99 protein-coding genes, 2 tRNA genes, 3 rRNA genes and 1 other RNA gene (2 of these 105 only partly in view) are annotated in these 115,343 nt (G+C 57.6%); 81 read left to right on the forward strand and 24 right to left on the reverse strand.

What is annotated here, in order from left to right; genetic code table 11:
- Positions 1-4,304 carry the 3' portion of a pilus assembly protein gene (locus FXO11_RS04335; protein ID WP_148861742.1) on the forward strand. It extends 10 nt beyond the left edge of the window, so only the last 4,304 of its 4,314 coding nucleotides appear in the window; its start codon lies off the left edge, out of view; the stop codon is at positions 4,302-4,304.
- 69 nt (positions 4,305-4,373) lie between these two features.
- A complete protein-coding gene (locus FXO11_RS20610) occupies positions 4,374-4,796 on the forward strand; it encodes a type IV pilin protein (RefSeq protein WP_148861743.1) in 423 nt (140 codons plus the stop codon).
- A 12-nt stretch (positions 4,797-4,808) separates the two neighbouring features.
- Here FXO11_RS20610 and FXO11_RS04345 read toward each other — a convergent pair whose 3' ends face one another.
- The 3 genes from FXO11_RS04345 to FXO11_RS04355 form a co-directional block, all read right to left on the reverse strand.
- The gene (locus tag FXO11_RS04345) at positions 4,809-5,372 is read right to left on the reverse strand and encodes a GspH/FimT family pseudopilin (RefSeq protein WP_148861744.1); all 564 of its coding nucleotides are present in this window, start codon (positions 5,370-5,372) and stop codon (positions 4,809-4,811) included.
- A gap of 144 nt (positions 5,373-5,516) precedes the next feature.
- The gene (locus FXO11_RS04350) at positions 5,517-6,899 is read right to left on the reverse strand and encodes a sigma-54-dependent transcriptional regulator (protein ID WP_148861745.1); all 1,383 of its coding nucleotides are present in this window, start codon (positions 6,897-6,899) and stop codon (positions 5,517-5,519) included.
- Positions 6,900-6,960: 61 nt separating this feature from the next.
- Entirely contained in the window at positions 6,961-8,595 is a 1,635-nt protein-coding gene (locus FXO11_RS04355) for a sensor histidine kinase (RefSeq protein ID WP_148861746.1), read from the reverse strand.
- A gap of 147 nt (positions 8,596-8,742) precedes the next feature.
- Here FXO11_RS04355 and FXO11_RS04360 point away from each other — a divergent pair, with 147 nt between their 5' ends.
- Entirely contained in the window at positions 8,743-10,398 is a 1,656-nt protein-coding gene (locus tag FXO11_RS04360) for an NAD+ synthase (protein WP_148861747.1), read from the forward strand.
- Positions 10,399-10,522: 124 nt separating this feature from the next.
- On the opposite strand, the gene FXO11_RS04365 is transcribed toward FXO11_RS04360, so the two are convergent.
- The gene (locus tag FXO11_RS04365; RefSeq protein WP_148861749.1) at positions 10,523-11,350 is read right to left on the reverse strand and encodes an outer membrane protein assembly factor BamD; all 828 of its coding nucleotides are present in this window, start codon (positions 11,348-11,350) and stop codon (positions 10,523-10,525) included.
- Between the two features lie 113 nt (positions 11,351-11,463).
- Between FXO11_RS04365 and rluD the strand changes: the two genes are divergently transcribed.
- The 3 genes from rluD to clpB all read left to right on the forward strand — a co-directional run bounded on the left by rluD (position 11,464) and on the right by clpB (position 16,105).
- Positions 11,464-12,435: a 23S rRNA pseudouridine(1911/1915/1917) synthase RluD gene (rluD, locus tag FXO11_RS04370; RefSeq protein WP_148861751.1), complete on the forward strand. Its 972-nt coding sequence runs from the start codon at positions 11,464-11,466 to the stop codon at positions 12,433-12,435.
- Entirely contained in the window at positions 12,432-13,271 is an 840-nt protein-coding gene (gene pgeF / locus FXO11_RS04375; RefSeq protein ID WP_148861753.1) for a peptidoglycan editing factor PgeF, read from the forward strand. Before rluD ends, pgeF begins: the two co-directional genes overlap by 4 nt.
- Positions 13,272-13,522: 251 nt before the next feature.
- Positions 13,523-16,105, forward strand: a complete 2,583-nt coding sequence (gene clpB, locus FXO11_RS04380) for an ATP-dependent chaperone ClpB (protein WP_148861754.1) — start codon at positions 13,523-13,525, stop codon at positions 16,103-16,105.
- 157 nt (positions 16,106-16,262) lie between these two features.
- Here clpB and FXO11_RS04385 read toward each other — a convergent pair whose 3' ends face one another.
- A complete protein-coding gene (locus FXO11_RS04385) occupies positions 16,263-16,769 on the reverse strand; it encodes a DUF4124 domain-containing protein (RefSeq protein WP_227546038.1) in 507 nt (168 codons plus the stop codon).
- Between the two features lie 480 nt (positions 16,770-17,249).
- Here FXO11_RS04385 and FXO11_RS04390 point away from each other — a divergent pair, with 480 nt between their 5' ends.
- The 21 genes from FXO11_RS04390 to FXO11_RS04490 all read left to right on the forward strand — a co-directional run bounded on the left by FXO11_RS04390 (position 17,250) and on the right by FXO11_RS04490 (position 37,220).
- Positions 17,250-18,968 carry an acetolactate synthase 3 large subunit gene (locus FXO11_RS04390; protein ID WP_148861756.1) on the forward strand — a complete coding sequence of 573 codons (1,719 nt, stop codon included), beginning with the start codon at positions 17,250-17,252 and terminating at the stop codon, positions 18,966-18,968.
- Between the two features lie 5 nt (positions 18,969-18,973).
- The gene (gene ilvN / locus FXO11_RS04395; RefSeq protein WP_148861758.1) at positions 18,974-19,465 is read left to right on the forward strand and encodes an acetolactate synthase small subunit; all 492 of its coding nucleotides are present in this window, start codon (positions 18,974-18,976) and stop codon (positions 19,463-19,465) included.
- A 58-nt stretch (positions 19,466-19,523) separates the two neighbouring features.
- On the forward strand, positions 19,524-20,540 hold the full coding sequence (ilvC, locus tag FXO11_RS04400) for a ketol-acid reductoisomerase (RefSeq protein WP_148861760.1): 1,017 nt from the start codon (positions 19,524-19,526) through the stop codon (positions 20,538-20,540).
- Positions 20,541-20,681: 141 nt separating this feature from the next.
- Positions 20,682-21,521 (forward strand): CDP-diacylglycerol--serine O-phosphatidyltransferase, encoded by an 840-nt coding sequence (pssA, locus tag FXO11_RS04405; protein ID WP_148861761.1) that lies wholly within the window; start codon positions 20,682-20,684, stop codon positions 21,519-21,521.
- Positions 21,522-22,080: 559 nt separating this feature from the next.
- Positions 22,081-23,621, forward strand: a 16S ribosomal RNA gene (locus tag FXO11_RS04410).
- An 87-nt stretch (positions 23,622-23,708) separates the two neighbouring features.
- Positions 23,709-23,785 (forward strand) — tRNA-Ile (locus FXO11_RS04415).
- Between the two features lie 124 nt (positions 23,786-23,909).
- Positions 23,910-23,985 (forward strand) — tRNA-Ala (locus FXO11_RS04420).
- Between the two features lie 321 nt (positions 23,986-24,306).
- A 23S ribosomal RNA gene (locus tag FXO11_RS04425) occupies positions 24,307-27,200 on the forward strand.
- A 96-nt stretch (positions 27,201-27,296) separates the two neighbouring features.
- A 5S ribosomal RNA gene (gene rrf / locus FXO11_RS04430) occupies positions 27,297-27,412 on the forward strand.
- Together the 16S, 23S and 5S rRNA genes with 2 tRNA genes alongside form the textbook arrangement of a ribosomal RNA operon.
- 255 nt (positions 27,413-27,667) lie before the next feature.
- Positions 27,668-28,486: a hypothetical protein gene (locus FXO11_RS04435; RefSeq protein ID WP_148861762.1), complete on the forward strand. Its 819-nt coding sequence runs from the start codon at positions 27,668-27,670 to the stop codon at positions 28,484-28,486.
- Complete coding sequence (gene rimI, locus FXO11_RS04440) at positions 28,486-28,977, forward strand: ribosomal protein S18-alanine N-acetyltransferase (protein ID WP_148861763.1); 492 nt, start codon at positions 28,486-28,488, stop codon at positions 28,975-28,977. The genes FXO11_RS04435 and rimI overlap by 1 nt, the downstream gene beginning before the upstream one ends.
- A gap of 1 nt (position 28,978) precedes the next feature.
- Complete coding sequence (locus FXO11_RS04445) at positions 28,979-29,638, forward strand: energy-coupling factor ABC transporter permease (protein ID WP_148861764.1); 660 nt, start codon at positions 28,979-28,981, stop codon at positions 29,636-29,638.
- A gap of 111 nt (positions 29,639-29,749) precedes the next feature.
- Positions 29,750-31,330, forward strand: a complete 1,581-nt coding sequence (prfC, locus tag FXO11_RS04450; RefSeq protein ID WP_148861765.1) for a peptide chain release factor 3 — start codon at positions 29,750-29,752, stop codon at positions 31,328-31,330.
- Positions 31,331-31,365: 35 nt separating this feature from the next.
- Complete coding sequence (locus FXO11_RS04455; RefSeq protein ID WP_148861766.1) at positions 31,366-32,127, forward strand: TatD family hydrolase; 762 nt, start codon at positions 31,366-31,368, stop codon at positions 32,125-32,127.
- A gap of 219 nt (positions 32,128-32,346) precedes the next feature.
- The gene (gene rplM, locus FXO11_RS04460) at positions 32,347-32,775 is read left to right on the forward strand and encodes a 50S ribosomal protein L13 (protein ID WP_148861767.1); all 429 of its coding nucleotides are present in this window, start codon (positions 32,347-32,349) and stop codon (positions 32,773-32,775) included.
- Between the two features lie 12 nt (positions 32,776-32,787).
- On the forward strand, positions 32,788-33,180 hold the full coding sequence (rpsI, locus tag FXO11_RS04465; protein WP_148861768.1) for a 30S ribosomal protein S9: 393 nt from the start codon (positions 32,788-32,790) through the stop codon (positions 33,178-33,180).
- A gap of 241 nt (positions 33,181-33,421) precedes the next feature.
- Positions 33,422-34,018: a ubiquinol-cytochrome c reductase iron-sulfur subunit gene (petA, locus tag FXO11_RS04470; RefSeq protein ID WP_148861769.1), complete on the forward strand. Its 597-nt coding sequence runs from the start codon at positions 33,422-33,424 to the stop codon at positions 34,016-34,018.
- Entirely contained in the window at positions 34,018-35,250 is a 1,233-nt protein-coding gene (locus FXO11_RS04475; protein ID WP_148861770.1) for a cytochrome b, read from the forward strand. Before petA ends, FXO11_RS04475 begins: the two co-directional genes overlap by 1 nt.
- Entirely contained in the window at positions 35,250-36,008 is a 759-nt protein-coding gene (locus tag FXO11_RS04480) for a cytochrome c1 (protein WP_148861771.1), read from the forward strand. Before FXO11_RS04475 ends, FXO11_RS04480 begins: the two co-directional genes overlap by 1 nt.
- 113 nt (positions 36,009-36,121) lie before the next feature.
- Positions 36,122-36,751, forward strand: a complete 630-nt coding sequence (gene sspA, locus FXO11_RS04485; protein WP_148861772.1) for a stringent starvation protein SspA — start codon at positions 36,122-36,124, stop codon at positions 36,749-36,751.
- A gap of 58 nt (positions 36,752-36,809) precedes the next feature.
- A complete protein-coding gene (locus FXO11_RS04490) occupies positions 36,810-37,220 on the forward strand; it encodes a ClpXP protease specificity-enhancing factor (protein WP_227546039.1) in 411 nt (136 codons plus the stop codon).
- A gap of 111 nt (positions 37,221-37,331) precedes the next feature.
- Here FXO11_RS04490 and FXO11_RS04495 read toward each other — a convergent pair whose 3' ends face one another.
- The 3 genes from FXO11_RS04495 to FXO11_RS04505 are packed head-to-tail and all read right to left on the reverse strand — an operon-like array spanning position 37,332 to position 40,183.
- Positions 37,332-37,928 carry a D-sedoheptulose-7-phosphate isomerase gene (locus tag FXO11_RS04495; protein ID WP_148861774.1) on the reverse strand — a complete coding sequence of 199 codons (597 nt, stop codon included), beginning with the start codon at positions 37,926-37,928 and terminating at the stop codon, positions 37,332-37,334.
- Positions 37,925-38,305 (reverse strand): YraN family protein, encoded by a 381-nt coding sequence (locus FXO11_RS04500; RefSeq protein WP_148861775.1) that lies wholly within the window; start codon positions 38,303-38,305, stop codon positions 37,925-37,927. The genes FXO11_RS04495 and FXO11_RS04500 overlap by 4 nt, the downstream gene beginning before the upstream one ends.
- 12 nt (positions 38,306-38,317) lie before the next feature.
- Positions 38,318-40,183, reverse strand: coding sequence for a penicillin-binding protein activator (locus FXO11_RS04505; protein ID WP_148861776.1), 1,866 nt, complete (start codon positions 40,181-40,183; stop codon positions 38,318-38,320).
- A 241-nt stretch (positions 40,184-40,424) separates the two neighbouring features.
- Between FXO11_RS04505 and rsmI the strand changes: the two genes are divergently transcribed.
- The 18 genes from rsmI to lpxC all read left to right on the forward strand — a co-directional run bounded on the left by rsmI (position 40,425) and on the right by lpxC (position 60,145).
- Positions 40,425-41,282, forward strand: coding sequence for a 16S rRNA (cytidine(1402)-2'-O)-methyltransferase (gene rsmI, locus FXO11_RS04510; protein WP_148861777.1), 858 nt, complete (start codon positions 40,425-40,427; stop codon positions 41,280-41,282).
- Positions 41,283-41,341: 59 nt separating this feature from the next.
- An RNA gene (gene rnpB, locus FXO11_RS04515) (RNase P RNA component class A) lies at positions 41,342-41,701 on the forward strand.
- 418 nt (positions 41,702-42,119) lie between these two features.
- Complete coding sequence (mraZ, locus tag FXO11_RS04520) at positions 42,120-42,572, forward strand: division/cell wall cluster transcriptional repressor MraZ (protein ID WP_148861778.1); 453 nt, start codon at positions 42,120-42,122, stop codon at positions 42,570-42,572.
- A complete protein-coding gene (rsmH, locus tag FXO11_RS04525; protein ID WP_148861779.1) occupies positions 42,569-43,528 on the forward strand; it encodes a 16S rRNA (cytosine(1402)-N(4))-methyltransferase RsmH in 960 nt (319 codons plus the stop codon). Before mraZ ends, rsmH begins: the two co-directional genes overlap by 4 nt.
- 2 nt (positions 43,529-43,530) lie before the next feature.
- Entirely contained in the window at positions 43,531-43,926 is a 396-nt protein-coding gene (ftsL, locus tag FXO11_RS04530) for a cell division protein FtsL (RefSeq protein ID WP_148861780.1), read from the forward strand.
- A gap of 38 nt (positions 43,927-43,964) precedes the next feature.
- Positions 43,965-45,710, forward strand: a complete 1,746-nt coding sequence (locus FXO11_RS04535; protein WP_202980285.1) for a peptidoglycan D,D-transpeptidase FtsI family protein — start codon at positions 43,965-43,967, stop codon at positions 45,708-45,710.
- A gap of 3 nt (positions 45,711-45,713) precedes the next feature.
- Positions 45,714-47,198, forward strand: a complete 1,485-nt coding sequence (locus FXO11_RS04540; RefSeq protein WP_148861781.1) for a UDP-N-acetylmuramoyl-L-alanyl-D-glutamate--2,6-diaminopimelate ligase — start codon at positions 45,714-45,716, stop codon at positions 47,196-47,198.
- Positions 47,195-48,562: a UDP-N-acetylmuramoyl-tripeptide--D-alanyl-D-alanine ligase gene (locus FXO11_RS04545; protein WP_148861782.1), complete on the forward strand. Its 1,368-nt coding sequence runs from the start codon at positions 47,195-47,197 to the stop codon at positions 48,560-48,562. Before FXO11_RS04540 ends, FXO11_RS04545 begins: the two co-directional genes overlap by 4 nt.
- Positions 48,562-49,647, forward strand: coding sequence for a phospho-N-acetylmuramoyl-pentapeptide-transferase (mraY, locus tag FXO11_RS04550; protein WP_148861783.1), 1,086 nt, complete (start codon positions 48,562-48,564; stop codon positions 49,645-49,647). The genes FXO11_RS04545 and mraY overlap by 1 nt, the downstream gene beginning before the upstream one ends.
- Before the next feature lie 16 nt (positions 49,648-49,663).
- Positions 49,664-51,007: a UDP-N-acetylmuramoyl-L-alanine--D-glutamate ligase gene (gene murD / locus FXO11_RS04555; RefSeq protein WP_148861784.1), complete on the forward strand. Its 1,344-nt coding sequence runs from the start codon at positions 49,664-49,666 to the stop codon at positions 51,005-51,007.
- Positions 51,004-52,197, forward strand: coding sequence for a putative lipid II flippase FtsW (gene ftsW / locus FXO11_RS04560; RefSeq protein WP_148861785.1), 1,194 nt, complete (start codon positions 51,004-51,006; stop codon positions 52,195-52,197). Before murD ends, ftsW begins: the two co-directional genes overlap by 4 nt.
- Positions 52,187-53,269: an undecaprenyldiphospho-muramoylpentapeptide beta-N-acetylglucosaminyltransferase gene (murG, locus tag FXO11_RS04565; RefSeq protein ID WP_148861786.1), complete on the forward strand. Its 1,083-nt coding sequence runs from the start codon at positions 52,187-52,189 to the stop codon at positions 53,267-53,269. Before ftsW ends, murG begins: the two co-directional genes overlap by 11 nt.
- Positions 53,262-54,713, forward strand: coding sequence for a UDP-N-acetylmuramate--L-alanine ligase (gene murC, locus FXO11_RS04570; RefSeq protein ID WP_148861787.1), 1,452 nt, complete (start codon positions 53,262-53,264; stop codon positions 54,711-54,713). The genes murG and murC overlap by 8 nt, the downstream gene beginning before the upstream one ends.
- On the forward strand, positions 54,710-55,681 hold the full coding sequence (locus tag FXO11_RS04575; protein ID WP_148861788.1) for a D-alanine--D-alanine ligase: 972 nt from the start codon (positions 54,710-54,712) through the stop codon (positions 55,679-55,681). The genes murC and FXO11_RS04575 overlap by 4 nt, the downstream gene beginning before the upstream one ends.
- Positions 55,674-56,528, forward strand: coding sequence for a cell division protein FtsQ/DivIB (locus FXO11_RS04580; RefSeq protein WP_148861789.1), 855 nt, complete (start codon positions 55,674-55,676; stop codon positions 56,526-56,528). The genes FXO11_RS04575 and FXO11_RS04580 overlap by 8 nt, the downstream gene beginning before the upstream one ends.
- Before the next feature lie 21 nt (positions 56,529-56,549).
- Entirely contained in the window at positions 56,550-57,785 is a 1,236-nt protein-coding gene (gene ftsA / locus FXO11_RS04585) for a cell division protein FtsA (protein ID WP_148861790.1), read from the forward strand.
- Positions 57,786-57,898: 113 nt separating this feature from the next.
- Positions 57,899-59,056, forward strand: a complete 1,158-nt coding sequence (gene ftsZ, locus FXO11_RS04590) for a cell division protein FtsZ (RefSeq protein ID WP_148861791.1) — start codon at positions 57,899-57,901, stop codon at positions 59,054-59,056.
- Positions 59,057-59,227: 171 nt separating this feature from the next.
- Complete coding sequence (gene lpxC, locus FXO11_RS04595) at positions 59,228-60,145, forward strand: UDP-3-O-acyl-N-acetylglucosamine deacetylase (protein WP_148861792.1); 918 nt, start codon at positions 59,228-59,230, stop codon at positions 60,143-60,145.
- Between the two features lie 9 nt (positions 60,146-60,154).
- On the opposite strand, the gene FXO11_RS04600 is transcribed toward lpxC, so the two are convergent.
- A complete protein-coding gene (locus FXO11_RS04600; RefSeq protein WP_148861793.1) occupies positions 60,155-60,601 on the reverse strand; it encodes a DciA family protein in 447 nt (148 codons plus the stop codon).
- Between the two features lie 372 nt (positions 60,602-60,973).
- Here FXO11_RS04600 and FXO11_RS04605 point away from each other — a divergent pair, with 372 nt between their 5' ends.
- The 7 genes from FXO11_RS04605 (at position 60,974) to ribA (ending at position 69,761) form a co-directional block, all read left to right on the forward strand.
- Positions 60,974-61,912: a M23 family metallopeptidase gene (locus FXO11_RS04605; protein ID WP_202980286.1), complete on the forward strand. Its 939-nt coding sequence runs from the start codon at positions 60,974-60,976 to the stop codon at positions 61,910-61,912.
- Between the two features lie 578 nt (positions 61,913-62,490).
- Positions 62,491-65,244: a preprotein translocase subunit SecA gene (gene secA / locus FXO11_RS04610; RefSeq protein ID WP_148861795.1), complete on the forward strand. Its 2,754-nt coding sequence runs from the start codon at positions 62,491-62,493 to the stop codon at positions 65,242-65,244.
- A 152-nt stretch (positions 65,245-65,396) separates the two neighbouring features.
- Positions 65,397-66,614 (forward strand): bifunctional glutamate N-acetyltransferase/amino-acid acetyltransferase ArgJ, encoded by a 1,218-nt coding sequence (argJ, locus tag FXO11_RS04615; RefSeq protein WP_148861796.1) that lies wholly within the window; start codon positions 65,397-65,399, stop codon positions 66,612-66,614.
- 2 nt (positions 66,615-66,616) lie between these two features.
- Complete coding sequence (locus FXO11_RS04620; protein ID WP_148864792.1) at positions 66,617-67,567, forward strand: Nudix family hydrolase; 951 nt, start codon at positions 66,617-66,619, stop codon at positions 67,565-67,567.
- A 61-nt stretch (positions 67,568-67,628) separates the two neighbouring features.
- Positions 67,629-68,066 (forward strand): cyclic pyranopterin monophosphate synthase MoaC, encoded by a 438-nt coding sequence (moaC, locus tag FXO11_RS04625; protein WP_319945912.1) that lies wholly within the window; start codon positions 67,629-67,631, stop codon positions 68,064-68,066.
- Positions 68,067-69,062 carry a GTP 3',8-cyclase MoaA gene (gene moaA / locus FXO11_RS04630; protein ID WP_406565642.1) on the forward strand — a complete coding sequence of 332 codons (996 nt, stop codon included), beginning with the start codon at positions 68,067-68,069 and terminating at the stop codon, positions 69,060-69,062.
- A gap of 147 nt (positions 69,063-69,209) precedes the next feature.
- Entirely contained in the window at positions 69,210-69,761 is a 552-nt protein-coding gene (gene ribA / locus FXO11_RS04635) for a GTP cyclohydrolase II (RefSeq protein ID WP_406565641.1), read from the forward strand.
- Between the two features lie 337 nt (positions 69,762-70,098).
- Here ribA and dxs read toward each other — a convergent pair whose 3' ends face one another.
- From dxs to FXO11_RS04650, 3 genes are all read right to left on the reverse strand, one after another.
- Positions 70,099-72,033 (reverse strand): 1-deoxy-D-xylulose-5-phosphate synthase, encoded by a 1,935-nt coding sequence (dxs, locus tag FXO11_RS04640; RefSeq protein WP_148861800.1) that lies wholly within the window; start codon positions 72,031-72,033, stop codon positions 70,099-70,101.
- A gap of 101 nt (positions 72,034-72,134) precedes the next feature.
- On the reverse strand, positions 72,135-73,034 hold the full coding sequence (locus FXO11_RS04645; RefSeq protein ID WP_202980287.1) for a polyprenyl synthetase family protein: 900 nt from the start codon (positions 73,032-73,034) through the stop codon (positions 72,135-72,137).
- Positions 73,031-73,276 (reverse strand): exodeoxyribonuclease VII small subunit, encoded by a 246-nt coding sequence (locus tag FXO11_RS04650; protein ID WP_202980288.1) that lies wholly within the window; start codon positions 73,274-73,276, stop codon positions 73,031-73,033. Before FXO11_RS04650 ends, FXO11_RS04645 begins: the two co-directional genes overlap by 4 nt.
- 124 nt (positions 73,277-73,400) lie before the next feature.
- Here FXO11_RS04650 and FXO11_RS04655 point away from each other — a divergent pair, with 124 nt between their 5' ends.
- On the forward strand, positions 73,401-74,021 hold the full coding sequence (locus FXO11_RS04655) for a PilZ domain-containing protein (protein WP_168203125.1): 621 nt from the start codon (positions 73,401-73,403) through the stop codon (positions 74,019-74,021).
- On the opposite strand, the gene FXO11_RS04660 is transcribed toward FXO11_RS04655, so the two are convergent.
- Positions 74,012-74,884, reverse strand: coding sequence for an NRDE family protein (locus FXO11_RS04660; protein WP_148861803.1), 873 nt, complete (start codon positions 74,882-74,884; stop codon positions 74,012-74,014). The genes FXO11_RS04655 and FXO11_RS04660 overlap by 10 nt on opposite strands.
- A gap of 111 nt (positions 74,885-74,995) precedes the next feature.
- Between FXO11_RS04660 and FXO11_RS04665 the strand changes: the two genes are divergently transcribed.
- The 4 genes from FXO11_RS04665 to FXO11_RS04680 all read left to right on the forward strand — a co-directional run bounded on the left by FXO11_RS04665 (position 74,996) and on the right by FXO11_RS04680 (position 78,126).
- Complete coding sequence (locus FXO11_RS04665; RefSeq protein ID WP_148861804.1) at positions 74,996-75,790, forward strand: sulfite exporter TauE/SafE family protein; 795 nt, start codon at positions 74,996-74,998, stop codon at positions 75,788-75,790.
- A 187-nt stretch (positions 75,791-75,977) separates the two neighbouring features.
- Entirely contained in the window at positions 75,978-76,766 is a 789-nt protein-coding gene (lgt, locus tag FXO11_RS04670) for a prolipoprotein diacylglyceryl transferase (protein WP_148861805.1), read from the forward strand.
- Positions 76,763-77,602, forward strand: coding sequence for a thymidylate synthase (locus FXO11_RS04675; RefSeq protein ID WP_148861806.1), 840 nt, complete (start codon positions 76,763-76,765; stop codon positions 77,600-77,602). The genes lgt and FXO11_RS04675 overlap by 4 nt, the downstream gene beginning before the upstream one ends.
- Positions 77,603-77,613: 11 nt before the next feature.
- A complete protein-coding gene (locus FXO11_RS04680; protein WP_148861807.1) occupies positions 77,614-78,126 on the forward strand; it encodes a dihydrofolate reductase in 513 nt (170 codons plus the stop codon).
- Here FXO11_RS04680 and FXO11_RS04685 read toward each other — a convergent pair.
- Positions 78,108-79,607, reverse strand: a complete 1,500-nt coding sequence (locus tag FXO11_RS04685; protein ID WP_148861808.1) for a DEAD/DEAH box helicase — start codon at positions 79,605-79,607, stop codon at positions 78,108-78,110. The two genes, FXO11_RS04680 and FXO11_RS04685, sit on opposite strands and share 19 nt — an antisense overlap.
- Positions 79,608-79,857: 250 nt before the next feature.
- On the opposite strand from FXO11_RS04685, the gene FXO11_RS04690 reads away from it, so the two are divergent.
- The gene (locus FXO11_RS04690) at positions 79,858-80,643 is read left to right on the forward strand and encodes an acyl-CoA thioesterase (RefSeq protein WP_148861809.1); all 786 of its coding nucleotides are present in this window, start codon (positions 79,858-79,860) and stop codon (positions 80,641-80,643) included.
- A gap of 24 nt (positions 80,644-80,667) precedes the next feature.
- Here FXO11_RS04690 and FXO11_RS04695 read toward each other — a convergent pair whose 3' ends face one another.
- The 4 genes from FXO11_RS04695 to FXO11_RS04710 form a co-directional block, all read right to left on the reverse strand.
- Positions 80,668-81,585 carry a haloalkane dehalogenase gene (locus FXO11_RS04695; RefSeq protein ID WP_148861810.1) on the reverse strand — a complete coding sequence of 306 codons (918 nt, stop codon included), beginning with the start codon at positions 81,583-81,585 and terminating at the stop codon, positions 80,668-80,670.
- 232 nt (positions 81,586-81,817) lie between these two features.
- Positions 81,818-82,066: a hypothetical protein gene (locus FXO11_RS04700; RefSeq protein WP_148861811.1), complete on the reverse strand. Its 249-nt coding sequence runs from the start codon at positions 82,064-82,066 to the stop codon at positions 81,818-81,820.
- Between the two features lie 177 nt (positions 82,067-82,243).
- Positions 82,244-83,386, reverse strand: coding sequence for an amidohydrolase (locus FXO11_RS04705; protein ID WP_148861812.1), 1,143 nt, complete (start codon positions 83,384-83,386; stop codon positions 82,244-82,246).
- A gap of 17 nt (positions 83,387-83,403) precedes the next feature.
- The gene (locus tag FXO11_RS04710) at positions 83,404-83,748 is read right to left on the reverse strand and encodes a hypothetical protein (protein ID WP_148861813.1); all 345 of its coding nucleotides are present in this window, start codon (positions 83,746-83,748) and stop codon (positions 83,404-83,406) included.
- Between the two features lie 177 nt (positions 83,749-83,925).
- Here FXO11_RS04710 and FXO11_RS04715 point away from each other — a divergent pair, with 177 nt between their 5' ends.
- Together FXO11_RS04715 and FXO11_RS04720 are read left to right on the forward strand one after the other, a co-directional pair.
- Positions 83,926-85,023 carry an AI-2E family transporter gene (locus tag FXO11_RS04715; RefSeq protein ID WP_148861814.1) on the forward strand — a complete coding sequence of 366 codons (1,098 nt, stop codon included), beginning with the start codon at positions 83,926-83,928 and terminating at the stop codon, positions 85,021-85,023.
- A 131-nt stretch (positions 85,024-85,154) separates the two neighbouring features.
- A complete protein-coding gene (locus tag FXO11_RS04720; RefSeq protein ID WP_148861815.1) occupies positions 85,155-85,577 on the forward strand; it encodes a peptidoglycan-binding domain-containing protein in 423 nt (140 codons plus the stop codon).
- 123 nt (positions 85,578-85,700) lie between these two features.
- Here the strand turns inward: FXO11_RS04720 and ilvD are convergent, their stop codons facing one another.
- Positions 85,701-87,536 (reverse strand): dihydroxy-acid dehydratase, encoded by a 1,836-nt coding sequence (ilvD, locus tag FXO11_RS04725; RefSeq protein WP_148861816.1) that lies wholly within the window; start codon positions 87,534-87,536, stop codon positions 85,701-85,703.
- Between the two features lie 247 nt (positions 87,537-87,783).
- Between ilvD and FXO11_RS04730 the strand changes: the two genes are divergently transcribed.
- Both FXO11_RS04730 and FXO11_RS04735 read left to right on the forward strand, forming a co-directional pair.
- Positions 87,784-89,043: an HDOD domain-containing protein gene (locus tag FXO11_RS04730; RefSeq protein ID WP_148861817.1), complete on the forward strand. Its 1,260-nt coding sequence runs from the start codon at positions 87,784-87,786 to the stop codon at positions 89,041-89,043.
- A gap of 14 nt (positions 89,044-89,057) precedes the next feature.
- Complete coding sequence (locus tag FXO11_RS04735; protein WP_148861818.1) at positions 89,058-89,630, forward strand: LON peptidase substrate-binding domain-containing protein; 573 nt, start codon at positions 89,058-89,060, stop codon at positions 89,628-89,630.
- Positions 89,631-89,647: 17 nt separating this feature from the next.
- On the opposite strand, the gene FXO11_RS04740 is transcribed toward FXO11_RS04735, so the two are convergent.
- From FXO11_RS04740 to FXO11_RS04750, 3 genes are read right to left on the reverse strand one after another with little or no spacing between them, the layout of a single operon-like run.
- Positions 89,648-91,093, reverse strand: coding sequence for a bifunctional DedA family/phosphatase PAP2 family protein (locus FXO11_RS04740; protein ID WP_148861819.1), 1,446 nt, complete (start codon positions 91,091-91,093; stop codon positions 89,648-89,650).
- Complete coding sequence (locus FXO11_RS04745; protein WP_148861820.1) at positions 91,090-92,088, reverse strand: GGDEF domain-containing protein; 999 nt, start codon at positions 92,086-92,088, stop codon at positions 91,090-91,092. The genes FXO11_RS04740 and FXO11_RS04745 overlap by 4 nt, the downstream gene beginning before the upstream one ends.
- On the reverse strand, positions 92,081-93,097 hold the full coding sequence (locus tag FXO11_RS04750) for a GGDEF domain-containing protein (RefSeq protein ID WP_148861821.1): 1,017 nt from the start codon (positions 93,095-93,097) through the stop codon (positions 92,081-92,083). Before FXO11_RS04750 ends, FXO11_RS04745 begins: the two co-directional genes overlap by 8 nt.
- Before the next feature lie 590 nt (positions 93,098-93,687).
- Here FXO11_RS04750 and FXO11_RS04755 point away from each other — a divergent pair.
- The 12 genes from FXO11_RS04755 to FXO11_RS04810 all read left to right on the forward strand — a co-directional run bounded on the left by FXO11_RS04755 (position 93,688) and on the right by FXO11_RS04810 (position 105,976).
- Positions 93,688-94,944: a glutamate-5-semialdehyde dehydrogenase gene (locus tag FXO11_RS04755; protein ID WP_148861822.1), complete on the forward strand. Its 1,257-nt coding sequence runs from the start codon at positions 93,688-93,690 to the stop codon at positions 94,942-94,944.
- Positions 94,945-94,951: 7 nt separating this feature from the next.
- Entirely contained in the window at positions 94,952-95,584 is a 633-nt protein-coding gene (gene nadD, locus FXO11_RS04760) for a nicotinate-nucleotide adenylyltransferase (RefSeq protein WP_148861823.1), read from the forward strand.
- A gap of 157 nt (positions 95,585-95,741) precedes the next feature.
- Positions 95,742-96,092 (forward strand): ribosome silencing factor, encoded by a 351-nt coding sequence (rsfS, locus tag FXO11_RS04765; protein WP_148861824.1) that lies wholly within the window; start codon positions 95,742-95,744, stop codon positions 96,090-96,092.
- A gap of 2 nt (positions 96,093-96,094) precedes the next feature.
- The gene (rlmH, locus tag FXO11_RS04770) at positions 96,095-96,565 is read left to right on the forward strand and encodes a 23S rRNA (pseudouridine(1915)-N(3))-methyltransferase RlmH (protein ID WP_148861825.1); all 471 of its coding nucleotides are present in this window, start codon (positions 96,095-96,097) and stop codon (positions 96,563-96,565) included.
- Positions 96,566-96,574: 9 nt separating this feature from the next.
- Positions 96,575-98,479 carry a penicillin-binding protein 2 gene (gene mrdA / locus FXO11_RS04775; RefSeq protein WP_148861826.1) on the forward strand — a complete coding sequence of 635 codons (1,905 nt, stop codon included), beginning with the start codon at positions 96,575-96,577 and terminating at the stop codon, positions 98,477-98,479.
- Positions 98,472-99,614, forward strand: a complete 1,143-nt coding sequence (gene rodA / locus FXO11_RS04780; RefSeq protein WP_148861827.1) for a rod shape-determining protein RodA — start codon at positions 98,472-98,474, stop codon at positions 99,612-99,614. The genes mrdA and rodA overlap by 8 nt, the downstream gene beginning before the upstream one ends.
- A gap of 171 nt (positions 99,615-99,785) precedes the next feature.
- Positions 99,786-100,811 carry a lytic murein transglycosylase B gene (mltB, locus tag FXO11_RS04785; protein WP_148861828.1) on the forward strand — a complete coding sequence of 342 codons (1,026 nt, stop codon included), beginning with the start codon at positions 99,786-99,788 and terminating at the stop codon, positions 100,809-100,811.
- Positions 100,812-100,849: 38 nt separating this feature from the next.
- Positions 100,850-101,716 carry a septal ring lytic transglycosylase RlpA family protein gene (locus tag FXO11_RS04790; protein ID WP_168203126.1) on the forward strand — a complete coding sequence of 289 codons (867 nt, stop codon included), beginning with the start codon at positions 100,850-100,852 and terminating at the stop codon, positions 101,714-101,716.
- Positions 101,717-101,843: 127 nt separating this feature from the next.
- Positions 101,844-103,016 carry a D-alanyl-D-alanine carboxypeptidase family protein gene (locus FXO11_RS04795; RefSeq protein WP_148861829.1) on the forward strand — a complete coding sequence of 391 codons (1,173 nt, stop codon included), beginning with the start codon at positions 101,844-101,846 and terminating at the stop codon, positions 103,014-103,016.
- Positions 103,017-103,036: 20 nt separating this feature from the next.
- A complete protein-coding gene (locus tag FXO11_RS04800; protein ID WP_148861830.1) occupies positions 103,037-103,306 on the forward strand; it encodes an HP0495 family protein in 270 nt (89 codons plus the stop codon).
- Between the two features lie 21 nt (positions 103,307-103,327).
- Positions 103,328-104,014 carry a lipoyl(octanoyl) transferase LipB gene (lipB, locus tag FXO11_RS04805; RefSeq protein ID WP_148861831.1) on the forward strand — a complete coding sequence of 229 codons (687 nt, stop codon included), beginning with the start codon at positions 103,328-103,330 and terminating at the stop codon, positions 104,012-104,014.
- A gap of 540 nt (positions 104,015-104,554) precedes the next feature.
- Positions 104,555-105,976 (forward strand): ABC1 kinase family protein, encoded by a 1,422-nt coding sequence (locus tag FXO11_RS04810; RefSeq protein WP_148861832.1) that lies wholly within the window; start codon positions 104,555-104,557, stop codon positions 105,974-105,976.
- 17 nt (positions 105,977-105,993) lie between these two features.
- Here the strand turns inward: FXO11_RS04810 and FXO11_RS04815 are convergent, their stop codons facing one another.
- Complete coding sequence (locus FXO11_RS04815; RefSeq protein WP_148861833.1) at positions 105,994-106,416, reverse strand: YqaA family protein; 423 nt, start codon at positions 106,414-106,416, stop codon at positions 105,994-105,996.
- A 279-nt stretch (positions 106,417-106,695) separates the two neighbouring features.
- On the opposite strand from FXO11_RS04815, the gene FXO11_RS04820 reads away from it, so the two are divergent.
- A complete protein-coding gene (locus FXO11_RS04820; protein ID WP_148861834.1) occupies positions 106,696-108,828 on the forward strand; it encodes a methyl-accepting chemotaxis protein in 2,133 nt (710 codons plus the stop codon).
- 139 nt (positions 108,829-108,967) lie between these two features.
- On the forward strand, positions 108,968-109,222 hold the full coding sequence (locus FXO11_RS04825; protein WP_148861835.1) for a GrxA family glutaredoxin: 255 nt from the start codon (positions 108,968-108,970) through the stop codon (positions 109,220-109,222).
- 75 nt (positions 109,223-109,297) lie between these two features.
- On the opposite strand, the gene FXO11_RS04830 is transcribed toward FXO11_RS04825, so the two are convergent.
- Complete coding sequence (locus FXO11_RS04830; protein ID WP_148861836.1) at positions 109,298-110,560, reverse strand: 6-phosphofructokinase; 1,263 nt, start codon at positions 110,558-110,560, stop codon at positions 109,298-109,300.
- A gap of 229 nt (positions 110,561-110,789) precedes the next feature.
- On the opposite strand from FXO11_RS04830, the gene mpl reads away from it, so the two are divergent.
- The 5 genes from mpl to FXO11_RS04855 all read left to right on the forward strand — a co-directional run.
- Positions 110,790-112,163 carry a UDP-N-acetylmuramate:L-alanyl-gamma-D-glutamyl-meso-diaminopimelate ligase gene (gene mpl / locus FXO11_RS04835; RefSeq protein WP_148861837.1) on the forward strand — a complete coding sequence of 458 codons (1,374 nt, stop codon included), beginning with the start codon at positions 110,790-110,792 and terminating at the stop codon, positions 112,161-112,163.
- Complete coding sequence (locus FXO11_RS04840; protein ID WP_148861838.1) at positions 112,156-112,851, forward strand: flavin prenyltransferase UbiX; 696 nt, start codon at positions 112,156-112,158, stop codon at positions 112,849-112,851. The genes mpl and FXO11_RS04840 overlap by 8 nt, the downstream gene beginning before the upstream one ends.
- The gene (locus tag FXO11_RS04845; RefSeq protein ID WP_148861839.1) at positions 112,848-113,618 is read left to right on the forward strand and encodes an ATP-binding protein; all 771 of its coding nucleotides are present in this window, start codon (positions 112,848-112,850) and stop codon (positions 113,616-113,618) included. Before FXO11_RS04840 ends, FXO11_RS04845 begins: the two co-directional genes overlap by 4 nt.
- Positions 113,619-113,753: 135 nt before the next feature.
- Positions 113,754-114,893, forward strand: a complete 1,140-nt coding sequence (locus FXO11_RS04850; RefSeq protein ID WP_148861840.1) for an acyl-CoA dehydrogenase family protein — start codon at positions 113,754-113,756, stop codon at positions 114,891-114,893.
- Between the two features lie 220 nt (positions 114,894-115,113).
- Positions 115,114-115,343, forward strand: partial view of a hypothetical protein gene (locus FXO11_RS04855; RefSeq protein ID WP_148861841.1) — the beginning only. Its footprint extends 1,675 nt past the window's final position; only the first 230 of its 1,905 coding nucleotides appear in the window; it begins with the start codon at positions 115,114-115,116; the stop codon falls past the right edge of the window.

Consider the following 115,343-nt stretch of genomic DNA (forward strand, 5'->3'; position numbering starts at 1 on the left):
TATCAATGGCAAGTATCCACTTTGCCCTCGGGTTAGGACTTACCTTGCCGGCGGCCTCGTTTGCCGCTCCGGTGACGCCTGCATCAAAACCTCTGTTCCTGGATGGCGCCGTCAAACACAACGTGATGCTCGCAATCGACGACTCCGGCAGCATGGATTTCGAGACGTTGTTCAGCAACAACGACGGCGCTGTGTGGCTCGGCGAGGATGGTTCGTTCGTCAAGGCCAGTGGTGAATTCAATGACGCTGGTGAAAGTGGCGTACTCAGTCAGGGAAATGGCGGCAAATACGTTTATATTCTGCCAAACGGTCGAAATGGTACTTATGATGGTAAAAAAATTAATAGTGGCCATCAAGCGGTGCCGCCAATCAAGCCCTTTGCGTTCGTACGCAGCGGTGCGTTTAACAAGGCGTACTACGACCCCAATGTGACATACGAGCCTTGGCCGTCCTATGGCGGGTTCACTTTCAATGATATCGATCCGACAGAAGCTCCGTTCGATATTATGATCAATAAAACCTCTACCCTTGATCTCACCAGCAATATTAATACGTCTTCGCGAGGCCAGCAGTGGGGGTTTGAAATTGAAGATTCGGATATGCCGTGTACTGACGGAGGAGGAGCATGTAACGCCACAGGAACGGCCCACTATACTTATTATCCAGCCCATTATTATGTAGTCAGGGATAGCGGCACGTATACGTTTACGCCTAAATCAAGTGTGGACACTTTCTACAAAACGAATTCCAGTGCGTTCGAAGCTGAAGATGCCACAATCCTGGGTAACGGCTTCCGAAAAGCCTCGGATTCCGGTTCGCCTGTCCTCAACAACGCCTCAAAAGATAGCGCGTCCAATAAGGACTATGTTGGCGTACCCAGCAGTAAAGGCGAAACGAGCAATACGCCGCCAGGGGCCTCCGAAGGACAGTTGGAGTTTTCGTTCTACCCTAAAACCACAGCTACCCATCGCATATGGATTCGTCGCAGGATGCCAAACGGGAGCTCTGATTCTCTGTGGATTAACCTCCGTGATAAATCTCAGTCAGACGTTCAGGTGACTTGGAGCGATAACGATAGTTATTGGTCGAGCTTGGGAGGGCAGGATTGGAATAAATGGTGGAGTAACCATGAGCATAGTTCGGATTGGGTTTGGCAGTCTTGGGCTTTGGTGGATTTCAACTCCACAAGTCAGCAACAGCATCTAAGAATCCGTTTCCGTGAAGGGGACGTTTACGTCGACCAGATTCTGATTACGGCCGATGTCGATAAAATGCCGGGTGGCCCGGTTGTACTTGAGGATGCTCCGGGTGAAGCCGTTGTCCGGAGCTGCGATGACCCTCAACCGTCCCATTATCGGGAGTTTTTCGCCGATACCTCGCAATTCTCCGGTGTTGACGCTATTGGTCCTAAAGGCCAGTGCCTTGATCGTATCGATATCGAGTCGACTAAAACGAGCTACTCTTACGTCGATACTGAAGGTAATGCACAGACCCGTACCTACGCTCAGGAAATAACGAATTTTGCGAACTGGTTTACCTATTACCGTCGCCGTCATCAGGCTATGCGGGGTGGTTTGGGTGCGGCTTTCCAGGGTATTGGCGGTATTCAGGCGGGTTTATTCTGGATCAATAACCGCCGGAATGTCTCAATGTATGACATGGACAGCGAGACGGATTTGTCCGCCTTTCTGAAAGAACACTATAACTACGTATCCAGCGGCGGTACCCCAAACCGGGAAGCGTTGAAGCATGCCGGTGAGCAGTTGAAGCGCACCGGTAATGGAGCGCCCATCACCCTTGAATGTCAAAAGAACTTTACCTTGCTGTTTACCGATGGTTTTTCGTCAAAAACCGATCCGGGAGGAATTGGCAACGAAGATAGGGACGCTGGAGCGCCCTACGCGGACTCGTATAGCCATAACCTCGGTGACATTGCCTACAAATACTACAGTGAAAATCTCCGGCCAGACCTGACGAAAGAAGGACTGAGATTGTCGGATGAGTGTAAGGACTCGCCTTCGCCGATACTCGATTGCAACAAAAACCTTCACATGAACACCTATACGGTGGGACTGGGCGCGCAAGGCAATATATACGGGGTAACTCATGAGACGATAGCCGATGCCTACGCAAATCCGCCTTCCTGGCCGGACACCGAGGTCGAGCGTGACAAGCGGATGATCGACGACCTTTATCACGCCGCGATCAATGGTAAGGGAAAAATGTTTAACGCGAGCACACCCGTCGAGCTGCGCAAAGAATTGTCCTTGGCGTTGCGGGATATTATTGAGCAGATTGGCAGCTCATCGCGTGTTTCTTTCAATACGGGAACGTTGAATGAAAATAGCCTGATTTATAGTGCGTCCTTTGACTCGGCCGATTGGAAGGGGGATATCGAGGCCCGTGCGCTCGATCCTGAAACGGGTGACGTGTCAGAGGCTTTGTCTTGGAGTGCTGCTGAGCAACTAAGCAACCAGGCACCTAACGATCGGGTTATCCTCACTTACAGCAACAATTCCGATGACGGTGTGCCCTTCCGTTGGGACACGAGTGTATTGGACTCCGGTCAGTTGGCAGACCTGAACACGTCTTCGACAGGCGCACAGGATAGTCTTGGTGTCCAACGGCTGAACTTCCTGCGTGGCGTAAAAACACAGGAAGGAAATCTTTTCCGGACCCGGACAACGGTCCTCGGCGACATCGTTCATTCCACACCGCTGTATGTGGGTAAGCCGAATCTGATGTGGCCTGACTCGGGGCCGTTTGGCACCGAAGACAATCGTTATTCCAAGTTCAAGAACATAACAACGGCTGGGCGCACGCCGGTGATGTACGCCGGGGCTAACGATGGGATGCTGCATGGGTTCAATGCCCAAGCATCCACCAGCGATGGGGGGGGGCAGGAGGTGCTGGCCTACGTTCCCCGGTCCGTGTATTCAGCAGTGTCAGGTGAAGGCTTGAGCTACCTTACCCGACCGGACTATCAGCATAAATTTTATGTGGATCTGACGCCCCAGGCCGTTGACGTTTTCATAAAAGGTTCGCCGTTAGGCGCTGCGGATTGGCGGACGGTGCTTGTTGGTGGTCTGAGAAATGGCGGCGTGGGCCTGTTCGCACTCGATGTTACCGATCCGTCGACTTTCTCGGAAGACAACGCGGACGATATCGTCCTGTGGGAGTTTAACGAGGACGACGACGCCCGTCTGAACTACGTTACCAGCGAACCGACCGTAGTAATGATGCCGAATAACAGATGGGCCATGGTGGTTGGTAATGGCTGGGCGAATGGCTCTACCGCGAGCGATAATAAGACCGGTGTTTTCGTGATTTATATGGATGGCGGCATCGACGGTACTTGGACGGAAGGCAGCGACTACCGGTTTATCGAACTCGCCGAAACGGGGGGGCTTTCCGCTGTACAGCCAATCGATACCAACGGTGACTCAATTGTTGATCGTCTTTACGGTGGTGACCGGGAAGGCAACATGTGGGTCGTGGACGTTAGCAAGAGCAACACCAACACCAACACCAACACCAACCAGTGGGGATCTGCGTACACTTCGGGAAGCACACCTGAACCCCTGTTTACGGCGCTCGATAGTTCCGGTAACGCACAGCCGATAGGTAGCCGGCCACTCGTTGTTCGCAATGCTGAGTCTCCAGTTGGCACAGAAGGCCCCAACGGTGAAGACTTTATGGTGTACTTCGGCACAGGGCTGTACTTTTCCGCGAGCGACGCCACAGATGTTTCGTCTCAGTCTTTCTATGGTGTTTGGGATAGGGGAGAGAGTAAGCGGTCTACGGACGATCTGGTGACTCGGACTATCACTGAAATCAATACCGGTACGAAAAAGCTAAGGTCCAGCAGCAGCGACCCCATTGACTGGACTGACGCGTCCGGTAATGGCCGCGACTATGGTTGGAAAATGCTGCTCCCGGAAAGCGGCGAGCGCGTGCTAAATCCGCCACAGATTCGCGGTGAAACCGTCTTCTTTGAAACCTTTACGCCTTCGTCTTCGGCCTGTTCCGGGGGCGGCTCCTCCTGGCTCATGTCCGTTGCTCTGGATGGCTCGAACCCGGATGTTCCCGCGTTCGATGCTAATGGAGACAACGTGATCAATGACGATGATCTCGGTTATATCGGTGAACAGGACTCCGAGAATCCCAATATCGGCGGTACAGGCATTTTGGACAACAACCAATACACTAGTGATGGCAAAAAGCCGAAGAAGCGGAAGATCAAGTACAGCGGCTCTGACGCCAGCGATGGACGCTTGGGGTGGCAGGAACTTCTTTCACCGTAACGAACGCAATTGCCTGACCATGCTTCCAGCACGGTCAGGATGGGCACACGCTAGAATGGGCAGAAGTAGATGAAACTCGCAAGACGTGATGTGTTTAGGGTGCGGTCAGCCCGGAATCGGGGCTTTACCCTGATCGAGTTGATGATTGTGGTCGCTATATTGGGAATCATTGCAGCAGTGGCGATTCCCAGTTACTCCCAGTATGTCAGGGATGCCCGTGCCACGGACGCCCAAGGCGCACTAATGGCGCTGGCCAGCAGACTTGAAAGGTTCCACACACAGAACTCGACGTATACTGGCGCCGCCCTGGGCGCGGGCGGGATTTTCCCGAGTGAGGCACCGCTCGACGGCACAGCGAAGTACTACGACCTTGTCATCGTGGCGGCGAGTACCAGCGCCAACAGTTACAGGATCGAAGCGCGTCCCAAAAATGGCCAGGGCGGCAACACATTTGCGCTGTTATCCACTGGGCAACGAATTGGCTGGGATTGAACGGCCGCCTGCTTAACTGCAACTGATAGGGTTGCCGTCGCTGCCTTCTACAATATCGTCGCCATCCCTGTCTTGAGCGGTCATAACCCGGCCGCCTCGATTAATTCTCAGTTGAATGGCATGACGCGGGTTATTATCTCTCGGGCACCAGCGAATATTGCCAATGGCAGAGCTAGCCATGCCATTGGGTATGAAGCCAAAATAAGGGCGGCTGGACGACTGGACCAGTAAAGTGCCGCGTTTCGGCGGTGCCAGGAGCCTCACTACCGTTTCTTCGGGTGAGCGCGAACGTGAGCGATCCGGATCGAGAAAGATTGTGACAGGGAGGCTCCAGTCATCTACGCACTCCTGATCATCATCAAGCGGACACACAGTTACTGTGCTGCGGGCGTTAATGGCCGTTGTTCGCGCAAGATTGAATGCGGAGATCAGTCCACCTGTTACGGTAGAGCGCTCGCTCCGCTCAACTAGAAAGCTCCAGGCCGGCATAGCCAGCATCGACGCAATAGCAACCAGTGACAGCACGGTGAGCAGTTCGATCAACGTAAATGCACGTTGGTTGACGTATCTGGACATCCTTGTACCTTATCGTCTTGAGTTTGATTATTGGTTTTTTTGAGGTCTCCCTATCCTTGGGAGCCTTAAATTTCGTGCCTAATGCTACCAAAATCTGTTTCGTCGGCGCGCGGGAGTATGGCCAGCATTTATGTGAGCCTTGACTCACTCCATCCCCAACTTCTTCAACTTATACCGCAAAGCCCGAAAACTAATCCCCAACTTCTTCGCCGCCGCCGTTTTATTCCACCGGGTCGCTTCCAGCGCTTTCTCAATCGCTTTTCTCTCAATGGATTCCAGATAATTCTCCAGGTCCAGCTCGCCGTCCTCCGGCAAATCAAGCGGTGCGGCAGTCGGCGGAGTTGCGTCTGAAGGGGTCCCGGAGCCAATGGCAATCGGCGCGCTGCCTAGATGCAGATCGGCAACGTCGATTTGGTCCAGATCGCACAGCGTAAACGCGCGTTCAAGGATATTTTCCAGTTCACGCACGTTGCCGGGGAAGGTGTGGTCTTTGAGTTTTTCCAGCGCCGCAGGTGTTAATTGCGCCGGCTCGCATTCATAGTCCCGGGCCAGTCGATCAAGGATGTGTCGGGACAGCAATTGGATGTCGTCAGGACGATCCCTGAGCGGGGGTACTTTCAACTCGATGACGTTAATGCGGTAGAAGAGATCCTGGCGGAAGCTGCCGTCCTGCACGAGCGACGGAAGATCCCGGTGCGTGGCGCTCAGGATGCGGATATCCACCGGTTCCTCTTTGGACTCGCCTACCGGACGCACCGCTTTCTCCTGAATGGCCCGCAACAGCTTGACCTGCATGTTTAGCGGCAGGTCAGCCACCTCGTCGAGAAAGAGCGTGCCACCGTCAGCAGAGCGGAAGAGGCCCGCTTTGTTATCGACAGCGCCGGTAAAGCTACCTTTCTTGTGACCGAAGAATTCACTCTCCATCAGTTCGGAAGGGATGGCGCCGCAATTCACGGCAACAAAAGGGCCGCCTCTGCGGGGGCCTTGGAGGTGGATCATGCGGGCGACGAGTTCCTTCCCGCTGCCGGACTCGCCGCTGATGAATACAGGCGCCTGGCTGCGCGCCAGTTTGCGGGTCTGATTACGTAGGCGTCGTACGCCTTCGGACTGGCCCAGCAGGAGACCTGGATCGTCGGCGTGGCTTTCTTCGATGTCGGGCTCGGAAAGCTTGAGGGCGCTTTGCACCAGTTCGCGCAGCCGCGGCAGTTCCACCGGTTTGGATACAAAGTCGAAGGCACCGGCTTTTAGCGCCTCGATAGCGGTATCCATGTTGCCATAGGCAGTAATCACAGCTACGGGCGTTTGCGGGCAGACTTTCTGAATCCAGTGTACAAGTTCGATACCGTTGCCGTCCGGTAGGTTCATGTCCGTCAGGCAGAGCTGGGGCGGGCTGGCTTCCAGTCGCTGCTTTGCGCTGGTGATATCGGCGGCGGTCTCCACATCAATGCCCATTCGCGACAGCGTGATGTCCAGTAGTTCACGGATATCGGGTTCGTCGTCGATGATCAGCGCCGTCGGTGTCGTCATGTTTTATCCCTGTTTACTTCACAGAAAAATTTTTAACGGGGTATTCGTTTTGGTATGTGCTTCAAATAAGGCGTTTATGGTGAGCGAAAGTGATCCTGAAGCAGCAGCCTGGTTCGCCGTTATCCAGCACCGAAAGATGGGCCTGGTTGGCTTCGCAAAGCTCCCTGGCCAGGTAGAGCCCGAGGCCGGTGCCACTCTGATCGGTGGTGTAGAACGGCTCGAAAATATGTTCACGCTGCTCGCCGCTGATGCCCGGGCCCTGATCCTGAATGTCTATATAACTGCGCTCGCTATCGATGGTGACGCCTACGGAGATCGCCAATGTCGGCCGACCGATTTGGGCCTCGCTATAGCGTAAGCCGTTGTCGCAGAGGTTCACCATCACCTGGGACATCTGGCTTTTGTCGAAGCGTGCTGGAGGCGCGTTTTTCGGCAAGTCCAGTCGGATTTCGGAGTGTCGGCCCTGGTTGCCGGTGCTTTGGCGATAATCGTCAACGAATTCCTGCAGCCACGTCCCGATGTCTACGATCTCCAGGTCGGCCTGACGTCGCCGGGACAAATCCAACACATTCTCAATGATACCGTTCACGCGCCGGGAGTGTCGCTGGATGATGTCGACCATCTTGCGATCTCCGGCATCGCCATTGGGGGATTCGTCGAGCAACTGGGCGGCATGGCTGATAGCACCCAGGGGGTTGCGGATTTCGTGGGCGATTCCGGCGGTCAGCCGGCCCAGGGACGCCAGCTTCATTTGCTGGGCCTGAAGTGTCACCTTACTCATATCTTCGACAAAGATGAGGATCTGATCGCCGCGCTCCTGGTGGAGGCGGGTGAAGTTCGCCTGCAGCATGGGGGCCACGGGCGTCGCCTGAAAGGGCTCGGTGCGGGTGCCGGGGTGGCGGAGCCATTGTTCCAGTCGCTGTCTTAGCGGCGCGGGCAGCTCGCCCATTTCGCTCTGCATGCTGCGTTCGCCGAATAGCAATTCGTGAGCCGCGGCATTGGCCAGTCGCACCAGGCCGAAACGGTCGGTGACCACAATGCCGGTGCGCATGCGCTGAATGATCTGCTGGTTGATTTGTTCCAGCTCGACCAGACTGCGTGCGCGGGAGCTTGCCAGTTCCTCGCTGCGGAGCATGCGGCGCGTGATGCTCTGCAACAGGAAGGCTGCGGCAAAGTAGAGGATGCCCAGTGAGCCCGCTCTAACTATTTCATCGGCGCTGGCGGCCAGTGTAGCAACGGACCATGTTGCGACCCCGAGTGAGCCGATGGCCGCAAGTGCAGCATAGAATAGCCCGACCCGGCTTGGCGTCAGTATGTTGCCTGCCGCCACGGTCACGATAATCAAGTTGGCCAGGCCACCGGTCATGCCTACGCTAAGTAACAACAGACTGTGTAATGCGACCACATCGATCAGGATCGACAAGGTAATGTGGCGTTGGTGCGGACGGATACCGGCGAACATCAGTAAACCGGTAAAGACATTGACTCCGAGATAGCACAGAACGCAGATCTCGTAGAAATCCGGCAGGCGGTACTTGGTATCCAGCGTGGCCGGCTCCACGAACAGGAGTGCCGCCAGTATCAAGCTGATAACCAGACGATAGTAATTGTAAATGCGGAATAGACGCGGACGCTGGCTGACCTGGAACGGCAGGTGATCGGATTGTGGCTGGGTGGCGCTACTGTCTGGAGTCATGGCTCGCCAATCGTGAGGATCGTTTTGTTGGCAGCGTCGTGTTCTCTCGATAAAGGAATGCCACCAAAATGCTTGTGCCCTGTCGAAGCAGGGGAAGATTGGTAGGTATAATAGCGGTTTAACCCCCTTTATGGACAGGAGATAGGCATGAATCCCGGCCAAACTGAAACGGCACCCGGCCAGCGTCTGAAGGTCACCATGGCCCAGGTGGATTTTCTGGTTGGCGACATACCGGGCAATGCCGAACGCATTCTGGCGGCGGCAGAAAAATCGGCCAGAGAACAGCAGGCTGATATTGTGGTTTTCCCGGAACTTTGTTTAACGGGTTATCCGCCGGAAGATCTTCTGCTACGGCCGAGTCTCGATGGCCGTGTTCAGGAAGCGCTGGATAGGCTGGCCGGCGCACATCTGTCCGCCGCTATCGTGATTGGGGCGCCTATTCGCCAGGACCGCCTTCTCTATAACGCGGCGGTCCTGATCGACCAGGGAGAGGTTCGCGCGACTTACCTTAAACAGGAGTTGCCCAATTACCAGGTGTTTGACGAGAAACGCTACTTCGGCACGGGAACCGAACCCTGTGTTGTGTCGGTGAAAGGCGTGCCAGTGGGCTTGACGGTTTGCGAAGATATTTGGGTCGACGGTCCCATCGAACAGTCTGCCGCGGCCGGCGCGAAGTTGGTGCTCAATATTAACGCCTCGCCCTACGATATGGGCAAGCAGGCCCGGCGCAAGGCGCTTCTCGAGCGGCGGGCGCAGGAGAACAACGTCAGTATCGTCTACGTGAACCTGATTGGCGGCCAGGATGAGCTGGTGTTCGATGGCGGATCTCTGGTTGTAGACCAGTCAGGTGAGCTGGCCGTTGAAGTGCCTCAGTTTGCCGAGGGATTGTTCCCGGTGGAGTTCATCTTCGATCATCACTGCCAGCCACTCGCTCAGCCTCCGATAGAAGAGCCGTCACTTGAGCAGAATATCTATAACGCGCTGGTGATTGGCGTGCGCGATTATGTGAACAAGAACGGGTTTCGTACGACCGTACTGGGCCTTTCAGGCGGGATCGACTCCGCTGTAACCCTGGCCGTGGCGGCTGATGCGCTGGGCGCCGACCGGGTGCGAGCGGTCATGATGCCGTTCCGCTACACCTCGGGAATGAGTCTCGAAGATGCGGAATTCGAAGCGAAAGCCTTGGGTGTTCAGTACGACGTCTTTTCCATCGAGCCCATGTACGATGTGTTCATGGCGACATTGGAGAAGCCGTTCGAGGGCACCCAGCCGGATACGACTGAGGAGAATCTTCAGGCCCGGTTGCGTGGTGTGTTGCTGATGTCTCTTTCCAACAAGTTCCGGTCGTTGGTGTTGACTACCGGCAACAAGAGCGAGATGGCGGTGGGCTATTCTACGCTTTACGGCGACATGGCGGGTGGCTTCGACGTGCTCAAGGATATACCCAAGACCATGGTGTATCGGCTGGCCAAGTATCGCAATTCGATATCGCCGGTCATCCCGGAGCGGGTCATTACCCGTCCGCCCTCCGCGGAGTTGGCGCCAGACCAAAAAGACGAAGACAGTCTGCCGGGGTACGACGTGCTGGATGAGATACTCCATCGGTATATCGAGCGAGATTCCAGTGCCGAGGCCATCATCGCGGAAGGTTTCGAACGTGCCGATGTCGAGCGTGTCGTGCGCTTGGTGGATGTGAACGAATACAAGCGCCGTCAGGCTCCCATCGGCGTCCGGGTCTCAGAGCGGGGATTCGGTAAAGATCGGCGTTATCCGATTACCAATGGCTGGAAGCCGGGGAAGTAGGTGAGCGCTTTTTTTGGCCGAGCAGCCCTCGATTGTCGGAAGGCCATCTTTGCCTGATGCTAACCGATACAATACCCCTTAGCTGCAAAGCAGCTTAGGGGGTACTGATCGAGAGGGCGATTTATTATTCGTCGCCCATTAGGCCGAAGGTGATCACGCTCTCCAGCGAACGGTTTTCGCGTTTGATCGAGCGAGACTGATATTTCATGTTTTCGTCGAACGCATCGCTGTTGGGATAGTTGATCGCCAGCAGGGCGATGGCATCGTCCGCGGCCTTTTGCAGATCCATGAAGCGGTAGGTGTCGATCAGCAGTCTCAGCGCATCCTCGACGGCCGGCGTGCTGGGGAAGTTTTCTACGACGTAGCGTGCCCGGTTGTTGGCGGCAATGTAAGCTTCGCGTTTGATGTAGTAGCGCGCGGCATGAAGCTCCAGTTTGGCCAAACGATTGCGGATCGCGATCATCCGCTGGCGGGCATCCGGCGCATACTCGCTTTCCGGGTATCGGGCTAGCAGATCGGAGAAATCGCGGAAGGCCTGGCGCTGCTCGCCGGGATCACGCTCCGATGTATCGATAGGGAAGAACTTGCCGGCCAGGCTGACATCCAGGTTGTAGGAGGCGAGACCGCGCATGTACAGCGCATAATCGGCGTGTTCGCTTTGTGGGTTCAGGCGCAGAAAACGGTCGGCGGCGGCCCGCGCGCCCTCAAGGTCCAGATTTTGGTAGCGCGAGTAGATCAAGTCCAACTGTGCCTGCTCGGCGTATCGGCCGAAAGGATAGTAGGTTTCCAGGAACTCCAAGTTACGCTCAGCCTCGTTGAAGTTACCGGATTGCATAGCAGAACGGGCCTGCTCATAGTAGGTTTCTTCCGGCAAAACCTCTTCCGGTTTGGAGGCACATCCGGCGATGACGATGATGGCCGACAGCAGTAGCAAGCGAAAACCTGATCTCATGCTTGATTCCCGTATAATGAATAAGCGAGCGACATTGTAACGACCCTGTCTTCCCTTGTGCAGGGTTCGTTCACGTATTACCGACTATTTTTACTGAAAAGCCAGAGGATTGAATGACCGACGACGACCGGATCAACGGTGAATTTGAAGTGCCCCCCGAGCTGAGCGATCGGCGTCTGGATCAGGCTGTCGCTGAGTTGATGCCCGAGCATTCACGCTCGCGTATCCAGGGCTGGATCAAAGACGGCGACCTGACGGTCAACGGTCAGGTCAAGAAGCCCCGAGACAAAGTCATGTTGGGGGATCGCATCCTTGTCAGTGCAGAACCGGAAGTGCAGGTGACCTGGGAAGCAGAGTCCATCGACCTGAACATCGTTTACGAAGACGAACACCTACTGGTCATCGACAAGCCTGCCGGGCTTGTTGTCCATCCGGCCGCTGGCCATGCGGCTGGCACACTGGTCAATGCGATACTGCATTATGCCCCGGAAGTGGACAAGCTGCCCCGGGCCGGCATCGTTCACCGGTTGGACAAGGATACCTCCGGACTGATGGTCGTTGCTCGTAGCTTGATCGCCCATACGTCGCTGGTGAACCAGCTCCAGACTCGCACCATGGGTCGTGAGTACGATGCCGTGATCATCGGCACCGTTACGGGCGGCGGGATTGTCGACGAACCTATCGGGCGGCATCCCAACCAGCGCAAGAAAATGGCGGTGGTCGGCGATGGCAAACCCGCCGTGACGCATTATCGGCTGGCCGAGCGGTTCCCCGCCCATACTTATGTTCGTTGCAAGCTGGAAAGCGGACGCACCCATCAGATTCGCGTTCACATGAGTCATATTCGTCATTCACTGGTCGGCGATCCCGTATACGGTGGCCGCATGCGTTTGCCTCCAGGCTGCACACCTGAGCTGAAAGAAGAACTGCGCAAGTTCCATCGCCAAGCGCTGCACGCGCGACGCCTGACCCTCGTGCATCCGCAAACGGATGAAGAGATGACCTGGGAAGCGCCATTGCCTCAGGATATGCAGGATTTGCTCGCCGCTTTGCGGGCTCATGCAAAAGAGCTGGCGTCACAGTGAGTTTGCCGCTGCTCACGCCAGATTGGCCTGCGCCCGCCGGCGTCTATGCCGCGGTTACCACGCGCGTTGGCGGAAGCAGCGTGGTGCCTTACGATTCGCTCAATATGGGCGGTCATGTTAACGACGATCCGGACGCTGTGCGGGTTAACCGGCAGCGACTGGCAGAAAAGGCCGGCTTGCCTGGCGAAGCCTTCGGGTGGATTCAGCAGGTTCACGGTGCGCGCGTGGTGGCGCTGCCAGACGGTGCCGGCCAGGAAGCTGATGCAGCATACACAACGTCGCGGCGCCAGGCTTGTGCCATCCTGACCGCCGACTGTCTCCCGGTCCTGTTCTGTTCCACCGACGAGTTGCGAGTCGCTGCCGCCCATGCCGGTTGGCGCGGGCTGGCGGCGGGCGTGCTGGAAAACACCGTGGCGCAATTTTCCAGTCCTAAGGCTATGCTGGCCTGGTTGGGGCCGGCCATCGGGCCGCGGGCGTTTGAGGTTGGCCCCGAAGTGCGCGAAGCGTTCATGAGCGTTGATACCCAGGCCGCCACTGCTTTTATGCCCGTTGATCAGAAGGGGCCCATTGCCCAGAGCGATGCCTCTATCCGTAACCCGTCCTCTACCCATGATGAGCCCCCCGCCCATAACCATAATGAGTTCGGCGCCCATAAAAAGGCGTATTACTTCGCCGATATCTATCTGCTGGCCCGCCAGCGCCTGATTGCGGCAGGGATGAAGCCGGATCGCATTTATGGGGGTGGTTTCTGTACGTTATCCGACGCGGCGCGCTTTTATTCCTACCGACGTGATGGCGAAACGGGCCGGATGGCTAGCTTGATTTGGATGGAGTGACATTTAATGCCTAGAAATTCGGTCTAAATCAATGCCGAGTGCGTTCATTCAGACTTTAGGCCAGACGTATTCCAGACTTGCTCAAAGGCGCCCTGAAATCTAAACCTGCGCAAAGGAGCTACGCATTTCCCTCAATGCCGCTTGAAGTCCTACCCGGCGCCCCTACATTTATTGCAAGCACGTGCGCCAGGGCCGAACGTTGATTGCGGCCCTCCGTCACCGGCGCTCTATCAGTTAAAGAGGGAAACTCCATGCGAATCGACAAATTGACCAGTCGCTTACAGACCGCGTTGGCAGATGCGCAGTCCATTGCGGTGGGCAAGGACAACAACTTCATCGAACCGGTACACCTGATGCAAGCGTTGCTGGATCAGGACGGCAGTTCGATCAAACCTCTTCTGAAGCAGGTTGGCGCTGATCCGTCACGCCTGCGCCAGGCCGTGGGTCGGGAAATCGACAACTTGCCGGAGGTACGGGGTTCCGCCGGAGACGTTGCCATGTCCAATGACCTCGGGCGGCTTTTCAATATTGCGGACAAGTTGGCTCAGCAGCGCAAGGACCAGTTTATTTCCAGCGAACTTGTCCTGCTGGCGGCGCTGGAGGACCGCGGCACGCTGGGTCGTGTGCTGCGCGAGCACAATGTCGACCGCAAGGCTTTGGAGACCGCGGTCGACGATGTGCGTGGCGGGGAATCCGTCAGTGATGCATCCGCTGAGGAGAACCGGCAGGCGTTGTCCAAGTACACGATCGACCTGACCGAGCGCGCGATCAAAGGCAAGCTGGATCCGGTCATCGGCCGGGATGACGAAATTCGCCGGACCATTCAGGTTCTCCAGCGCCGGCGCAAGAACAATCCGGTCCTCATTGGTGAGCCGGGCGTCGGCAAGACTGCAATCGTCGAGGGCTTGGCCCAGCGCATCGTCAACGGCGAGGTGCCTGAGGGCCTCAAGGACAAGAAGGTGCTGTCCCTGGACATGGGCGCGCTGATTGCCGGGGCCAAATTCCGGGGTGAATTCGAGGAACGACTCAAGGCCGTGCTCAACGAACTCTCCAAGCAGGAAGGCCAGATCATCCTATTTATAGACGAAGTCCATACGATGGTGGGTGCCGGCAAGGCTGAAGGGTCCATGGATGCGGGCAATATGCTCAAGCCAGCCTTAGCCCGGGGCGAACTACACTGCGTAGGGGCGACCACGCTGGACGAGTACCGCGAGCACATCGAAAAGGATGCAGCGCTGGAGCGGCGTTTCCAAAAAGTGCTGGTTTCTGAGCCTAACGAGGAAGACACCGTCGCTATTCTCCGTGGCCTGAAGGAGCGTTATGAGGTGCACCACGGTGTCGAAGTGACTGATGGCGCCATCATCGCTGCGGCGAAGCTGTCCCACCGCTATATTGCCGACCGCCAGTTGCCGGATAAGGCCATCGATCTGATTGATGAAGCCGCCAGTCAGATTCGAATGGAGATGGATTCCAAGCCCGAGGCTCTTGATCGGCTAGAGCGTCGCCTGATCCAGCTTAAGATCGAGCGCGAAGCCCTTAAGAAGGAAACCGATGCGGCCTCCAAGAAACGTCTGGACGAGCTGAAGGATGTGATCGGCAACATCGAACGGGAATACGCCGATCTGGAGGAGATCTGGAATACCGAAAAGGCAGCTCTCCATGGTTCACAGAAGATCAAAAGCCAGTTGGAGCAGGCCCGGATCGACCTGGAGAACGCACGCCGTTCTGGCGATTTGGGCAAGATGTCCGAGCTGCAGTACGGACGGATTCCAGAGCTTGAGCGTCAGCTCGACATGGCCAGCCAGGCCGAGATGATGGAGATGAAACTCCTGCGCAACCGGGTGACCGACGAGGAAATCGCAGAAGTCGTTTCCAAGTGGACGGGCATTCCGGTGTCGAAGATGCTCGAAGGCGAGCGTGACAAACTCATGCGTATGGAGGACGCTCTGCACGAGCGCGTTATCGGTCAGGACGAGGCAGTGGAAGCGGTCGCCAATGCCGTCCGACGTTCGAGAGCCGGTTTGGCCGACCCGCATCGACCCAATGGATCGTTTTTGTTCCTGGGGCCAACCGGTGTGGGCAAGACCGAGTTGTGTAAATCGCTGGCCACCTTCCTGTTCGACACCGAAGAGGCCATGGTGCGTATCGATATGTCCGAGTTCATGGAGAAACACTCTGTCGCTCGGCTGATCGGCGCGCCTCCGGGCTATGTGGGTTACGAAGAGGGCGGCTATCTGACGGAAGCGGTTCGTCGTCGGCCATACTCGGTGTTGCTGCTGGATGAGGTGGAGAAGGCTCATCCGGATGTCTTCAATATCCTGTTACAGGTGCTGGAAGATGGCCGGCTAACCGATGGTCAGGGTCGCACGGTAGATTTCCGCAATACGGTCATTGTCATGACGTCCAACCTGGGCTCGGATCTCATCCAAACTATGGCGGGCAAGGATGAGTACGAGGCTATGAAAGAAGCGGTCATGGATGTGGTGGGTACTCACTTTCGTCCGGAGTTCATTAATCGTGTGGATGAGGTTGTGGTATTCCATCCGCTGGCTCGAGATCAGATTCAGGGTATCGCACGCATCCAGGTCGAATCCCTGAACAAGCGTCTGCGGGACCAGGAGATGACGCTGGAGTTGTCGGAGGCCGCGATGGCTCGCCTGAGTGAAGTTGGCTACGATCCGGTGTACGGTGCGCGGCCACTTAAGCGTGCGATTCAGCGTCTGATCGAAAATCCTCTGGCTCAGCGGCTGCTGAAAGGTGATTTCTCGGTAGGCGATACGATTGTGGCCGATGTGCAGGGTGAGGGGTTGGCCTTTAGCCGGAAGGCGGCTTAACTCGGCACGCTGTAAACCCAGGCGTGTAATCACCAAGGGGCCGGAAACGGCCCCTTGGTTTATCGTCCGGTGTTGACGCCAGAGGGCCTTTACCTCCAACCAAAGGGCCTTTACCTCTAACAACCAGAGGGCCTTTACCTCTAAAGGGAGGGGAGGCTTAGACGTTACAGTCGCGCTGGACGATTTTCCGGAATTCTTCTTTCTTGTTCTCGATTTCTTCAGGTGTCAGATAGCGCTGCTTGCCCTCTTCAGTCACCTTGATGCGAGCATGCGTGTTGATTGTCTTCAGGTTATCCTGAGCTACTTCGCAGTTCTTCTGTCGCTGCTTGACCAGGGCTTCTTCTTGCCGGGTCATCTCCTTTTTCTCGGTTTGCTCGGCTGCCGCCTTGTCCAGAGCGTCGACTCGTTCTTGAGGCGTGGAGCGATCGGCAGCACCGGGGCTTTCGATAGTGCCTGAGCGGACATCAACCGTTTCGCTTTTTTTGCCAGCCGGTTGCCGGTCGCCAAAATGGGTAACCCCGTTCTCATCCGTCCATTTATAGACTGAGCTCGCGTGGGCTGTAAATGCAGTGAGCGAGAGCAGGATACTCAGCATAATTCCAACTTTTTTCATGCGGATACAACCTGTTTTCCATCTGCGTTTGGCAATCTCTTTCCGCGCCAAATTGTTTATCTATTTCCAGGCTTATTTTGCCATGGCTGAAAGCGGTGTGCTTAAGATGAGTCAAAAACTGTGCGTTGGCTAGCCTTTAGCTGTCGGTTTTATGTAACCGGGTTTCGCTTGGAAGGCCGCAATGGCGGGCCTCGGCGAGCGGTTGGTATTGACAGGACATTTCCCGCTGTCACAATTGGCGATCGCCTGAAAACAGGGGTAAATACGGCAGGCAATCCCGAGCAAGTATCCCCGTTGATTACCACACTGAACGTCTCGCGCCTACAGCGCGACTAGGGTTGCGCGCCAAGTCTGCAGCCCGTTGATTGGCCGTCCTCCGCCACCCTCAGGAGGCTCGGTTGGCCAAGAGACAACCTCTGCGTCCATGGTGTGGCGGAACGTCCGGTCCGGCTTTCACAAGAAGCTTTGCACCGGAACCCCAGGCAACCGGCTCATGCCGGCACATTCACTCTATTAAAGAGGGTAGAGAAAGTGGAGTTATTGTCTGGCGCAGACATGCTGATTCGTTCCCTGCAAGATGAAGGGATCGAGTACATATACGGTTATCCGGGTGGTGCGGCGCTGCATATCTACGACGCGCTGTTTAGGCAGGACAAGGTCAAGCACATCCTGGTTCGCCACGAACAGGCGGCGGTGCATATGGCCGATGGCTATGCGCGGGCTTCCGGCAAACCGGGGACCGTGCTGGTAACGTCCGGTCCCGGTGCAACCAATACCATTACAGGGATTGCCACGGCGTTCATGGATTCAGTTCCCATGGTGATCTTGTGTGGCCAGGTGGCCTCGACGCTGATCGGTGAGGATGCCTTTCAGGAAACCGACATGATCGGGGTTTCCCGACCCGTCGTGAAGCACAACATGTCGGTCCGTCATCCGTCCGAAATCCCCGAGATTGTTCGCAAGGCCTATTTCATTGCGGCCACCGGCCGTCCTGGCCCGGTCGTTGTGGATATTCCCAAGGACATGACCACGCCTAACGAGCGTTACGAATACAGTTACCCCAAGAAGGTCAAACTGCGTTCGTACAACCCGGCGATGCGGGGTCACGCAGGGCAGATCCGGAAAGCATCGGAAATGCTTTTGGCGGCCAAGCGGCCGATCATCTATGCCGGTGGTGGGGTGGTCCTGGGCAAGGCCTCTGAGCAGCTAACCGAACTGGCTCACCTGTTGGGTTTCCCGGTAACCAATACGCTGATGGGCATTGGCGGCTTCCCTGCCGGTGACAAGCAGTCGTTGGGCTGGCTGGGCATGCACGGGACCTACGAGTCCAATATGGCCATGCATCATTCCGACCTGATTCTCGCCGTTGGGGCCCGTTTCGATGACCGGGTGACCAATGCGACCGAGAAGTTCTGTCCCGGTGCGCGAATTGTCCATATCGATATCGACCCGGCTTCTATTTCCAAGACCATCGAAGCGGACGTGCCGATCGTTGGGCCCGTCGATGCCGTGCTCAAGGAAATGATCGCTTTGGTGAAGGAAAGTAAAGACAAGCCCGATGCCGAAGCGCTCAAGTCCTGGTGGAAGCAGATCGAAGAATGGCGTGCATTCCATGGCATGCGTTACGAGAAAAGCGACAAGTACATTAAGCCGCAGGAAGTCATCGAAGCGTTACATCGCCTCACCAACGGCGAGGCCTATGTCACCACGGATGTGGGTCAGCACCAGATGTTTGCGGCCCAATATTACAAGTTCAACAAACCCAATCGCTGGATTAACTCCGGCGGCCTGGGAACGATGGGCTTTGGTTTGCCGGCGGCCATGGGTGTGAAGCTGAGTTTTCCGGACGATGATGTTATCTGCGTCACGGGTGAGGGCAGTATCCAGATGAACATCCAGGAACTGAGCACCTGTAAGCAATATAACCTGCCGGTCAAGGTCGTGAACCTCAACAACCAAGCGCTGGGTATGGTGAAGCAATGGCAGGATATGAACTACGAGTCCCGCCACTCTCAGTCCTATATGGAATCGTTGCCGGACTTCATCAAGCTGGCCGAGGCCTACGGTCACGTGGGCATCCGGATCGACCGTAAGGAAGATCTTGAGGCCAAGCTTGAAGAAGCCTTTGCGATGAAGGACAAGCTGGTGTTTCTGGACATCTACGTTGATCCACACGAACACGTCTACCCGATGCAGGTGGCTCGTGGTTCGATGAAGGATATGTGGCTCAGTAAAACGGAGAGGGTCTGATCACCATGCGTCGCATCATTTCTGTATTGCTTGAGAACGAGCCTGGCGCGCTGTCTCGCGTGGTTGGTCTATTTTCGCAGCGCAACTACAACATCGAGACTCTGACGGTCGCACCTACCGAAGACGAGACGCTTTCCCGTTTGACGGTAACCACAACCGGTTCCGATCGCGTGATTGAGCAGATCACCAAACAACTCAACAAGCTGATTGAGGTGGTCAAGCTGGTGGACCTGACCGAAGGGGCGCATATCGAGCGTGAGCTGATGCTGATCAAGCTCAAGGCGAGTGGCTCGCAGCGGGCGGAAATCAAGCGCACTGTCGATATCTTTCGGGGTCAGATCGTCGACGTAACGAGCACGGTTTATACCGTCCAGCTCGCCGGCGACAGTGACAAGCTCGATGCCTTTATTCAGTCGATCGGCACGACGGGCGTGCTCGAGGTTGTTCGTTCCGGCGTGTCCGGCATTGCTCGTGGCGAAAAAGTTCTCAGTATTTGATAGAAACCATTTATTGAATAGCGGCCCTGAAGGGCCGGATAGATAACAGGGGAAAGTTATGCAGGTTTATTACGATAAAGATTGCGATCTCTCAATCGTTCAGGGCAAGAGGGTCGCTATCGTTGGTTATGGTTCTCAGGGCCATGCCCATGCCAATAACCTGAAGGAATCTGGCGTCGAGGTTGTTGTCGCACTGCGTGAAGGTTCTTCTTCTGCCACCAAGGCCGAAGCGGCAGGTCTGATCGTCAAGAGCGTTGCCGAAGCCTCAAAGGAAGCGGATATCGTCATGATGCTGGCGCCGGATGAGAACCAGAAGGCGATCTACGAAAGCGAAATCGAACCGAACCTGAAGAAGGGCGGTGTACTGGCTTTCGCCCACGGCTTTAACGTTCATTACAACCAGATCGTAGCTCGCAAGGATCTGGATGTGATCATGGTTGCGCCGAAGGCTCCGGGTCACACTGTTCGCACCGAGTTCACCCGTGGCGGCGGTATCCCTGATCTGATCGCCATCCACCAGGATGCCTCCGGTAACGCCAAAAATATTGCCTTGTCTTATGCCAGCGCTATCGGCGGCGGCCGCACGGGTATTATCGAGACCTCTTTCAAAGATGAGACCGAAACCGACCTGTTCGGTGAGCAGGCTGTTCTGTGTGGCGGCGCTGTCGAGCTGGTCAAGGCTGGGTTTGAGACGCTGACTGATGCGGGTTACGCGCCGGAAATGGCGTATTTCGAGTGTCTGCACGAGCTTAAGTTGATCGTTGACCTGATGTACGAGGGCGGCATCGCCAACATGAACTACTCCATCTCCAATAACGCGGAGTATGGCGAGTATGTAACCGGTCCGGAAGTGATCAACGAACAGTCTCGGGAAGCCATGCGCAACGCACTGAAGCGCGTCCAGAGTGGTGAGTACGCCAAGATGTTCATTCAGGAAGGTAGCACTAACTATCCCTCAATGACTGCCCGTCGCCGGCTGAATGCCGAGCATCCCATCGAAACAGTGGGCGAGAAGTTGCGCTCCATGATGCCTTGGATTTCCGCGAACAAGATCGTGGACAAGGAAAAGAACTAAGCCTGCGGGCCTGGTTGTTAAGACGCGGCTTTCGGGCCGCGTTTTTCGTTTCAGGGTGACTGTTCCGTAATGGCTTGGCTTGACGGGGGTGCCCTATTCGTCGTCTATAATGCTGGAACATGTTTTCGGGAATCGAGCTTAATGAGCAAGAATAACGAAGCTGACAACAATTCGGTATCCACGGAAGAGGCGCTTCGCGAAGGTGAAGTTGTTGAAGAGGAGGTTGTCGAGGGCGCGCGCGTCCGTAGAAAGGGGATCTATCTCCTGCCGAACCTGCTTACCACGGCCTCTTTGTTTTCAGGTTTCTTTGCGATGGTCTCTGCGGCCAACGGGATGTTCGAAAATGCGGCCATCGCCATTTTCGTATCCATGGTCCTCGACGGGCTCGATGGCCGTGTCGCCCGAATGACCAATACCCAAAGTAAATTCGGTGAGGAATACGATAGTCTCGCCGACATGGTGGCTTTCGGTGTGGCGCCCGGACTCGTTGCGTTTTTCTGGTCGTTGAACAGTTTCGGCCAGTTTGGCTGGGCCATAACCTTCATCTACGTAGCGGGTGCCGCTCTAAGGCTTGCGCGGTTCAATACGCAGATTGGATCGGTCGACAAGAAGTATTTCGTCGGTCTTCCCAGTCCTTCGGCGGCAGCTGTCGTCGCCGGCCTGGTCTGGTGTTTCCAGGGCGTTGAGCCCGAACTCTGGTTGAAGTTAATGACCGTACTGGTCGTCGGGGGTGCAGGGGTGCTGATGGTCAGCAACATCCTTTATCGCAGCTTTAAGGATCTCGATCTTAAAGGGCGTGTACCCTTTGCGGCCATTTTGGTGGTGGTCCTGGTCTTCGTTGTGGTGACGTTAGATCCGGGCACGGTGCTTTTTGTTGGTTTTCTGGTTTATGGGCTTTCCGGCCCATTTCGTGCCTTGTTCCGCAAGGTTCGTCGTCCGCGGGCACAGCCTTCTGAAGCTGCTGGCGTCAACAAAGACTAGTGTGAAGGTTTAGGCGTCGCTCTCCTATAGGGTCGCTCTCCTATAGGTGGGGCGGCGCCAAGCGCCGATGTTTTTCCTCTTTTAACCATTTCTATAGTGCCGCTTGCTTCGCTAAGACGTGCGGGGTTGAACCCGCATCTAAAGCGCATTCGATGTTGAGGATGCGTTTTCAGGCTGATTTTTGAGCAAGTTGATGGTCGTTTGATCGGTGTATCTCGGATAACCGAAACTTCTCAAAAAAAGGCTTTACAGGTTCGCTGGGCCCTGTAGAATGCGCACCACTTCTGAGGGACACAGCGGAGACGCGAAGTTCCGGGAAGCGCGCAACCACGGTGTTTAGAGCCGATAAAAAGTTCTAAAATAGTGGTTGACAGGTTGGGTGATCGCTGTAAAATACGCGGCCTCAACAGGGCGAAAGGCCCAGCTCTTTAAAAAGTTGACCAAGTAATTCGTGTGGGCGCTGGCTGAGGTATTTCGGTACGAAATATCGAGACAGTGACTCGTCGAAATTGAGTTTTGTCTTGAGCAAGATTAGAGATCTTCGGATCTTGTATGATTTAAACTGAAGAGTTTGATCATGGCTCAGATTGAACGCTGGCGGCAGGCTTAACACATGCAAGTCGAGCGGTAACAGGGGGTGCTTGCACCCCGCTGACGAGCGGCGGACGGGTGAGTAATGCATAGGAAACTGCCCAGTAGTGGGGGATAGCCCGGGGAAACCCGGATTAATACCGCATACGTCCTTCGGGAGAAAGCAGGGGCTCTTCGGACCTTGCGCTATTGGATGTGCCTATGTCGGATTAGCTAGTTGGTGGGGTAAAGGCCTACCAAGGCGACGATCCGTAGCTGGTCTGAGAGGATGATCAGCCACATCGGGACTGAGACACGGCCCGAACTCCTACGGGAGGCAGCAGTGGGGAATATTGGACAATGGGGGCAACCCTGATCCAGCCATGCCGCGTGTGTGAAGAAGGCTTTCGGGTTGTAAAGCACTTTCAGTGGGGAGGAAGGCCTTAAGGTTAATACCCTTAAGGATTGACGTCACCCACAGAAGAAGCACCGGCTAACTCCGTGCCAGCAGCCGCGGTAATACGGAGGGTGCAAGCGTTAATCGGAATTACTGGGCGTAAAGCGCGCGTAGGTGGTTCGATAAGCGAGATGTGAAAGCCCCGGGCTCAACCTGGGAACGGCATTTCGAACTGTCGGGCTAGAGTGTGGTAGAGGGTAGTGGAATTTCCTGTGTAGCGGTGAAATGCGTAGATATAGGAAGGAACACCAGTGGCGAAGGCGGCTACCTGGACCAACACTGACACTGAGGTGCGAAAGCGTGGGGAGCAAACAGGATTAGATACCCTGGTAGTCCACGCCGTAAACGATGTCAACTAGCCGTTGGGGATCTTGAATCCTTAGTGGCGCAGCTAACGCACTAAGTTGACCGCCTGGGGAGTACGGCCGCAAGGTTAAAACTCAAATGAATTGACGGGGGCCCGCACAAGCGGTGGAGCATGTGGTTTAATTCGACGCAACGCGAAGAACCTTACCTGGCCTTGACATCCTGCGAACGCTCTAGAGATAGAGCGGTGCCTTCGGGAGCGCAGTGACAGGTGCTGCATGGCCGTCGTCAGCTCGTGTCGTGAGATGTTGGGTTAAGTCCCGTAACGAGCGCAACCCCTATCCCTAGTTGCCAGCACATTATGGTGGGAACTCTAGGGAGACTGCCGGTGACAAACCGGAGGAAGGTGGGGATGACGTCAGGTCATCATGGCCCTTACGGCCAGGGCTACACACGTGCTACAATGGCGCGTACAGAGGGCTGCAACCCCGCGAGGGTGAGCTAATCTCATAAAACGCGTCGTAGTCCGGATCGCAGTCTGCAACTCGACTGCGTGAAGTCGGAATCGCTAGTAATCGCGAATCAGAATGTCGCGGTGAATACGTTCCCGGGCCTTGTACACACCGCCCGTCACACCATGGGAGTGGATTGCACCAGAAGTGGTTAGTCTAACCGTAAGGAGGACGATCACCACGGTGTGGTTCATGACTGGGGTGAAGTCGTAACAAGGTAGCCGTAGGGGAACCTGCGGCTGGATCACCTCCTTAAACGAAACCGAACACTTCGGTCAGAGCCCACACGAATTACTTGGTCAGCCTAAAGAGAGCATCGGGTCTAAGCGGGCCCATACCATTGGGTCTGTAGCTCAGGTGGTTAGAGCGCACCCCTGATAAGGGTGAGGTCGGTGGTTCAAGTCCACCCAGACCCACCAAAATTGCGTAGCTCAGCGTTGTTTCCGGACTGGCATAGCAGGCTATGCGGCGCCCGAAAACGCCTTGATCTACACAATTTGGGTATCCAGAGTAAAACGCCTTTGGATTCTGGGTAGCTTTACTGGGGCCATAGCTCAGCTGGGAGAGCGCCTGCCTTGCACGCAGGAGGTCGGCAGTTCGATCCTGCCTGGCTCCACCAATAACCTGAGAATGAAACGGCTGAACAGCTTAGTCGGTAGTGTGCAGAAACAAGCGTTTCAGATTGATGACAATCCGAAGCCCTTCTTTCTGATCACTGGGTCAGAATGCTCTTTAACAATGCGGACAAGATTGCAAGCCGGATGGCTTTATCTCTTTATCTCCGAGATGAACCATCCATGATAGCGATTTCAAGCGTTATCCGGTGTTAAATCGTTGGATTGCTTAATCTTGGATCAACCGTTGGCAGGACAAAAGGCTGTCGACAGGTTTAATCAAGCGTGAAGTTTACGCCGATTAAACAGTTGGTTTGGGGTTATATAGTCAAGCAATTAAGCGCATACGGTGGATGCCTTGGCAGTCAGAGGCGATGAAAGACGTGGAAGCCTGCGATAAGGCTCGGGGAGCTGGCAAACAAGCTGTGATCCGGGCATTTCTGAATGGGGAAACCCACCTGGTTTCGGCCAGGTACTGTGCACTGAATCCATAGGTGTACAGGGCGAACCGGGGGAACTGAAACATCTAAGTACCCCGAGGAAAAGAAATCAACCGAGATTCCCTCAGTAGCGGCGAGCGAACGGGGACTAGCCCTTAAGCTGGGTGACGGGTAGACGAAGGTTCTGGAAAGGACCGCCATAGTGGGTGATAGCCCCGTAGTCGAAACCCCATCCTAGTGAAATCGAGTAGGTCGGCGCACGTGAAACGTTGACTGAACATGGGGGGACCATCCTCCAAGGCTAAATACTCCTGACTGACCGATAGTGAACCAGTACCGTGAGGGAAAGGCGAAAAGAACCCCTGTGAGGGGAGTGAAATAGATCCTGAAACCGTATGCGTACAAGCAGTCGGAGCCGACTTGTTCGGTGACGGCGTACCTTTTGTATAATGGGTCAGCGACTTATGTTCAGTGGCGAGGTTAACCATCTAGGGGAGCCGTAGGGAAACCGAGTCTGAATAGGGCGACTTAGTCGCTGGACATAGACCCGAAACCGGGCGATCTATCCATGAGCAGGTTGAAGGTGCGGTAACACGCACTGGAGGACCGAACCCACTGTCGTTGAAAAGCCAGGGGATGACTTGTGGATCGGAGTGAAAGGCTAATCAAGCCCGGAGATAGCTGGTTCTCCCCGAAAGCTATTTAGGTAGCGCCTCGGACGAATACCACTGGGGGTAGAGCACTGTTTCGGCTAGGGGGTCATCCCGACTTACCAAACCGATGCAAACTCCGAATACCAGTGAGTACTATCCGGGAGACACACGGCGGGTGCTAACGTCCGTCGTGAAAAGGGAAACAACCCAGACCGCCAGCTAAGGTCCCCAAATACCAGTTAAGTGGGAAACGATGTGGGAAGGCGAAGACAGCTAGGAGGTTGGCTTAGAAGCAGCCACCCTTTAATGAAAGCGTAATAGCTCACTAGTCGAGTCGGCCTGCGCGGAAGATGTAACGGGGCTCAAACTGGTTACCGAAGCTGCGGCTGCATACATTGTATGCGGGGTAGGGGAGCGTTCTGTAAGCCTGTGAAGGTGGGTCGAGAGGCCTGCTGGAGGTATCAGAAGTGCGAATGCTGACATGAGTAACGATAATGCGGGTGAAAAACCCGCACGCCGGAAGACCAAGGGTTCCTGCGCAACGCTAATCGGCGCAGGGTGAGTCGGCCCCTAAGGCGAGACCGAAAGGTGTAGTCGATGGGAAACGGGTTAATATTCCCGTACCTCGCGTGACTGCGATGGAGAGACGGAGAAGGCTAGGTGAGCCGGGCGACGGTTGTCCCGGTTTAAATGTGTAGGCAGAGGACTTAGGCAAATCCGGGTCCTTAATGCTGAGACATGACGACGACTGCCCATTGGGCGGGAAGTCACTGATGCCCAGCTTCCAGGAAAATCTTCTAAGCTTCAGGTCACGAGAGCCCGTACCCCAAACCGACACAGGTGGTCAGGTAGAGAATACCAAGGCGCTTGAGAGAACTCGGGTAAAGGAACTAGGCAAAATGGTGCCGTAACTTCGGGAGAAGGCACGCCGGTGTGTAGGTGAAGCCCCTTGCGGGTGAAGCTGAAGCCGGTCGAAGATACCAGGCCCCTGCGACTGTTTATTAAAAACACAGCACTGTGCAAACACGAAAGTGGACGTATACGGTGTGACGCCTGCCCGGTGCCGGAAGGTTAATTGATGGGGTTAGTCTTCGGACGAAGCTCTTGATCGAAGCCCCGGTAAACGGCGGCCGTAACTATAACGGTCCTAAGGTAGCGAAATTCCTTGTCGGGTAAGTTCCGACCTGCACGAATGGCGTAACGATGGGGGCGCTGTCTCTACCCGAGACTCAGTGAAATTGAAATCGCCGTGAAGATGCGGTGTATCCGCGGCTAGACGGAAAGACCCCGTGAACCTTTACTATAGCTTCACAGTGAACTTTGAGCATGCTTGTGTAGGATAGCTGGGAGGCTTTGAAGCGGTGACGCCAGTCATCGTGGAGCCAACCTTGAAATACCAGCCTGGCCTGTTTGAGGTTCTAACTTGGTCCCCTGATCGGGGATGAGGACACTGTGTGGTGGGTAGTTTGACTGGGGCGGTCTCCTCCCAAAGTGTAACGGAGGAGCACAAAGGTGGGCTAAGTACGGTCGGACATCGTACGGTTAGTGTAATGGCACAAGCCCGCTTAACTGCGAGACGGACAGGTCGAGCAGGTGCGAAAGCAGGTCATAGTGATCCGGTGGTTCTGTATGGAAGGGCCATCGCTCAACGGATAAAAGGTACTCCGGGGATAACAGGCTGATACCGCCCAAGAGTTCACATCGACGGCGGTGTTTGGCACCTCGATGTCGGCTCATCACATCCTGGGGCTGAAGCCGGTCCCAAGGGTATGGCTGTTCGCCATTTAAAGTGGTACGCGAGCTGGGTTTAGAACGTCGTGAGACAGTTCGGTCCCTATCTGCCGTGGACGTTGGAGATTTGAGGAAAGCTGCTCCTAGTACGAGAGGACCGGAGTGGACGAACCTCTGGTGTTCGGGTTGTCACGCCAGTGGCATTGCCCGGTAGCTATGTTCGGACAGGATAACCGCTGAAGGCATCTAAGCGGGAAGCCCCTTCCAAGATGAGATCTCCCTGGCCCCTCGAGGGCCCTGAAGAGCCGTTCAAGACCAGGACGTTGATAGGTCGGGTGTGTAAGCGCTGCGAGGCGTTGAGCTAACCGATACTAATTGCTCGTGCGGCTTGACTATATAACACCCAAGCCAACTGCGGATAACGCAGGAAATCGCTTCAGCTTTGAGCTTCGGCTCACGCAATCTTGTCCCGCCCAGTGGTCAACCTGTTTGCCTGACGACTATAGCGGTCCGGAACCACCTGATCCCATCCCGAACTCAGCCGTGAAACGGACCAGCGCCGATGGTAGTGTGGCATCTGCCCATGCGAGAGTAGGTCATCGTCAGGCTCCTAAACCAAAACCCCAGCACGGTCACGTGTTGGGGTTTTTTTATTGGCCGCAAGAAAGAAATGACCTGCGGCGTGCGCACAGCGGTGCCGCCAGGCCGGCTGGGCAGCGCTCGACCAGCGAAGTGTAGGATCGGCCCTCCGCTATACCCTCAACAACCCCCGGTTCAATGAAGTATACTCGTTCCTGTAGAACTCAATACTCAAGGCAGTAAAGTCACAGGCCTCTGCTCGCCTACCAGATCCCCGGAAGCGCATGACTATAGAAGCGGAACGCCAATTTTACCTTTCTCAAATGGGCGTCCACCTATGGTATGCGCGTGCTCCTCTGCCGGGTGCTGCGCCGACCCCTGACTTGGATTTTTCTGAACCTGTATCCGAGCGGCTGGCGTCAAGCGCTGAGGTTGTTCGAAGTCAGCCGGCTGTTAAGGGGCGCGCCCCCGAAGACAGCGCCGGCAGCCAAGGTAACGTCCGGGATCTGCTCAAAAGCATCAATGCCGAGCCGGAGGAACGTGACAAGACACCTCTACCTACTTCAGAGCAGACGCTGGAAGCGCGTAGCGGAGCTGGTGAAAATGTGAAGCCGGCGGTCAAGGCTTCCGATGATGAATCTGTGAATATCTCATCGGACGTCTTGGCGGGTTTGGGCGATGTGAAGCTGGATATCGGGTTCTGGTTGTCGGAGCGTTACTGTCTGATGAGCAGCGTGTCTCCGGATATTAGCGAGGAGCTACAGGTCCAGTTGGCCACCAATATTTTGAAGGCCCTCAACGCGGGCCTGGACGAACATAAGCGTTTCGCGTGGCCCGTTTTCAATAACCCAGCAGTTATGAAAAATGCCCGGAGGGATCTCTCTTATCTCTTGCGGCGTATCGAGAAGGACATCGTGGGCGAGCGAACGTTAATTTGCTTGGGCTACGTTGGAGAGTCTGCGGAGCAGCATGGCCATGTGGTGGAGCGGTTATCCAAAACGGTGCTCCAAGCTGAGCACCCCTTGTCTGCGTTAGCGGGAGACCCTGGCAATAAAAAGCATCTTTGGGACATGTTGAAGGGGCAATTTTCCGGAGAGTGTTGATGGCCCTGGAAACACCCTATCTAGAAATCGGCCGGTTATCGCGATCGATTCGTCCACTTGAGCTAGCTGACCTTGGCGACGTGTTGGAAATCGAACGCACTGGCTACTCGCATCCCTGGAGCGAGGGCGTCTTTCGCGACTGCTTTCGTCCCGATTATCGCCTCTGGGCTTTGACTGGATTTGAGAGGTTGCGGGGCTATGCCATTGTTGCCCACCTCTTTGACGAGGCGCACCTACTCAACCTTTGCGTTGCAGAGCATTCGCGTCGATCTGGTGCTGGGCGCATGTTGCTTCGTTTTCTGATCAAGACTGTTTTCGACGAAGGGATGGATCGCCTGATTCTTGAGGTGCGGCGTTCCAACGCGCCTGCCATCGCGCTCTATGAATCGGAAGGATTCTCCGTGATAGGCGAGCGACCAGGTTACTACCCAGGCACGATAGAGCGAGAAGACGCACTGGTCTTCGCTGTCGAGTCGATGAAGGGACGATAAAATGGGGTTGACGCCCGATCTCGTCGGGGCAGGCTGGCTCTGGTTGATGAATCTGGTCCTGGTCATCGTAGTTGGTTTGTCGATATGGCATGCGGACTGGGCTCAACTTGCCGTGGAGCGGTCGCTGCAGCATAGCGTGTTTGCAGCCGCCGTTTTGCTAATGCTGGTTTGGCAGATGCGGGCAGGTTTGTCCCCGGGCTTGACCATCCATATTTTTGGCATTACCGCTGTAACGCTCATGCTGGGGTGGGCTTTTGCGATTCTTGCCGGCACCGTAGCTTTGGTGTTCATGGTCATTCTCGGCAAGGAATCGCTGATCATGCTGGGTGTGAATGGGATTATCACGGTCGCTATTCCGGCATTCGTCAGCTATGGAATTATGCTATGGGAGCGTAGCCGTGGCTTCCGCAATTTTTTCGCCTACCTCTTTGTCTGCGGTTTCTTTGGCGCGGCCATTGCCGTGGCTTCGGCGGGCCTGTGCATGGTTTTTCTGCTGTGGGTTTTTGGCGTTTATGATTGGGAAACCTTGGTTCATGAGTACGTCCGTTACCTGCCGCTGATCATGCTGCCAGAGGCTTTTGTCAACGGTACGGTGACGTCCGGTCTAATGGTCTTCCATCCTCAGCGCCTGCTGACTCTGGATGAAAGTCGATATCTGTGATTGTTCGCCGTTCGTCGCTATCTTCGGTGTCTGACGTTCGCTTCATCGACCGGCAGAATTTATAATGCGCTGCTTTCCATTCCATTTGCGTCAAATCAGGCTGTTAATACTATGACCACGCTTTCTGCGGAAATCGAAAAGCGTCGGACGTTTGCGATCATCTCGCACCCGGACGCCGGTAAAACCACCATCACCGAGAAGGTCTTGCTGTTCGGTAAAGCGCTTCAAAAAGCAGGGACCGTCAAAGGCAAAAAATCCGGTCAGCACGCCAAATCCGACTGGATGGAAATGGAAAAGGAGCGGGGCATTTCGGTGACTACCTCCGTGATGCAATTTCCATATGAAGACAAGCTGGTCAACCTGCTGGATACGCCGGGACACGAGGATTTCTCGGAAGATACCTACCGTACCCTTACTGCGGTGGATGCCTGCCTGATGGTGATTGATAGTGCCAAAGGCGTTGAGGAACGCACCATCAAATTGATGGAGGTGACGCGTCTGCGCGATACCCCGATTCTCACATTCATGAACAAGCTCGACCGGGATACTCGCGATCCGATTGAACTCATGGATGAAGTGGAGGACATTCTTAAGATTGCATGCGCTCCGGTGACCTGGCCCATTGGTATGGGCAAGAATTTTAAGGGCGTGTATCACCTACTGCGCGATGAGGTGGTGCTCTACCAGTCTGGTCAGGGGCATACGATTCAAGAACGCCGGGTTGTCAGTGGGTTGGACAATCCCGAGCTGGATGAGGCGATTGGCGCCTATGCTCAGGATTTGAGAGATGAAATTGAGTTGGTTAAGGGTGCCTCCCATGAGTTCGACGCCGATGCGTTTCTCAATGGTGAGTTGACGCCGGTGTTCTTCGGGACGGCACTGGGTAACTTTGGGGTGGATCATATGCTGGATGGGCTTGTCGAGTGGGCACCGTCGCCGCAGCCTCGGAGTACCGACGTCCGGAAAGTGGTGCCTACTGAAGAGGGCTTTTCCGGGTTTGTATTCAAAATTCAGGCAAATATGGATCCCCAGCATCGTGACCGCGTTGCGTTCCTGCGAATCGTATCGGGTAAGTACAGTCAAGGCATGAAAACACGGCATGTGCGTATTGGTAAGGATGTCCGTGTAGCTGACGCCTTGACCTTTATGGCGGGTGACCGTGAGCAAGCGGAAGAGGCGTATGCCGGTGACATCATTGGGTTGCACAACCATGGAACCATTCAGCTCGGCGACACATTCACGGCCGGTGAGGACATGAAATTTACCGGGATTCCGAACTTCGCCCCTGAATTGTTTCGACGGATTCGTCTCAAGGATCCGCTCAAAGCCAAGCAGTTGCAGAAAGGGTTGGTTCAGTTGTCGGAAGAAGGTGCTGTTCAAGTCTTCCGGCCAATGAAGAACAATGACCTGATCGTCGGTGCAGTGGGTGTTCTGCAGTTCGACGTCGTGGTGAGTCGTCTTAAAAGCGAATACAAAGTCGATGCCGTTTACGAGCCCATCAACGTTGCAACCGCCCGCTGGGTAACCTGTGACGATGTGAAAAAGCTAGATGAGTTTGAGCGCAAGGCCTATGACAATCTAGCCTTGGACGGTAGCGACCGGTTGACCTATATCGCGCCAACCATGGTCAACTTGCAGTTGGCTCAGGAGCGTTACCCGGATGTCCGCTTCAATAAGACGCGGGAACACTAACGGACGCCAGAGCGCTGATATCCATGGAGAACCTCATGCTGGTCGATGCCCACTGCCATTTGGATTACCCGGAATTTGACGGGGAGCGTGCGCAGCTCATCAAGGCGTGCCACGAACAAGGTATCGACCGTATCGTTATTCCAGGGGTCCGGTCCGCGACCTGGCAGCGGGTGGCCGAGACTGCGTCCGGCGACTCTTCACTGTTCTACTGTCTGGGTATTCATCCCTGGTATGTTAATGAGCACAGTGAGGAAGATCTCGAACGACTTGAGCAGCAACTGGCAAGTCGATCTCGCCAATGCGTGGCGCTGGGCGAGTGTGGACTAGACCGGCTCCACGGCGATTTGGCTGGCCAAATGCCATGGTTCGAGGCCCAGGTGGATATGGCTCAATCGCTTTCGACGCCACTGGTTGTTCATTCGGTGCGAACCAATGACGAGGTTGGAGCGGTGCTGCGGAAAAAGCGCTTCGATGGCAGCGTCCTCATCCACGGTTTCTCGGGGAGCCCCGAACAGGCAAAAAGTTTGGTCGATTCCGGTTGTTTTCTGGGGGTTGGTGGGGTAATTACCTACGCTCGCGCGCGCAAGACACGGCGTGCCCTCGCGGAGATTCCGCTTGAGCACCTGGTGCTGGAAACCGATGCGCCGGATATGCCACCGGAAGGCCTGGCCAAGGGTGAAAACTCGCCGCTCAAGATTCTCGCCGTATTCCGAGCTTTATGTGACATGCGGCCAGAACCGGAGGCGCGCATTGCGGAGCAGTTACGGGCAAACGTGGATCGTCTTTACGGCTGGTGAGCGGCTGCGATCTTCAAAAAAGAGGCAGCACAAACAGGGCTTGGCATGGCGGGTTCGTTCATTTATACTTCGCGCCCTGGCTTTTCAAGGCGATGTGATCATCTCAGCCCCGAATGATGCAGCGCCACCAAAATATTAGGTCGAAGGTCTCCACTAAACGCTAGGCGTTGGTTAGTGGTGGCCTCTAACGTTCGTTTTAAGCGTTACAAGGCGGAATCAATGAAGACTCTGAGTGCGAAACCAGAAAGCGTAAAGCGTGACTGGTACGTTGTAGACGCAGCCGGCAAGACGCTGGGTCGTCTGTCAACTGAAATCGCCCTTCGTCTGCGGGGCAAGCACAAAGCTGAGTACACCCCTCACGTCGACACGGGTGACTATATTGTCGTGGTCAACGCAGAGAAAGTACGCGTTACCGGCAAGAAGGCTTTCGCGAAAAAATATTACCACCACACCGGTTTTCCGGGTGGTATTCGTGAGATCAACTTCGAAAAGCTGATCGATAAGGCGCCTGAACAGGTTATTGGGCACTCCGTTAAGGGTATGCTGCCGAAGGGACCGCTGGGTCGCGCCATGTTCAAAAAGCTGAAAATCTATGCCGGCGCTGAGCACCCGCACGCAGCCCAGCAGCCCAAAGAACTCGACATTTAACGGAAGGCGAATATGTCTGTAGCACAAAATTACGGTACTGGTCGCCGCAAAACTTCTACGGCGCGCGTATTTATCAAGCCGGGTAGCGGTAGCATCACCATCAACGATTGCACGATCGAGCAGTTCTTTGGTCGCGAGACCCTGCAGATGATCGTTCGTCAGCCCTTGGTTCTGACCGAGTCCCAAGAGCGTTTTGATATTAAGATCACCGTTGAGGGTGGCGGTACCAGTGGTCAGGCAGGCGCTATTCGCCACGGCCTGACGCGCGCCCTGATGGACTATGACGAGACGCTGCGTCCGGCGCTACGTCGTGCTGGATATGTGACTCGTGATGCGCGTAGCGTTGAGCGTAAGAAAGTGGGTCTGCGCAAAGCGCGTAAGCGTCCGCAGTACTCCAAGCGTTAATTCGATTATTCGAATTTGCGACAAAAGCCCGGTTTTTACCGGGCTTTTTTGTGTCTCAACGATGCGCGTTGCCACGGCGTACGGTGTGCCGCGGGAGAGGCCCGTGGCGCGGCTTGCCGACTTGTAAGGCTATGGTAATTTCATTACCATTTGCCCGACTATTTTAGGGTGATGAAGTCCTTTTCGATGTGTGGCGTGACTTTGTGCGTTGCCTCGCATCGCCTGATGGGAGAAAACCATAATGAATAATGGCGACGTGAGCCAGAGCCGACGCCGATTTTTAATCGGCGCCACTGCTGCGGTGGGGGGTGTCGGTGTCGTTGGCGCGGCCGTGCCTTTTGTAGCGTCCTGGAACCCAAGTGCCAGAGCCGAGGCTGCAGGTGCACCGGTTACGGTTAATATCGATAAGATTGAGCCAGGACAGCAGATAACGGTGGAGTGGCGTGGCAAGCCAGTCTGGATCGTGCGCCGGACCGACGAAATGCTACAAAACATCGAGAAGCTCAACGAGCGCGTCAAGGATCCTCAGTCCGAAACGACGACTCAGCAGCCGGAATACGTCGAGGGAATCTATCGCTCGCTGAAGCCCGAAGTGGCGGTCCTCGTCGGTATCTGTACTCACTTGGGCTGTGTCCCGAGCTACCGTCCTGAAGTGGCCCCGGCGGATCTGGGTGAAGACTGGCTGGGCGGTTTCTTCTGTCCTTGTCACGGCTCCCATTACGATCTTGCCGGTCGGGTCTACCAAAGTCAGCCTGCACCTCTAAATCTAGAAGTGCCGCCCTACCGCTATGACTCCGACACTACCTTGACTGTCGGTCTTGATCCGGAGGCCGCGTAATGCAAAAGCTTATTCAGTGGATTGACGATCGTCTGCCGATCGTAGAAGCCTATAACAAGCATCTGGGCAAGTATTACGCGCCTAAGAACTTTAACGTCTGGTACTTCTTCGGTTCCCTGGCGTTGCTGGTACTGGTTAACCAGTTGGTAACCGGTATTTGGCTGACCATGAGTTATAACCCTTCGGCTGAAGGCGCTTTCGCGTCGGTCGAGTACATCATGCGTGATGTCCAGTGGGGCTGGCTCCTGCGCTATCTGCATTCCACGGGCGCATCGGCCTTCTTCGTCGTAGTTTATCTCCATATGTTCCGCGGCTTGATGTATGGCTCCTATCAGAAGCCCCGCGAGCTCATTTGGATTTTCGGTATGCTCATCTACCTCGTGTTGATGGCCGAAGCCTTCATGGGTTACCTGCTGCCCTGGGGGCAAATGTCCTACTGGGGGGCTCAGGTTATCGTCAACCTGTTTGGTGCGATCCCGGTGATTGGCGATGATTTGTCGCTGTGGATACGAGGCGACTACTTGATATCGGGAATTACGCTTAACCGTTTCTTCGCGTTGCACGTGATTGCGCTGCCGATTGTTCTGCTGGGCCTGGTGGTGCTGCATATTCTGGCATTGCACGAAGTGGGTTCGAATAACCCCGATGGCATCGATATCAAGAAGAACAAAGACGAGAACGGTATCCCGAAAGATGGTATTCCGTTCCATCCCTACTACTCCGTTCATGACCTGGTCGGTGTAGGGGTCTTCCTGTTCGTGTTCTGTATTGTCGTCTTCTTCTTCCCGGAGATGGGCGGGCTATTCTTGGAGAAGCCAAATTTCGAGCCGGCTAACTCCCTCAAAACGCCTGAGCACATTGCGCCCGTATGGTATTTCACGCCTTTCTACGCGATGCTGCGTGCGGTAACCGTTGATCTGTTCGGCTTGCCCGCGAAATTCTGGGGCGTGGTTGTGATGGGCGCCGCGATTGCCATCTTGTTTGTGCTGCCCTGGCTTGATCGCAGCCCAGTTCGCTCGATTCGCTACAAGGGGCTTTTGAGCAAGATTGCTCTCGCGATCCTTGTCATCAGCTTCGTTGTCCTGGGCTATTTGGGTATCGTGCCGGCGACTGCCGGACGCACGCTTCTGGCTCAGGTGCTGACGACGCTGTACTTCCTTTACTTCATTCTGATGCCGTTCTACACGCGGATGGAGAAAACAAAACCGGTTCCGGAAAGGGTGACAGGCTGATGAGAAAACTGATTGTTGGTCTTTTCATAATGTGCCTGCCAGCCTTGGGGCTGGCTGTAGGTGGCGCAGGTATTCCGCTCGATCATATGGAGCCGGATCACAGCAACAAAGCTTCGCTTCAGCGCGGCGCGGCGATGTTTACTAACTACTGTATGGGCTGCCATTCCATGGAATACGCGCGCTACAAGCGTGTCGCTGAAGATTTGGAAATACCTGAAGAGCTATACGAAGACAATATGATCTTCACCGGTGCCAAAATCGGCGAGCTCATGAAAATTGGCATGGGCAAAGAAGAGGCTCAGGCTTGGTTTGGTAATCCGCCGCCGGATCTGACTTTGGAGGCGCGCCTGCGGGGTGAAAGCTGGATCTATTCTTACCTGCGTGGGTTCTATCAGGACGAGTCACGGCCGCTGGGCGTCAACAATGTGGTGTTCTCCAATGTGGGTATGCCGCACGTGCTGGTTGACAAGCAAGGGCTGTGTGCCGTTGAGCCGCATATTGGGGATGGCGCTAGCGTTGATCCGTTGAGTGGCAATGTGGTCAATGGTTCAGTCTGTCCCGAGTGGGCGATAGAAGGCTCCATGACGCCGGGGGAATTTGATATCGCGATGTACGACCTTACAAACTTTCTGTCGTACATGGGGGATCCGGTTAAGCTGGAGCGGGAACGTTTGGGTATTTTCGTCCTGATCTTTATCGCTATCTTCTTCGTGTTCGCTTACTTGCTCAACCGCGAGTACTGGAAAGACGTACACTAAAGAATCAGGTATAATTCTGCCCTGCGAAGTGTCCGGCGGGTGAGGGACTCATCCGCTGGACTTTTGCGTTTAGCCATTTCATCTCTCTGTCTGTGTAATCGTGGAGTAGTTCTATGGGCGTTGTGACCAAGCGGTCATCAATGACGTTTTTTTCCGATCCGGCTAGCCACTACAGCCATCGGGTACGTATTGTTCTCGCCGAAAAGGGCGTCACAGTCGACGTCGTTGACGTGGATCCTGACAACCCGCCGGAGGAGCTCTCCGATCTGAATCCATACAATGCGCTGCCAACTCTGGTTGATCGTGATCTGGTTCTGTATGAGCCAAATATCATGATGGAATATTTGGACGAGCGCTTCCCGCACCCACCATTGCTCCCGGTGTATCCGGTAGCTAGGGCCAACAGTCGGCTCATGATTCATCGTATCCAGAAGGATTGGTGCGGACTCGTTGATCAAATTCTTGCGCAACCTAATGCGAAGGCATCCGAAGCCGCACGTAAAGAGCTTCGTGAGAGTCTGTTAGCGACCGCGCCGCTGTTTGGTGAAATGCCGTACTTCCTGTCTGAGGAATTCACCATTGTCGACTGTTGTATCGGTCCGATTCTTTGGCGCCTGCCTGCATTGGGTATCGAACTGCAGGAGAAGCAGGCCAAGCCGCTAATGAAATATATGGAACGGCTGTTCCAGCGTGAAGGTTTCAAGGCGAGCTTATCGGATATTGAAGAAGATATCCGTAGCTGATCGATAGCTCTAAACTTGCGGCCAAACGGGAGACTCTATGTCAGACAAGGCATTTAGGATGGCGTCCAGCCGACCCTATCTGGTTCGGGCATTTAACGAATGGATTCTGGATAACAACTGCACACCCTACATTTTAGTCGATGCGGGTGTTCAGGGGGTGCAGGTCCCATCCGAGCATGTCGCGAACGGTCAGATTGTGTTGAATATCAGCCCGAGCGCAGTGAAGGCACTGATGATTGGTAACAGTGTCCTTGAATTCAGCGCCCGTTTTGGCGGCGTCCCCATGCAGGTTTCTGTGCCGTTGGTGGCGGTGCTTGCAATCTATGCTCGCGAGAATGGAGAAGGCATGGTGTTTGGTAGTGAGCCTGGCACCCCGGATCCGGATGGCACGGGTACCGATCCTGAAGAGAGTAGTCGTCAGCCGCCGGAGCGCCCCTCAAGAAAGCCCAGTCTCAAGGTCGTCAAATAGATCTTAGAGCAGGCTGGCACTTCCTCGAGACGGCAGTTTGAGAAGTTAGGTCGACGCAATCACGAATGGCGCAGCAGAAAACCGGCCCGAGGGTCGGTTTTTTTGTATGTGCTACCCGCCAAAAATTTTCTGGTCGATAAGTGCACACAGGCTATTCATTATTAGTACGAATACCCCGGTCGCCTGGGTGGGATGTAGGTTGTGCAGGGCGATCTCATGGTCGTCTGGATGGAGTAGAGATGTCACATCTGTCTTTTCCTTGGCGCTGAGCACGACCACTTTCATGCCTCGATCATGGGCCGCCTGGATGGCCTGGATTAGATTAGCCTTGTGCCCATCGTCGACCAAAACAAACAGGGTGTCGCCTTCCTTGCCTAAGGCTCGAACTTGACGTGAAAAAGTCTCATTGAACCGGTTATCACGGCATACAGCCGAGAACGTTGTGGCGTCGGCGCCCAGGTTCATCGCCGGAAGTGCCGGGCGATCCTGGTCGAAGCGGTTTAGCAGGTTTGTGCAAAAATACTGGGCCAGGCAGTTGGCGCTACCATTTGCACAAAGCAGAATTTTGGCATCGGACAACAGTGAATTGACCAAGGCATCAGCTGCCGCGGTAATAGCTGGGCCCTGTTCGGCTGCTGTATGGGCGGCGTTTTCCATATGTTCGGCGAACATGGAGTTAATTAAAAATTCGGGTGTTTGGTCAGTCATGATGAGGCATCAAAAGCATTTTTAATCCATTGTGCGCGAAATCGACGAATTCGCCCAGGTGTAATGGCAATGACGTCGAATCGACAGGGCATCTGCCAGCTATGCTGCCGTTGCAGATAAATCGAAGCTGCGTGTATCAGCCGGCGCTGCTTGCGAGTCGTTACCGACTCCATAGGGCTTTCTAAACTCCCTGTTCCGCGGTACCTCACTTCGACAAAAACGAGGGTGTCTCCGTCTCTGGCAACCACATCGATTTCGCCGCCACGACAGCAAAAATTTCTTTGTACGATGTGCAAGCCTTTCGCGGCGAGGTAGCGTGCGGCAGCTTCTTCCGCTGCCAGGCCTTGCTGGCGTCGACCTTCCCTGGTCTCGATCATATTTTGTTCCTGCTACTGGATAGGTTTGAGTGTACCGGTATCTTTTTCCTCGTCTGCGGTCACGGCGGGTTCCAGCTTTACCGGTTTGCCTTGCTGAAATATAGCCCATTGCTGATCCCGGCTGACGACGCCCGCAGGCGTCATGCTCAGTGTGCCGGTCAGCCCCTTGAGATCGCTGTCGGGCACGCGTGATAGCAGTTGTAACTTTGAAGACAGGGCGTACGCATCCATGCCCATGGCGAACAGTCGGCCATAGCGCTGGGTAACGTCAGGCAGCGCAGCGCTGGTGCGCTGCCGAGCGGACATGTCAGGTGTCAGCATCCAGGGAATGTCGGTGAAGCGCACGTTTTCAAGATCGCTGTCTCGCGCCGGGTCGGGGCTGCCGGAGTAAATCGTCGAGGGCGCATAGACCGGCAAATTGCCGCCAAAATAGAAGGCGAACAGCGGGTTGAACTGGCGGCCAATGGTCGGCGAGGCAACCAGCACAATAGCGTCGATATCCTGGCGCCGGCGGGGTTCGAACTCAATATTCAGGCCAATCGTCTCTTCAACGGTGATGGCTCGTTGGCGGCTGGCACCAATGTCGAACAGCGATGCCACAGTATTGCGGAAGTTTTCCTCGCGGTCGTAGCGGACTACATTGAGGATTTTGCCTCCAATTTCATTCATCCGTGAAATGAGCGCTTGTTCAATCCTGTCGCCCCATTCTCCGAAAGGGATCAGGGCAACAGCCTGTGGTCGGTCATCTGCAACCAGGCGCTCGGCGATCTGACGGGCCTCGTCCTCCGCCGACAAACCATACTGGTAAAGTTGGGCGGGCGCCTGATTGGCATCGTCAAGGTAATTGAGCGCAAGTAGAGGGGTATTCAGGGACGCTTGTGGCGCGATGGCGTTGAGCGCCTTTTTATCCAGTGGGCCCACTATGAGATCGGGGCCGGTCTGGTGGATGTCCTGGTAAAGTGCCGGAAAGGCTTGGTTATGGGTATCGTAGACATCGATTCGGAGTTTTTCGTTCCCCCGCTCCTCGTCACTGTAATAGGCCGCGAAGTAGCCATCACGAATGGCGCGCCCCACGTCCGCCAGGGGGCCGCTAAGGGGCAGGGCGAGGGCCACGTGCTCGGGGCGCTCCTCGGAAAGGGTCACGATCAGCTGAAGCTCGCCGGGGAGCGGGCTGGCAGCGGGGTGGTCTGGCCAATTGCGCTGCCAGGCTCTCACGGCTTTGCCCTGGGTCTCCAGGCTGATGCCGGGTTCGCGTAAGGATAGAGCCAATTCTAGCCAACCTTGTTGGGCGTAGCCGATTGCTTTTTCGGCGGCCTGATTCAGGCTCATCGTGGTCGTACGTTTAAGTAGTTGCCAGATCCGGTCATTGTTGGTCGCTGTCGCACCGTCATCCGCTGCCGGGGCGGAGCCAATCAGTGTTTGAGCGGCGGATAGATAATCGCCTGCCAAATCAAAGGTATCGACTTGAAGCCGGATTGCGCGGGCCCGACGGTCTGGGGGGTACTTGGCGAACTGGTCGATAGGCAGATCTTGGGCGAATCTCTGAGCCCACTGGCGGTCATCCAGAGCAACGATGCTGGCCATGGCGAGTAAGCGGTATTGGTGAAGCGTATCGCCGCTGGCATTTGATTTCAGCGCCTCGCTTTGGAGGATTGTCCGGGCATCGCGATGGCGATCGGCATCCTGATAGCGTGCGGCTGTGCTCAGCAGACCCCTTAAGGCCGTGTCCGAATAGCCGGCCGACTCAGCGATCGCCAACGCACCTTGGGGGCTATCGGCCTGATCCGGCTGAATGCCCAGCGGGGTGCAGCCCGCGGCCAGGAGCACGAAGGCCAGGAAAAACGCAGGGCGAATGCCAAATAAAGCTCTCGTCGTCATGCAATGCTCACATATAGAACGAATGTTAGGGCCAGTAGATGTTTCGTCCGCATACCCTATGAAATATCAGGATCGCCAACAAACTGCTTCGAAGTTTCCGTGGACACTGGCGCTTGTGGCCTCCCGGGAACATGGGCATCATGCCGGGAATCGACACGGGCAAGTTTACCAGTTCGCCCGCGATTTCTCATGACGTTGATGTCATCGTGCCTACCCGGCACGGACCGATTGGAGTAAAGCCATGCCCCCATCCACCGCATCGACTCAGTGCGGCACGCTCTATATCGTGGCGACGCCCATCGGCAACCTGGGCGACATCAGCCAGCGAGCGGCGGACGTGCTTGGTCGCGTCGACTGTATTGCTGCAGAGGACACCCGTCACAGCCAGCGCTTGTTGCAGGCGCTAGGCATTCAGAAGCCATTGTTTGCCCTGCATGAACACAACGAGCGAGAGCGCTTTGGTCAACTCGTTGATCGTCTTAGCGCCGGCGAATCGATCGCGCTAATCTCCGATGCCGGTACCCCCTTAATATCCGATCCGGGCTTTGTATTGGTTCGAGCGGCCAGGGAGCGGGGTTTAACCGTGACGCCCGTGCCGGGGCCTTGTGCCATTACCACCGCACTGAGCGCGGCAGGTCTTCCCACGGATCGTTTCACTTTTGAAGGTTTTCTCCCTGCCAAGCGTAAGGCGCGCGCCGATGCACTGACCTCGCTAAAAAAGGAGATGCGCACCCTGGTATTTTATGAGGCGCCGCATCGTATTCGCGAAACCATCGACGAGATTGCGTCCGTTATGGGCGAGGAGCGTGAGGTGGTGCTCGCGAGGGAGTTGACCAAGGCGTTCGAAACATTCTACAGCGGTCCCGCGGGAAGGGTCGCCGAGATGCTTGCCGAAGATAGCTATTCAGAGCGCGGTGAGTATGTGGTGATGGTGGCCGGCGCTTCGGCGGCGGTTGAAGACGCGACGACCGTGGATGCCGACCGGATGCTTGAGGTGCTTCTCGCCGAATTGCCCGTCAAGGTGGCTGCAAAGATGACGGCTGAAATTACCGGTTTGTCCCGCAACGAGCTGTACCAGCGCGCCTTGGCGCTTAAATAGGTGATCGAGACGATCCGGTTTTTCTTGCGCTACTGTGATGCGCGGCGTATTGTCACGCCTGAGCTCGCCGGGCAGTCGCCGCTCCGTATCGTCAGATGCAGAGGGGAGGAAAGTCCGGGCTCCACAGGGCAAGGTGCCAGGTAACGCCTGGGCGGCGTGAGCCGACGGAAAGTGCAGCAGAAAGGAAACCGCCTAAGCATTTTCGGATGCCGGTAAGGTTGAAAAGGTGCGGTAAGAGCGCACCGCGTGACTGGCAACAGTTCACGGCGATGGTAAACCCCACCTGGAGCAAGACCAAATAGGAGTCCTATGGCGTGGCCCGCGCTGGACTCGGGTAGGTTGCTTGAGGCTTGTGGTGACGCAAGCCCTAGATGAATGACTGTTCTCGACAGAACCCGGCTTACAGGCGAGCTCGCTTTTTCTTTCCCCTCTCTATCTACCTGCTATCTACCTGCTCTGCGCACCTTTCTTCAGGTTCTTTGTGAACCCGGCAGCCCGCTTATCGGCCCCGATATAGCTAAAAATTCTTATTCCTCAAGTTTTTTGTATAAATAAAGCGTCAGCTGATTGATTTTCCGAAGGTTATTTGTCAGGCCTTTCCCTTCCTTCTGTTTTATCCCTTCTAACTCATTGTCATTGCTGGAAGTTTTACAGGCAGGCCCTGTCCGGCGGCGCTTGCATTGTATTTTGCGTGTTTCTATAGTGTGCAGGAGTGGGAAAAAGTGGATAGAAGTGGTTTTTTGTGGTTTTCAGGGGTTGAGAGTGGGAAACTAGCGACCCTCCAATCTAGGTGAATCGGCAATCCGCCAATAACAGAGCCGCCGGCCAACGATAGATATGAGCAATTTTCTCGGCAGTCATGCCATCAACATGGATGCGAAGGGACGCATGGCGATCCCGGCCCGCGTTCGCGAGGACCTCGCTGAGGCTTGCGGCGGTCGTATCGTGTTGACTGCAAATGCCGATGAAGAGCGTTGCTTGCTGGTCTATCCGGAACCGGAGTGGGAGATTTTGCGTCCGAAGATCGAAAGCCTGCCGAACATGAACAAGGCGGCGCGCCGCCTGCAGCGATTGATCCTCGGTAATGCGGCGCCGATGGAGCTGGATACTGCAGGACGTATCTTGATCCCGCCAACCCTGCGCAGTTATGCCCGCCTGGAAAAAAAGCTAATGCTGATTGGCCAGGGCAAGAAGCTTGAGCTTTGGAGTGAAGAACGCTGGTTCGCATGGCTTGACGAGTCTGATGAGGACACTGAAATGCCGCCGGAAATGGAGTCTCTGTCCTTATGACAGTGCAAAAGGAGGTGCCGCCGGCACATCTGTCGGTGCTCCTCGATAAAGCTGTCGACGCTTTGGTGACAGAAGCCGATGGGCGGTATGTCGATGGCACGTTTGGGCGCGGCGGTCACAGCCGGTTAGTTTTGGAGCGCCTGGACTCTGGGGGCGGGTTACTCGGGATCGACAAGGATCCCGAGGCGATTTCAGTAGGTGACGAACTGGCGGCAGATGACCGCCGTTTTCGTATTTGCCACGGCTCCTTTGCTGAATTAGGGCGCTTTGTCGATGAGGCCGGCTGGCGCGGTATCACGGGCATGCTACTGGATTTGGGGGTGTCTTCGCCTCAACTGGACGATGCCGAACGTGGTTTCAGTTTCATGCGCAACGGCCCGTTGGACATGCGGATGAATCCGCATCAGGCGCCGAGTGCAGCCGATTGGTTGAATACCGCCAAAGAAAAAGACATTGCTGACGTTATCTGGCGATACGGCGAGGAGCGCTTTTCCCGCCGTATCGCTCGTGCCGTGGTTGAGCGGCGGGTGGAAGAGCCGTTGGCCACGACGCGGGAATTGGCGGAGCTGGTTTCCGCGGCAGTACCCAAAAAAGAAAAGCACAAGCATCCGGCAACCCGGACCTTCCAGGCGGTCAGAATGTTCATCAACCGCGAACTGGATGATCTCGAAATGGGGTTGCAGGCCGCGGTGGACCTGTTGGAACCCGGTGGCCGATTGGTCGTGATCAGCTTTCATTCTCTGGAAGACCGGATGGTGAAACGGTTTATGCGTGATCTGGCGCGGGGCCCGAAGTTGCCGAGAGGGTTGCCGGTAACGGCGGACCAGGCCGAATCGGATTTTCGCCTGATCGGTAAGGCGGTCAAGGCAGAAACGGAAGAGGTGGCCGACAACGTGCGCGCCCGCAGTGCGGTCATGCGCATATTGGAACGTCGGACGAGGACGGGAGAGAGATAGAGATGGCAGCAGTCACCATTGAACGCCCTGCGGTACAGGCTCGCAAGAAGCTGCACCCGGATACCATGAAGGCTGGCGTCAGCAAAGCGCTGCGGGTCTCACGGCGGATTTTCGCCGGGCTATGGCAGCGGCATGTGCTGGCTTCGGCGGGCCTTGCGGGGCTGCTGTTGATTTCCTCCGTGGGGGTTGTCTACAGCGCACACCTCAATCGTGTGTTGTCCAACGATCTGGCGGAGCTTCAGCAACAACGGGACAGCTACCAGCGCGAGTGGAGTCAACTGTTGCTGGAGCAGAGTGCCTTGAGTGCTCACAGCCGAGTTGAGAGTCGAGCGTCCCAGAATTTGAATATGGTTGTGCCAGGTAAACAAAACATCGTATTGGTTCCGGCAACGCCGTGAACCGTCTTCTTTAACGTCGCGAGGGAAAGGGTTAGATCATGCCCGAACAAAGGCCGGCACCTAGCATGATGGAACGGCTGAAAGCGCTGCTTTCAGTCTGGCGTCATGCATCCGTGCTCGGCGTGTTTCTCGTCGTGATGGTTGCGCTTGCCTGGCGGCTGGTTGATCTGCACGTCGTCGACCAGGATTTCCTGCGTAAACAAGGTGACGTGCGCACCGTCCGTACCGAAACCATCGATGCTCACCGCGGTATGATCACCGACCGGCATGGCGAGTCGCTGGCCGTCAGTACGCCGGTCGAAACCGTTTGGGCCAATCCTTCGGAAATGGATGGGACCGATCCGCGCCTTGCGACCCTCTCGCGCATGCTTGGCATCAGCGAAGGAAAGCTGCGCGCACGCTTGGAACGCTACGCCAGTCGCGAATTCATCTATGTCAGCCGCAAGGTGCAACCCCACCTGGCGCGCCAGGTCATGGACCTGGGCATTCCGGGTATCTATAGCCGCCGCGAATATCGCCGCTACTATCCAGCCGGCGAAGTGACTGCGCACGTCGTCGGTTTTACCAATATCGACGAGCGCGGCCAAGAAGGTATCGAGCTGGCCTACAACGATTGGCTCAGCGGCGAGCGCGGCAGCAAGCGCGTGCTCAAGGACAATCGCGGGCACGTGATCAAGGATCTCAGCCTCGTCAAAGATGCGCGTCCGGGGCGGGACGTTGCCCTGAGCCTTGATCTTCGCCTCCAGTATCTGGCTTATCGCGAACTGAAAGCCGTCGTCCGGGCCCATGATGCCAAGGGCGGAACGCTGGTCATGCTCGACGTGGATACCGGCGAGGTGCTCGCTATGGTTAATCAGGGGTCCTACAACCCCAACGATAGGCGCCAGCTCGATCCGGGTAATTTGAGAAATAAGGCGATCACCGATCTGTTTGAGCCCGGGTCGACGATGAAGCCGGTCACAGCCGCGGCGGCACTGGAGTCGGGTAAGTTCACGCCAGAGACCCAGGTGGATACGTCGCCCGGTTTTCTAAGGTTTGGGCGCTACACCATTCGTGATACCAGCAACTACAAAGTGCTCAACCTGAATGGCATCATTTCGAAATCAAGTAACGTCGGCATGGCCAAGGTAGCGGGCGAGCTTGGCGGAGACATCGTGCGGGATATGTTCTTCCGCGTAGGTATGGGGCAGGCCACGGGTATTGGCTTTCCGGGCGAGGCCGTGGGCGTATTGCCTGCTCCACCGCGTTGGCGGCCGGTTGAAGTGGCGGCACTGTCCTACGGTTACGGCATGAGCGTCAACGCCCTTCAGCTTGCCCAGGCCTACATGGTGCTGGCCAATGGTGGCATACGTTACCCGTTGAGCTTGATGAAGCGCTCGGAGCCACCGCAGGGCCAGAGGGTGCTATCCGAAGATGTCACCGCCGAAGTGCGACAGATGCTCAAGGCGGTTGTTGAAAAAGGAACCGGCAAGCGAGCACAGATCGGTATCTACGAAGCGGGCGGCAAGACCGGAACTGTACACCTGGTTGGCGCCGGCGGTTACGAGGATAGTAAGTACAAGGCCATCTTCGCTGGCATGGCGCCGGTCGATAACCCGCGTATTGTTTGCGTGGTCGCCGTGGATGCCCCTCAGGGGGGAGAATACTACGGGGGCGAAGTCGCCGCGCCTGTGTTTGCACGGGTAATGGGTGACGCGCTCCGTTTGCTTAACGTTCGTCCTGAACTCGGTACGGGCGGCGACCTGGCCGCCAAGCCTGGCCAGGCTTCAGAGGACCGGGGGTAAGCTATGTGCATGTCATCCCTGAGCGCCCTGCTAGATCCTATCGTCGACGTCCCTTCGGTATTCGACGTCGCTATTCATGGTCTGGCGACCGATAGCCGCGAGGTTAAGCCCGGCGACGCTTTTATCGCCGTAAGTGGTGCTCGCACGCCAGCCGATCACTACATGGCCGACGCGATAGCTGCGGGCGCCGTGACCATTTTGCTGGAAACGGAACATCCTCAACCCTGTTACGAGCAGTTCGGCTCCCTGATCGTGAGCGTGCCGGAACTCAAGCGCCAGATGGGCGCTATCGCCGATCGCTTTTACCGTTCGCCGTCCAGCGATATGGATATCATTGGCGTCACCGGCACCAATGGTAAAACCTCGGTGACCCAGTATTTGAGCCAGTTACTGTCCTATGCGGGGCATTCGTGTGGCGTGATCGGCACGCTCGGCTATGGTGTTGGCGGCCAAATGACGCCCGCCACTCACACGACGCCGGACGTGGTACGCATCAATCAGGTTTTGCACCGCATTCGAGTGTCTGGCGGCAAAGCTGTGGCGATGGAAGTTTCGTCCCATGCCCTGGATCAAGGCCGAGTCGACGATGTCCATGTTCGAGGCGCTATTTTCACCAACCTGACGCGTGATCACCTCGATTATCACGGCAGCATGGACGCCTATGGCGAGGCCAAGAAACTGTTGTTTCGGCAGAACGGTCTGGAGTTTGCTGTTATCAATTTCGATGATCCTTTCGGGCGCCAGCTATACGAACAGCTTGAGGGCGAGTGCGATCGTATTCGTTACAGCCTCCACGAGGCCCAGACCGAGTTGTGGTTGAAGAGCCTTAATGCTCACGCCGATGGTTTCGATGCTCAGTTTGACGGGAAGTGGGGGTTGCTCACTGTATCGGCCGCGCTGATGGGGCGCTTCAATATCAGCAACGTATTGGCTTCTGCGGCTGCAGCGCTTCAGCTCGGTATCTCCGTTGACGATGTCCAGGCTGGCGTCCAGCGTCTGGTCCCGCCGGCAGGTCGACTTGAGCGGTTTGCCGGCGCCTCGGGGGTTAGCGTTGTGGTGGATTACGCCCACACGCCCGATGCGCTGAGTAATGCCCTGGACGCCCTCAAACCTCACGTCGAGGGACGGTTGTGGTGTGTATTCGGGTGCGGCGGCGATCGCGATCCCGGAAAGCGTCCGGAAATGGCTGCCGTGGCCGAGAGCGTCGCCGACCGAGTTATCGTGACCGACGACAATCCCCGGGGCGAAGATCCTGCGACGATTGTAGAGCAGATAATGAGTGGTTTCGGGCAGACGTCCACGGTCGTGACGATACATGACCGTGAGGCCGCTATTCGTCAGGCAATATTCGATGCCCAGCCGGGGGATGTTGTGCTGGTCGCCGGCAAGGGCCATGAAACCTACCAGGAGGTGCGCGGCACACGCTTTGATTTCAGTGATGCCGGCGTCGTTCGCCAGGCGTTGGTCGACAGGGAGAGCGAGCGATGATGCAGCCTTTCAGCCTGCAAGATGCGGCAGAAATGACCGGAGCCGCGCCCATAGCCTCAGCGATAGCCTATACCGGCGTATCGACCGACACGCGGACGATTCAGCCCGGGGACCTGTTTGTGGCATTACGTGGAGAGCGCTTTGATGGCCATGCCTATGTCCAGCAAGCGATAAATGCCGGGGCTGTGGCAGCGGTCGTTGACCAGATGCAGGAAGGCGCCTCTGCGCCGCAACTGGAGGTGAGCGATACGCTGCAGGCCCTGGGGCAGCTGGCGCTGGGAAATCGGCTGGCGAGTCCGGCGCGGTGCGTCGGTGTGACGGGCAGCAGCGGCAAAACCACCGTCAAGGAAATGCTGGCGGCGATCCTTCGCCAGGAAGGCGAAACCCTGGCGACGCAAGGCAACCTGAATAACCATATAGGCGTACCGCTGACCCTCTTCCGGTTGCAGCCGGCACATCGGTACGCCGTGATCGAGATGGGCGCCAGCGGTATGGGGGAAATTGCCTACACCGTTAACCTGGCGCGCCCCGAGGTCGCGGTGTTGACTAACGCAGGCGAAGCTCATCTCGAAGGCTTTGGCAGTTACGAAAATATCGTCGCGGCCAAGGGCGAAATCATTGACGGTGTCGCCTCCGACGGCGCTGTCGTTCTTAATGCTGACGATCCGGCTTGCCCGGTATGGCGCACGCGGGCAGGCCAGCGCCGAGTGCTGACGGTCAGTGCCGCAGCCGACTCCGGTGCCGACTATCACTATCGTAATGTTCGCTCCAAAGATGGCCAGTCGATATGCGAGGTTGTCGGGCCGTCAGGCTGGACACAGGACATTCAGTTTGAGCTTCCAGGCGCGCACAACCTGTTGAATGCCTTGATGGCAATTGCGGCAACCCGCGAGTTGGGGGCCAGCGATGAGTCGGTCAAAAAAGGCTTGAGCGAATTAAAACCCGTTAAAGGTCGTTTGCAAAAGATTGCGTTACAGTCCGGCGTCAATCTCATAGACGATAGTTACAACGCCAACCCGACGTCGATGAAGGCGGCGTTGCAGCACCTTGCGGAGCAGGACGGAACGGGCGCTGCCGTTCTGGGGCGCATGGCTGAATTGGGGCCGGAGGAGGAGCGGCTGCATGAAGAGATCGGCGCTGTTGCAGCGCAATTAGGCATCGCTCACTTACTGGTCGTGGGCCGTGGCACGGAAGGTTACGTGCGGGGCTTTGGCCCCGGCGCACAACAATTCGAATCGCATGAAGCCGCAGCGGATTGGCTTTTGGCGCACAGGTCGCCCCCGATGACGATTCTGGTTAAGGGTTCTCGTAGTTCTGCCATGGATAACGTGGTCAGAGCATTGCTCGATAAGGTAAATAACTGATGTTGCTCTGGCTAACGGATTTCCTGGCCCAGTATTTCGACGAGCTGACGGTATTCCGTTACCTCACTCTGCGCGGCATTCTCGGTGTGCTGACTGCACTGATGATTTCGCTGATCATTGGTCCCTACATGATTCGCAAGCTGGGTCAGTATCAGATCGGTCAGGCGGTGAGGGACGATGGCCCGCAAACCCACCTGAGCAAAGCCGGCACCCCAACCATGGGCGGCTCGTTGATCTTGGTGGCGATTGCTGTCAGTACGTTGCTCTGGGCAGATCTGACCAACCGGTATGTGTGGGTCACGTTGCTGGTCACACTGTGCTTCGGTGCTATTGGCTGGGTCGACGATTACCGCAAAGTGGTCGAGCGCAACCCACGTGGGTTACCGGCGCGCTGGAAATACTTTTGGCAGTCGGTTGTCGGCGCCGGGGCAGCGGTTGCTCTGTTTTATTCGTCCAGCCTTCCGCAGGAGACGTCATTGCTGCTGCCGTTTTTCAAGAACGTCAGCCTGGAGATGGGGCCCGTCGTCTTTATCCTGCTGACCTACTTCGTGATTGTCGGCAGCAGTAACGCGGTGAATCTAACGGACGGCCTGGATGGCCTGGCGATCATGCCTACGGTGATGGTGGCGGCTGCGCTAGCGATTTTTTGCTACCTCTCCGGCCACGTCCAGTTTGCCGAGTACTTGCTGATTCCGCATCTGCCCGGCAGCGGCGAGCTGATTGTGTTTTGCGGTGCGCTGGTCGGGGCTGGCCTGGGTTTTCTCTGGTTCAACACTTATCCCGCCCAGGTCTTTATGGGGGACGTAGGGGCACTGGCGCTTGGCGCGGCACTGGGTGTCGTAGCGGTGATCGCGCGCCAGGAGCTGGTGCTTTTCATTATGGGCGGTGTGTTCGTGATGGAAACGGTCTCGGTCATTTTGCAAGTGGCGTCGTTCCGCCTGACCGGCCGGCGGATATTCCGGATGGCGCCGCTGCACCATCATTTTGAACTGAAAGGTTGGCCCGAGCCCCGCGTCATCGTGCGGTTCTGGGTGGTAACCGTGGTCCTGGTCCTGGTGGGCCTGGCTACATTGAAGATCCGTTAAATCGGTTGGACTGTTGATGAGTGTCATAACTTCAGATCGTCGCACATTGGTTGTAGGGCTCGGTAAGACCGGGCTCTCCTGCGTGCGCTACCTGCAAGCGCAGGGGCGGTCCGTGGCTGTGGCCGATTCGCGCGCCAATCCGCCAGGACTGGATGAATTGCGCGCGGGGTTTTCCGACGTGCCGGTTCACTGCGGCGATTTCGACGCCGACTATTTCGCTGGCTTCAATGAGTTGATCGTGAGCCCGGGCATCAGTATCGAGACACCGGCTATCGCCCGCGCGCGGGATCAGGGCGCGTGGATTCGCGGTGATATCGATCTGTTCAGCCAGGCGGCCCAAGCGCCGGTCGTGGCCATCACCGGATCAAACGGCAAAACCACGGTCACGACGCTGGTTGGGGAGATGGCAAAAGCAGCAGGTGTGCGGGTCGCCGTGGGCGGCAATATCGGAACGCCAGCGCTGGACTTGTTGGATGATGCGGTCGAACTCTATGTGCTTGAGCTTTCCAGCTTCCAGCTCGAAACGACGGACGAGCTTGGTGCGGAAGCGGCCGCAATTCTCAACGTCACCGACGATCATATGGATCGTTATCCCACGAAGATGGCGTATTTTCAGGCCAAACAGCGCATCTATAACGGATGCAAGAAAGCCGTGATCAACCTTGACGATGCGCTGAGCCAGCCCATGGCTCGGGATAATCTGAGTTTCCGTGCTTACGGCCAGCACCGGATCAACCCGGAAACGTTTAGCCTGCGGGACGAGGACGGCCAGCTCTGGATCACCTACGGCTTTGACAACCTGATCCGCGCCGACGAGCTAAAGCTGATGGGCCGCCACAACCTGCTGAATATCATGGCCGCCCTGGGACTGGGCGACTGCGTCGGGCTGCCGATGGACACGATGCTGGAGGTGGTGCGGCGATTCGAAGGCCTGCCACACCGCTGCCAGTTTGTCCGCGAGGTAAACGGTGTCGGCTATATCAACGATTCCAAGGGCACCAATGTCGGTGCCACAGTAGCCGCGCTGGATAGCCTGAAGCCAGCGGATGGGCAGGTAGTTCTGATTGCGGGCGGCGACGGCAAGGGCGCCGATTTTGCGCCGCTGCGTGATGTCGTTCGCCGGACATGCCGCCATGTTGCGGTTTTCGGTAAGGACGCGGCGCGGCTGGAAGATACCCTGGCCGAACAGGTGCCCGTCTCCCGGGTCAAGGACCTCTCCGCTGCCGTCGAAACCGCAGCACGCGAGGCACAACCGGGCGATAGGGTTCTGCTGTCGCCAGCCTGCGCCAGCCTGGATATGTTTGCGAACTACGAGGCGCGCGGTGCGGCCTTTATCCGGCAGGTGGAGGCGTTGATATGAATCTGTCCCTGCACCTGATGGCGACGCCCCGGTATCGCGGTATTCAGCCGCTGTCGCTTCTGATCTTCAGCTCGATCAGTCTTTTGCTGGTGGGTGTAGTGATGATTGGCTCGGCCTCCATGGATACCGCAGCTCAAAATATGGACAGCGCCTACTACTACATTGGCAGGCAATTCCTTTACGCATTGCTGGGCATCGGTGTGGCTCTGGTCGTGGCGAACGTGCCATTGAGCTGGTGGGAACGTAGCGGATGGCTGTTATTGGGCGTCGGCCTGCTCATCCTGGCGCTGGTGCTGACCCCGCTGGGTCGGACGGTCAATGGATCGACCCGCTGGATTCCGCTGGGTCTGTTCAACGTGCAAGTCTCCGAAGTCGCCAAGATTTGCCTGATTGCCTACCTCGCTGGCTATGTGGTTCGTCGCCGCGACGAGTTGGTTAACACCTGGCTGGGCTTCCTTAAGCCGGTTATGGTTTTGGCGTTCGCGTCGGTACTGCTGGTCATCGAGCCGGATTTCGGTGCCACAGTCGTGCTGATGGCTGCCGCCCTGGGCATGATTTTCCTCAGCGGCGTGCGCCTGAGCCGGTTCTTGCCGCTGATTGCTGTCTGTCTGGCGATGGGCGCTGCGCTGATTGTCTTTCAGCCCTACCGGTTGAAGCGGGTGGTGTCTTACTTGGATCCCTGGCAGGACCAGTTCGATACCGGCTACCAGCTGACTCAGTCGCTGATCGCGTTCGGCCGCGGCGAGTGGACCGGGGTTGGGCTGGGCAATTCGATCCAGAAGCTGTTCTATCTGCCGGAGGCCCATACCGACTTTATTTTTGCCATTATCGCCGAGGAATTTGGTCTGCTTGGATCGCTGGCTGTTCTTGTTCTGTTCGGTTTGCTGGTCTGGGTCGGGTTACTGATTTCCCGGCGGGCGGAAGCGGCCGGGATGCCGTTCGCGTCGTGCTTTGGCTATGGACTCACGTTGCTGATTGGCCTTCAGGCCGCCATTAATATGGCCGTGAATACAGGGCTGCTCCCCACCAAGGGTCTGACTCTGCCGCTGGTCAGCTATGGCGGCAGCAGTTTGTTGGCCACCTGCGTGTGTATCGGCGTATTGGCGCGTATCGAAATGGAACGCCTGGACCGGTTGGAGCAGGCGGACAAGGGCAGCAAACCAAAGGGAGGCGCACGCTATGACGACTAAGCGTTTCCTGATCATGGCTGGCGGCACAGGCGGGCATGTGTTTCCTGCATTAGCCACCGCCCGCCGGCTGCAGCAACAGGGCCACGAGGTTTTTTGGTTGGGCTCGCGCGGCGGAATGGAAGAGCGGTTGATTGGCGAGACCGATATCCCGTTGTCGACCATTTCCGTATCCGGTCTGCGGGGGAAGGGTCCTCTGGCGCTGGTGATGGCGCCGTTCCGGTTGGTCCGCGCGCTGAAGCAGGCGCTTAGTGTGGTTCGGGAGATACAGCCTCATTGTGTGATCGGCATGGGCGGCTTCGTGACGGGGCCCGGTGGAGTGGCGGCCTGGCTGACGCGCACGCCTTTGTTGGTGCATGAGCAGAATGCCATCGCCGGGATGACCAACCGTATTCTGGCTAAGTTTGCCAAAACGGTGATGGAAGCGTTTCCGGACAGTTTTGGCAGTCAGGTCATTACACGCTATACCGGCAACCCTGTGCGCAGCGACCTGGCGACGATCGACATGCCGCAGCAGCGCATGGCCGGGCGTGAAGGGCCGATACGGCTGCTGGTCCTGGGCGGCAGCCTCGGCGCCCAGGCCATCAATGCCGTTCTGCCGAAGGCCCTGGCGCTCGTACCGGAAAATGAGCGGCCCACCGTGCGTCACCAGTGTGGCACGAAGAATCTGGAGAGCACCGAAGGCTATTACAAGGCAGCAGGTGTGGAGGCAGAACTGGAGCCATTCATCAAGGATATGGCTGCAGCGTATAGCTGGGCGGACGTGGTGCTTTGCCGTTCCGGCGCGTTAACGATTGCCGAACTGTGTGCGGTGGGATTGGGGGCAATTCTTGTACCGTTCCCGCATGCGGTGGACGATCATCAAACATTGAATGGTCAGCAGATGGTGAAAGCCGGCGCTGCCATTTTGATCCCACAGAACAAACTGACTGAAGAGGTGCTGGTCGAAGCATTGAGTCCGCTGGTCAGCGATCGCAACAAGGTTGTGGCGCTGGCTGACGCGGCCCGCTCGCTGGCCCGCGCCGATGCTACGGAGCGCGTTGTGAATTATTGTTTGGAGGCGGCCCATGGCTGAAGTAACGAATCCGCCACTGGTGTATCAGGTTCCGGAAATGCGCCGGATCCGCCGGATTCATTTCGTGGGAATCGGCGGCGCCGGTATGTGCGGTATTGCAGAAGTACTGCACAATCAGGGCTATGAGGTATCCGGTTCTGATCTCAAGGCCGGTGCGGTCACCGACCGTCTACAAGGGCTGGGTGTCCAAATCTTCATCGGCCACCGGGAAGAAAACAGTTCCGATGCCGATGTGGTGGTCGTCTCCACCGCCGTGAAATCCGACAACCCGGAGGTGACCTCGGCTCGCCACCGGCGCGTGCCTATTGTCCCGCGCGCCGAAATGCTGGCGGAAATCATGCGCTACCGGCATGGCATCGCGGTGGCAGGCACTCATGGCAAGACCACGACGACGAGCCTGATCGCTTCGGTGCTGGGTGAGGCGGGTTTGGACCCGACCTTCGTTATCGGGGGCAAACTCAACAGCGCCGGTACCAATGCGCAACTGGGTGGTTCCCGTTACCTCGTGGCCGAGGCGGACGAGAGCGATGCTTCCTTCCTGCATCTGACGCCGGTCATCTCCGTGGTGACCAACATCGAAGCCGATCACATGCACACCTATGGTGGCGACGTGGAGCGGCTGAAGCAGACCTTTGTGGACTTTCTGCACAACTTGCCGTTCTACGGCGTTGCAGTCATGTGTACCGACGATGACTACGTGCGTGAGGTTATCCCACGTATTTCCCGGGCCATCATTACCTACGGCATCGATGACCCTGAGGCCGACTACCGCGCCGTCGACATCCAGTCGGACGGTCTGCGTACGCACTTCCTCGTTAAACGACCCGGCAACCGCTCGGATCTCGAGGTGTCGCTGCGCATGCCGGGGCGACACAATGTACTCAACGCTCTGGCTGCCATTGCGGTCGCGTCCGACGAAGGCGTGGAGGACGACGCCATTACGCGTGGCTTGTCCGGTTTTGCCGGTGTGGGCCGGCGCTTCCAGGTGTACGGTGACTATCCGATCGAGCAGGGTACGGTAACCATGATCGACGATTATGGCCACCATCCCACGGAAGTCGCCGCGGTGATCCGTGCTGCCCGCGAAGCCTGGCCGGATCGTCGACTGGTTATGCTCTACCAGCCCCACCGATACAGCCGTACCCGGGATCTCTATGAGGATTTCGTGAAGGTGCTGTCCGATGTGGATGCATTGCTGCTGATGGATGTCTACGCCGCTGGCGAGCCGGCTATTCCGGGGGCCGATAGCCGCAGTCTGTGTCGCAGCATTCGCCAGCGAGGCGATGTTGAGCCGATCTTTGTCGAGGACGAAAGCGAGGTCGAGCATCTACTGACAACGACCCTGAAGGACGGCGATGTTCTGTTTACCCAGGGAGCCGGGGATATCGGAGGGCTTGCCTCCCGCTTAGCGGCTTCCGGCCTGAAACCCGGAGGTGTCTCATGACGGTACCCAATTATCGTGCCGAGCCGGACTTGGTCCGGGCGTTTGGACGTGTGGCGGTTCTGATGGGCGGCGATTCGGCTGAGCGTGCGGTCTCCCTGAACAGTGGCGATGCCGTACTCAATGCCCTGATCGCGGCTGGCGTGGATGCGCACGGTGTGGACGTTCAGGGTAGCCTGCTGTCTGTGGTAGAGAATCCCGGTTTCGATCGTGCATTTATCGCACTGCACGGGCGTGGCGGCGAAGATGGCACCATCCAGGCCATTTTGTCCGAGGCCGGTATTCCCTACACCGGTAGTGAGGTTCTGGCCTCGTCGTTGGCGATGGATAAATTGCGCACCAAGTACGTATTTGAAGGTTGCGGATTGCCAACGCCCAAGTTCTGCACCATGGCCTCGGCCAATGCGGCCGATAGTATTTTGTCCAGCCTGCGGGTGCCGCTGAGCGTAAAACCGTCGAGAGAAGGTTCCAGCATCGGGATTCGCAAAGTAACTAACCGGGATGAGTTGATCGACGCCTATCAGGTCGCCAGCGAGCACGATCCGCTGGTGTTGGTGGAAGAATGGATTGAAGGCCCGGAATTCACCGTCAGCCTGTTGCAAGGGCACGCGCTGCCGGCGATTGGGCTGAGCACTGACCATGTGTTTTACGATTACGACGCCAAGTACCTGAGCAACGATACCCAGTACCGGGTGCCTTGTGGCCTGCCGCCCGACGACGAGGTGCGTCTGCAGGAGCTGGCACTGGAAGCATTCCGCGTGGTCGGCTGCCGCACGTGGGGGCGAGTGGACATTATGCAGGATGCGGACGGCGAGTTCTGGCTTCTGGAAGTGAACACTGTGCCCGGTATGACCGATCACAGCCTGGTGCCCATGGCCGCCCGAGCGGCCGGGATGAGTTTCGAGGAACTGGTGGTGCGTATCCTGGCCGATACCCTGGTTGGCGAAGCCCTGGAGGGTTCCGATGCTTGATCTGATGCATCTTCGCATGCGTCAGCCGCCGGAGCCTCCGCGCCGACGTGGGGCGACATCGACCGAACCGGAGCGGGAACGCTTCAATCCGCTGCTGGTGATCTTGGGCTGGTTGGGCGCTTTGCCTTGGCTCCAGCTCTCCCTAGGCGCTGGGGTGCTGGTCCTGGCCGGTTTGGTGCCATGGGGGACAGGTGCTGCACTGAATGCGCTTGACCGCCAAATTGCGGATGTAGAAATCAAGGGCGAACTCAAAGGCTTGGACCGGCAGAAACTGGCCATGGAGTTGCGCAGTCTGGTGGGGCGCAGTTTCTTCGCCACTGACCTGGAAGACGTCAAGCGACTGGTCGAGCGCGAACCCTGGGTTGAATCCGCAGCAGTGCGTCGGGTCTGGCCGGACCGGTTGGCGGTGGAGGTCCGTGAGGAGCGCCCGCTGGCCTATTGGAATCAGGGGCAGATTATCGGGCGCTCCGGGCATCTATTCGAGCCGGTGAACTCGCAGGCGGCTGGGGCCTTGCCACACCTGGCCGGACCAGACGACCGGGTGGAAGAGGTGTTGGCCCTGGCCCGGTCCATGGCCAACGAGCTGCATGAAACCGGTATCGGGTTCAACGGATTAACGCTTGAGAAGCGTGGCGCCTGGACGCTGCACATTGGTAACGGCGGTAACGGCATCGAAGTGGCGTTGGGACGGGATCAGGTGGAAAACCGGTTCGAACGTTTTCTGACCGTCTATCAACAACGTCTGGCCGCGCGAGCGGACGAAGTGGAACGCATTGACGCACGGTATACCAACGGTGTAGCCGTGCGCTGGAAGACGCTTGAGAAAGCGCCTGAGAAAAATTCATAGACCATTCATCTGGTGAAACACATGTCAGGGGTTGAAACGGAAAACATGATTGTCGGCCTGGATATCGGCACCTCTAAAGTGGTGGCCATTGTCGGCAAGCGCAAACTGGACGGCACCATCGAGATCGTCGGCATCGGTTCGCACCCGTCAAGGGGGCTCAAGCGCGGTGTCGTGGTTAACATCGAGACGACGGTGCATGCCATCCAGCGGGCGGTGGAGGAGGCGGAGCTGATGGCCGGCTGTCGTATCCATTCCGTGTATGCGGGCATCGCCGGTAGCCATATCCGCAGCCTCAACTCCCACGGCATCGTCGCTATCCGGGACCGGGAGGTGACTCAGGCAGACATCGACCGAGTGATCGATGCGGCCCAGGCGGTGGCGATTCCCGCAGACCAGAAAGTGCTCCATATCCTGCCCCAGGAGTTCGTGATCGATAACCAGGAGGGCATCAAAGAACCCCTGGGTATGTCGGGCGTGCGCCTGGAAGCCAAGGTTCATTTGGTGACCTGCGCGGTGAATGCGGCGCAGAACATCGAGAAATGTGTGCGCCGCTGCGGTCTGGATGTAGATGACGTCATTCTCGAGCAGCTGGCTTCAAGCTATGCGGTATTGACTGAGGATGAGAAGGAGCTGGGCGTCTGTGTTGTCGATATCGGCGGCGGTACCACCGATATCGCGGTATTTACGGGTGGGGCGATCCGGCACACCGCGGTGATCCCCATCGCTGGCGACCAGGTCACCAACGACATTGCCATGGCCCTGCGTACACCCACTCAGAATGCCGAGGAAATCAAGATCAAGTACGCCTGCGCGCTAACGCAGCTGGCGGGCGCCGATGAAACCATCAAGGTGCCCAGCGTGGGCGAGCGTGCACCGCGCGATCTGTCCCGCCAAGCCCTGGCGGAAGTGGTTGAACCTCGCTACGAAGAGCTGTTCACCCTGGTGCAGACCGAATTGCGCCGGTCGGGATTCGAGGACCTGATCCCGGCGGGTGTGGTGATTACCGGCGGCTCATCGACGATGGAAGGCGTCGTCGAGCTGGCTGAGGAAATATTTCACATGCCGGTCAGGCTGGCTTCACCGCAGTCGGTCTCCGGTATGAAAGATGTAGTCAATAACCCGATCTATGCCACCGGGGTTGGATTGTTGATCTATGGGTTCCGCCAGATGGATCTGGGCAAGGGACCTGCGCTCCGCAGTGAGGATGCCCCTTCGCTGTTCGAGCGCATGAAGAGCTGGTTTACAGGCAATTTCTGATAGCCGGTTCTACGGTGGTTGCGCCGGTACGTCCGGCCAGAGTAATGACGAAGGTATCTCGAAAAAATATCGGCCGGAAAAGGTCGGAAAACTAATACGAAGGAGTAGGGGAAATGTTCGAACTTGTTGATAATGTGCAACAAAATGCCGTAATAAAAGTGATCGGTGTTGGCGGCGGCGGCGGTAACGCCGTACGTCACATGCTGTCCAGCGATGTCGAAGGCGTGGATTTTATTTGCGCCAATACGGACGCACAGGCACTGACCGACATGGGGGCCAAGCAGGTCATCCAGTTGGGGGGCAATATCACTAAGGGCTTGGGCGCGGGTGCCAACCCTGAAGTTGGTCGTCAGGCGGCCTTGGAGGATCGCGACCGTATCGCCGAAGCCCTGCAGGGCGCGGATATGGTCTTTATCACGGCCGGCATGGGCGGCGGTACCGGCACCGGTGCTGCGCCGATTGTAGCCGAGGTGGCTCGTGAATTGGGCATCCTGACCGTGGCTGTGGTTACCAAGCCGTTCACCTTCGAAGGCGGTAAGCGCATGTCTGTCGCCGAGTCCGGGCTGAAGGATTTGGAAGACAGCGTCGACTCGCTGATTACGATTCCTAACGAAAAACTGCTTGCAGTGATGGGCAAGAAGACTAGTCTGCTGGATGCCTTCGCTGCTGCCAACGACGTGCTGCTGGGCGCGGTCCAGGGTATTGCTGACCTCATTACCCGCAACGGCATGATTAACGTCGACTTTGCCGATGTGAAAACCGTGATGTCCGAAATGGGCATGGCGATGATGGGTACGGCTCGCGCCACTGGCGAAAACCGTGCGCGTGAAGCGGCCGAAGCGGCTGTTCGCAGCCCGTTGTTGGAAGATATCAACTTGCAGGGCGCGAAAGGCATCCTGGTCAACATCACCGCGGGTATGGACCTCAACCTGGGCGAGTTCTCCGAGGTTGGCGACATTGTGCGCGAATTTGCATCCGATTCGGCCACGGTGGTTGTAGGTACCGTCATTGATCCGGAAATGACCGACGAGCTGAAGGTCACTGTCGTGGCTACCGGCCTGGGCGGCGACCGCGAGAAGCCGACCAAGGTGGTGGACAACACCCGGACACTGGATGGCAAGACAGATTATCACCAGTTGGATCGCCCGGCCGTTCTACGTCGTCGTGCAGTGGCTAATGGTAACGTGGCTATCGATCAAGAGCGTGATGGCGATGAGCAGAGTGTCGACTATCTCGATATTCCCGCATTCTTGCGTCGTCAGGCGGATTGATAAACTGTCTCAATACGGATTCGGGATGAGATAGGAAAAAGCTAAGAAGGTGATAGGCCTAAGCCTTCGGTAATTACCGATTGGTTAAATGGTGTGCAGTGCTACTTTCTGGTAAACTTCGTGCAGTATTTTGCCCGAATAATATCTAACTTTTGTGACGGATTTTGTACGATGATCAGACAACGTACGCTCAAAAACACCATCCGTGCGACCGGGGTCGGTTTGCACTCGGGTGAGAAAGTCTATCTGACGCTCAAGCCTGCGCCGGTCGAGACGGGGATAGTGTTTCGTCGAACCGACCTAGATCCGGTCGTTGAGATCAAGGCGTGCGCTGAAAACGTCGGCGAAACCATGCTCTCCACGACACTGGTCAAGCAGGATGTCCGTGTGGCGACTGTCGAACACTTGCTGTCAGCGATGGCTGGCCTGGGTATCGACAATTGCTATGTCGAGCTGAGTGCAGCTGAAGTGCCCATCATGGACGGCAGTGCCGGACCTTTCGTTTTCCTTCTGCAATCGGCGGGCATTGCCGAGCAGGATTCTCCCAAGCGGTTTATTCGTATCAAGCGGGAAGTCACTGTCGAGGAAGACGATAAGAAGGCTACGTTCCTTCCGTTCGAGGGCTTCAAAGTTAGTTTCGGCATTGATTTCGATCACCCGGTGTTCAAGGGCCGTGCTCAGAATGCCACGGTCGATTTCTCGTCCACTTCTTTCGTGAAAGAAGTCAGTCGAGCCCGCACCTTTGGCTTCATGCGCGATATCGAGAAGTTGCGTTCGATGAACCTGGCGCTGGGCGGCAGTGTGGACAATGCCATCGTGGTCGATGATTACAAGATCCTGAACGAGGATGGTCTGCGCTATGATGATGAGTTCGTCAAGCACAAGGTATTGGACGCCATTGGTGACCTTTATCTGTTGGGCAACAGCCTGATCGGCGAGTTCCGCGGCCTGAAGTCGGGTCACGACCTGAATAATAAGCTGCTGCGCAAACTGCGGGCGGAAGAGGATGCATGGGAAGTAGTGACCTTCGAGGATGAAGCCACGGCGCCCATTTCGTACCTCAAGCCCGTACTCGTATCTCAGGCTTGAGCGGGAGGCTCAGTCTTTAATGTGACGAGACAGTTTTTCGAGAACTTCGCGTAAGCCTTCGTCCTTCGTATGCCCGGCTTCCTGTTTCAGGAGCCGGGCATTTTCGTTACTGAGCGGCTCTGACTTCGCGACCGCTTTTTCCATCGCTCTGGGTGGGCTGACTTTGACCTTCAGGCGCCATGCATACTGAAAGTCCGGTGCCTTCCTGAGCTGTTCCAGAATCTCCCGTTGACGCAGGCGCACCTGGCTCGCCACGACACTGCCATCGGCAGAAAGCGCCAGATCGCCGTCGTGGTAACTCAGAAACCGGCAATGGACGCGAAGATTGTCCGGTATGGCTCCGAGGACGGTCTTTTCTGCCCGGCGGTGAATTTCCGCATTGGCCAGCAGGCGGCGCAAGTTGGGCTCCAGCCGCGTGTCGGTCGGGCTAAGGACAAGGTTGGTCTTTCGAGTCATGGGGTTGCCGGCGATATGAGGTCGCTGTCGCTTTGCTGATGTCTCGTCATGGGTGCTCAGAGGCTCCGCTGTAGCGCTCGACGGTTGCGGTTACGATTGGTTACTATTTGGCACGGTTTGTGGATGCCACCTACATTACACTTGTTTTACCTTTTCGGATCGATGCCTGTCCAGTGCTGAATTCTTCAGTGCTCGGGGTTGATCCACGACTGCCCATGATTGAGCACTCGGACAAGCGTTGGGGCTGAGGTATTGCTTTAAGCGCTGTGGATGATGCCCGCAATCTGGCGATGGGTGCCGAGGCAGTCGGTCGTGTTAAGTGGCTTTTCTCTGGATAGATGGAGGGCTACTTTGGTGCGTGACAACAAAACTATGAATATCATATTCGTTAGCAAGAGTGGGGGACAGTCCCGCTCGGTTCGCTTGAATCTACTTTCAGCTTTTAGCGTTCTGCTGCTCCTTGCGGCATTGGTGGCGGGCGCAGGCTGGGGCGGTTACCGGCTGGGCGCGGTTGTTCCTGAGCCGGTGAACTATGGTGCCTCGCCGTCACTGGTCAATAGTTGGGCGGCGCGGTTGTCCGAACAGGAAACAAGCCTACGTGAGGTGCGTCAGATCACCGGTCAGCAGGTTGATGCCCTGACACTGCGTCTGGGTCAGATGCAGGGACGCGTACTGCGGCTCGACGCGTTGGGTCAGCGCCTGGTGGAATCGGCGAGGCTGGATAACGGCGAATTCAATTTCGATCAGACGCCTGCGGTCGGTGGCCCGGAACAACCGGCCATCGGGGAGTCGTTCACGACACCCGAATTGACGGCAATGATTGATCAGCTCGACGCGCGCATTAGCGATCGTGAGCAGCAGTTACGTTTGTTGGATCAATTGCTTTCACGGGCCCGCATCGAAGACGAGCGTTTCGTGGCTGGCCGGCCGATTACCTGGGGTTGGCTCTCCTCGCGCTACGGATACCGTTCCGACCCATTCACCGGCAAGCGTACCTGGCACGACGGTGTGGACCTGGCCGGTAAAGACGGTAGCGACATTATTGCAGTGGCCGCCGGTGTCGTGACCTTCGCCGGTGATCGGTATGGCTACGGCAACCTGGTCGAGATCGATCATGGCGACGGTCTGGTGACTCGCTATGGTCACTGCAAATCTATCAAGGTGAGCGTTGGCGATGTTGTGCAAAAGGCCCAGGTGGTTGCCTTGATGGGCAGTACCGGGCGCTCGACGGGGCCGCACGTGCATTTTGAAGTGCGCCGTAACGGCAAGAGCCAGAACCCTGAGGATTATATCCAGCGCGCCAGTCGCTGAGACGCCTGAAAGCCACTTTGAGCCCCCAAAGTGGCTTTTTTTGTGTCAGGATAGTGGATGGATTGAGTGTTGATGCTGGGCCGATGGCGCCAGGCAGAGTAGTCTCGGTTCGGGGTCAAAAGGCTAGCTGGCCTCACTCGAATGATCGATGCAAAAGGGTTGTGATGTGATGCAGGCCTCCATGGCAAGGCCGTGCCTTTCGCCCTCAAAAGAAATAAGGTTAGAATGCCGTCTCGGAAAGGCATGTCCGGGATGACTCCCCATGTCCCATCGCGCGTATCTTCGCAGAGGCCTTTCTCCGGAATGAAATGGTTAAGGAGCATCTGAACAGCGCCTGGGTCGCTCTGAGAGCCCCGAAAGGCGCGCTCTGAAAGCTGCCTCTGCCGCTTTGCGGCTCTTGGCGAGGGGCATGATGGCCTGTCCCGGCGAGTGGCGCCGGTATGCCGTAGTACTGCAGCTACAGCCTTCAGAGTGCGTCGAGGTGCCCCAGGCGTTGTTCAGCGGTTCCCAAGTATGCAGGCGTCCATGGCCAGACCGGGCCGTGTGGTGCATTTCGTTAATTAAAGAAGCAGTGGTCTATGTTCACGAACCTCGCAACGAAAATATTCGGTAGTAAGAACGCCCGCGAAATCAAGCGTATGCGCAAGACCGTGATGCGTATCAATGAGTTGGAGGAGGCGTTTGGCGCGCTGTCGGATACCGAGCTGCAGGGTAAGACGGCTGAATTCCGGCGTCGCCTGGAAGAGGAAGAGAGCCTGGACCAGCTGTTGCCGGAGGCATTCGCCACCGTGCGAGAGGCCGGTAAGCGTGTTCTGGGCATGCGGCATTTCGATGTCCAGCTGATCGGTGGTATCACGCTTCACGAAGGTCACATCGCCGAGATGAAAACCGGTGAGGGTAAAACCCTGGTGGCTACCGCGTCCGTCTACCTCAACGCCCTATCGGGTGACGGGGTGCACTTGGTGACCGTCAACGACTATCTGGCCAAGCGCGACGCTGACTGGATGGGGCAGATCTATCGTTTCCTGGGTATGCAGGTCGGGGTCATCAAGGCTGGTCAGGATGCCCAGTCCAAGCGAGAGGCCTATGCCGCTGACATTACCTACGGGACCAACAACGAGTTCGGTTTCGATTATCTACGCGACAATATGGCATTCAGCACGGCCGACAAGGTTCAGCGCGGTTTGAATTATGCCATCGTCGACGAAGTGGACTCGATCCTTATCGACGAAGCCCGCACACCGCTTATTATTTCCGGCGCCGCCGAGGATAGTTCCAAGCTCTATCAGGCCGTAAACACACTGGTACCAAACCTTGAGAAGGGCGAAGTGCCGGAAGAAGGCGATCCTACCGGCGACTTCACTGTCGACGAGAAAAGCCGTCAAGTCGAACTGACCGAGGGTGGTCATGAAAAAGTCGAAGAGCTGCTGATCGAGAAGGAGCTATTGGAGGAAGGGGACAGTCTCTATTCCGCTACCAACCTTAGCCTGCTGCATCACGTTCACTCGGCGTTGCGCGCTCATCATCTGTTTCAGCGAGATGTGGACTACATCATCCAGGGCGGCCAGGTGGTGATCGTTGACGAACACACGGGTCGCACCATGCCCGGTCGCCGCTGGAGCGAAGGCCTTCACCAGGCAATCGAAGCCAAAGAAGGCGTTAACATCCAGGCCGAAAGCCAGACCCTGGCATCGACCACTTTCCAGAACTACTTCCGTCTCTATAACAAGCTGGCGGGCATGACCGGTACGGCCGATACCGAAGCATTCGAATTCCGTCAGATATACGGATTGGACGTGGTGGTAATTCCACCTAACCGGCTGATCCAGCGTATTGATTACAACGATCTCGTCTACCTCACTCAGGAAGAAAAATTCCAGGCGATTATCGATGAGATAAAAGACGTGACCAGCGAAGGAAGGCCGGTGCTGGTGGGTACGGGTTCCATCGAAGCGTCGGAATTGCTGTCCATGCTGTTGCGCAAGGCCAAAATCGACCACAACGTTCTTAACGCCAAACAGCACGAGAGGGAAGCTCACGTTATAGCCCAGGCGGGCCGGCCGGGCGCCGTGACGATTGCCACCAACATGGCAGGCCGAGGTACCGATATTGTGCTGGGTGGTAACTGGGAAGAGCAAGCTGCCGAGCTTGAGAACTCGTCCGAGGAGCAGGTCGCGCGCGTCAAGGCTGAGTGGACGGAGACGCACAACAAGGTTCTCGAGGCTGGTGGTCTTCATATTATCGGGACCGAGCGCCATGAGTCCCGTCGTATCGATAACCAGCTGCGTGGCCGTGCGGGTCGTCAAGGTGATCCGGGCTCGTCTCGCTTCTTCCTGTCGCTGGAAGACAACCTGATGCGTATCTTCGCCCCGGACCGTGTGAAAAACATCATGCAGGCCATGGGCATGAAGAAGGGCGAGGCTATCGAGCATCGCATGGTGACCAACGCCATCGAAAAATCCCAGCGCAAGGTCGAGGGCCGCAACTTCGACATGCGCAAGACGCTGCTGGAATACGACGACGTGGCCAACGACCAGCGGACCGTGATCTACGAGCAGCGAAACGAGATCATGTCCTCGAAGGATATCAGCGAGCTGGTCACGACTGTGCGCGCAGATGTGGTCGATACCGTGGTCAGCGAGTACATTCCGCCACAGAGTATGGCTGAGCAGTGGGACGTGGCCGGGCTTGAGGCCCAGCTCCAGTCGGAGATGGCTATTGAACTGCCGATACAAGCATGGCTGGATGAGGATAACCGTCTCTACGAAGAGCGGCTGCGCGAGCGCATCCTTGAGGAAATCGTCAAAGCATACGCGGAGAAAGAGCAGGTCGCCGGCGCTGAGGCCATGCGCAACTTCGAAAAGCAGGTCTTCCTACAGGTGCTGGACACCCTGTGGAAAGAGCACCTGGCGAATATGGACCACCTGCGCCGGGGCATCCACCTGCGAGGCTATGCTCAGAAGAACCCGAAACAGGAGTATAAGCGCGAGGCCTTTACTCTGTTTGAAAACATGCTCGATGCGATGAAGCGTGACGTCACGCGGATCCTCTGCCATGTCCGGGTTCAAGGACAAGAGGAAATGGCGGAAATCGAACGCCGTCGTCGTGAAGAGCTCGAGCGCCAGATGGCGGCCGCCAAGCTACGTCACGAACAGACCAGTGCAACGGCGGAAGCTGCCGGTGAGAGCGGAGAAAGCGGGCAGTCCGGAGCCGAAGGGCAACAGACTCAGCCAGAGACTTTTGTGCGCAGCGAACGCAAAGTAGGACGTAACGAGCTATGCCCGTGCGGCTCCGGCAAGAAGTACAAGCAGTGCCACGGTCGCGTGGCCTGACCTGACAGGCAGGCGCTGATTCGCCCTCGCGGGCGAGCAATGTAACGGTCACCTATGTGGCAGTCACCTATGTAATAGCGACGTCCGCTGTATCGGAGCTGCCAGTTGGTGGGCCGAAATAGCGGGCGTTTTTTGCATTTGAGGAGAGATGCATGGCGGTTGGATTGGGGCCTTTGCCGGAGTTTTATCCTGTTGCCGGCCTGCGCTTGGGGATTGCCCGAGCCGGTATCAAGAAGCCGGGCCGGCGCGATCTGGTTTTGTTTGCACTGGACGACGGCGCGCAGGTAGCGGGCATATTCACCCGCAATCAGTTTTGCGCAGCGCCGGTGCTGGTCACGCGGGACCATTTAAGCAAAGCGGCACCCCGCTTCCTGTTAATCAATACCGGTAACGCTAATGCCGGGAACGGCGAGAAGGGCATGGTCGACGCCGAAGCGTGCTGTGCTGCCCTGGCGGAGTTAGCGGGTCTTCAGCCGGAGCAGGTTCTGCCATTCTCCACCGGTGTCATCGGTGAGCCCTTGCCGGTGGAGAAGATCTGTACCGGCTTGCCGGCCGCTCTGGATAACCTGGCGGAAGGCAACTGGTCAGAGGCCGCACACGGCATCATGACCACCGATACCCTGCCCAAGGGTGCTACGCGCCGTCTGGAACTTGATGGCGAGGCGATTCATATCTCCGGCATCAGCAAGGGTGCGGGCATGATTCGGCCGAATATGGCCACCATGCTGGGCTTTATCGCCACGGATGCCGATATCGAGCCCGACCTTCTGCAGACGCTGGTTTCGGAGCTGGGTGAGCACTCCTTCAATCGCATTACCATCGACGGCGATACGTCCACCAACGATGCCTGCATGCTCGTCGCGACCGGTAAGAGTTCTGCGCCCCGGATAACCCGGGACAGTGAACATTTGCCGGCGTTCCGTGACGCCTTGCGAGAGATCTTCATGACGCTGGCCCACGCTATTGTTCGCGACGGGGAAGGCGCGACCAAGTTCATCACCGTGCGGGTCGAACAGGCGGGTAATACCCAGGAAGCGCTGGACGTGGCTTACACGATTGCCCACTCACCGCTGGTAAAGACGGCGATTTTTGCGTCCGACCCCAACTGGGGCCGAATTCTCGCGGCGGTTGGCCGCGCCGGTGTGCCGGACCTCGATCTGTCGGCTATCGAAATCGATCTCGGCGATGTGGCGCTCGTCCGCAACGGCGGCCGTGCAGCGGACTATACCGAGACCCGCGGGCAGGGGGTGATGAATCAGTCCGATATTACCATCCGGGTGGCTCTCGGCCGGGGCGAAATTGCGGAAACCGTTTGGACCTGCGACCTGTCTCACGATTACGTCACGATTAACGCCGAATACCGAACCTGATGATGAAAGAAGTCCATGTTGCGGTCGGTGTGGTACGGCGAGGTCGTGAAGTCTTGATTGCACGGCGCCCGGATCACGCCCATCAGGGCGGTCTGCTGGAGTTTCCCGGTGGTAAGGTTGAGGCGGGCGAGAGCGTTCAGCACGCGCTGGCTCGGGAGCTCTTAGAGGAAGTGGCGATCCATATCGACCCCGGGTCCTTGCGCCCCGTTATTGGTATACGCCATGACTACGGTGACAAGCGCGTGTTCCTGGACGTCTGGTCGACCGACCAGTTCGACGGGGAACCTCACGGGCGTGAGGGGCAGCAGGTACAGTGGCTCGATCAGTCGTCGCTTCGGGACGATCAGTTCCCGGCAGCCAATCGGCCCATCATCCGCGCATTGCGACTGCCGGAAAGCTATCCCGTTACAGGCGGGGCAGAGCTGGATGAAGGGGAGCTATTTACGACCCTGTGTTCTCGGCTGGCGCTCCTCCGCCCGGAGTGGTTTCTGTTGCGGGCGCCCTGGTTAACACCGTCGGCCTACGCGTCCCTTGCCCGCCGCATGCTGAGCTGGACCCGCCAACACGATATCCGGCTTATGCTGCACGGTGAGCCGGATTTGCTAAGGCGCATACCGGCGGCGGGCGTGCACTTGCCCTGGCGTATCGCCTCGCAATTGCGGGGGCGGCCGTTGGCCAATGGCGCTTGGTTGGGCGTATCCTGTCATGACCGTGACGAATTGGACCACGCCGCCCGCATTGGCGCCGATTTTGCGACGTTGGGGCCGGTCTTGGCCACGGCCAGTCACCCTGGGGCGCGCTCCCTGGGCTGGTCTGCTTTCAGCGACCGGACCGCGGGTGCAACCATTCCCGTTTATGCGTTGGGGGGCCTCAACTGGAGCGACATTGAGAGCGCACGGGAGGCTGGAGGACAGGGCGTCGCCGCTATTGGCGCTTGGTGGCCACGTCAATGAGTATCTTAAGGAGAGGCTGGTGAGTGAACTAACCCATCTCGATGAATCCGGCGCAGCGCGCATGGTGGATGTGACGGAAAAAACCGTCACCAGCCGCGAAGCGCGCGCTGAAGCGTTCATCCGTATGTTGCCGGAAACCGTAGCCAAGATTGTCGACGGTGAGCATCCCAAAGGGGACGTGCTGGCCGTCGCCCGTATAGCCGGGATTATGGCTGCAAAAAAAACCCATGAGCTGATCCCGCTATGTCATGCCTTGAACCTGACATCTGTTAAGGTGGCATTAACGCCCAAAACAGAGGCGCCCACCGGCGTGCATATTGAGGTCGCTTGCCGCCTTGCCGGCCAAACCGGCGTGGAGATGGAGGCGCTCACAGCCGCCAATATTGCCGCCTTAACCTTGTACGATATGTGCAAGGCGGTGGACCGTGGCATGGAAATTGAAGGCGTACGGTTGTTGGAAAAGAAAGGCGGACGTTCCGGGCACTGGCAGAGGACTTGAATCATGACTGCAGCATTGGTTGACAATTTCGGACGGGAAGTGACCTACGTCCGCATTTCCGTCACGGACCGCTGCGACTTCCGTTGTGTGTACTGTATGTCGGAAGACATGACCTTCCTGCCGAAATCTGAAATCCTTTCCCTCGAGGAAATAGAGGTCATCGCCCGCAACTTAGTGGCTTGCGGGGTTTCCAAAATACGTCTGACCGGTGGCGAGCCTCTCGTTCGGCCCGGAGTCGTCGGCCTCGTGGAAAACCTACGCAAGCTGCCCGGTTTACGTGAACTGTGCATGACCACCAACGGTGGCCGGCTAGAGGAATTCGCGGCGCCGCTAAAGGCAGCGGGTGTCGACCGGCTGAACATCAGCCTGGATAGCCTGGACCCGGCACGTTTTCGTGAATTGACCCGTATCGGCAAGCTGGAGCGCGTTCTGGGCGGTATCGATGCAGCTGAAGCCGCCGGCTTCGAGCGCACAAAATTGAACGCTGTCGTGCTCAAGGGCCGCAATGCCGATGAGGTCGTTCCTCTCGTGCGTTTTGCGTTGGACAAGGGGCTGGATATCAGCTTTATCGAGGAAATGCCGCTGGGCGTGATTACCGAACACGACCGGGCCGAGGCTTTCTGCTCCAGCGAGGAGATTCGTGACGAGCTGTCGTCGGTATTCCAGCTCGAACTGATTGCCGACGACACGGGTGGGCCGTCTCGCTATTGGCGTGTCCCGGGTTACGATAACCGCATCGGCTTCATTTCGCCGCACAGCCATAATTTCTGTGGCGACTGCAACCGGGTCCGGCTGACGACCGAAGGTCGATTATTGCTCTGTTTGGGAAACGAGCATTCCATGGATTTTCGGGACATCATCCGCTCTCGTCCTGGCGACGACCTTGCTGTTCAGAAGGCGCTGCACGACGCCATGCGTCTCAAACCAGAGCGGCATTATTTCTCTCACGACAGCGAACCCCAGATCCTGCGCTTCATGAATGCCACCGGCGGCTGATCTGAGTCTCGATAAGGGGCTTTGTAGGGTACGCCCCCAACGCCCATTCTGCTAAAATGCGCCGCCTGTTAATTCGAGTGAGGTAACGCCGTGGCTGTTCGCTATGTCCAGAGCTGCCGGCTCCCAACGCCCTTCGGTGTCTTCGACATGCACGGATTCGAAGAACCGGACACCGGCAAGGAGCATATTGCCCTGACCCTGGGATCTCTCGAGGGCGACGCACCCATGCTTGCCCGAACCCACTCGGAATGCCTTACCGGAGATGCGCTCTACAGCATGCGCTGTGACTGCGGTTACCAGCTCGAGGAAGCGTTGCGCAGTATTGCTCGGGAAGGTCGTGGCGTGCTGATGTATCTGCGCCAGGAAGGACGCGGTATTGGTCTTTTGAACAAGATTCGTGCCTATCGTCTGCAGGATCAGGGGGCCGATACCGTCGAGGCTAACGAGCAGCTCGGTTTTGCGGCCGATCTACGCGACTACACGATGTGTAAGGACATGCTCGCGCATCTTGGCATCGGTCGTCTAAAGCTGATGACCAACAATCCGCGCAAAGTGAACGCGCTGCGCGGACTGGGCATCGATGTCGTCGAGCGTGTTCCGCTCCATGTTGGCCGCAATCCCCATAACGAGAACTACCTCGCCACCAAGCAGAGCAAGCTCGGCCATTGGCTGGATACCCACCAAGATGATGAAGCCTGAAATGTAGGGCGCCTCAAGGCTCGTCTCATGTAGCGGAAGCCTTCAGCTTCTGCTGGGCGCCAAAGCTGAATCATTGGCTATAGCCATTTGTGTGGCTGAGATTATTTAAGGTTCATCGCGGATTAGCGTGAATGAGAAGGCATTGCGAAAGGCGAGGCTCAAGTAGCATAGGCCATGGGCGCCTTCGTCGCCTCAGAAGCTAAAGCATCTGCTACATTACCGAGTTAACTGGAAAATGTAGCCGATGCTTTAGCTTCTGAGCAGCTGCAAGGCTGCCCTTGCCCTGTGTCCCGGTCAAGTCCTTGGAAGGGCTCTTCCCACTAAAGTGCGGTGAACCTTATTTAACGGCCCGTAGTGCCTGAAGGTCGCTGATTTGCGTGAGGCGGGTTTCGATGGTGGCCTGAATGCCCGCTGTATCCAGTCCGCACTCAGCCAGCAGCTCAGTGTGCTTGCCATGGTCGACAAACCGGTCGGGCAGGCCAATGTGGAGCAGGGCGGCGGCAATCCCTTCGGCGTTCAAGAACTCGGAAACCGCACTGCCAGCACCTCCGGCGACCGCATTCTCCTCCAGCGTCACTACCAGATCGTGTTGTTCCACCAGCGTTTCGATCAAATCGGTATCCAGCGGTTTCACGAAACGCATGTCAGCGACGGTGGCATCCAGCGCTTCCGCTGCGGGCAGCGCGGAGGTTAGCCGCGCACCAAAGTTGAGAATGGCAACACGCTGGCCTTTGCGAACGATGCGGCCCTTGCCGATGGGCAGTGTGTTCAGTTCTTTTTCCATGGCAGCGCCCGGGCCTGTGCCGCGCGGATAGCGTACCGCGGCCGGACCGTCATGGCTTAGGCCGGTCTGCAGCAGCAGGCGAGTTTCGTTCTCGTCGGACGGCGCCATGACCAGCATGTTGGGAATGCAGCGCAGGTAGGTAAGATCGAACGAGCCGGCGTGGGTTGGACCGTCTTCGCCCACCAGACCGGCTCGGTCGATCGCAAAGAGTACATCCAGGTTCTGGATCGCAACGTCATGAATTAACTGGTCGTAGGCACGCTGCAGAAAGGTCGAGTAAATCGCTACCACCGGTTTGGCGCCGTCGCAGGCCAGACCGGCAGCCAGGGTGACCGAATGCTGTTCGGCGATGGCTACATCGTAATAGCGATCGGGAAAGCGCTGGCTGAACTGAACCAGATCCGAACCCTCGCACATGGCCGGGGTAATACCGACAACACGCTCATCCTGTTCAGCGACATCGCAAAGCCATTCGCCAAACACGTTGGCGTACTTGGGTTTTTTTAGCGTGGGTTTGACGTCGGCTGGAATGACCGGCGGTTTAGGCTCGATCTTATTGATGGCGTGATAGCCGATTGGATCGGCTTCCGCCGGTGCGAAGCCCTTACCTTTTTTGGTGACGATGTGCAGGAACTGCGGGCCATCGAGTTCGCGCAGGTTCTCCAGCGTTTCGACCAGTAAGGGAAGGTCGTGGCCGTCGATGGGGCCGATGTAGTTGAAGCCCAGTTCCTCGAACAGTGTGCCACCGGAAATCAGGCCCTTGAAATGCTCTTCGGTCTTGCGCGCGATAGCCATTAAATGAGGCGCGCCCTGGAGAACCTTTTTGCTCCCGTCGCGCACTTGGTTATAAGTGCGGCTGGCCAGCAGCTTGGCGAAATAGTTTGACAGACCGCCCACGTTTTGGGAGATCGACATGTCGTTGTCGTTCAGGACAACGAGCATGTTGGCACGTAGGTGGCCCGCATGGTTGAGGGCCTCGAAGGCCATGCCGGCCGTCATGGCGCCGTCGCCCATAACCGCGATGGTCTTGCGCGGTGAGTTTTGCATTCGGGCGGCAATCGCCATGCCCAGTGCGGCGCTGATCGAGGTGCTGGAGTGCCCGACACCAAAGGTGTCGTACTCGCTTTCGCCGCGCTTGGGAAAGCCGGCCAACCCATCCTTTTTACGGATAGTGCCCATACGGGTCCGGCGACCGGTCAGGATCTTGTGAGGATAAGCCTGATGACCCACATCCCACACCAGGCGATCATCTGGCGTGTTGAAGACATAGTGCAGCGCAACTGTCAGTTCCAGGACGCCCAGGCCAGCGCCGAAATGCCCGCCAGACTGGCCGACGCTCCAGAGCAGGAACGCGCGGAGCTCTCCGGTCAGTTGTGATAACTGTTCCTCCGCCAACTCGCGCAGCTGATCGGGTGTCTCTATCCGATCCAGCAACGGGGTGTTGGGCTGGCGTGACGGAATCTCCTTAAAAATCGTCGTATCGTGCATCCGCTCTGATCTTCTGACTCAATGTCTGGTAATTATACGGGTGATAGACCCCGGTTTCACATTTCCGTCCTGTGAGATGGCGGGAATGCCCAGGGGTGCGCTCAATGTGTGCGGGTCACCACAAATTCGGCGATCTGACGCAGCGGATCGGCGTCGCTTCCAAATATCGCCAGCGCCGCAATGGCTTCTTTCTGCAAGGATCGAAGATGGGTGCGGGCCCCGTCAATACCCAGGCACGCCGGATAGGTCGGTTTATTGCGTGCAGCGTCCGAGCCTTGGGGCTTGCCGATGGTGTCTGTAGCACCTTCGACATCAAGCAGGTCGTCCTGAACCTGGAAAGCAAGGCCTAGCGCACGACTGTAGGCCCCAAGCGCATCCAGTGTATGCGCGCTCGCGTGTTCCGATGCGAGAGCGCCGAGCTTGACGCTGGCTTCGATCAACGCACCGGTCTTGCAGCGATGCATATGCTGCAGGTCTTCCAGCGCGAGTTTACGGCCCACCGAGTTGAGGTCGATGGCCTGGCCGCCGACCATGCCCGAACGGCCGCTGGCCCGGCCCAGGGTCCGCAGCATGTCCACTCGGGTTTCGGCGCTGAACGCCCCCTTGTCACCCAGCACTTCAAAGGCCAGCGTCTGTAACGCATCGCCGGCAAGAATGGCTGTGGCTTCATCGAAGGCGATATGCACGGTGGGTTTGCCCCGGCGCAGCGCATCGTCGTCCATGGCCGGCAGATCGTCATGAATCAGGGAATAGGCGTGGATCAGCTCCACTGCACAGCCCGGCACCAGCGCCCTTTCCGGCGCGCATCCGGTTGCTGCCGCCGCCGCTAGCGTCAGAACCGGACGAATGCGCTTGCCGCCGCCGAGTACCGCGTAACGCATGGCCTCCTGCAGGCGAACGGGGGTATGGGCGCCTTCATTGAGCCAGTCGTCCAGGGTGCTTTCGATCGCTTCTCGCCACGGAGCAAACGACATATCCGGTTTTGTCGGATGGGTGCTCATTGCCCCTCGTCGTCCACGTTGAACGGACGGGTTTCCAGCGTGTCGCCCTCGACCTTGACGAGCTGCTCGACGCGTTGCTCCGCCTGACGCAGGGCTTGCTGACACTCTCGGGTCAGGCGCACACCGCGCTCAAAGGCGGCTAGGGATTTTTCCAGCGGCAGGTCACCCTGCTCCAGATCGCGAACCAGGGCCTCGAGTTCATTCAGCGATTTTTCGAAGTCGGCAATAGTGACGCCGGTCATGACGGGCATTCTCCGGGAAGGTCTGTTTCGGGCGGAGTATACCAGAGCTGGTCAGGTTTGCGTTTCCTCTGGCGCAGTCGCCGTCTATCCTTAACGGCATAATGACCTTATGAGGTTATTTGGCATGGCATTGGCGAGTAACCGAACGCACCAGACTAAACAGGCGGGTATCGAGATGTGGCAGGGAGAAGAACGCAGACGTTTCTACCGGGTCGATGATCGGGTGGCTTTGCGCTACGTAAGGCTGTCGGACAAGGCATCGCTTTCGGCCGAGCTGGTTGATCTGTCGCTGCGTACGCGGCAGGTGGATATCGACTTGGCGTTGGATCAAGCGCTGGCCAAATTGGCGGAGACAGCGCCGGAAACTCGGGAAGTTATCGATCTGCTCAACCGCAAACTGGATTTGGTACTGGAGGCGTTGGGCGATGAAGTGGACGGGTTGGAAGCTGGCAGCCTGGTGGCCCGCGACATTAACCTGAGTGCAGGCGGCCTGTCATTTCGTACCCAAGAGGCGATAGCCGATGAAGAATCCCTACTGGTGGACCTCTTGTTCTATCCGGAGCGCAGGACAGTCCGGATACTGGCGAGAGTGGTTGGTATGGTGCCTGAGGATGGCGAGTTTCGCGTTCACCTCGACTTCGAACGGATCACCGATACCGATCGCGAGCTGCTCATGAGCCATATCATGCGCTTGCAGAGTTCGAAATTACGCGAGCGCGACGGCGCTGCCCGCGATCAGTCTTGATAACGGTTCCAGCTAAAGCTAGCCCTCTCGCCTGCGACGCCTTCGCGCAGCCAGGTCTGCTCGGTGACGTCAACGCGGCCGTCGCGGTGAAGCGATACGACCGTGCTTGCTCGCGTGCCGTAGGTATCGCTTCGAATGAAAGGCGAGGATAGGAAACGCTCGGTTTCCAGTCCCACGCCCGTATCGGGCAGAAAGCTATCCGGGGCTGGCGTGGAATCCATCAGAGCCGCTATCAGCGCGTCGTGCAGTTTTGCAGTAGGCGTGTCGTGCATCAGCTGATTCAGTGTCTTGCGTAAACGGACCAGCTTGGGCCACGGGCTCTGCAATAAATGGTTGCTGAGTCCGTAAGTGCCTCGATGCAACTGGCGTCCTGGGTGGGTCTCCCGATTACCATAGTCCTGATCACTGCTGTCGTCCGGATCACTGCTGTCGTCCGGATTACTGCCGTAGTTCGGATTACTGCCGTAGTTCGGATTACTACTGTAGTCCCGGTTACTGTAGTACCAGCCGCTCCGTTCCGACAGTCGTAATAGATTGTACCCCAAAAATTGGTGCTGAGATTGATTCAGCTTTTCCGACAGCTTTTCATGGGGTTCGGTCAGGGCCCACACCGGTAGTTGTCCTCGGGACCATGCGCCTTTCCCTGGGTGGCCATCGCGAAAGTTGGTCACTGCGGCCACCTCGCCGGCCCGGGTGATGGCCAGCCAGGTACCGCCCGACTGGGCATCCTGGCCCGCCAAAATGTGCGGCGAGGCCCACCAGTCCATCGTCCGCGTGGGCCGGGCGTAGAACTCGTCGCGGTTAGCCGCAACGACCAGCGGCAGCTCCGGATGCTGGTTGATGGCGAACAGAATCAGGCACATAGAGTTCGGGCTTCCTGGTTTGCTGTATTTGCGCCGGCGCGAAGTGTGATCCCGACCTGTCCCCTGTGTATCATACGGGCCTGGATTCTGGCTATTAAGGAAAGACCCGGCATGGGCCTGATGTGGTTATTCGGTCTGTATATGGCTCTAGGAGCTTTTGCCGGCGTACTTGCCGGCCTGTTTGGCATCGGTGGTGGGCTGATTATCGTGCCTGTGCTGATCTTCAGTTTCGGTTTTCAAGGCATTAGCGCCGATGTTGCCGCTCATCTAGCGGTGGGCACCTCTCTGGCCACCATTGTTTTCACGTCCATCAGTTCCATTCGTTCCCATCACCAGCGCGGCGGTGTGCTCTGGCCGGTTTTTCGCCCCATGATGCCGGGTATCGTTGCGGGTGCTGTTTTGGGCGCGTGCACCGCGGCGCTATTGTCAGGAGAAATGCTGCAACTGTTTATCGGTATCTTCGTTATCGCCGTGGCCTGCATCATGCTTTTCAATATTAAGCCGTCGCCGGGGCGTGGGGTGCCGGGCAGGGCTGGGCTCATGGCGGCCGGCGGAGGGGTAGGCTGGGCGTCAGCCATTTTTGGTATTGGCGGCGGGACGCTTACGGTGCCTTTCCTGAGTTGGTGCAACGTGCGTATGCAGCAGGCGGTGGGCACGTCTGCGGCCTGTGGCTTGCCGATCGCCGTCGCCGGGGCTGTAGCGAATATTGGTACCGGTTGGGACGCGCCGGCATTGCCGCCGTACAGCCTTGGGTTTATCTATCTGCCTGCCTTTGCCGGTATTGTCTTGACCAGCGTACTTTTTGCCCGGGTGGGGGCCGCGTTGGCCCACCGGCTGGATGCCGCCTTACTCAAACGTATTTTCGCGCTGTTTTTGTTGCTGATGGGTATCCGGTTTTTGATCTGATAGCAGGTTTCGATCCTGAAATGTCCTTGCTGGCGTTTCACAGTACTGCCTGGTAAAAGCATGGTTCGAAAAATCAAAGGCTTGCGCCCTGGATTTTGGCGATACATCCTTTGCCACCACGGTGTTCCTCCTGACTTCACGGGTTTGGACGAAACACTCACTAACGTCTTGAAGATAGCGGGGACTCATGCTGCGGCACCCACAGTTCGATCCGGTTGCGATTTCCCTGGGCCCTCTCAAGGTCCACTGGTATGGCCTGACTTATTTGGTTGGCTTTGTCGTTGGCTGGTGGCTCGGCCGTATTAGGGCGCGCAAGCCGTGGTCGCCTATCAATGAGGAGCAAATGGGCGACCTGCTGTTCTACATTGCCCTGGGCGTGGTGCTTGGGGGCCGCTTCGGTTACGTTATCTTCTACAACTTCGAGACTTTCCTCGGCGATCCGCTATGGCTGTTCCGCGTATGGGAAGGAGGAATGTCATTCCACGGCGGGCTGCTCGGCGTATTGCTCGCCATGTGGTGGTTTGGCCGCAAGGTGAACCGGCACTTCTTCCAGATCGCCGACTTCGTGGCGCCTCTGGTGCCAGTGGGGCTGGGCGCAGGCCGCATTGGCAACTTTATCAACGGCGAGCTTTGGGGGCGGACCACGGATGTGCCCTGGGGAATGGTTTTCCCCCAGGCGCCGGACCTGTTACCACGCCACCCGTCGCAGCTCTACCAGTTCGCGATGGAAGGGGTCTTACTGTTTGTTGCCCTGTGGTGGTTTTCCTCTAAGCCCCGCCCAAGAATGGCTGTTTCCGGACTTTTTCTGGTGTTGTATGGTTGCTTCCGCATTGTCGCGGAGCTCTACCGGCAGCCCGATGCCCAGCTTGGCTATCTGGCCTGGAACTGGTTGACCATGGGCCAGCTGCTATCGTTGCCGATGGTCCTTGCGGGACTCATTATGATGGTATTTGCATACAGGAGTAAGGCGTCATGAAAGCCTATCTGGACTTGATGCGCGATGTCGTGGACAACGGTACAGATAAGGGCGACCGCACCGGGGTGGGAACGCGCTCCGTTTTCGGCCGTCAGATTCGCTTCGATCTGGGTGAAGGCTTTCCTCTGGTGACGACCAAGAAGGTGCACTTACGCAGCATTATCTACGAATTGCTGTGGTTCCTCGAAGGTTCGACCGACAATAACTGGCTGCGTGAGCGCAAAGTCAGCATCTGGAACGAGTGGGCGCTGGAGAACGGCGATCTGGGCCCGATCTATGGCAAGCAGTGGCGTAGCTGGCAGTGTCCCAACGGCGATGTGGTGGACCAGATCACCGAGGTGGTGCGCCAGATTCGTACCAAGCCAAACTCCCGTCGTTTGATCGTGTCCGCCTGGAATCCCGCGGAGCTGCCGGATGAAACAATCGGTCCGCAGGAAAACGTCGAGCAGGGACGCATGGCGCTGGCACCTTGCCACTGCCTGTTCCAGTTCTATGTGGTCGACGGCAAACTCTCTTGTCAGCTTTACCAGCGCAGTGCCGACCTTTTTCTCGGGGTGCCGTTCAATATCGCTTCCTACAGTCTGCTAACGCACATGATTGCCCAGCAGTGTGATTTGGACGTCGGTGAATTCATCCATACCTTTGGTGATTGTCACCTGTACCAAAATCATCTGACCGACGAGATCGTCTACGAGCAGCTGGGTCGCGAGCCTCGCCCGTTACCGAAACTGCACATTCGCCGCAAGCTCGCCAGCCTGTTCGAGTATGAGCTGGAAGACTTCGAGTTCGAGGGTTACGACCCGCTGCCGGGCATCAAGGCGCCCATCGCGGTCTAAGGAGAATATCGATGCGGAAAGCGCTGATCGTAGCTATGGCCCAAAACCGCGTGATCGGTCGCAACAACGCGCTTCCATGGTACTTGCCGGGGGATTTGCGCTACTTCAAGCAGGCGACTATGGGCAAGCCCATCTTGATGGGGCGCAAAACCTTCGAATCTATCGGCCGTCCGCTGCCGGGACGCCTGAATGTCGTGATTACGCGGGATCAAAGCTGGGAGGCGCCGGCTGGCGTGGTTGCAGAGCATACGCTGGCGGCGGCCTATCGGCGAGCCGAGGCGCAGGCGGAGCTGGAAGGCGGTGACGAGATTATGATTATTGGTGGCGGGCAGATCTATGCGGATGCCCTGCCGGATATCGACCGCATGTACGTCACCCAGGTGCATGCCGACGTTGAGGGCGATGCCTGGTTCCCCGACGTGGACTGGGGGCAATGGCAAGAACTCGGACGGGAAAATTTCTCCGCGTCCGAGAACAATCCTTACGACTACAGCTTCATCGTCTATCAGCGATCGGAAGACTGACGACGCGGCGGTTTGGAGCGGGGTTTGGCGCCCGGACCGGGGCGGCCGCGACCCCCGCTACCGCCACCACCTTTCTTGAAGGCCGGTTTGGGGCCACGGCGATCACCTTTATGCGGTGGGCGCTTATTCCTGCTCGCGGGTGAGGGAACGGGCAGTTCAGATGGCATTTCCAGCGGGATCGAGCCCGGCTGGGCCGTTTCCAGCCAGCAAGCCAGTGCACCGGCGACCATGGCCATATCCATGTCGTTGCGTTCGGCAATGGTATCGAGCAGGGCCATGGCCTTGCCAAGCCGTCCGTCGTCGGTGAACCCAAGCAATTGGGCCTCCACCTGTTTCTCCCGCATTTTCTGCAGGTCTGCTGGCGGCGGCAGCTGATAGTCCGACATCGGCGAGTTCGTGGCCCGTTCCAGCGTTCGCAGCCAACTGCGCTCGCGCGGGGTGACCAGGAGGATGGCTTTGCCCTCTCGCCCGGCGCGTCCTGTACGACCCACCCGATGGATATAGGCTTCGCTGTCGTACGGCACGTCGTAGTTGATGACGTGAGTAATGCGAGGCACGTCGAGGCCGCGGGCAGCTACGTCGGTGGCTACCAGAATATCCAGGCGGCCACGGCGCAGATCTTCAACGGCCTGCTCGCGCTGCTTCTGGTTGATATCACCATTCAGTGCGGCAACCGCGTGGCCGCGCGCCATGAGCTTCTCGGCCAAAACGGTGGTTTCTGCCTTGGTCCGTACGAAGACGATAGCTGCGTCGACGGGTTCCACTTCCAGTATGCGGGTCAGGGCATCGAGTTTGCGTTCGGCAAAGACCGGCAGCACGAACTGGGCGATGCGGGACACCGTCCGGGTTTGGCTTTCAATCTTTACTTCCTCGGCGTTGGCGAGGTAAGTCTGGGCCACTTTGCGGATCTGAGCCGGCATGGTGGCGGAAAAAAGGGCGCGTTGGCAGTTTTCAGGCGTCTTGCTGAGGATGGCTTCAATGTCATCGATAAAGCCCATGCGCAGCATTTCGTCCGCCTCATCAAGCACGACGGCCTTGAGCTGATCCAGCTTCAGGGTGCCGCGACGCAAGTGGTCGAGCATGCGCCCGGGTGTGCCCACGATGACCTGTGCGCCGCGCTGCAGTGACTTGAGCTGAGGCCGGAAATCCTGGCCGCCGTATATTGGCAGGACCTGGAAGTTGCGGAAACGGTTGGCATAGGTCGTGAAAGCTTCCGCGACTTGGATAGCCAGTTCCCGTGTGGGCGCCAGTACCAGGATCTGCGGAGCGAGTAGATCTGGATCGATATTGCTCAGCAACGGCAAGGCGAACGCGGCGGTCTTACCGGTACCGGTCTGCGCCATACCCAGAAGGTTGCGACCAGCCAACAGAATGGGGATGGCCTGGGCCTGAATGGGTGACGGGGTTTCATAACCCACGGCTGAAACGGCCTCGAGAACCACCGGATGGAGGCCTAACTCGGCAAAGGTTTGTGTCTGCATGAAGAAACTCGGAATTCGGGGAGAAGTAAGTAGCGCTCCCGGAATGATGCCTCTTCTGATGCCAGCGAGGGGGAGCGTACGAACGTGCATTATAGATGTTTAGCAACCGTTAGGATACGCAGTATATTGTTACGATCATAGGTAAATATACTCGGATCATAGGACGCCCAGTCTTAATCATGGCCTGGGAAGGTTTTTGGAGCTTGCTTCGATGGGAGGCAGGCGTTTATTTCTTGAATGGATGAGAGCGATGCACTTTGACGAACTATTGGCAGGAGCTAAGGAATCCAGCCTGGTTATCCCCGGAAGTTGGGGCCAGGGGCGGGCGACATTCGGTGGACTTGTCGCCGCCTTGGCTTATGCAAAAATGCAGGACGCAGTTCAGGCCGATCGTCCGCTGCGTGCATTGCAAGTGGCGTTCGTTGGGCCGGTGACAGTAGGGGAGCCGATGTCGTTCGAGGTGGAGTTGTTGCGGGAAGGTCGTGCGGCGAGCCAGGTGGAGGCGCGTATCAAGCAGGGTGGCGAGACCCGGCTGGTGGCGCTCGGCAGTTTCGGTGGCGATCGCGAATCTCAGGTGCAAGTGACACCTTACGCCGCTCCGGCCGTGCCGCCACCGGAGGAATGTCGCCCCCTGGATTACATTCAGGGCGTGACGCCGGAATTTACCCAGCATATCGAGATGCGCTGGGCTTTTGGCAATTTGCCATTTGCCGGTAAGCCAGACCGTGAAATGGGCGGCTGGATGCGTTTTCGCGAGCCCGGTAGCGAGATGACCGATGCTCATGTTATCGCTCTGGTGGATGCTTGGCCGCCGGCCGTGCTGCAACACGTCAAGCGGCCGGTACCGGCAAGCTCCATGAGCTGGTCGCTGGAAATCGTTCACCCGCGCCCGCAGATGGCGGCGGACGAGCCGCTTCTCTACCGGGCGGAGATCGATCAGGCCGGCTCCGGTTATGGTCACACACATGCCACGATCTGGAACCGGCAGGGTGAGTTGCTTGCCCTGAGCCGTCAGACCGTGACGGTCTTCGGCTGAATTAGCCAGTTGCGTTAATGAATGCTACAGGCGGCAAGCTTCAATAATGACCCGGGCGAAATCCTGGGGCGCATCTTCTTGCAGAAAATGGCCACCCCGCAGTGTGGTATGGGGCTGGCCCTGTGCGCCTGGAATCTGACGTTGCATGAACCGGTCCCCACCCCGGGTGATTGGATCGCCATTGCTAAAACACGTGATGAACGGTTTCTTCCAGTTTCTAAGCGAGCTCCACGCCGCTCGGTTGGCCTCGCTGGCGGGATCATCCGGCCGGGTCGGCACCAGCCTGGGGAGCGCGCGGGCACCGGCCTTGTAGTCGCTGGATGGAAAGGGCGCGTCGTAGCCGGCGCACTCTGCATCCGTTAGCGCTCGGGCCGTGCCGATTTGCACAATACGGCTGATCGGGAACCAGGGGCTGTAAACGGCAAATCCCCGCCAGAGATGAAAAATAGTCGGCACTTTCTCGTCACCGGTGGGCAGCATGCCGTTGCCGACGATGATTCGGCTGAACCGATCAGGGTGCTCTGCCGCCATCCGTAGTCCCAGCAGCGAGCCCCAGTCCTGGCAGACCAAGGTGATGTTGTTCAGTTCCAGGGCATCGAGCCAGGTTTTCAGCCAGTCCATGTGCGACTGGTAACTGTAGTCCTCGAGATCGGCGGGTTTGTCGGACTTGCCAAAACCGATCAGATCCGGCGCCAAAACGCGATAGCCGGCATTAACCACCGGTCGAATCATGTGGCGATAGAGGTAGCTCCAAGACGGCTCGCCGTGAAGCATGAGTACGGGGCCGGCATCGTGCGGTGCTTTTTCCACAACCCCTTCGCCCTCCGGCCGCTCGTCTACATAGTGCATACGAAGGTTGGGGGCGACGTCGAGGTAATGGGGCTCAAAGGGAAAATCGGGCAACTGCGCGAAGCGCTGTTCCTCGGTACGAAGAATACGCATTCTGTCCAACGTCCTTAAATTGGGAAGGTATTTAGAAAAGTACCTATGAAAGTATCTATGAAAAGTGCCTAAGGGAAGTACCTAGGGAAAAGTATTTGTGAGAAGTGTTTGTAAGCGGTACCTATAAAAAGCAACTTTAAAAAGTCACTGAGGTTTCAGCAAATTTTTCAGGAAGTAGTCGAAGAATAGCTCAGAATCGGGGAGGGGATTCACAGTGCCGTGCAGGCCGGGGTTAACCGGCGGCCTGCTGTTGTTTTTCGAGCTGCTCAAGTTTTCTCATGGCCTCGTCGAGGCAGTTAACCGCACCGCAATCGTCGGCTGAGCACAAGCCTATCGAGTGGCAGGCCATGTCTTGGCGGTTTTCGCCGTCGTTCCGGAAAATCCTGGCCTTGGGTATGGTCGACCTGCAATGTCCACACAGGAATGTGGGGATGACGCCATTCTCGGACAACTGAGCGTCGTAGCGTTCCTGAATACTCATAATGACTCCTCATTGGTTTGAAAGGGCGCATTTCCCTGAAAGCCTCTATATAAATTCTGGCCGCTGAAACATAACCGGACCTTGCGGCTTCTTAACGCCCATCTGCTTAACCTAAGGCCATTCTGTTTCATTTCCAAGTCATGACGACAGATACATTACTGGGAGTGGGGCTTGGAGTCAGTTGGCAAGCGGCAGACCGTTGATCTGGCGAATAATCGTGACAAAAATTTCACGTCCCGCGGGAATAAGTTCATCTGGAAAATCGTAATCCGGGTTGTGCAACTGGGGATGAATATTGCCGGCGCCCAGGCCCAACATGGCGCCCTCGGCATGCAGTGTGAAGACGCCAAAATCCTCGGACCAGCGAAAAGCGTCGGGCATGCGGTGGCAGGGTAGACCGATTTCGCGACAAGCGTTGGCCACCGCCTCGAAGCCGGATTCGCTGTTAACGCTGGCTAGAAAGTCATCCTCCCATTCAAAGGCAACCGCCAAGCCGGCATTGTCTGCGGCTTCGCGGGCAAGTGCGCAAGCCTTATCCGATAGCGCGGTCATCGCTTCGTTGGTTTCGCTGCGCAGCGTCGCCATTAAAACGGCCTCTCCCGGCGCGGTGCCGAACGCCTTTTCTCCCATGCGTGCGTGGACTAGCGTGACCCATACCGTGGCGTCGAACGTTGCCGGCAACCCTGGCAGTGCGGCCATGAGTTGGGCTAGCGCCGGAGCGGGGCTGACGCCGTCTTCCGGATGCGCTGCGTGCGATGTCTTGCCGGTTAGCCGAATGATGAGTCCGCGTGAGGCGCAATTGAACGGTCCCGGCCGCGTAAAGACTTCGCCCAGCGGTAGGCCGGGGACATTGTGCAGCGCGAACGCATAGTCCGGCTTGAAGGGCGCAAAGGCGTCGTCGTTGAAGACGCGTCGGGCCCCGTGGCCGTCCTCCTCGGCGGGCTGGAACAGCAGGATAACCCGTCCCGTATGCGGGCGCTGGGCCTGGAGTATCTCGGCGACGCCGATCACGATCGTCATGTGGCCGTCGTGCCCGCACGCGTGTGCGCAACCCTCCCGGGTGGAACGATAACGACGCTCGCCGGTTTCTGTTATGGGAAGCGCATCCAGCTCACAGCGAATCAGGGTAGTCGGGCCGGTTTGCCGGCCATTGAATACCGCCAGCAAACCGGCTCCGCCAACGCCAGAGACAATGGCGTCGGGATTGAGCGGCTCCAGTAATCGACGCACCCAGTCGGCGGTCTCATGCTCATGGCCGGAGAGTTCGGGATAACGATGTAGGTCCTGCCGGATACGGCGCAGGTTGCTCAAGTCGCTCATGGGCCTCCAGTCGGCGGTTACTCCGGGTTTGGGGGCGCAGAACGTCGGTTGGAGCGTTTGTCCTCCCAGTCCAACGCTCGCGGGTCGTACCACTCCATTTGTTCCAGGACCTTCTCGTGAGTGGCAGGCGAGAGGGTCGGCCACAGGCTCTGGAAGTCGTCCAAGCCCTCTTCACGCCGGCGTGCTTGCTTGCTGCGCAGCTTGGCAATAATTGCCGGCAGACGTAACGCTTCGCCGAGCTGGCCGGGGCGAATCACGTCCTGGCCCATGATTTTCTTGCGATGGGTGCGCTGTGCCAGCGTCTTTTGCAGGGCTTCAGCGGCCTCAATAGCGGTTTCTACGGAAAATTCGATACTATCCAACGTTCGGTTCCAGAAATCCGGGTTCGTGTACTGTCGGCCGTCACGGATGTGGCCGGGTACGCAAGGATTGATTTCGTTGAATCAAGCTGCAACAGCTCACAATCTACTATAGCCTTACCCCGTATGTGCTTGCCATGGTCCGGCACGGGCCTTGTCGGTCGATCAGGATGTTCAACTATGTACGATGCTTTAGAACGGCGCTCCTTTCTCGCCATGTTGCTGGTGGTTTCACTGGCTTTCCTGTTTTTGATCAAGCCGTTCACGGGGCCTATTTTCTGGGCGGTGGCTATCGCACTGATTTTTAACCCGGTGCAGAATTGGCTGCTGCGTCGCATGCCGGGGCGCTATAACTCGGCAGCGCTGCTTACGCTGGTACTGTGCCTGGTGATTGTCATCATTCCGGTGCTGCTGCTGATTTCGTCATTGATTGCCGAGGGCGTAAACCTTTATCAGCAGGTGCAGTCGGGCGAGATCAGTCCGGGCCAATATATCGATCAGGTCACCCGTTCCTTTCCCGCGCTGCAAACGTTCCTCGAGCGCTTCAACATCGATTTCGAGCGTATCAGAGAGGGCGTTGTGGCGACCTTTGTGGGCGGTAGCAAGCTGCTGGCGAGGCAGGCCCTGGGCATCGGCCAGAATACCTTTCAGTTTTTCCTCGCCTTTTCGCTGATGATCTACCTGGCTTTCTTTTTACTGCGTGACGGCACCAAGCTGGTGGATCTGCTGATACGGGCATTGCCACTGGGGGACGAGCGCGAGCGCCTGCTGTTTGCCAAGTTCGCCGAGGTTACCCGCGCAACCGTGAAGGGTAACCTGTTCGTGGCGGCGGTTCAGGGGGCTCTGGGGGGGCTGATCTTCTGGATGCTGGGAATCACCGGCGCCTTACTTTGGGGCGTTGTCATGGCTATTGCGTCGTTGATCCCCGCGGTGGGGGCTGCGCTGGTGTGGGTGCCGGCAGCCATCTATCTGGCGGCGGTGGGCGAGTACGTTTCTGCCACTGTGCTGACGGCTTTCGGCGTGCTGGTGATTGGCCTGGCGGACAATCTGCTGCGGCCAATCCTGGTGGGACGCGACACTAAGTTGCCCGACTACATGGTTTTACTGTCCACACTCGGCGGAATTGTAATGTTTGGTATCAATGGGTTTGTGATGGGCCCGTTGGTTGCCGCTCTTTTTGTGGCCTTCTGGGGTATTTTTATCAGGGAATTCAACGAACCAGCGCGCATCGCCCGCAACGAGGAAACGGCTGATCACGACGACCGGCGCTCCGGATGAACCCTGGTGTGTTATGCGGTAGTATTAAGTTTTGGTCATAATCGAATGTATTCGACCGGTGTACCGGTTGTTTGGGTACCGATATGTTTTGGTACCGACTAGGCCCGAACATGATTCCTCAGGAGCACAACATGAATAAAATAATCCCGAGCAAGAAGTGGGTGATTTCCGGGACGTTAACGACACTGCTCATGGCGGGAGGAAGTACCGTGTTTGCGGCAAACGACACCCTGGCTTTGCAGAATGCGCTCTATGGCGCCGGTTACAGCATCGATAGGGCCGATGGACAGATGGGGCCGTCCACACGGTCCGCTCTGGAGGCCTTTCAGAAGGACCATTCGGATCTGAAGTCAACGGGCCAACTCGATGAGGCCACCAAGGAAGCGCTGGGTATGGTTTCGGTCAAGGTCGCTGCGGCGCCGGCTTCTAGCCGCAAGGCGGCCTCGTCCAAACCGGCGGTCAGCGAGCAGGCAAAAGCGGACCCCCAGCCGGCAGAAGCCGAATCGGAAGACGGGGTTGAAGAAGAGGACGACGGTTCCTGGCTTTTCTTCTAAGGGACACTGGCCCCGGGTAACCCGTACGAGCTGGAAGCCGCGGACCGTACCTGCATTCCCTTGAATCCGAAAACAGTGTGGGAAAACAGGCCCGGTCCGAAAAGTCGTTTGACGCTCAGTCTCTTAAGTCAGCTTCTCCAGATCGCGGACGCCGCCTTTGTCTGCACTGGTGGCGAGTAAAGCATAGGCCTTCAACGCTGCAGACACTTTGCGCGGACGAGTCTCGGCAGGCTTCCAGCCGGATTCGTCACGGGTTTTGCGGCGGGCGTCGAGCTCATCGGCGTCCACCAGCACATCGATGCTGCGCTCGGGAATATTGATCAGGATACGGTCACCGTTCTCAATGAGCCCAATGGCGCCACCGGCGGCGGCTTCAGGTGACACGTGGCCAATGGACAGGCCGGAGGTGCCGCCGGAGAAGCGGCCGTCGGTCATCAGTGCGCAGCTCTTGCCCAGCCCTTTGGATTTGAGGTAGCTGGTAGGATAGAGCATTTCCTGCATGCCGGGACCGCCCTTCGGGCCTTCATAGCGGATGACGACAACATCGCCGGATTTGACCTCGTCGTTCAGAATGCCAGCTACGGCAGAGTCCTGACTCTCGAATACGCGGGCGGTGCCTTCAAATACGTAGATGCTCTCGTCGACGCCGGCGGTTTTCACCACGCAGCCGTCCAGTGCGATATTACCGAAAAGCACGGCCAGGCCGCCTTCCTGGGAATAGGCATGTTCGAGGGTGCGAATACAGCCGTTCTCGCGATCGCCATCCAGTGACGGCCAGTGCGTGTTCTGACTGAAGGCCTGTTGGGTGGGTATGCCCGCTGGCCCGGCTTTGAAGAATTCCACCACTTCCGGTGTCGGCTGGCGCATGATGTCCCATTCGTTCAGCGCGTCCGCCAGGGTTTTGCTGTGAACGGTAGGAACGTTGGTGTTGATCAGGCCAGCGCGTTCCAGCTCACCCAGGATGCCCATGACGCCACCGGCGCGATGAACGTCTTCCATGTGGTACTTGGGGGAGTTAGGGGCCACTTTGCAGAGTTGGGGTACCTTGCGCGAGAGCTGATCGATCTCATTCAAGGTAAAGGGCACCTGGCCTTCCTGCGCCGCAGCTAGCAGGTGCAGAATCGTATTTGTGGACCCACCCATGGCGACATCAAGAATCATGGCGTTCTCGAAAGCGGCCATGGAGGCGATGCTCAGCGGTAGTACGCTGGCGTCGTCCTGCTCGTAGTAACGACGTGTGTTTTCGACAATCTGGCGGCCGGCTTTAAGAAACAGTTGTTCTCGGGCGGCATGAGTTGCAAGCATGGAGCCGTTGCCTGGCAGCGACAAGCCGATGGCTTCGGTAAGGCAGTTCATGGAGTTGGCGGTGAACATGCCCGAACAGGAACCGCAGGTCGGGCAGGCGCTACGCTCGTATTCTTCCACCTGCTCGTCGGTGGCGTTGGGGTCGGCGGCGATCACCATCGCATCCACCAGATCGAGCTTGTGCTCGGATAGCTTGGTCTTACCGGCTTCCATCGGGCCGCCGGAGACGAAAATGGTGGGGATGTTCAGGCGCATGGCGGCCATCAACATGCCTGGGGTAATCTTGTCGCAATTGGAGATGCACACCAGCGCGTCGGCGCAGTGGGCGTTCACCATGTATTCCACCGAATCGGCAATGATCTCCCTCGAGGGCAAGGAATAGAGCATGCCGTCATGCCCCATGGCGATGCCATCGTCGACTGCGATCGTATTGAATTCCTTGGCGACACCGCCGGCGGCTTCGATTTCGCGGCATACCAGTTGGCCCAGATCTTTCAGGTGGACGTGGCCCGGCACGAACTGGGTAAAAGAGTTGGCGACCGCTATGATGGGCTTGTTGAAGTCGTCATTTTTCATCCCGGTGGCGCGCCAAAGTGCGCGGGCGCCGGCCATGTTACGACCTGCGGTCGACGTCTTGGAACGGTACTGGGGCATGCTGATCTCTCGTTGCTGTTATTCGGGGATCGCAGAGAATACCAGAACTCTGCGTGCGGCGGTTATCGGACTGTTTGTCCCGGACGATTGTCCAGGACGTGACACAGATACCACTCGCCAAGGTGGGAGGCCTGAACTATCACTGGCCGATCCGGTTGCAATTGTTCACAATGCTCATTAATTGCGGGGAACGGGTGTGTAACCGCTTCGACGACGCGCCCGGTCTGCCTGATCAGGGAGTTATAAGATGTCCGCTCGGGAGCAACAGCCGATTCGCCGTTTGCGAGAGTTTCAGCCCCTTGGTCGACTAACCGACGAACAATTGATTCTTCTATCGTCCCGGGCCGAAAAGCGTAAATTTGGCCCTGGGCAGCGTGTCATCGAACGTGGCGTCAAGGATGGGTTGGAGTATTTTCTGCTCGATGGCGAGATTAAGTTGGAGGCGGTCGATGGCCGGACGACAACCATTCTGGCCGGTAGCGACAAGGCCCGTCATCCGGTAGCCCGCTTGCAGCCGCGCATGTACACGGTGACCGCTGCGACGTCAGGTGAGTTCCTGATCGTTGCGCAAGACGTACTGAATCAGCTTCTTCGCTCGGCGCCGGTGACCGAAAACGATGTGGAGGAAACCGCTGTGGGCGGCGGCGATGACGGCAGTGAAGCGCATGATTTGCTGATGGAATTTTATGCTGACCTTCGCTCCAATAAACTGGCGCTGCCGAGCGTTTCGGATGTGGCCTGGAAAGTGCGTCGGGCGACGGACCGGGACGATTCCACAGCGGAGCAAATAGCGCAGGTGATCGCAGCGGATCCGTCGATTTCGGCGAAATTGGTCCGTGCCTGTAATAGCCCGCTATATCGGGGATTCAGTGACGTTCGTACCGTGCGGGAGTCGGTTGTTCGGCTCGGGACGCGCACCACGCGCCAACTGGTGACAGTATTTTCCATGCGCGAGGTGTTCAAGTCCCAGCGGCCGGAACTTCAAGGTGCCATGGACCGGCTTTGGCGCCAGTCCCGGGAGGTAGCCGCATTGTGCTGGGTGTTGGCCGATGCGGCAACCAACCTCGATCCAGAAGAAGCGTTGTTGGCTGGCCTGCTCCATGATTTGGGGGCGATACCTGTTATCGTCCATGCTGAACACCATGTTGAGATCTTTGCCGATCGCCAGCTGCTTGATCGCGTGATCGATGAACTAAAGCCGGATATCGGTGCGGCTCTGCTGGAACGGTGGGAATTCCCCGCGAGTTTCGTCACCGCCGCCCGACACGCCGAAGACTGGATGTACCAGCCGCCCCAGGAGGAGCTCCAGTTAGTGGATGTTGTCATCCTGGCCCAGTTGCATGCGATGATTCGCGATCGGCAGGGCAGCGAGCTGCCTCGGTTCGAGACTGTGCCCGCCTATAGGCGGCTAGGCGAGCTGGAGCTGAGCGCGTCACGCAGTCTGGAAATCCTCAATCAGGCGCAGGAGCGCATCGATGAGGTTCAGAAACTGCTCTCCATTCATTAGACAATAGACGATTCATGCACGTACCCCTTTTTCCGTTGAACTCGATCGTGCTGCCGAAGGGACGGATTCCTCTGCAGCTTTTTGAACCCCGTTATATCGACATGCTCACCCGTTGCCTCAAAGAGGACCGGGGGTTCGTCATCGTGCTTTTGCGCGAGGGCCTGGAAACCAACAGCATGGCTGCGTTCTACGACATCGGCACCTATGTGCGCATTGTGGACTTCCAACAACTGGAGAGCGGCCTGTTGGGAATCACGGTCGAAGGCGACTATAAGGTCACCGTGGTCAAGACTTGGCAGGCGCCGGATGGACTGAATATGGGCGATGTCGAAGCCCTGCTTATGGAAGAGGACTTGCCGGTACCGAACCGCCTCACGGAGCTGTCCGTCGTGCTTAAGGCGTTACTCAGGCATCCGGTGGTCAGCGACCTGAACATGGCGGTGGATTTCGATAACGCCCGTGACGTGGGGTGGCGCCTGACGGAGCTGCTCCCGCTGGACAAGCAGGAAAAGCAGAGGCTGATGGAACTGCAGGATCCCCTGGAGCGGCTCGATCGTCTGCATGTGCTGCTAGAGGAACTGGAGTAGCGGGCTGGGTTTTAGCGTTATCCGGCTATGGCGTAGCGCGCCATGCCGTAGGGGTAGGCAAGTAGGACGTAGCCTGCTGCGGTGACTGCGACCGACAGCATCGTGCCGTTCGAAAGCGCATTGCCAACCAGCCGGTGGCGGTCATAGCGGCTATAGCTGACGCGGGTCAACCCGCAAACGGCTAGACCCAGCAACAGGCCGCCAATCACGTCGCTGAACCAGTGCACACCTAGATAAAGCCGGCTCAGCGCGATGAGCAGGATAGGCACTCCCGCCATGGCGTAGATCGTCCAGCGCCGGTACGGCGGCCATTCCTGGGCGACGAAGCTGGCCGTCAGACCAATCACAACGGTGATGCCGCTGGTGTGGCCACTGGGGAAAGCGTACGAAGATGGCGGTATGCTCACCGCTTCCGGTCGAGGAACGGCAAATCCCGCCTTCATTAACGTCGTCACGACGGTCACCGTAACGCCTGCTGCCAGGATGTGAAAGGCTGCGGCCCCCATGCCTCTGGCCCAAAAAAACAGAATGCCGCTCAGGCTGACCAGTGTCAGCAAGGCCGGGTCGCCTAGCAGCGTAATACCGACAGCGACCGGATCGAGCAAGGGCGAGCGCAGGGTGGCAAAAAAGGCCGAGGTGTTTTGATCCAGGGCGTCTAGTAGATGAGTTTCCATGGATAGCAAAGCCCAAAGGGCAAACAGGGCGGTGCAAGCCACCATCAGCGTAATCGACGGCAGGGGAAACTCTGAACCTTGCGGACGTTCGCTGGATAACGTTTGCCATAATTTTCGGCCGCGCTCACTGCGCATCACGGTGGCCTGAAGGTGACGGTAGAAGGCGCTGTCTTCACCCAGCCCCCAGTGCAGACGGAAAAATACCAGATAAATCAGCGCCAGCAGGGCCAGGCTTAGACCCATCGCCGGATAGAAATGTGACGGCAACTGGATATCCAGGGCCATAGCGCTGCCGACCAGGTAGCCGGGCAGTACGTACACCGGCGCCCAGCCAACGGCGGACAGGATGTTGAAGGTGAAGAAGCGTCGCGCCGGCATCTGAAAGGCGCCGGCGATCAGCGGTAGGACGGGACGGATCGGACCTACGAAGCGGCCGATGACTACGCTTTTACCGCCATGTCGGTGAAAAAAACGCTCGCCGCTGGCAATCAGGCGAGGATAGCGGGTGAAGGGCCAGAGTACGTCGAGCCGGCCCTGGAACAAACGTCCCATCCAGAAACTCAAACCGTCGCCGGCGATGGCGCCGAGGCCAGCCCAGAGCAATGCTTCGAGTAGCGGCATATCGATTTGCCCGGCCAGAGTGGCGGCCGCAAACATCATGGCGACCCCAGGCACGATAACGCCGGCGATGGCGAGGGATTCTACCAGCGCAATGCCGAACAAGGCGGCTGATAGCCAGCCGGGATGCTGCCCCAGCCACTGAATCGCCGCCTGTATCCACTCCATCATGCAGCGCGGGATGTTCCGTCGAGAAACCAGGCGCGATCCGAGCCGCGTCGTTTGGCCTCGGCGACGGCGGCAACGGCCCTATCCCGCAAGTGATGGCTGGTGGTATCTCCGGTCTGCCAGGTGGTGCAGCCCAACGTTGTCGTCAAACGTCCGACCACTTGCCAATGAGACTCGCCCAGGGTGCGTCTGACCCTTTCGGCAATCACGCGCACGCCCTCTTCCGGGGTAAAGGGCAGGATCAGGAAGAAGTCGCCGTCGTCCAGGGCATACAAGGTGTCGCCGGCGCGGATCACACCGAACAGCGTTTGGGTTACCTCATGCATCAGCGTGGCCACGCGATCCTTGCCGTGGAGTTCTATGGCGTCGTCTATATGATCGATGTGCAGTTGCACGACCGACAGTGGATTGCCTGTCGCCTGGGCCCGGCTGATTTCCTTCTGCAGGGTCTCGTCCAGGAAGCGGGCATTATGGGCACCGGTCACGGCGTCGGTGATGGCCAGGTCTTCGGCAGACTGAGCCATATGCGAGTAGCGCCAGCTATAAAAAGCTGCGGCACCGAATAGCAGCAGCATGCCGGCAATCGATGTGACCGCTTCGGCGATGGGCAGGGTCACAAGCTGCCATAGTGCAACCGTCAGGATCAGTGCCAGCGACAGGCCCGCGGCAACCCGTAGTGGCAAAATGAGGAAGTTGAGCAGAACCAGTGCCAGCGTCCAATGCGAGACATCGGCCTGGGGGCTGGCGAAAACTGCCAGTAGGGCGATCAGGTTCATGCCCGTCAACAGCAGCGCATGGCCGGGTGCGCGTAGCTGCTGGCGGCGCATCAACACCGTGTAGACCACGCCGGCCAGGGCGCCCACGCCGAGCGTGACGGCCAGGTAGAATAGGGTATAGAAACCGTAACGCAGGTTTTGCGTTGCCAGTGCAGCCATAAACAGCAGGGTAAGGCTATAGGCGACGCTGTGGGTCAGGGTTCGCAGTCGGGTCTCAGTCATCGGGATCCGCCTCTGCGCGTGGGTTCGTGGCTTCGGCACCCGACCAGGCGCTGAAGGATTGTGTTCGATTTCCGCCTTGCTGCTGGGCACGCTGTAGGGCTCGCGCCGCCCCCTGCTGAAGGCTTTCGGCGTCGTCGCCGATGTTGAGGCCGGCGACCCCGGCGCTGACGGTCATGTCCAGCTCATGGGACTCCAGCAAGCTGCGTAGCCCTTTGCGGAGCACTTCAGCCTTGTGAGTGGCGTCCTCGGTATTGGTGCCCGGTAATATTGCCAGGAACTGAAGATCCGCCACTCGATAATAGCTGTCGAAATCCCGCAGTTGGGAGTGTAGATAGCGCCCGATGCGCGGCAGGATAGCGCGAATGTCGTCATCGGGGAGGGCGATCCCGCGATGGATGTCCAGGCCGATGAGCAGTACCGCCATTTCGATACCTTCCCGTTCGCTACGCTGTATTTCCTTGTGGAGATCGGCGGAAAGGTAGTCGCGGCTGGCGGCCTGGGTCAGTTCGTCCGTGCGACGCAACGGAGCCAGTTGCCGGGTTTTGTACTCGCGCAGGAACACGAAGAGGGCAGAGAGCAAGACCGCCAGCAGCGCACAGGCGACAAACTGATGGCGGTCGGGGCCGAGGCTGGTGTCCAATCCTGCAAAAATGACCAGCAACAGGTAAGGCGCGATGAGTAGGCTGGCCCAGGCCAGGGGCCAAAGAGCGAAGGCGCTGAGTGGGAAAATATAGCTCCACTGCGCCAGCCCGGGCGTATTGGCGAGAATGGCGGGCGTCAGCGCCACCAAAAACAGGATATTCAGCAAACGGGCCGCGATGATCAGGCGCTTACCGGCGTCGGCGATTTCGGCCCGGTAGCGTGTCCAGATCATGGCGGCGCAAACGACCGCTGTAACACCCGTAGTAAAAGCGCCGCGCCAGGCACTGAAGGCGGCGATGATCAGTAGTCCGAGGGCTGCGATCCGGGCAAAGCGGCTAAACAGGAAAGTCTCCGCCACACTTGGCATTCGTTGTCTCCATGACGACATTTTCCACTGCGCACCGGAACCGCCTACTCTCTAGAGCGTTTTTACCCGGTACAGAGGGCATTTCAAGACGTGCGAGCGAAGGCCGGAAGAGGCGGAAATTCTCGAACAAGCACAGGTTACTGGTAGTCAACACTCGATAGTCAATAACCAGTACTCAAAAACCGATAGTCAAAAAAACCGATCATCAGAAACCGATAGTAAATGACCCCTCGGGTGGTTTTCCAATGCCGGTTGACCGAGTGCAGTCGTTTTGCAATACGCTCTACAGGATTGACGCGAAACGTTCGTTGCGCCTTAAACAGCTTCGCCTGCCCGCGTATAATACCTGTAAGGTGCTTGTACTGAAATCCGCAACGACGGGAACGCTCGAAAAAAGTCGACTATCGCCACGCTTGTGAGGGCTTGCTCACGCTTTCCCGGTCCAGCTTGGTGGCGTATGCTCCCTTATCCGGCTCGTCGACAGCGATGATCATTGGGTGTCAGGCGCGCGAATAGAGTAAGTGAATTTGAATGACACGCGGATGTGAACGGCACGAGCGTGAACGGTATACGAACAGCAGGAACTCTCGATGGATATTTCGGCTTACATGGTGGATGTCGGGCAGCAGGCGCGAGTCGCGGCAGCGGCCGTCGCCCGTTCCAGCACGGCGGTACGCAATGCTGCGTTGTTGGCAATGGCGGAAGCGTTGGATGCCTCCCGCGACGCGTTGAAAACGGCCAACCTCAAGGATCTGGAAAATGCCCGGGCCTCAGGCTTGGACCCGGCGATGCTGGATCGCCTTGAGCTGACGCCAGCCCGGATCGACACCATGATCGAGGGGCTGCGTCAGGTAGCGTCATTGCCGGACCCCATCGGTGAGATCACCGGTATGAGTTATCGGCCTTCGGGTATTCAGGTCGGTAAGATGCGCGTGCCTTTAGGGGTTGTCGGCATCATTTACGAGTCCCGGCCCAATGTCACGGTCGAGGCTGCAAGCTTGTGCCTGAAGTCCGGCAACGCCACCATTTTGCGCGGTGGCTCAGAATCGCTTAGCTCCAATCAGGCCATCGCCCAGTGTATCGCCGAGGGTCTGAACAAAGCGGGATTGCCGGAGACGGCGGTGCAGGTCGTTAAGACGCGGGATCGTGAAGCCGTGGGCCAGATGATTACCATGCCCGAATACGTGGACGTTATCGTGCCTCGCGGCGGCAAGGGGCTGATCGAACGCGTCAGCCGGGATGCCAGGGTGCCCGTAATCAAGCACCTGGATGGCGTCTGCCATGTCTACGTCGATAGCCACGCCGACCCTGAGAAAGCGTTGAACATCGCGGTCAACGCCAAGACCCAGCGATATGGCACGTGCAACACCATGGAAACGCTGCTCGTCGATGGCGAGATCGCAGCGGATATCCTGCCGTTACTGGCCAGTGGCTTCGACGCAAAGGGCGTCGAACTCCGGGGTTGCGAGCGCACCCGGGACTGCCTGCCCAATGTCGCCAAGGCCATCGACGATGACTGGCATGCCGAATATCTGGCGCCGGTGTTGGCTATACGGGTGGTGGATGGTTTGGACGAGGCCATCGCCCATATCAATACATACAGCTCCAAGCACACCGACGCCATTGTGACCGAGAACTACACCCGGGCGCGGCGCTTCCTGACCGAAGTGGACTCCAGCTCGGTGATGATCAACGCCTCCACGCGCTTTGCCGACGGCTTTGAGTACGGTTTGGGTGCTGAAATCGGGATTTCCACCGACAAGCTCCATGCCCGTGGCCCGGTTGGGCTAGAGGGTCTGACGTCACAAAAGTACGTCGTCTTCGGCGACGGCCACATCCGGTCCTGATCGTGTCATGAAGGTTATCCTTGGCGGCACGTTTGACCCGATTCACCACGCTCATTTACGCACCGCGGTTGAACTGAAAGAGAACCTGGGCATTGAGGCGATCACCTTGGTGCCCAGTCATATCCCCCCGCACCGGGACGAGCCGGGCGCCACGCCGGATCAGCGTCTGGACATGCTGCGTCGCGCCGTGGACGGCGAGCCCGGGCTGCTGGTCGATGAGCGGGAGCTGGCACGCAACAAGCCCTCCTACACCGTGGATACCCTGGCTGAGCTGCGCCAGGAAATCGGCAGTTCGGAACCGCTCGCCATGGTGGTGGGTACCGACAGCTTTGCTTCGATCGATCGCTGGTATCAATGGGAGCGGCTGCTGGAGCTGGCGCACATCATCGTCGTCCAGCGCCCGGGCTACGCGCCGCCAGACGACGGCGTTGCCGGCCGCTTGCTGGCGGATAATGCCGAGACGACGGCCGCTACTCTCCGGCAGCGTCCCTCCGGCCACGTTTGGCCGGTCAGTCTCCCCTTGCTGGATATTGCGGCTACAACCATTCGTCACTACGTCCGTGAAGGGCGCTCGCCACGCTATCTGGTGCCTGACAGCGTCTGGGCCCTGATTCGCGATAACGGGCTTTATCGCGACTGATCCGTGAAACCCCGTGGAACTGGTCGAAACGTGACCTGTCCCAGGATTTTGATGATACAATTCCGGCTTCATCGTCACTGCAATGACAGAGGCATAAGGCCGCGCTCCCTGAGGACACGCGGCGTTTCAGGTGGTAACACCGTCAAACAGGGTAATTATGCAGGCTGAGCAACTGAGAGATACGGTCATCAATGCACTTGAGGAGGTGAAGGCGCAGGACATCAGTGTGATTGATGTCAGGGACAGAACCAGCGTCACGGACTACATGGTCATTGCTTCGGGCACATCCAATCGCCATGTTCGCTCCTTGGCTGATTCTGTGGTTACGGAGGCCAAGTCGAATGGTGTGCGCACGGCAAATGTCGAGGGCGGCCAAGTGAGTGATTGGCTTTTGGTCGACCTGGGTGACGTCGTGGTCCACGTCATGATGCGGGCGACCCGTGAATTCTACGATTTGGAGCGGCTCTGGCGTGATGCGCCGGATCTGGGTGTGGCTGGTAGCGAATAACCATGCGTCTGAAACTGGTCTGCGTAGGCCAGAAAATGCCTGGATGGGTGAGCGATGGTTATCAGGAGTATGCACGGCGCTTTTCGCCTGACATGCCCTTGGAACTCATCGAGACGGCCCTGGCCCCGCGCGGTAAGAATCCGGATATCCCCCGACTGATTCAAAAGGAAGGCGATGCCCAGTTGGCGGCTTTGGCCCGAACCGATCGCGTTATCGCGTTGGAAGTGGAAGGTAAGGCCTGGTCAACGGAAAAGCTCGCCGCTCAGCTTGAAGGCTGGCAGATGGACGGCCGGGACGTGGCCTTTCTGGTGGGCGGGCCGGATGGCCTGGCGCCGGATTGCCGCACGCGGGCGGATCACCTCTGGTCACTGTCATCCTTGACCCTACCGCACCCGCTGGTGCGTATCCTGCTCGCGGAGCAGTTGTATCGGGCCTGGTCCATCACCCGCAATCATCCATATCACCGCGCATAGGACGTTTAAATGCCCTGGGGGGAGTTCAAGGATACCGCCGCTGAGCGCCGCCTTTTTCAGCGTCGTACGCTGGTGGCGCTGGTGGTCATGCTGGGTTTGATCGGCATCCTGGTCGCGCGGCTATACTTTCTGCAGATCCTCAACCACACCAACTTTACCACGCTATCCGAAAAGAACCGGGTTCAGGTTCAACCTATCGCCCCGCCACGGGGGCTGATCTACGACCGTAATGAGGTATTGCTGGCGGAGAATCGCCCGGTCTTCAGCGTGACCATCGTGCCGGAACGGGTGCCGGACATGGAGTCCACGCTATCGCGCTTGCAGCAGATTCTTGATATCCCGGAAGAAGACATGGAGCGTTTCGATCGCCGGCTCGACGAATACCGGCGCCCCTTCTCGCCGGTCCCGCTCAGTTACGACCTCACCGAAAATGAAATCGCCCGCATGGCCGTCCATCGCCATGATCTGCCTGGCGTCGAAGTCGAGGCCGAGTTGGTGCGTTATTATCCCTTTAGCGAACTGACCGCTCACGCGTTGGGCTATGTGGGCCGTATCAATCAGGATGAGCTGCGTAATCTCGACCCTATCGACTATGCGGGTACGAACTATATCGGCAAGTCCGGTGTCGAGCGTTTCTACGAGGATGCGCTGCACGGCGAAGTGGGCTACCAGCATGTTGAAACCAATGCCCGGGGCCGCACATTGCGCGTGTTGGAGAAAGAGAACCCCGTGCCGGGTGACGACCTGCGCCTGCATTTGGACATCCGGCTGCAGAAAGTTGCGTTCGATCTGCTAGAGGAGCGGCGGGGCGCGATCGTGGCCATCGAGCCCAAGACCGGCGGTATCCTGGCCCTGGCCAGCGTGCCCGGCTTCGATGCCAATCAGTTTGTGACCGGCATCAGCGTGGAAAATTACCGGGAGCTGAGCGAGTCGCTGGATAAGCCGCTATTCAACCGGGCTTTGCGCGGACAGTACCCGCCCGGCTCGACGATCAAACCCATGTTGGCGATAGCCGGCCTGGACAGCGAATCGACGACCCGTGAACGCACGATCTGGGACCCAGGCTTTTACCGGATCAACGATTCCGGGCGGCGTTACCGGGACTGGAAGCGCTGGGGGCACGGCTGGGTCGACCTGCGGGAGGCCGTGGCTGAATCCTGCGACGTCTATTTTTACGACATGGGGTTGCGCATGGGCGTCGACGTCATGCACGAATACCTGGATCAGTTCGGTTTCGGTAAGAATGCGTCCCTGGACGTCAGCGGCGCCTTGCCGGGGTTGCTGCCGTCCGCGCCGTGGAAGCGGGCTGTACGCAGCCAGCCGTGGTATCCGGGCGATTCGGTGAACATGAGTATTGGCCAGGGCTTCATGCTCGCGACCCCGCTGCAGCTGGCCACGGCAACCGCGGTTATGGCGAATCGTGGCGTCTGGCATGAGCCGCGCATGCTCCATGAAGTCACCGGACCGGAAACGACAGACGCAGTGCTGCCGGCGGAGAACCACCAGGATCTGGTGATCAAGCGCGAAGCCGATTGGAACTATGTGGTCGAATCCATGAAGGATGTGGTCCACGGGCAACACGGTACGGCGCGTGCCGTTGGTCAGGGTGCACCCTACCGTTTTGCCGGCAAAACGGGCACGGCGCAGGTGTTTAGTCTGGCCGAAGACGAGGAATACGATGCCGATGAAATCCGCGAGCGTCTGCGCGACCATGCGTTGTTCGTCGGTTTTGCACCAGCCGACGATCCACAGATTGCCGTGGCAGTGATTGTCGAGAATGGCGGCAGTGGCAGCGGTACGGCTGCGCCCGTGGGGCGGGCCATGTTCGATGCCTGGTTGCTGGATATGAATCAGGGCGGTGAGGAACCCGTTGTCGCCGATAAGGCCGGGGAGGTCAGCGGTACCGATGGCTAGTCGTGATTTTATTCGCCAGATGCCGGGGCAGACGATTGGCGGTCCGCGAGGGTTCATGTCATCGATCCATTTGGACCCGATTCTGTTGCTCTTGCTGACGACGTTGCTGGCAGCCGGACTTTTCGTGCTCTACAGCGGTGGCGATAGCAGCATGGCGGTGGTGAAATCCCAGTGCGCCCGCATTGGTGTGGCGTTTGTGGTCATGGTGGTATTCGCTCAGTTGGACCCTGCCGTCTATCGGCGCTGGGCGCCTTGGCTCTATGGTTTAGGGCTAATAGCACTGGTCGCGGTTCTGCTGGTGGGTGTCGGCGCAAAAGGCGCTCAGCGCTGGCTCAGTTTGCCCGGCCTGCCGCGCTTTCAGCCTTCGGAGTTCATGAAATTAGCGGTGCCGATCATGACCGCTTGGTATTTGTCGCGTCATTTTCTGCCGCCGAAACTGTCGCGGGTGGCTGTCGCCCTGGTGATAGCCTTGCTGCCGATGATCCTGATTATTCGCCAGCCCGATTTGGGTACGGCGCTGCTTGTAGGGTTGGCCGGTCTTTTCGTGGTGTTCTTTGCCGGCATGAGCTGGAAGCTGATCGGCGCTTTCTTCGGAATGGCGGGAGTGGCTGCGCCAGCCATGTGGTTCTTCGTGATGCGCGATTACCAGAAGCAGCGGGTATTGACCCTGTTGGATCCGGAAAGTGACCCTCTGGGAGCGGGCTGGAACATTATCCAGTCCAAAACGGCTATTGGCTCCGGCGGTCTCTCCGGTAAGGGTTGGCTGCAGGGGACTCAGTCGCACCTGGACTTCCTGCCGGAGAGCCATACTGACTTTATTGTCGCTGTCTTGGCAGAGGAATTCGGCTTTATTGGTGTCGCGGCGCTGATTGTACTGTATTTCCTGATTATCGCCCGTTGCCTGTACATTGCCGTGTACGCTCAGGATTCGTTTGGTCGCCTGGTTGCCGGCGCGTTGACCATGACGTTCTTCATCTATGTGTTCGTCAACATTGGAATGGTCAGCGGTATTCTGCCGATTGTAGGGGTGCCGTTACCGTTGGTGAGCTACGGCGGTACTTCCATCGTGACCCTGATGGCGGCATTTGGCATCATGATGTCGATTCACACGCATCGCAGGATGATCTCTGCCTGAAATAGGGGGTCGATATCCTGTGGTTACCTTTTGTTCATGACCGGCGGGGATAGTGGTTGTGCAATTAAATGGCATGCTAACCTTTCGCGCCGTGGTTCCAGGGCAAAATCCTAGTCGCCCGACGTTGTGCCCTTCGTCGGTCCGCACTAACAAGAACTCTCAGGGGTTATCATGCCGTTGCGATTGATCGCTGAGCGATGCTTGCGCTCTGCGCTGCCCATTCTCTTTGGCCTACTGGCGATGCCGGCTCAGGCGAACTACGGGCAGACCCCGGAGGGTAAGGCTTTTATCGACGACATGGTCAGTCGCCACGCCTTCGACCAGACAACGCTCGAGCAATGGCTGGCTGGCGCTCAGCAGCAGCCGGATATTCTCGAGTCCATCAGTCGCCCTGCTGAGAAACGGCTGGCCTGGTACGAATACCGTCGAATCTTTATTAAGCCGTCGCGTATCGAGAAGGGGCGTGCTTTTCTCGACGCCCATGCAGCGACGTTCGAGCGTGCGGAGAAAGAATTCGGCGTATCGCGGTATATTGTCGCAGCGGTCATCGGTGTGGAAACCCAGTATGGGGAATATACCGGCCGGTATCGGGTTATAGACGCGCTGTCGACGTTGGCTTTCGATTATCCGCCCCGTAGCCGCTTTTTCCGCAGGCAGCTGGGTGAGTTTTTCCTGCTGGCCCGGGAACAGGATATCGATCCTTCTGTCGTAAAGGGCTCCTATGCCGGCGCGATGGGCTATGGGCAGTTTATTCCCAGTAGCTACCGGCACTACGCTGTCGATTTCGATAAGGATGGCCAAGCGGATATAGTGACTAACCCGGTGGACGCTATTGGCAGCGTGGCCAACTATTTTGCCCGTCATCGCTGGCAAGCGGGAGCGCCGGTTGCCGAACAGATCGAGCTCGCCGACAAGGATTCCGGTATTGATGGAAAACATTCGGGTCTGTTTACCGAGGGGCTAAAACCGACGTTGACCCTAGGCGACTACCGCAAGGCGGGTATCGCGCCGCAGGTTAAGCTCGACGATAATACGCCGGCGCGTCTGATCAGACTCGAAACTGAGCAAGGTCATCAGGACTGGCTGACGTACCCAAACTTTTATGCGATCACCCGCTACAATCACAGTCATCTCTATGCCATGGCGGTTCTGGAACTTTCCCGTGCCCTTGCCGCCGATGCCGGTCAAGCCGGCTGAGTTGACTGAGGACGTGGTTGGATAGATAGAGACCATCGATGAGAAAAAGCATAACGCGGCCCACGATCTATTCCGGAATAGTGCTTCTCATGGCGTTGCTGTCCGGCTGCGCATCGTCGCCGGAACCGTCGTCCTCTTCGCGCTACAGCATTAGCCAGGATCGTGCACCTACGGGCGATTTCGACGCCAGCGATCTGAAGGACGCGGTACCTCGATACGAACCCCTTAGCCGCGGCGGCAACAAATCGCCCTATACGGTCTGGGGAAAGCAGTACACGGTAATGGCGGATGCCAGCGACTACGCCCAGCGCGGGACGGCAAGCTGGTACGGTGAGAAGTTTCACGGCCATAAGACCTCGAACGGCGAGATCTTCGATATGTACGAAATGACGGCCGCCCACAAGAGCCTGCCATTGCCCAGCTACGTTCGCGTTACCAATCTCGACAATGGACGGCAAACCGTTGTTCGCGTGAATGACCGGGGACCATTCCATGGTGACCGCATCATTGATCTGTCTTATGCGGCGGCAAAGAAGCTTGGCTATCAGAGTCGCGGCACAGCGAATGTGGAGATCGTCGCGATAACCGTGGCAGCGGATGGTACCATGCGGGTCGCCGGTAAGAATGAGCCGGTAGCGTCACCGCCACCAGCGGCGCCCCGTAAAGCGTCGGCAGGGGAGGGGATATTCGTGCAGGTGGGCTCGTTTAGCCAGCCCGACTCCGCGCGTCAGTTGTCCCAGCGCTTGCGGAATGTAACGGATTCGCCGGTGAGGGTGTTTGCCGCCGGACAGTATCATCGGGTGCAGGTCGGTCCTTTTATCCAACGGGGACTGGCAGAGGAACAGAGCAAGTTGATCGAGCAAGTGGGACTTGGGCGCCCCATCGTGGTAACCGATCCCCTTTAGCGAGTTGTTAGATAGCGGGCTGTTAGCTCGTGATGGCAGGCCCAAAGCTTTCATGGGCGGCCAGAGTCCTCGAAACCGTGACGCCGGCTAGCGGCGTCCTCAATTGATGTAACGACTGAACGGATCCATGGCTAACAAGACGGTTTTTCAGAGATTTTTCTACCTACTGACTCTCACCTTTGCGCTGGTGGCGACGGCCGCTGCCCAGTCCCAGCAGGTGTTGATTCCCTCCCCCCCGCAGATCGGAGCGAGCTCCTACATCCTGATGGATGCCGAGAGCGGTCGCATTATCGTCGAAGGCAATAGCCATGAACGTCTGCCGCCCGCCAGTCTGACCAAAATGATGACGGCCTATATTGTCGAACGTGAGTTGGACGAAGGCCGCATCGGCCTGGAGGACCAAGTTCCCGTGAGCGTTAACGCTTGGCGTACCGGCGGTTCACGTATGTTCGTCAAGGAGGGCACCCAAGTCCCGGTGGAAGATCTGCTCAAAGGCGTGATCATTCAATCCGGCAACGACGCCAGTGTAGCATTGGCCGAGTTCATCGCCGGCAGTGAAGGTGCCTTTGCGGATATCATGAATCAGCAGGCCCAAATTCTGGGCATGAAGGACTCGCACTTCGTCAATGCGACCGGCCTTCCGTCCGAATCCCATTATTCTTCGGCTTACGACCTGGCGATGCTGGCCAAGGCCATCATCAACGATTATCCCGAAAACTATCCAATCTACGAGCAGAAGTATTTTACCTACAACGACATTCGCCAGCCCAACCGCAACAGCCTGCTATGGCGAGACCCTACGGTAGATGGCTTGAAAACTGGGCATACCGAGGAGGCCGGCTATTGTCTGGTGGCTTCCGCCGAACGTAACGGTATGCGCCTGATCGCCACCGTCATGGGGACACCCAGCGAAAATGCGCGGGCTCAGGAAGTCCAAAAACTACTTAACTACGGCTTCCGTTATTTCGAGACCCATGCGTTGTTCTCGGCCGGTGAGTCTCTGAACCAGGCTCCGGTATGGGGTGGCGCCTCAGATTCGGTCCAAATGGGTGTCGCGGAAGATGCCATCGTCACCATTCCCCAGGGCAGCAAAGGTTCTCTGGAATCAGTGATGGATATCGATTCGGTGATTAAAGCGCCCATCCAGGCAGGGCAGGAGCTCGGTCAGATTCGGGTCATGCTCAACGGCGAGGAAATCGTCAACCGGCCGGTCGTTGCGCTCGAAGAAGTGCCCGAAGGCGGTTTCTTTAAGCGTATCTGGGATACCATCAAGCTCTTCTTTGTGCAGTTGTTTAGCTAAGCGCGGGCGAGGACCATGTTATGACTGAACCGCAACCGCCGAAAATCGAGTTTCCCTGCGACTACGTTATCAAGGTCATCGGGACTGCGGCTCCGGATTTCCGGGATTTTGTGTTAAACGTCGTCGAGCGCCATGCACCCGGTATTACCGATGCCGACGTTACCGTCAATGATAGCCGCCAAGGGCGTTTCTCCTCAGTTCAGCTCAAGATCGTGGCTACCGGCGAGCCGCAGCTCAAGGCCCTTTTCGAAGAGTTGAAGGCGAGCGGTCGCGTACACATGGTCCTGTAATAGGAATAACCCGGTAGCGTTATGGATCAACCCAAATTGCCCGTCACTATTCGCCATCTGGGGCTCCAGCCTTACCTGGAAACATGGGAGGCGATGAAGACTTTTACCGCTGAGCGCGGCCCGGAGACGACAGACGAACTCTGGTGCCTGGAGCACCCGCGGGTTTATACCCAAGGGCAGGCGGGGAAGGCCGAACATATCCTGGCACCGGGCGATATTCCGGTGGTCCAGGTAGACCGCGGCGGCCAGGTCACTTATCACGGCCCCGGGCAACTGGTGGTTTATCTGCTGATTGACCTACATCGAGCCCATTTTGGCGTGCGTCATCTGGTGAGCGCCATAGAAGATTCCATCGTAGAGCTGTTGGCGGATCTGGATATTGACGCCGCACCTCGCCCGGACGCGCCGGGGGTCTACACCCAGGGCACCAAGATCGCCTCGCTCGGACTGCGTATCCGGCGTGGGTGTTCCTTCCACGGCTTGGCTCTCAATGTCGATATGGACTTGGAACCCTTCCGCCGTATCAACCCTTGCGGTCTGGCCGGCATGGCCATGTCGCAAGTCATCGACTATGCACCGGATGCCACGATGCCCCAGGTGCAGGAAACGCTGGTGATGGCCTTGGCGCGCAGGCTCAATCTTGAGATCTCCGGCAAGGCCACCCGCCTGCCGGATGGTGGCGCCGCACTCTCGCCGCCTGTCGCCTGACGGGCTCCCGGCCCGTCGTTCTGCCTGTTGCTCGACTGCTTTCCCGTCCGTTATAGCTTGCGATTCGTGAATTCCACGTCATCGCGTCCCTTTGCCGGATGGCCCACAGGATCCAGAAAACTTGGATGCCTTAGGCGTCATTGTTAGCGTTGTCGTTACTATTCGCGTTGGATCGACTCGTCGTTCGTTGCAGTATTTGCCCCTCTCGCTCTACGTTAAATTGTTAATGACGCCTTAGGTGTCATGTTTGTAGGGGCAGCGATCGGTCTGGCTCCAGCCGTATTCCATTGGCTTGGGAAACGGGTTGTGAGCGACCGGTGGGTGATCAACTCTCGGGCTATCTCACGTATAGTCGGATGAATAGCGCTTTACGCTGTATTAATAGGGTTAAAGGTAGCGCCAAGCCCTGTATTGATACAGTCAACTCCTGTGTAGTATCGATAGGGGCGTGCTCTGTGTCGAAAAGAACGCCCTGCAGAAAGCCGTCAGCCGCTTCCCGTCAGCCGGGATGCGCCATTCATCAGCTTTTTGGGACCCTTGATGACTACCAAAAAACCGCGTACTTCAGTCGCCCGCATCAAAACCGGTAGCTTTGAGCGCCGTCTCAGTCTCACCCGGGCCGGCCTCTTTGCCGGATCTCGCATGGCGACCCATATGGCGACTAACTGGTTTGGCAGCCGCGACCGGCGCGAGGCCCGGCACCGCAAGATGCTGTCCAGCCAAGCCGAATTCCTGGTCGAAGAGTTAGGTAAGCTAAAAGGCAGTGTCGTTAAGATCGGCCAGGTGATGGCCCTCTATGGCGAGCACTTCCTGCCGGAAGAAGTCACCGAGGCCCTGCATACGCTGGAAGACCAAGGCACCTCGTTGGCCTGGCCCTCAGTGGAAAAGGTCCTCAAGCGCGAGCTGGGCGAGGACCGACTGGCCCAGCTCGATGTGGATCCCGAACCCATCGGCGCCGCCTCCCTGGGGCAAGTTCACCGGGCAGTACGCAAGTCCGATGGTCTCGAGTTGGTGTTGAAGGTTCAGTATCCCGGTGTGGATGAAGCGGTGGACAGCGACCTTAACGCCGTGGCCCAGATCCTGAAGATGGCGCGCCTGGTGTCGTTTGGTCCGGAGTTCAACGACTGGCTTGAAGAAGTCCGCACCATGATGCATCGAGAAGTGGACTACGCCCTGGAGGCCCGCACCACCGAACACTTCCGTCAGATGCTGGAAGGCGACGAGCGTTACGTGGTGCCGCGAGTTCTTCAGGAATATTCCACCTCACACGTTATGGCTTCGACCTATGAGTCGGGTTGGCCGGTGGGCTCCGAGCAGGTCGCCAACCTGCCGGTCGAGCGCCGTAGTGACTTGGGCCGCGCTGCGTTAGAGCTGTTCTTTAAAGAGTTGTTTGAGTGGGGCGAGATCCAGACTGATCCCAACTTCGGCAATTATCGCATTCGCATCGCCGAGGATGCCGGCACCGATACCGACCAAATGGTGCTACTCGATTTCGGCGCGGTGCAGCGCTATTCGGACGTGTTTCTCGACCCGGTCCGCTCAATGATCAAAGCGTCCTACGAGCAGGATCTGCAACGGGTTGTCGAGGGCGGTATCAAACTGAACTTCATGAGCACCGACTGGCCCGACGACATACTCACGCGCTTCGGCGAGGTCTGCATGTCGGTGTTGGAGCCACTGGCCCCGGCTAATGGCCACTGGCCCGATTACGCCGTTAACGAGAATGGCCAGTATCGCTGGAAGCAGAGCGACCTGCCTTCCAGAGTTGCGCGGCAGGCGGCGAAGTCGGCAATCAGTCGTTATTTCCGTATCCCGCCCAAGGAATTTGTTTTTCTAAACCGTAAGCTGATCGGCGTTTATACGTTTATCGCCGTACTGGGCTCGGAATTCAACGGTGAGGATTTGTTGCGAGCCTACATCTACGATGAGCCGGCGGAAGGCGACCAACGCCCGGCGAATTGACTTGAATCAGAGACTCCTCAGGTGGCCTCAAACACGACCCAGAGCACGAGGGCATAGCGGATGCCCTTGCCGATGGCCACCAGCACAATAAAGTTGAGCCAGGGCACGCGCATGATGCCGCCAATCAAGGTGAGCGCATCCCCACCCACGGGCAGCCAGGCCATTAGCAATGACCATTGGCCAAAGCGGTTGAAGCGTGCCTGGGCCGCTTCCAGCTGCTTCTCGCTCATCGGAAACCAGCGTTTGTGTCGAAAGCGCTCCACCTGCCGACCGATCCAGCCATTAAGAACCGAGCCCAGGGTGTTGCCCGCAGTAGCGCACGCCCATAGCCCCCATGCCGAGAATCCCTGGGTTACAAGCCCTCCCAGCAGCACTTCCGAGTAGGCCGGAAGTAGGGTCGCCGCAGCAAAGGCGGTGAAGAACAGGGATAGATAGGCCAAGGGATCTCCAAGTCGATTACACAGTGTAGTGGTTTGCCCGGCAGCATCGCACTATCGTTACCCGTTGACATAGCGTGGATAGCGTCAGCGTCGATGCGCCAGCATTCATGCAGTGCCAGTGTGAACGCAACGGCCTCGATGTGCCGTAGCCTGCTGCCGGCTTTCAAGGAATGTCCAGGGTGGCCGATAACCTATTTTGTCAGTCCCCTGAATCCAGGAACAGGACTGACGGGCTCTAGCCTGCCGAGCGAGGCTTAAACTGTTGGATCCGGGATCTCCATGAAAAAACTTTCGCTGAAACTGAAACTCTACGCACTGGTCATCGCACTGCTGCTTCTGATGGGTGTGAGTATGATCCTCACGGCCCAGATTTCACTCGCCAAAATGGAAGCTCGTATTACGGATGATACCGGGACGTTGGTTCAGGATATCGTGGTTGAGCGGTTGCGCGCCACGGCAGGCCAATATGGCGAGATGGTCGCCGGCATTTTCAACCGCGCCTACAAGATTCCCGAGACCTTTCGTGAGGTGATTCACCGTAACGTGGAAGGCTCCGACTCGGCCCGTATGGGACGCCGCGATCTGATGGAAACCGCCGGAGCCATCCTCGCAGGTCAACCGGAGCTGAGTTCTATCTACGCCCAGTTCGAGCCCGATGCCTACGATGGCCAGGATCGCTACTTCACCGGCGGCGTCGAAGAACACAGCAGTGACGAGGGTACACTCGAGATCTACTACTATCGCGGCCCGCAAGGGAAAATCCTGTTCAGCCGCACCGAGGATCCGTCCAGCAAGTACCTTGACGGCCTCAACGAATTCGGTCTCCGCGAAGCGGAGTGGTACCTCTGCTCCAAGGAAAAACTCAAACCGTGCACCATGGAGCCTTACCTGTATGAGATCAGCGAAGGTTATACCGAGCTGATGACCAGTCTGGTGATGCCGATCTTCAATCAGGGTGAGTTTGCCGGCGTCGTGGGGACGGACATCAACCTGTCCACGATCCAGAAAACCTTGCGCCAGGTCAGCCAGAATCTGTATGGCGGGGCCGGACGTGTGACCTTGATCAGCGATATCGGGCTGATCGCCGGTTCCAGCCATTACACCGATCATCTGGGGCGTCCGCTGAAAGAAGCGCTACCGGAGTGGGCCGAAGATTACCGCGCACTGGCGAGGAATGGTGCCGAGGACGTGCTCGATAACGGTGAGGATATCGCCGTGGCCTATCCGATTCATATCAAGGCATCGAATACGCTGTGGTCAATGGTCATCGAATTGCCCCGGGACGTGGCCCTGGCGGAATTGAAGCAGGTCAATAGCTTGCTGTCCGAGCAGGTAGACGCGACCGCGGCTCGCCAGATGACGGCGGGCGTCGTGGTTTCTATTATTTCTCTGCTGCTGCTGGTGGTGCTGGTGCGCTCGGTGACGCGTCCGCTGGACCAAATTCGTGATCGCATGGCCAACCTGGCCAGCGCCGAGGGCGATCTGACCCAGGAGTTGACGATCGATACTCATGCCGAGCTGATCGCACTAGCGGAGGGGTTTAATGCCTTCCTTGCCAAGCTGAGGAACATGATCAACGACCTGAAGTCGATCAACCGTGCGGTCAGTGATCAGTCCGAGGATGTGAGCCGCATTGCCGGCGAAACCGAGCAGAACACCAGCCGTCAGCATGGCGAGATCGATAGCGTCGTTACCGCCATGAACGAAATGTCCGCCGCCGCCAGTGAAGTGGCGACCTTTGCCGCCGAAGCAGCAGGCAATGCGCGTGAGGCGAGCGAGGGTGTGGAAACGACTCAGGGTACGTTGACGACGGCGGTTAACGGCGTTCAGGCGCTAGCTTCGGATATGGAAGAAGCAAGCAGTGCCATCGGTCACGTGGCTAATCGTAGTGACGATATCAACCGTATTCTCGAGGTCATTCGCGGTATTGCCGAGCAGACCAACCTGCTGGCGCTCAATGCCGCCATCGAGGCCGCCCGGGCCGGTGAGCAGGGACGGGGCTTCGCGGTGGTGGCTGACGAGGTGCGTACGTTGGCCTCGAAGACCCGTGAATCCACCGACGAGATCAGTCAGATGATCGATGGCTTGCAGCAAGAAGTGCAACAGACCGTCACCGTCATCCGCGGGGGCGTGGACCGCGCCACCAGCGCTGTGGAAAGAACCCGGGAAGCAGACCAATCTCTGGCCGACGTGGTCAGCCGTATCGCGACCATTGTCGAGCATGTGACCCAGGTGGCAACGGCAGCGGAAGAGCAGAGCTCGGTCAGCGAAGAGATTAATCGCAACCTGACCAACATCGGCGATGCGGCCAGCGATCTGCGCGAGTTGGCAGAGCGTGTACGGGGCAGCGGAGAGACTCTGGGGCATCAAGTGGTGTCGCTGGAAGATCAGCTTAATCGCCTGCGCACCTGACCAGCGTCGGCAGCGCATAAGCCGCGTCTATCGCTATGATTCACTGCATTTAATGTTAATGTGGCGGGTAGTCTGGCATGATTTGAGTGCTTTTTGATCAGCGGGGCAGTTGCTGAGTTTACTGTCGGAGGAATTCATTATGGAACGCGTTACAATCTACGGTCGTTTTAGTTGCGGTTTCTGCGTGCGCGCCAAGCAGCTGTGTGAGCTTAAAGACCTGGACCACGAGTTTATCGACATGATACGAGAAGGCATCGCCAAGACGGACCTGGAAAAGAGCGTTGGCAAACCCGTGTTGACCGTTCCGCAAATCTTCGTCGGTGATGTACATGTTGGTGGCTACACCGAGTTTGCCCAGTTTGTTCAGCAACGCTCAGCCGCGACAGTGGGGTGAACTGAGAGAGTTTTTAGAAGCAGCGGTACAACGTAAAGAAGGCGCCTTTTGGGCGCCTTCTTCGTTCAGAGATCCTCAAATATCGAAGGCTGTCTTGAGCTTCTTCTCTGCCAAAAAACCGCGGATGCGGGCCACTTTAGGCAGGCCATTCTCGAATGGCGGAAAGCTCTCACCGTGGATCAGCGGCTCAAGGTAATCGCGGCAGTCCTGGGTGATGCCGAAGCCATCGTCGGTAATGTAGTGGATCGGCATCTTCTTTTCCTGGTTGGCGACATCGCTCAAATGCGCTTCGCCAATATGCCAGCGATAGGGCCGGGACTGTTCCCGGACGATCGTTGGCATCAAGGCTTGTTTGCCGGCAATCGCCATCTCCACTGCAGCCTTGCCCACGGCATAGGCCTGCTCTACGTCGGTCGCGGAAGCAATGTGGCGTGCGGCCCGCTGCAGGTAGTCCGCTACCGCCCAGTGGTACTTATAGCCCAGTGCCTGCTTGGTCATGTTGGCCAGCGCCGGAGCCACACCGCCCAATTGGGTGTGGCCGAAGGCGTCCTTGCTGCCGGCATCGGCCAGGAAGCGGCCGTCCTCGTACTGCGCACCCTCGGAGGCTACCACCACGCAGTAGCCATAGTTTTCCACGCAGTGCTCGACCCGTTTGAGGAAAGCGTCGCGGTCGAAGGGGATTTCCGGGAACAGAATGATATGCGGCGGATCGCCTTCGCCCTGACCGGCCAGTCCACCCGATGCGGCAATCCAGCCCGCATGACGGCCCATCACCTCCAGGATAAAGACTTTGGTGGACGATTCGCTCATGGATTTGATATCCAGGCTCGCTTCCAGGGTGGACGTCGCGATGTACTTCGCAACGGAGCCAAAGCCGGGGCAGCAATCAGTAAACGGTAAGTCGTTATCGACGGTCTTGGGCACGCCGATACAGGTGATCGGGTAACCCATGCGATCGGCCATCTGGGAGACCTTGAAGGCGGTATCTTGGGAATCGCCGCCGCCGTTGTAGAAGAAATACCCGATGTCATGGGCCTGGAATACTTCGATCAGGCGCTCGTATTCCCGTTTGTTCTCGCTGAAGTTCTTCAGCTTGTAGCGGCATGACCCGAACGCCCCGCCGGGGGTGTACATCAAGCCGGCAATGGTTTCGTCGCTTTCTTCGCTGGTATCGATCAGTTCTTCCCTGAGGGCTCCGATGATGCCATTGCGACCGGCATAGACCGTGCCGATCGATTCTGGATGCTTACGTGCGGTCTGGATAACACCGCAGGCACTGGCATTGATGACGGCGGTCACCCCGCCTGACTGGGCGTAAAAAGCATTCTTGATGGCCATCGTTCCTGGCGCCTCCTGCTAGTTGGTCACATCGCGCGAATCATACGTGAATCTCGAGACGTTTTCATGAAACACTCTTATAGCCTCTTGGCTTGACGCCGCCCGGCTGATACTGGAGTCTTTCCCTTTTCTTCCTGACTGGCGAACTGCGAGATTTATTAACGGGCGGCACGGATAGGGCTGGTCCAAATGTCGGCCAGTAGGTTTGAACCCACGTTTCGAGAACAGTATGCACATTCATATCCTTGGAATCTGCGGCACATTCATGGGTAGCCTCGCGGTGCTTGCGCGGGAGGCTGGCCACCGGGTTACGGGGTCCGATCAGGGCGTCTACCCGCCCATGAGCACCCAGCTCGAAGCTCAGGGCATAGAGCTGATGGACGGTTACGCCGCCGAAAACCTCAAGCCGCAGCCGGATTTGGTGCTGATCGGCAATGCCATGTCCAGGGGTAACCCGGAAGTGGAAGCGTTGCTCAATCGCGGCATCGATTATATGTCGGGTCCGGAATGGCTCACCCGGGAAGTATTGCGCAAGCGCTGGGTACTCGCCGTGGCCGGGACCCACGGCAAGACGACGACGACCTCGATGCTACTGTGGATTCTGGAGCAGGCCGGCTTCGATCCCGGTTACCTGGTCGGTGGCGTGCCGAACGACTTCAGTGTCTCCGCTCGCCTGGGCAGTAGCGACTTTTTTGTTATCGAGGCGGACGAGTACGACAGCGCCTTTTTCGATAAGCGCTCCAAATTTGTCCATTACCGCCCGCGCACGCTCATCCTGAACAACCTTGAGTTCGATCACGCGGATATTTTCGATGACGTTGACGCCATCGAACGCCAGTTTCATCATTTGGTGCGCACTGTGCCATCCGGAGGATTGATCGTCCGTCCTGCGCTGGACCGGCACTTGGATAATGCGTTGGCTATGGGGTGCTGGAGTCGCGTGCAGACCACCGCCGTTGCTGGCGAGGCGGACACGGTAGACTGGCGTGCCGAACTGCTGGCGGAAGATGGCAGCCATTTCATGGTGGTGCATCATGAACAGCCGGTGGACTCGATTCGCTGGAATCAAACCGGGCTGCATAACGTCCGTAACGCCTTGGCGGCCATTGCCGCCGCGCGACATGTGGGCGTGACGCCGGATCACGCCATTGCAGCATTATCCCGCTTCTCCGGCGTGAAGCGGCGGATGGAGTTACTGGCGGATATCCATGGCGTCAAGGTCTACGACGACTTCGCTCATCACCCGACGGCGATCGCGACGACGCTAGATGGCTTACGAAAAAAAGTAGGTGACGAGACGATTATCGCCCTAATCGAGCCCCGCTCGAATACCATGCAACAAGGTGTTCATCACGCGACGCTGCTACCTAGCAGCGAGCAGGCCGATCGGGTCATCTGGGCGAACCTGAACGATATGGATTGGCTCAAGGCGCTGGTGCCGTCGGAAGAGGGCAAGCACAGCACCGAAACGTCGGTTGAAGCTTTGATCGACAAGGTACTGGAATCCATGCCGGTTCCCTGTCATATCGTGGTGATGAGCAACGGCGGTTTTGGCGGTATCCACGGCAAGCTGATCGCGAAGCTGGAGCATTACCTTGACTGAGGCGCAGCCACACCGCGTAACTGTAAATCTGGCGCTAACCGGCGCGTCCGGGGCCCAGTACGGTTTGCGTTTGCTGCAGTGCCTGCTGGCAGCGGGGTGTCGCGTACACTTCATGATCAGCAAGGCGGCCCAGGTGGTGGTGGCCACCGAAACCGAGCTGCGGCTGCCGGGTCGTCCTGAAGCCATGCAGTCCTATCTGGTCGAGCATTTCGGCGCTGCTTCGGATCAATTGCTGGTGTTCGGGCGCGAGGACTGGTTTGCGCCACCGGCCTCGGGTTCCGGCAGTCGTGCGCCGCTGGTGATTTGTCCCTGCAGCACCGGCACGCTATCGGCGCTGGCCACCGGCGCAAGCAATAACCTGATCGAGCGGGCAGGGGACGTGGCGCTCAAGGAGCGCCGTCAACTGATTCTGGTGCCGCGCGAGGCGCCGTATTCCGAAGTTCATCTGGACAACATGCTGCGCTTGACCCGCATGGGAGCGACCATCATGCCGGCCAGTCCCGGCTTCTATCACCGCCCGCAATCGATTGAAGACCTGGTGGATTTCGTGGTGGCTCGTATCCTGGACCACCTGGACCAGCCCCAGGACCTGATGCCCCGCTGGGGGCAGCAACGGCTCGACCGCAAGCTAGAGCGTGCCGAAACCGGTTCCAACGAAGCAGCCCGTCAGGACAAAGACGATTTATGAATATCGATTGGCAAACGACGCCGGCGGCCATCTGGCGCCGCCATCGCAATACACTACGTCCGGTCAGGAGCATCGACCCGGTACGGCTCGACCAATTGCTCAATATCGATCGCCAGAAAGCGGCACTGGTTAATAATACCAGACGTTTTCTGCGCGGTGAGCCCGCCAATAACGTGCTGCTTTGGGGAGCGCGGGGCACGGGCAAGTCTTCACTAATCAAGGCCATTCTGAATGGCTTTTTCGATCAGGGATTACGGGTTGTCGAAGTAGACCGGGATGATTTGCTGTTCTTGCCGGAAATCGTCGACGACCTTCGTGACCTGGACTATCGCTTCGTCATTTTCTCCGATGATTTGTCGTTCGAACGGGGCGAGGGATCCTATAAGGCGCTCAAAAGCGTGATGGAAGGCTCAATTGAGAGTCCGCCGGAAAATATCAAGGTTTACGCCACCTCCAACCGTCGTCACCTGATGCCTGAATACATGCAGGACAATCAGGCGGCGGAGGTGATCGACGGCGAACTGCATCCCGGCGAGGCAATCGAAGAGCAAATCTCGCTGTCTGACCGCTTTGGGCTGTGGCTGTCGTTCTATCCCTTCAATCAAGAAGACTATCTGGAACTGGTGGATGCGCTGTTCCCCAAGGTGCGCGACCGCGAAGAGCTACACCAGGCGGCCATCCGTTTTGCCCTGGGCAAAGGCGGTCGCAGTGGTCGGGCGGCGCAGCATTTTTACAACACATTTTCCGGTCAGTTCGACGAGGGCTGATCGACCTTTCCATGCGGGCCGGTGAGGCCCGGCTGTTTTGGCCAACCTGATTGATGTTTTTCACCATTGAGCGTCGAGGGCGCCCGCCCGAGACTGGTGCGATAACGTCAAATAACATCACCACAGAGGTTGACCATGATTCCACGCACGCTCTTTGATTCTGATCTTGAAGGTTTCCGCGACTCAGTGCGCAAGTTCCTGGAGCATGAGGCTGTGCCTTATCACGCCCAGTGGGAAAAGGACGGTCAGGTCAGCCGGGAGGTATGGCACAAGGCCGGGGAGCTGGGGTTTTTGTGTCCATGCCTGCCAGAAGAGTATGGCGGGGTCGGTGCGGATTTCCGCTACAGCGCGGTGATCATGGAAGAGATTGTTCGGGCCTCTGCGTCGGGTCTGGGGTGGGCGCTGCATTCGGACATCGTGGCGCCGTACATTTTTCAATACGGTACGGAAGCGCAAAAAAAGCACTACCTGCCCAAGCTGGCGTCCGGGGCAATGATCGGCGCCATCGCCATGACCGAGCCGGGTGCCGGTTCCGACCTGCAGGGCGTAAAAACCAGCGCCATCAAGCAGGGCGATCACTATGTGCTCAACGGCTCCAAGACCTTTATCACCAATGGCCAGATGGCGGATCTGGTGATCGTCGTTGCGAAAACCAATCCCAAGGAGGGGGCCAAGGGTACGAGCCTGTTGCTGGTCGAAACCGCCTGGGACGGTTTCGAGCGAGGCCAGAACCTGGAGAAGGTCGGGTTGAAGGCTCAGGATACCTCGGAGCTCTTCTTCCAGGACGTCAAGGTGCCGCTGGAAAACCTGCTGGGCAGCGGCGAAGGGCAGGGCTTCATGCAGTTGATGCAGGAACTGCCGGCTGAACGCCTGCAGGTCGCCCTCACGGCGGTCGCCGCTGCCGAGGCGGCCTGGGAGTGGACGCGCGACTACGTCAAAGAACGCAAGGCATTTGGCAAGCCGATTTTGGGTTTCCAGAATACCCGTTTCAAAATGGCAGAGATGAAGGCGGACATCACCGCCGCGCGCGTCTTCGTCGATCGCTGTCTGGAACTCCATCTAGACAAAAAGCTGGATGTGCCGACGGCGGCCATGCTCAAACAATGGACGACCGATCTGCAGTGTCGGGTGATGGATGAGTGCGTCCAGCTCCACGGCGGCTACGGCTACATGTGGGAGTATCCTATCGCCCGTGCCTGGGCGGATTCTCGCGTCCAGCGTATCTATGCCGGTACCAACGAAATCATGAAGGAGATCGTGGCGCGCACGATCTAGTCGCTCTAGGGTCAGTACCTCTTGGGCCGGTGCACTAGTGCCCCGAGGTCCAGTATCTGGTCATCCGGCAGTCTATTGGAGACCGCCGGGTGTGCTTATCTTCGCGCCGGTTCTTTCCGGTTACCCAAATTTACAAATTGCCAAGCCTATCAAGGATAGGCGAGATCACTTCACTTAAAGTGGTGCAACCGACAACCATAGAACAAGGATAACGGTTGCGATGACTCGTCTCGCCACGCTCGCCGCGCTTTCATTATTAACCCTGCCCTTACCCGCTCTGCTTTCCGGTTGCGGTGACGGCGAGCAGAAGGACCGTCCAGTCGACGGACGCGATACCGATGGCCTCTACGAACCGGCGGTGGAAGATTACAGCGGGCGGGTCATTGACGGGTATTTGCGCAATGCCCGGGTCTGGCTGGATCTCGATGGCGATTACCAGTACGACGCGGC

This window comes from Marinobacter fonticola, from assembly GCF_008122265.1.
Classification (GTDB): domain Bacteria; phylum Pseudomonadota; class Gammaproteobacteria; order Pseudomonadales; family Oleiphilaceae; genus Marinobacter_A; species Marinobacter_A fonticola.

Bases quoted from the DNA above. Each gene is read 5' to 3' on its own strand.
- lpxC (WP_148861792.1), top strand. From the start codon at position 59,228: ATGATCAGACAACGTACGCTCAAAAACACCATCCGTGCGACCGGGGTC.
- secA (WP_148861795.1), top strand. From the start codon at position 62,491: ATGTTCACGAACCTCGCAACGAAAATATTCGGTAGTAAGAACGCCCGC.
- rsfS (WP_148861824.1), top strand. From the start codon at position 95,742: ATGCAGGCTGAGCAACTGAGAGATACGGTCATCAATGCACTTGAGGAG.
- nadD (WP_148861823.1), top strand. From the start codon at position 94,952: ATGAAGGTTATCCTTGGCGGCACGTTTGACCCGATTCACCACGCTCAT.
- FXO11_RS04715 (WP_148861814.1), top strand. From the start codon at position 83,926: ATGTACGATGCTTTAGAACGGCGCTCCTTTCTCGCCATGTTGCTGGTG.
- FXO11_RS04455 (WP_148861766.1), top strand. From the start codon at position 31,366: ATGCTGGTCGATGCCCACTGCCATTTGGATTACCCGGAATTTGACGGG.
- ftsZ (WP_148861791.1), top strand. From the start codon at position 57,899: ATGTTCGAACTTGTTGATAATGTGCAACAAAATGCCGTAATAAAAGTG.
- FXO11_RS04540 (WP_148861781.1), top strand. From the start codon at position 45,714: ATGTGCATGTCATCCCTGAGCGCCCTGCTAGATCCTATCGTCGACGTC.
- clpB (WP_148861754.1), top strand. From the start codon at position 13,523: ATGCGAATCGACAAATTGACCAGTCGCTTACAGACCGCGTTGGCAGAT.
- moaC (WP_319945912.1), top strand. From the start codon at position 67,629: ATGGTGGATGTGACGGAAAAAACCGTCACCAGCCGCGAAGCGCGCGCT.
- FXO11_RS04605 (WP_202980286.1), top strand. From the start codon at position 60,974: ATGAATATCATATTCGTTAGCAAGAGTGGGGGACAGTCCCGCTCGGTT.
- FXO11_RS04740 (WP_148861819.1), bottom strand. From the start codon at position 91,093: ATGATGGAGTGGATACAGGCGGCGATTCAGTGGCTGGGGCAGCATCCC.
- FXO11_RS04700 (WP_148861811.1), bottom strand. From the start codon at position 82,066: ATGAGTATTCAGGAACGCTACGACGCTCAGTTGTCCGAGAATGGCGTC.
- FXO11_RS04690 (WP_148861809.1), top strand. From the start codon at position 79,858: ATGCACTTTGACGAACTATTGGCAGGAGCTAAGGAATCCAGCCTGGTT.
- FXO11_RS04735 (WP_148861818.1), top strand. From the start codon at position 89,058: ATGCACGTACCCCTTTTTCCGTTGAACTCGATCGTGCTGCCGAAGGGA.
- lgt (WP_148861805.1), top strand. From the start codon at position 75,978: ATGCTGCGGCACCCACAGTTCGATCCGGTTGCGATTTCCCTGGGCCCT.
- FXO11_RS04365 (WP_148861749.1), bottom strand. From the start codon at position 11,350: ATGAGATCAGGTTTTCGCTTGCTACTGCTGTCGGCCATCATCGTCATC.
- FXO11_RS04825 (WP_148861835.1), top strand. From the start codon at position 108,968: ATGGAACGCGTTACAATCTACGGTCGTTTTAGTTGCGGTTTCTGCGTG.
- FXO11_RS04845 (WP_148861839.1), top strand. From the start codon at position 112,848: ATGAATATCGATTGGCAAACGACGCCGGCGGCCATCTGGCGCCGCCAT.
- FXO11_RS04600 (WP_148861793.1), bottom strand. From the start codon at position 60,601: ATGACTCGAAAGACCAACCTTGTCCTTAGCCCGACCGACACGCGGCTG.
- rplM (WP_148861767.1), top strand. From the start codon at position 32,347: ATGAAGACTCTGAGTGCGAAACCAGAAAGCGTAAAGCGTGACTGGTAC.
- FXO11_RS04665 (WP_148861804.1), top strand. From the start codon at position 74,996: ATGGGCCTGATGTGGTTATTCGGTCTGTATATGGCTCTAGGAGCTTTT.
- ilvC (WP_148861760.1), top strand. From the start codon at position 19,524: ATGCAGGTTTATTACGATAAAGATTGCGATCTCTCAATCGTTCAGGGC.
- murD (WP_148861784.1), top strand. From the start codon at position 49,664: ATGAGTGTCATAACTTCAGATCGTCGCACATTGGTTGTAGGGCTCGGT.
- FXO11_RS04500 (WP_148861775.1), bottom strand. From the start codon at position 38,305: ATGATCGAGACCAGGGAAGGTCGACGCCAGCAAGGCCTGGCAGCGGAA.
- FXO11_RS04820 (WP_148861834.1), top strand. From the start codon at position 106,696: ATGAAAAAACTTTCGCTGAAACTGAAACTCTACGCACTGGTCATCGCA.
- ilvD (WP_148861816.1), bottom strand. From the start codon at position 87,536: ATGCCCCAGTACCGTTCCAAGACGTCGACCGCAGGTCGTAACATGGCC.
- rsmI (WP_148861777.1), top strand. From the start codon at position 40,425: ATGCCCCCATCCACCGCATCGACTCAGTGCGGCACGCTCTATATCGTG.
- FXO11_RS04850 (WP_148861840.1), top strand. From the start codon at position 113,754: ATGATTCCACGCACGCTCTTTGATTCTGATCTTGAAGGTTTCCGCGAC.
- rodA (WP_148861827.1), top strand. From the start codon at position 98,472: ATGGCTAGTCGTGATTTTATTCGCCAGATGCCGGGGCAGACGATTGGC.
- FXO11_RS04800 (WP_148861830.1), top strand. From the start codon at position 103,037: ATGACTGAACCGCAACCGCCGAAAATCGAGTTTCCCTGCGACTACGTT.
- FXO11_RS04535 (WP_202980285.1), top strand. From the start codon at position 43,965: ATGCCCGAACAAAGGCCGGCACCTAGCATGATGGAACGGCTGAAAGCG.
- FXO11_RS04575 (WP_148861788.1), top strand. From the start codon at position 54,710: ATGACGGTACCCAATTATCGTGCCGAGCCGGACTTGGTCCGGGCGTTT.
- FXO11_RS04790 (WP_168203126.1), top strand. From the start codon at position 100,850: ATGAGAAAAAGCATAACGCGGCCCACGATCTATTCCGGAATAGTGCTT.
- FXO11_RS04795 (WP_148861829.1), top strand. From the start codon at position 101,844: ATGGCTAACAAGACGGTTTTTCAGAGATTTTTCTACCTACTGACTCTC.
- FXO11_RS04480 (WP_148861771.1), top strand. From the start codon at position 35,250: ATGAGAAAACTGATTGTTGGTCTTTTCATAATGTGCCTGCCAGCCTTG.
- mltB (WP_148861828.1), top strand. From the start codon at position 99,786: ATGCCGTTGCGATTGATCGCTGAGCGATGCTTGCGCTCTGCGCTGCCC.
- sspA (WP_148861772.1), top strand. From the start codon at position 36,122: ATGGGCGTTGTGACCAAGCGGTCATCAATGACGTTTTTTTCCGATCCG.
- FXO11_RS04650 (WP_202980288.1), bottom strand. From the start codon at position 73,276: ATGACCGGCGTCACTATTGCCGACTTCGAAAAATCGCTGAATGAACTC.
- FXO11_RS04695 (WP_148861810.1), bottom strand. From the start codon at position 81,585: ATGCGTATTCTTCGTACCGAGGAACAGCGCTTCGCGCAGTTGCCCGAT.
- FXO11_RS04655 (WP_168203125.1), top strand. From the start codon at position 73,401: ATGGCATTGGCGAGTAACCGAACGCACCAGACTAAACAGGCGGGTATC.
- rlmH (WP_148861825.1), top strand. From the start codon at position 96,095: ATGCGTCTGAAACTGGTCTGCGTAGGCCAGAAAATGCCTGGATGGGTG.
- FXO11_RS04705 (WP_148861812.1), bottom strand. From the start codon at position 83,386: ATGAGCGACTTGAGCAACCTGCGCCGTATCCGGCAGGACCTACATCGT.
- rluD (WP_148861751.1), top strand. From the start codon at position 11,464: ATGACCGACGACGACCGGATCAACGGTGAATTTGAAGTGCCCCCCGAG.
- FXO11_RS04355 (WP_148861746.1), bottom strand. From the start codon at position 8,595: ATGACTCCAGACAGTAGCGCCACCCAGCCACAATCCGATCACCTGCCG.
- FXO11_RS04685 (WP_148861808.1), bottom strand. From the start codon at position 79,607: ATGCAGACACAAACCTTTGCCGAGTTAGGCCTCCATCCGGTGGTTCTC.
- FXO11_RS04680 (WP_148861807.1), top strand. From the start codon at position 77,614: ATGCGGAAAGCGCTGATCGTAGCTATGGCCCAAAACCGCGTGATCGGT.
- FXO11_RS04445 (WP_148861764.1), top strand. From the start codon at position 28,979: ATGGGGTTGACGCCCGATCTCGTCGGGGCAGGCTGGCTCTGGTTGATG.
- lipB (WP_148861831.1), top strand. From the start codon at position 103,328: ATGGATCAACCCAAATTGCCCGTCACTATTCGCCATCTGGGGCTCCAG.
- FXO11_RS04675 (WP_148861806.1), top strand. From the start codon at position 76,763: ATGAAAGCCTATCTGGACTTGATGCGCGATGTCGTGGACAACGGTACA.
- pssA (WP_148861761.1), top strand. From the start codon at position 20,682: ATGAGCAAGAATAACGAAGCTGACAACAATTCGGTATCCACGGAAGAG.
- mpl (WP_148861837.1), top strand. From the start codon at position 110,790: ATGCACATTCATATCCTTGGAATCTGCGGCACATTCATGGGTAGCCTC.
- FXO11_RS04660 (WP_148861803.1), bottom strand. From the start codon at position 74,884: ATGTGCCTGATTCTGTTCGCCATCAACCAGCATCCGGAGCTGCCGCTG.
- FXO11_RS04580 (WP_148861789.1), top strand. From the start codon at position 55,674: ATGCTTGATCTGATGCATCTTCGCATGCGTCAGCCGCCGGAGCCTCCG.
- FXO11_RS04505 (WP_148861776.1), bottom strand. From the start codon at position 40,183: ATGACGACGAGAGCTTTATTTGGCATTCGCCCTGCGTTTTTCCTGGCC.
- FXO11_RS04745 (WP_148861820.1), bottom strand. From the start codon at position 92,088: ATGACTGAGACCCGACTGCGAACCCTGACCCACAGCGTCGCCTATAGC.
- rpsI (WP_148861768.1), top strand. From the start codon at position 32,788: ATGTCTGTAGCACAAAATTACGGTACTGGTCGCCGCAAAACTTCTACG.
- FXO11_RS04620 (WP_148864792.1), top strand. From the start codon at position 66,617: ATGAAAGAAGTCCATGTTGCGGTCGGTGTGGTACGGCGAGGTCGTGAA.
- mraY (WP_148861783.1), top strand. From the start codon at position 48,562: ATGTTGCTCTGGCTAACGGATTTCCTGGCCCAGTATTTCGACGAGCTG.
- murC (WP_148861787.1), top strand. From the start codon at position 53,262: ATGGCTGAAGTAACGAATCCGCCACTGGTGTATCAGGTTCCGGAAATG.
- FXO11_RS04350 (WP_148861745.1), bottom strand. From the start codon at position 6,899: ATGACGACACCGACGGCGCTGATCATCGACGACGAACCCGATATCCGT.
- argJ (WP_148861796.1), top strand. From the start codon at position 65,397: ATGGCGGTTGGATTGGGGCCTTTGCCGGAGTTTTATCCTGTTGCCGGC.
- ribA (WP_406565641.1), top strand. From the start codon at position 69,210: ATGCACGGATTCGAAGAACCGGACACCGGCAAGGAGCATATTGCCCTG.
- mraZ (WP_148861778.1), top strand. From the start codon at position 42,120: ATGAGCAATTTTCTCGGCAGTCATGCCATCAACATGGATGCGAAGGGA.
- ftsA (WP_148861790.1), top strand. From the start codon at position 56,550: ATGTCAGGGGTTGAAACGGAAAACATGATTGTCGGCCTGGATATCGGC.
- rimI (WP_148861763.1), top strand. From the start codon at position 28,486: ATGGCCCTGGAAACACCCTATCTAGAAATCGGCCGGTTATCGCGATCG.
- murG (WP_148861786.1), top strand. From the start codon at position 52,187: ATGACGACTAAGCGTTTCCTGATCATGGCTGGCGGCACAGGCGGGCAT.
- ftsW (WP_148861785.1), top strand. From the start codon at position 51,004: ATGAATCTGTCCCTGCACCTGATGGCGACGCCCCGGTATCGCGGTATT.
- rsmH (WP_148861779.1), top strand. From the start codon at position 42,569: ATGACAGTGCAAAAGGAGGTGCCGCCGGCACATCTGTCGGTGCTCCTC.
- FXO11_RS04495 (WP_148861774.1), bottom strand. From the start codon at position 37,928: ATGACTGACCAAACACCCGAATTTTTAATTAACTCCATGTTCGCCGAA.
- petA (WP_148861769.1), top strand. From the start codon at position 33,422: ATGAATAATGGCGACGTGAGCCAGAGCCGACGCCGATTTTTAATCGGC.
- prfC (WP_148861765.1), top strand. From the start codon at position 29,750: ATGACCACGCTTTCTGCGGAAATCGAAAAGCGTCGGACGTTTGCGATC.
- FXO11_RS04360 (WP_148861747.1), top strand. From the start codon at position 8,743: ATGAATCCCGGCCAAACTGAAACGGCACCCGGCCAGCGTCTGAAGGTC.
- mrdA (WP_148861826.1), top strand. From the start codon at position 96,575: ATGCCCTGGGGGGAGTTCAAGGATACCGCCGCTGAGCGCCGCCTTTTT.
- ftsL (WP_148861780.1), top strand. From the start codon at position 43,531: ATGGCAGCAGTCACCATTGAACGCCCTGCGGTACAGGCTCGCAAGAAG.
- FXO11_RS04720 (WP_148861815.1), top strand. From the start codon at position 85,155: ATGAATAAAATAATCCCGAGCAAGAAGTGGGTGATTTCCGGGACGTTA.
- FXO11_RS04475 (WP_148861770.1), top strand. From the start codon at position 34,018: ATGCAAAAGCTTATTCAGTGGATTGACGATCGTCTGCCGATCGTAGAA.
- FXO11_RS04545 (WP_148861782.1), top strand. From the start codon at position 47,195: ATGATGCAGCCTTTCAGCCTGCAAGATGCGGCAGAAATGACCGGAGCC.
- FXO11_RS04810 (WP_148861832.1), top strand. From the start codon at position 104,555: ATGACTACCAAAAAACCGCGTACTTCAGTCGCCCGCATCAAAACCGGT.
- ilvN (WP_148861758.1), top strand. From the start codon at position 18,974: ATGCGTCGCATCATTTCTGTATTGCTTGAGAACGAGCCTGGCGCGCTG.
- FXO11_RS04750 (WP_148861821.1), bottom strand. From the start codon at position 93,097: ATGCCAAGTGTGGCGGAGACTTTCCTGTTTAGCCGCTTTGCCCGGATC.
- FXO11_RS04435 (WP_148861762.1), top strand. From the start codon at position 27,668: ATGACTATAGAAGCGGAACGCCAATTTTACCTTTCTCAAATGGGCGTC.
- FXO11_RS04490 (WP_227546039.1), top strand. From the start codon at position 36,810: ATGGCGTCCAGCCGACCCTATCTGGTTCGGGCATTTAACGAATGGATT.
- FXO11_RS04730 (WP_148861817.1), top strand. From the start codon at position 87,784: ATGTCCGCTCGGGAGCAACAGCCGATTCGCCGTTTGCGAGAGTTTCAG.
- FXO11_RS20610 (WP_148861743.1), top strand. From the start codon at position 4,374: ATGAAACTCGCAAGACGTGATGTGTTTAGGGTGCGGTCAGCCCGGAAT.
- FXO11_RS04345 (WP_148861744.1), bottom strand. From the start codon at position 5,372: ATGTCCAGATACGTCAACCAACGTGCATTTACGTTGATCGAACTGCTC.
- FXO11_RS04830 (WP_148861836.1), bottom strand. From the start codon at position 110,560: ATGGCCATCAAGAATGCTTTTTACGCCCAGTCAGGCGGGGTGACCGCC.
- FXO11_RS04645 (WP_202980287.1), bottom strand. From the start codon at position 73,034: ATGAGCACCCATCCGACAAAACCGGATATGTCGTTTGCTCCGTGGCGA.
- dxs (WP_148861800.1), bottom strand. From the start codon at position 72,033: ATGCACGATACGACGATTTTTAAGGAGATTCCGTCACGCCAGCCCAAC.
- FXO11_RS04755 (WP_148861822.1), top strand. From the start codon at position 93,688: ATGGATATTTCGGCTTACATGGTGGATGTCGGGCAGCAGGCGCGAGTC.